Here is a 103510-nt window from a genome sequence, read left to right as displayed (position 1 = left end):
CCAGCCTGCAGGCGGCCTACCAGGCCGAGCCCGACCTGGCCCGCTTCCACTTGGAGCTGAAGGACTCCTTGAAGCTGGCCCTGACCGCAACCCTCCTGGGCGTGCTACCCCGCCGCTGACCTGCGTTACACCTCATCCAAGGTCCACTGATGCATACCGGCCGCAGCCTCGCCGTCCGGAACTGACGAACACGGAAATCGGCTGACAGCTCCTGGGTCCCAAGAGCGCAGACAACCGGTACCCGAGCAGACGCGCAAAGCCACTCGTGCTACCGGAGTTCCGTTCTATTTCTCCCGCGACACCCCGCGCGGTACCTCCAACGAGTGACGACATGCGCCATGAAGATCACCATGGGACTCGACAAGCCTCACATGATCAACGATCTCAAAACGGCCGTGCCCGGGACCCCCCTCGGCCAACCGGTCGATGGCATCGACCACTTGAGCCTTGGACTTCTCGTCCAGGGCGTTGACCCAGGCCAGGAACTCGTTATCTCCCGCTCCTCCGCATTGCGAGTGCGGCAAATCCTCTACTGCGAAGGATGGAGACGGACAATCTACACGTCGTCCGCTTGAAGAGGAGGGACGCCCATCGGCGTCCCTCCTCGGCTGTCCACGATCGAGGCCGTGCCGCGCTGGGGCCGGAATGACCCGGGCGGTCCCACCTCGGTGCCTGGGATCGATCAGCTACACGGCCAGGAGGCGGCGGGCTTCCTCGCCCTGGAGGTCGGCGGCCGTGCCCGCGTGGACGACGCGGCCGGCGTCGAGGATGACGTAGCGGTCGGCCAGGCGCATGGCGAGGTCGAGGTACTGCTCGACCAGGAGGATGGCGATGCCGGAGGCGTGCAGCTGCTCGATCGCCTCTTCGATCTCGATGATGATGGAGGGCTGGATGCCTTCGGTGGGCTCGTCGAGGATGAGGAGTTTGGGCTGGGTGACGAGGGCGCGGGCGATGGCGAGTTGTTGCTGCTGGCCGCCGGAGAGGAAGCCCGCGCGGCGTTTGAGGAGGGGTTTCAGGCGGGGGAAGACGTCCAGGGCCTCGTCCATGGCGGAGGCGGGGTTGCCGGAGGCGTCGAGGGTCACCAGGAGGTTGCCGTGGACGGTGAGCTGGGGGAAGGTTTCGTGGCCCTGGGGGACGTAGCCGAGGCCTAGCCGTACCCGCTCGTGGGGTTTGAGCTTGGTGATGTCGCGGTCGTCGAAGGTGACGGTGCCGGCGGTGGTGGGGAGTACGCCCATCAGCGTGTTGAGCAGAGTGGTCTTGCCGACGCCGTTGCGGCCCATCACGCAGACGAGCTGGCCGGGGGCCACCTCGAGGGAGACGCCGAACAGGACGCGGGCGCGGCCGTATCCGGATTCCAGACGGTCAACTGACAACATTGTGCGCGGCCTTCCCATAACGGGCTTTCAGGGGGGCAATCCCATGACGGGCGTGAAGGAGGTCACGTGACGGCATCGTGTGCGGCCTCCTCGCGGGCGCGGCCCAGGTAGACCTCCTGGACGCGGGGGTCGGCGCGGACCTCGTCCACCGAGCCCTCGATCAGGACCTTGCCTTCGTGCAGGACGGTCACCTGGGAGGCGTACCTGCGGAGGAACTCCATGTCGTGTTCGATCACGATGACCGTGTGGTCCTTGGCGATGGAGGTGAGGAGCTCGCCGGTGCGGGCGCGTTCTTCCGAGGACATGCCGGCCACCGGCTCGTCCAGCAGGAGCAGGCGCGGGCCCTGCGCGATGAGCATGCCGATCTCCAGCCACTGGCGCTGGCCGTGCGAGAGCACGCCCGCCTTGCGGGGCGCCAGGTCGGCCAGGCCGGTGGTCTCCAGGGCCTGCTCGACGGCGGCGATCACGCCCTTGCGGCGGCGCAGCAGCGACCAGAGCGGGCGGCGGAACGAGGCCGCCAGGTCGAGGTTCTCCAGCACGGTGAGGTCCTCGAACACCACCGAGGTCTGGAAGGTGCGGCCGATGCCGAGCCGGACCCGCTCGTGCTCGCGCTTGCCCGCCAGCGAGTTCCCGTCGAAGACGACGGTGCCGGTGGTCGGCTTGGTGAGGCCGGTGATGATGTCGATGAGCGTGGTCTTGCCGGCGCCGTTCGGGCCGATCAGGAAGCGCAGCTCGCCGCTGTCCACGGTGAAGTCCACGCCGTCGATGGCCCGGAAGCCGTCGAACACCACGGAGAGGTCGCGAACCTCCAGCAGCGCCGTCATGCCGACGCCTCCTTCCGCACTCGGGCGCGCAGCGCCGTGGCCACGCCCACGATGCCCTTCGGGGCGAGCGTCATGACCAGGATGAACAGCGCGCCCTGCAGGTAGAGCCAGGCGTCCGGCAGTTCCTCGCTGAAGTAGGTCTTGGCGTAGCCCATGACGACCGCGCCGAGCACCGCCCCGGCCAGCGCGAACCGCCCGCCGACGGCGACCGCGACCACCAGTTCGAGCGAGGGCACCACGCCGAGCAGGGCGGGCGAGATGATCCCGACGACGGGCACGAACAGCGCCCCGGCGATGCCCGCCATCACCGCCGAGATGGCGAACGTGATCGTTTTCACGGTGGCGGGGTTGTAGCCGAGGAACCGCACCCGGTCCTCCCCGTCCCGCACGGCCAGCAGCAGCCGGCCGAACCGGCTGCGCACCAGCTGCCAGGCCGCCAGGTAGAGCACGCCCAGCACGATCGCCACCGTCAGGTAGAGCCCGCGCTGCGTGGACTCGGCCGCCACGTCGTTGCCGAAGAAGTCGAAGAAGTTGGTCAGCCCGTTGGTCCCCCCGGTGAGCCCTTGCTGGCCGACCAGCAGGATCACCATCGCGGCCGCCAGCGCCTGGGTGAGAATCGCGAAGTACGCCCCGCGCACGCGTTGCCGGAACACCAGCGTGCCCAGCAGCACCGCCACGACCAGCGGCACGACCACCACCATGGCCAGCGCGAACACCGGGTTGCCGAACGGCGCCCAGAGCGCGGGCAGGTCCTCGACCCCGCTCCACACCATGAAGTCGGGCAGGTCCCCGCCGGCGTCGTTCAACTTCAGATACATGCCCATCGCGTAGCCGCCCAGGCCGAAGAAGACGCCCTGGCCGAGGGTGAGCATGCCGCCCTGCCCCCAGGCCAGCCCGATCCCGAGCGCGACGATGGCATAGCAGAGGTATTTGGCCAGCAGGCCAAGACGGAAGGGTTCCAGCACCAGCGGCATGACCACCAGCGCGATGATCGCGACCGCGACGAACACGGCCGGGCCCTTCCACTGGCGCGGCTCCTTGGGCGTGAGTTGCTGGGTCGGCTTCTCCAGGACTGCGGTCATGTGAGTGCCCTTGAACGGAGGACGAACAGGCCCTGCGGACGGAACTGGAGGAACGCGATGATGGCCGCGAACACGATGACCTTGGCCAGGCTGGCGTTGGTCCAGAACTCGGCGTAGGAGTTGAGCAGGCCGAGCGCCGCCGCCGCGATGACCGCGCCGCGCAGCTGGCCGAGCCCGCCCGCGACGACGACCAGGAACGCGTCCACGATGTAGTAGGTGCCGAGCGTCGGCCCGACCGGGCCGATCAGGGTCAGCGCCACCCCGGCGATCCCGGCGAGCCCGGAGCCGATGAAGAAGGTGCGCTGGTCGACGCGGCCGGTGTTGATGCCGCTGGTCGCGGCCAGCTGGCGGTTCTGCATGACCGCCTGCATGCGGCGGCCCTGCGCGCTGCGGTTCATGTAGAGCCAGATGGCGACCACGCTACCGATGGCCAGGGCCAGGATGAAAAGCCGGTTGTACGGCATCGGCCCGATCGCCCCCTGCAGCCAGGTCGGCGAGAGCACCTGCACGTTCGGCGCGCCGAACAGATCCCGCGCCACCTGCTGGAGCACCAGGCTGACGCCCCAGGTGAGCAGCAGCGTGTCCAGCGGGCGTCCGTAGAAGTGCCGGATCGCGAGGCGTTCCAGCAGCAGCCCCATCAGCCCGGCCACCACGAACGCGACCGGCAGCGCCACCAGCACCGCGCTGCGCCCGGCGAAGTCCTGCAGCAGGAAGGCCGTGTACGCCCCCGCCATGATGAACTCGCCATGGGCCATGTTGATCACGCCCATCTGCCCGAACGTGAACGTCAGCCCGAGCGCGATGAGCAATAGGACCGCGCCGATCGACAATCCGATCGGCAGCTGGTTGAGGAATCCCTCCACCATGCCCCTTCCATAAATTTCCCGATATGTGCCTCGGCTCCGGAGCCGCCTGCGGTCATCCCCGCAGGTAGTGGCGGCTCCGGAGCCCGTATGAGGGACGGCTAGGAGGCCAGGCCTCCCGCCCACGGGTACGTCTTCAGGTAGGGGTCGGGCTTGATCGGCTCACCCGAGTTCCAGACTTCCTTGATCAGGCCGTCCGGCTGGATGATGCCGATCCGGGCGGTCTTGTACATGTGCTGGGTCTCGCCGTCGATCGTGACCAGGCCCTCCGGGCGCTCCAGCGCGATGCCGCCGGCCGCCTTCTTGAGCGCCTCCACCTCGACCGTGCCGGCCTTCTTGGCCGCTTCGGCCCACAGGTAGACCGCGTTGTAGCCGGCCTCCATCGGGTCGGAGGTGACCTTGGTCGCGCCGTACTTGGCCTTGAAGGCCTCGACGAACTTGGTGTTGGCCGCGGTCTCGGTGGTCTGGTAGTAGTTCCACGCCACCGGGTGGCCGACGATGTTGTCGACGCCGATGCCGGTGACCTCCTCCTCGGCGACGCTCACCGACAGGACCGGCATGGACTCGGCGGTGACGCCGGCGCTCTTCAGCTGCTTGAAGAAGGCCACGTTGCTGTCGCCGTTCAGCGTGTTGAACACCGCGTCCGGCTTGGCCTGCACCACCTTGTTGGTCAGCGTGGAGTATTCGGTGTGGCCGAGCGGGGTGTATTCCTCGCCAAGGATCTCCATTCCGTTGGCCGCCGCGTACGCCTTGATGATTTTGTTCGCGGTGCGCGGGAAGACATAGTCGCTGCCGACCAGGAATATCTTCTTCTTGCCCTGTTCCTTGAGATAGTCAAGGCCGGGGATGATCTGCTGGTTCGTGGTCGCCCCGGTGTAGAAGATGTACGGCGAGCTTTCCAGCCCCTCGTACTGCACCGGATACCACAGCAGCGCCTTGCGCTTTTCGAAGACCGGGAGCATCGCCTTGCGGGAGGCGGAGGTCCAGCCGCCGAACACGGTGGCCACCTTGTCCTGCGCGATCAGCTTGTTGGCCTTCTCGGCGAAAGTCGGCCAGTCGGAGGCGCCGTCCTCCACGACGGGTTCGAGTTGCTTGCCGAGCACGCCGCCGGCCTTGTTGATCTCTTCGATCGCCAGCAGTTCGGCGTCCCTGACGGTGACCTCGCTGATCGCCATCGTGCCGCTGAGGGAGTGCAGGAGGCCCACCTTGATGGTGTCGCCGCCACCTCCGGAAGCCGTTCCCTCGGTCGTCGCCGGATCTCCGCCACAAGCGGCGAGCGCGGTGACCAGAGCCGCGGCTACGGCTCCGGCACGCCAGGTTGAATTCCGCAATTACTTCCTCCTTGCCGATACGGCCCCCGCACCGACCCATCTGCCGACAAGGTGATCGAGCGACATTTCGCGATAAGTTCCGCTAGGTTAAATGCGCATTACCGGGATTTCACGGAAGTCCCTTGTTCGCCCCGGTGCCGGTGGGGTGAAAGGACTCATGGCTGAAATATCTCTGTAACACCGGGGAAACGGCGCGTACCTATCGTCCCGTCATGCGGCTCACTCCACACGAGCAGGAACGCCTTCTCATTCATGTCGCGGCCGGTGTGGCTCGCGATCGTATGGGCCGGGGTCTTCGGCTCAATCATCCGGAAGCCACCGCGTTGATCGCCTCCTATCTGCTGGAGGGCGCGCGGGACGGGCGTACGGTGGCCGAATTGATGGACGCGGGACGCAAGGTGCTCCGCCGCCAGGACGTGATGGAGGGAGTGCCCGAGATGCTGGAGTCGGTGCAGATCGAGGCCACGTTCCCGGATGGCACCAAGCTCGTCACCGTGCACCACCCGATCTCATGAGCGTCCCCGGCGAGATCGTGCCCGGCGGGGAGCCGGTGGAGCTGAACCCGGGGCGGGAGCGGGTGACGGTCCGGGTGGTGAATACGGCCGACCGGCCGATTCAGGTGGGTTCGCACTACCATTTCGCGGCCGCGAATCCGGGCCTGGAGTTCGACCGGGACGCCGCGTGGGGCACCCGGCTGGATGTTCCGGCGGGGACCGCGATCCGGTTTGAGCCGGGTATTGAGCGTGATGTGACATTGGTGCCACTGGCCGGAAACAGGATTGTTCCCGGCCTTCGTTTGGAATGGGCAGGGCCTCTCGATGAATAGCCTCGACCGCGCCCGATATATCGCCCTTTATGGCCCCACAACGGGCGATAAGATTCGGCTGGCCGATACCGACCTGTTGATTGAAGTGACCGAGGATCGTTCGATGGGTCCCTCGGGCGCCGGTGACGAGGCGGTGTTCGGCGGGGGCAAGGTGATCCGCGAGTCGATGGGCCAGGCGCGCACGACCCGCGCCGAGGGCGCCCCCGACCTGGTCATCACCGGCGCGGTCATCCTCGACCACTGGGGCGTGATAAAAGCCGATATCGGCATCAGGGACGGCCGGATCGTCGCCCTCGGCAAGGCGGGCAACCCGGACACCATGGACGGCGTGCACCCCGACCTGGTGATCGGCCCCTCGACCGAGATCCTGGCCGGAAACGGCAAGATCATCACCGCTGGCGCGGTCGACTCGCACGTGCACCTGATCTGCCCGCAGATCGTCGACGAGGCGCTCTCCGCAGGGGTGACCACGATCATCGGCGGCGGCACCGGACCGGCCGAGGGCACCAAGGCGACCACCGTGACCGGCGTGTGGTATCTCGCGCGCATGCTGGAGTCCATGGACGCCATGCCGGTCAACGTGGCCCTGCTCGGCAAGGGCAACACGGTCAGCGAGGAAGGCCTGCGCGAGCAGCTGCGCGCCGGGGCGTCCGGGTTCAAGCTGCACGAGGACTGGGGCACCACCCCCGCCGCGATCGACGCCTGCCTGGCGGTCTGCGACGCGACCGGCGTGCAGGTGGCCATCCACACCGACACGCTCAACGAGGCCGGGTTCGTGGAGTCCACGCTGGCGGCCATCGGCGGCCGGATGATCCACGCGTATCACACCGAGGGGGCGGGCGGGGGGCACGCGCCGGACATCATCAAGGTGGCCGCGCACCCCAACGTGCTGCCCTCCTCGACCAACCCGACCCGGCCGCACACGATCAACACCCACCACGAGCATCTCGACATGCTCATGGTGTGCCACCACCTGAACCCGTCGATCCCGGAGGATCTGGCCTTTGCGGAGTCGCGGATCCGGCCGACCACAATGGCGGCGGAGGACGTGCTCCACGACCTGGGCGCGATCTCGATGATCGGCTCCGACTCGCAGGCGATGGGCCGGGTCGGTGAGACGATCATCAGGACCTGGCAGACCGCGCACGTGATGAAGAAACGCCGGGGCGCGCTACCGGGCACGGATCCGGCCGACAACCTCCGCGCCCGCCGATATGTCGCGAAATATACGATAAATCCGGCTATCGCGCATGGGTTGGATGCGGAGGTCGGCTCGGTCGAACCCGGCAAGCTCGCCGATCTGGTGCTGTGGAGCCCGGCCTTCTTCGGGGTCAAGCCCGACCTCGTGGTGAAGGGCGGGGTCATCGCGTACGCGCAGATGGGCGACGCCAACGCCTCCATCCCGACCCCGCAGCCGGTGCTGCCCCGCCCGATGTTCGGCGCGTACGGCGTGACCCCGGCCGCAACCTCCGTGCACTTCGTGGCCCCCCTGGCGATCGAGGACGGCCTCGCCGAGCGCCTGAACGTCAACCGGCGGCTGGTCCCGGTCGCCGACGTACGCTCGCGCGGCAAGGACGCGATGCGCCTCAACGACGCCCTGCCCGACATAGACGTACGACCGGACACGTTCGACGTCCGGATCGACGGCGAGCTGATCGAACCGGCTCCCGCCGAAGAACTGCCCATGGCTCAGCGGTACTTCCTGTTCTAACGGAAAGGATCCGGATGCACGGCGATATGGCCATGCTCCTGCTGGCCGACTCCCGGCTGCCCGCGGGCGGCCACGCCCACTCGGGCGGCGCGGAGGAGGCCGTACGCGTCGGGGCGATCACCGGCCCGGAGGACCTGGCGCGGTTCCTCCGTGGCCGGCTCGCCACGGCCGGAGTGGTCACCGCGGCCCTGGCCGCCGCCGCGTGCGAGGTCGGATCCGACCCGAAACCGGGGCGCTGGCAGCGGCTGGACGCCGAGGCCGACGCCCGGATCTCCTCTCCCGCGCAACGGGAGGCCAGCCGGACCCAGGGCCGGCTGCTGGTCAGAACCACGCGCCGGATCTGGCCGTCCGAATCGCTGGAAACGCTGGCGCAAGCCGTACCGGATGGGGCTCATCACCCCGTCGCGCTCGGTGCGGCCGCGGCGGCCGCGGGGTGTGAGCCGCGCCAGGCGGCGCTGGCCGCGGCCTACACCTCGGTGACCGCTCCGGCGACGGCGGCGGTCCGGTTGCTCGGGCTCGACCCGGTGCTCGTGCACCGGCTGCTCGCCGATCTCGCTCCCGCACTCAACGACGCGGCCCACGAGGCTTGCGTCATCCAGGCCGACGACTGGTCGGACCTGCCCGCTCATGCCGCCCCCGCTCTCGATCTGCTGGCTGAACAGCACCTACGTACGGAGGTAAGGCTCTTTGTCAGCTAACCATGAGGATCACCACCACGCGCCGGACGGGCACGGCCGGGCCTTGCGCCTGGGCATCGGCGGCCCGGTCGGCAGCGGCAAGACCGCCCTGGTGGCGGCGCTGTGCCGCAGCCTGGGTCCGTCGCTGCGGCTCGGTGTGGTGACCAACGACATCTACACGACCGAGGACGCCGACTTCCTGCGCCGCGCGGGCGTCATCGACGCCGACCGCATCCTCGCGGTGCAGACCGGATGTTGCCCGCACACGGCGATCCGGGACGACATCGCCGCCAACATCGACGCGGTCGAGACGCTGGAGGAGCGGTTCGGGCCGCTCGATCTGGTGATCGTGGAGAGCGGCGGCGACAATCTGACCGCGACCTTCAGCCGCGGCCTGGCCGACCGGCAGATCTTCGTGCTGGACGTGTCCGGCGGCGACAAGGTGCCCCGCAAGGGCGGACCCGGCGTCACCGCGGCCGACCTGCTCGTGGTCAACAAGACCGATCTGGCGCCGATGGTCGGCGCGGACCTCACCGTGATGTCCCGCGACGCGGCCAAGGTGCGGGACGGCAAACCCGTGCTTTTCACCTCGATCAGGGAGGACAAGGGTGCCCATTCGGTCGCCGAATGGGTGGTCGGCATCGTCGACACCTGGCAGCACCAGCACGCGCACACGGTCTGACCCGCCCGGGCTGCACGCCCGGGCGGTCATCCGCACCGAGCACGACGACGGCACCCGGTTGGAGACCCTGCGCTCCGATCCGCCCCTGACGTTGCGTCAGACCGGCGCCGGCGTCGTGCACCTGGTCTCCACGGCGGCGGGTCCGCTCGGCGGCGACCACCTCGACCTCACCATCGACGTCGCTCCCCTCACCTCGCTGTCGGTGTTCTCGGTGGCGAGCACCCTCGCGCTGCCCGGCCGTTCCCTGCTGACCGTGACCGCGCGGGTCGGCTCCGGCGCGTCCCTGCACTACTCCCCCGAACCCATCGTCCTGGCCGACGGCTGCGACCTCCGCGTCCAGGTCCGGCTGGAGCTCGCCCCGGACGCGTCCGTCTTCTGGCGCGAGGAACTCGTCTTCGGCCGGCACGGCGAGCCGTCCGGGCGCTGCCACACCCGCCTCGACGCCACCGTCGGCGGCGTCCCGCTGCTCCGCCAGGAGCTCGTCATCGGCGACCCCGCCACCCACGACAGCCCTGCGGTCTTCGGCTCGGCCCGCTGCGCCGGCAGCACCCTGCTGGCCGGAGACCTGCCCAGGGAACGCCATCTGGCCAACGGCTGCGCGGTGCTCCCGCTCGCCGGTCCCGGCACGCTGGTGTCCGCGCTCGCGCCCGACACGGTGGAACTCCGGCGCCGCCTCGAATGGGGAGAGCGGCTCGCCGACAAGACTCTCCCGTAGGGTGGGAAACGTGGCAGACGCACCCCAACCGAGCCTGATCCCCGCCCTCGGCGTCGTCGTCGCCGGACTGGCCCTCGCCGTCACGGGCGTGCTCCCGTGGGCCGGCCTGACCGCCGAATTCGGCATGCTGCACACCGACTTCACCTACGCCGTGCACGGCACCGAGGACGGCGCGGGCTGGTTCGTCGTCGGCTCCGGCCTGACCGCCTCCACGCTGGGCATCCTCGGCATGTCCCGAGGCTGGCTGTTCACCGGCCTGGCCATCCTGCCCGGCGCGGTCGCGGCCTTCTCCCTGGCCATGTTCCTCACCGACCCGCACACCCTCGCCAGCCGCCTCAGCTTCGGCATCTCGGGCGTGCTGAACGTGCACCCCACGATCCTGTACGGCTGGTTCGCCGCCCTGCTGGCCTCCATTGTGGTCGCGGGCTTCGCCTGCGCCGCCCTGATCCGGCGGCGGCCCGCTCAGTCGTAGAAACCCAGGCGGCGCAGCTGCTTGGGATCGCGCTGCCAGTCCTTGGCGACCTTGATCCGCAGGTCGAGGTAGACGCGGCTGCCGAGCAGGGCTTCGATCTGGTGGCGGGCCCGGGTCCCGACGTCCTTCAGGCGGGCGCCGCCGGGGCCGATCACGATGGCCTTCTGGGTGGGGCGTTCGACATACATGAAGGCGTAGATGTCGAGCAGGTCCTCGCGGCCCTCGCGCGGGCCCATCTCCTCCACGACCACGGCGATCGAGTGCGGCAGCTCGTCGCGCACGCCTTCCAGGGCCGCCTCTCGGATGAGCTCGGCGACCAGGACCTGCTCGGGCTCGTCGGTCAGCTCGCCGCCCGCGTACAGCGGCGGGGACTCCGGCAGGCGCTCGATGAGCAGGTCGGCCAGCACGTCCAGCTGGTCGTCACCCACGGCCGAGACCGGGATGATCTCGGCGAACTCGGCGATCGCGGAGACGGCCAGCAGCTGCTTGGCGATCTGCTCGCGGGTCGCCAGGTCGCACTTGGTGACCACGGCGATGACCGGGGTCTTCTTCACCGCGGCCAGTTTCTCGGCGATGAACCGGTCGCCCTTGCCGATCTGCTCGTTGGCCGGGACGCAGAAGCCGAGCACGTCGACCTCGCTCAACGTGGACAGCACCAGGCTGTCCAGGCGCTCGCCGAGCAGGGTGCGCGGCCGGTGCAGGCCCGGGGTGTCCACGATGACCAGCTGCGCGTCCGGCCGGTGCACGATGCCCCTGATCACGCGGCGGGTGGTCTGCGGCTTGGCGGAGGTGATCGCCACCTTGGTGCCCACCAGGGCGTTCATCAGGGTGGACTTGCCGACGTTGGGCCGTCCGACGAACGCCGCGAACCCGGCCCGGAAGTCAGACATATCTGCCTTTCAGCACCCCGTCGGGACCGGCCAGGTAGAGGATCGTGTTGCCCATGTCCTCGATCACCGCGACATCGTCGGGCGAGGGATCCTCGGCCTCGGTCACCAGGGCCGCCGCCTCCAGCGACTCGGCGCCACTGGAGACCGCCATCGCCACCGCCACCTGCACGGCCGACAGCTTGAGCGAGGGCAGGTCGACGTCGGTCGCCGCATACGTGCGCCCGGTCTCGTCCCGCACGGCCGCCCCTTCGGCGGAACCGCTCCGGGCACGGGCCGACCGGGCCAGGGTAATAATCTTGGTATCTTCAGCGTCCAGCGTCACAGATCAAGGGTACCGACCTTGGCCATCAGCAAACGGCCGAGCTCTTCGGTCCGCTTGACGTCCGGATCGCGCACCCCGGCGTTCAGCAACCCCACGAGGGTACGCCCCTGCCGCGCGATCACCAGATGCATCTCGTACGGATATCCGCCCACCCGCCCCTTCAACCGCCCCGTGACCCAGCCGTCCTCGTTCATCGACAGCGCGGACGCGGTCAGCCGGTTGCTCGCGCCCGGCGTGGTGTCGTCGGCGGTCGCGCAGCCCGCCATGGCCTCCCGCATCGCGTCGAGCTGCCGCTGCGACGAATCCCCCTGATACACCGCCAGGCTCACCGCCGCCATCGACCCGACCCCGACCCCCTGATAGGTCACCGCCGTCGCCGCGGTCAGATCCTCCTTGGGCGGACGCCCCCCGATGAGCGCGAAAAGCGTCTGGCAGCTCCCGTTCACCGGCGTGAACGGCGGCCGCCACTGATCCCTGGCCCGATCCGAGAACCCGTCCGGCATGTCCGGCACCCGCCCCAGCAGCGCCTGCAACCGTGCCGTCTGCGGCGTGCTCCGCGGATTCGCCTGCGGCGCTCCCCCACCACATCCCGCCACACCCAGACAACAGGCAACAGCAAGCCCAACGATCCGCATACCGGCTCCCCCGCCACGATCCCCCCGACGGGCTCGAAATCACCCCGCCGACGGCCTTCCTTCCCACTCACCAAAATGGCAATCTCCAGCTACCCCCGGGAACCCGGTAAACATCACCAGGAAGAGGCGGGGTGGAGGTGTGCGCTTTGGCACCGGTGCGGCGAGGAGCGGCATCGGCGTGAACGGCCAGCGACTCGTGGTCTTGGGCGGCATCGCGGGCGTGGAAAACATTAGAGGGCCCCCGTTTTCACGAGAGCCCTCTAATCGATGTTTCCCCCCAAGGATCGGCCGGTGCGCCGCGAACCCCTCCCGGCGCCCCGGTTGACCCCTTCAGCGCTCCGAACCCCTCCCGAGCGCCTTGAGTAAAAGATGCACCACGGTGCTTGCAATCCGCTTAAAGAACGCTTGCGGCATTTGCCGGGATCGTCTGCAAGAGCGTTCCAACCAGCGCACGCCACCCTGATCATGTGATCAGCGAACACGCGCTCAATCGGCGGCTTCTCATAGAACATGTCTCCACGTCCCGGGTCATGCAGTTGGCCACTCTGGCCCCCGACGGCTCCCCCACGCTGTGCACGCTCACCTACCATGCCACGTTCGCCCCCGACCGCCTGCACTTCGTCGCCCACGTGGATCGCATGCACGCCCGCAACCTCCGCCACGACCCCCGCGCCGCCGGCACCATCCTCACCCCGCACGGCCAGGGCACCACCTTCACCGGCACCGCCACGGAGACCGACTCCCCCGACCCGGTCCACCTGGCCCCGGGCGAGCGCGTGTTCCACATCGCCATCACCGAGTGGCTGCTCTTCAACGAGTCCACCCACCCGGGCCAGCCTCGCCGCGTCATCCCCGTCCGCTGGCGCTGACGGGGCCGTCCTACCCCGCCACGCCGACGGATTCGTCGGTCATCCGGCGCACGACGACGGTGCTGATGCGGTTGCGACGGCCGGCCAGGTTCTCCGCGGTGAGGCGGAGGCCCTTGACGGAGGCCTCCGAGCCCGCGATGGGGACGCGGCCGAGGGCGTGGGCGAGCAGGCCGCCGACGGTGTCGACGTCCTCGACCTCGATCTCGGTGTCGAACATCTCGGCCAGCTCGTCGATGGAGAGGCGGGCGGTGACGCGGGCGGCGCCTTCGGAGAGCCACTCGACGCGGGGGGCCTCGTGGTCGTACTCGTCGGCGATCTCTCCGACGATCTCCTCGATCACGTCCTCGATGGTGACCAGGCCCGCAGTGCCGCCGTACTCGTCGATGACGATGGCCAGGTGGATCTGGCGGGCCTGCATCTCGCGCAGGAGCTCGTCGATCGGCTTGCTCTCGGGGACGTAGGTGGCGGGGCGCATCAGCTCCTCGATGCGGATGTCGGTCTCGCCGGTGTCCTGCATGCGCAGGACGATGTCCTTGAGGTAGGCGATGCCGATGACGTCGTCCTCGTTCTCGCCGGTTACAGGCACGCGGGAGAATCCGCTCCGGAGCGCCAGGGACAGCGCCTGGGAGAGGGTCTTGTTGCGTTCGATGAAGACCATGTCGGTGCGCGGGACCATGACCTCGCGGACCAGGGTGTCGCCCAGCTCGAAGACCGAGTGGATCATCTCGCGCTCGTCCGGTTCGATGACGCGGCGTTCCTCGGCCAGGTCGACCAGGTCGCGTAGCTCGGCCTCGGAGGTGAACGGGCCCTCGCGGAAGCCCTTGCCAGGGGTGACGGCGTTCCCCAGCAGGATCAGCAGCTTCGGCAGGGGGCCGAAGATGCGCGTCAAGCCGTACACGATGGGGGCGCTGGCCAGTGCGACCGGTTCGGCGTGCTGGCGGCCGAGGGTGCGCGGCGAGACGCCGACGATCACGTAGCTGACCAGGATCATGACGGCGGCGGCCACCGCGTACGCCTGGCCGGTGTCGCCGAGCCAGTCGATGAACAGCAGGGTCGTGATCACGGTGGCGGCCAGTTCGCAGCTGAGCCGCAGCAGCAGGAGCAGGTTCAGGTAGCGTGGCGGATCGGCCACGATCGCCTGCAGCCGCCGCGCCCCGCGGCGGCCGTCCTTGACGAACTCCTCGGCGCGCACGCGCGAGATCCGCGTGAGCGCGGTCTCCGCGCTCGCGAGCAGGCCGCCGGTCACGATGAGCGCGACGGCCGAGAACAACCAGCCGTTAGTCACGGCTTCGGGCGCACCTCCCGCCACGATTCGAGCAACTCGCCCTGGAGGCCGAACATCTCGGCGTGCTCCTCGGGCTCGGCGTGATCGTAGCCCAATAGATGCAGGATGCCATGGGTGCAGAGCAGCTCCAGCTCGGCCTGCGTGCTGTGCCCCGCCTCGGCGGCCTGCTTGGCGGCCACGGCGGGGCAGAGCACGACGTCGCCGAGCAGCGCCGGATCCGGCGAGGTCTCCTCCGACCTGGCCTGATGCGGGCGCAGCTCGTCCATGGGGAAGGCCAGCACGTCGGTCGGGCCGGGCTCGCCCATCCACTGCTCGTGCAGGGCGGTCATCGCCGCCTCGTCCACCACCAGGATGGACAGTTCGGCGAGCGGGTTGATGCCCAGCCGGCCCAGCACGTGCCCGGCGAGGGCGACCAGGGTGCCCTCGTCGATGTCGGTGCCGGACTCGTTGGCGACCTCGACGCTCATCGACGGCTCCTGGAACGGTTGCCGGCCGCGCGCGGGTCGGAGGCGATCGCCGCGTCATACTTGCCGTAGGCGTCCACGATCTCGCTGACCAGCTTGTGGCGGACCACGTCGGCGCTGGTCAACCGGCTGAAATGGATATCGGAGATGCCGTCGAGGATACCCTGGACCACCTTCAGGCCGCTGTCCTGCCCACCGGGAAGGTCGATCTGGGTCACATCGCCGGTCACCACGATCTTGGAGTTGAACCCCAGCCGGGTGAGGAACATCTTCATCTGCTCCGGCGAGGTGTTCTGCGCCTCATCCAGAATGATGAATGCATCATTAAGGGTCCTACCACGCATATAAGCCAGCGGCGCCACCTCGATCGTCCCCGCCGCCATCAGCCGCGGGATCGAGTCGGGGTCGAGCATGTCGTGCAACGCGTCATACAGCGGCCGCAGGTACGGATCGATCTTCTCGTACAGCGTGCCCGGCAGGAACCCGAGCCGCTCCCCCGCCTCCACGGCGGGCCGGGTCAGGATGATCCGGTTGACCTTCTTCTCCTGCAGCGCCTTCACGGCCTTGGCCATCGCCAGATAGGTCTTGCCCGTGCCGGCGGGACCGATCCCGAACACGATCGTGTGCCGGTCGATCATGTCCACATACCGCTTCTGGTTCACGGTCTTCGGCCGGATCGTCCGCCCACGCGAGGAGATGATGTCCATCGACAGCACCTCGGCGGGCTTGCCGGAGCTCATCCGGAGCATGGCGATGCTGCGTTCGACGGAGTCGGGGGTGAGTTCGGCGCCGGACTTGGCCAGCTCCACGAGCTCCTCGAAGAGGCGGACGACCACGCCGCTCTCGTCCGGCGGCCCGGTGATGGTGATTTCGTTGCCCCGCACGTGGATGTCGGCCCTGAACGACTTCTCGATGACTCTCAGCAGCTCGTCTCGCGAACCCAGAATGCTGATCATCGCGTGCTCATCGGGGATGACCACTTTCGCGTGGGTCTTCGGTGTTTCTCGCGTCTCGGACATGGGCGGCCGTTGCGGCCTGCTCGCCTCCCTAATTTCTCACCAATGCTAGCCGAGGCGCAGGCTGAGACCGGTGCCGCCGAGCACGTGCGCGTGCGCGTGGAAGACCGTCCGCCCGGCGTCCGGGCCGGTGTTGAAAATGACACGATATCCGGATTCGACGATGCCCTCCTGGGCGGCGACGGCCGCCGCAGCGAGGAGCACGTCGTTGGCCAGACCGGCTTGGGCGAGCGCCTCCGCGTCCTCGAGGTGCTCTTTGGGGATGACCAGAACGTGCACCGGCGCGTGCGGATTGATGTCCCGGAAGGCCAGCGTGGTCGGGGTCTCATGGACGACCGTGGCGGGAATCCCCCCGGCCACTATCGTGCAGAACAGGCAATCACTCACAGCCGGAAGCCTAGCGTTGCCAATCGGTAATCCCGTGATGGTCCCGCGGGAAGATCCGCCCGGATAGGGTTTATGTGCGACACTGCACCGTCAACTAAACCCCCGTGTCGGGCGAGGACACAACTGGGCCATGCCCCCTAAAGATTCGGAAGAGCGTAAACCCTCGGGCAAGGACGAGCGTCCTACTGATGTGACCACCGAGACCCTCGTGGCCGAAAGGTCGCTGGGAGCGGTGCCCGTCGGGTGGGATGCCGACATGGCCGTAACGGCGCTCTACAGTGCGCACTATCGGTCACTTGTGCGTCTCGCAGTGTTGCTGGTCCGCGATGTGGCCAGCGCCGAGGAGGTCGTCCAGGACGCGTTCGTCGCCCTTCATGGCGCCTGGCGCAGACTGCGCGACCCCGACAAGGCACTCGCCTACCTGCGCCAGTCGGTCGTCAACCGATCGCGCTCCGTGCTGCGTCATCGCGCCGTCGTCGAGAAGTACGCCCCCAAGGGCCTGCCGGACGCGCCGAGCGCGGAGAACGGCGCGATCGGCGAGCTCGAACGCACCGCGGTCATCGAGGCGTTACGCGGCCTGCCCACCCGGCAGCGTGAGGCCTTGGTGCTGCGCTACTACGGCGACCTCTCCGAGGCCGACATCGCCAGCGCGATGGGCATCAGCAAGGGTGCGGTGAAGAGTCACACGGCGCGCGGCATGGCCGCACTACGGCAGGTACTGGAGAAGTTCTCATGACCATCCCCCCCGACGAGTACGGCGATCTGCTCCGCCGTGCAATGCGCGCGGAGGCGGACTCGGTCGTGCCGTCTCCGGAAGGCCTGGACATCATCAGGCAGCGCATCGAGAACCGTGGTTTCAACGGTCTGCGCAACGTCTTCTGGTGGCGGATCGGCGCCTCGGTGGCCGCCGCCGCCCTGGTGGCGGGCACCGTCGTCATGGTCGTCCCCGGCCTTCGCGACCAGGTGGAGACCGGCATCGGCCTGACCACCGGCGACGAGCCCGGCCAGGTCCCCGAGATCGGCGCCACCAACCAGCCAGAGCCGCCGCGGCCGACGGCCCCCCTCACCATCCTGCCGCCGTCGCCCAGCGTCACGGGCGAGGTCTCCGCGGAGTCCACCGCGACCACTCCCCCGTCCCCGACGCCCGCGGCCGCCACACCTGACCCGTGCGCCTCCCCGACCGCGACGCCCACCGTCGTGGAGCCCGAGCCCACCGGCGACGAGGACTGCCCGCCGGACGAGACACCCGCGCCGAACACCCCCAGCCCGAAGCCGAGCCCGTCGGAGACGCCCACACCGTCGCCGAGCCCGACGCCGACCGGCTGCTCGGGGGACGGGTGCTCGACCACACCCACCCCGCTGGTCAGCAGCGGTCCCGCGACAGAGTCGGCCTCAGGTCTGGCCTCTACCACATAAGCCAGATCCGGCCCGGCCCACAGGCCACATAAGTCAGATCCGGCCCGCAGGCCACATAAGTCCGGACTTAACCCGGAACGGCTTACTCCGGGGGCGGCGCACGCACGCTCCGCCCCCGGCGCCGCTCCGAGTTTCCCCTCCCGGGCTTCCCCTTCCGGCCCTCTTCGAGGCTCTCCCTCTGGACGCTTCTGGGCGGCCATCCTCGACACGCTTCTGAGCCATCCTCGACGAGGACGGGCTGTTACCAGCGCCCGGTTCGTGCCAAGAGAACGGCTGCTGCGGCGACGCCTGCCGTCGAGGTGCGCAACACTGTGGGGCCGAGCAGGGCTGGCGTCGCACCCGCCGCCCGAAATTTCGCGATTTCGTCGTCGGTGATGCCGCCCTCCGGGCCGACCACGAGGACGATGTCGCCCTTCTCCGGCAGATCCACGCGGCTCAACGGCTCCGCCGCCTCCTCGTGCAGGACGACGGCCAGGGCGGCGTCCGCGAGCAAGGCGGCGACCCGGGTGGTGCTCGCCTGGTCGGCGATCTCCGGCAGATGAAAGCGGCGCGCCTGCTTGGCGGCCTCCCGCGCGGTCGAACGCCACCGCGCCAGTGATTTCTCACCGCGCTCACCCTTCCACTGGGTGACACAGCGCCCGGCCGCCCACGGGACGATCTCGTCCACCCCGGCCTCGGTCATCGTCTCCACCGCCAGCTCGCCCCGGTCGCCTTTGGGCAGGCCCTGCACGACGACCAGCCGCGGCTCGGGCGCGGGCACGTCGTAGCGGCGCAGCACGTCCAGGTCGAGGGCGTCCTTGCGCGCCGCCGCGACCACGCATTCGGCCACGGCGCCCGCGCCGTCGGTCAGGTCGACGCGTTCGCCCGCGCGCAGGCGCCGTACCGACGCGGCATGGCGCCCTTCCGTGCCGTCGAGCAGGATGCGCGAGCGGGCGCCCAGGTCGTGCAGGAACACGGGCACAGTCATGACCATCACCCCCGCAATCGTGTTTCAGCGGCCGTTGAACGCGTCCTTCAGGCGGGAGAAGAAGCCCTGCTGGCCGGGGGTGAACTTGCCGGGCGGGCGTTCCTCGTTGCGCAGCCGGGACAGCTCCCGGAGCAGTTCCTCCTGCTGGGCGTCGAGTTTGAGCGGCGTCTCCACGTTGACGTGGATCAGCAGGTCGCCGCGGCCGGTCTCGTTGAGGCGCTGCACGCCCCGGCCGTACAGCGGGATGACCTGGCCGGACTGGGTGCCCGGGCGGACGTCGATCTCCTCGGTGCCGTCCAGGGTCTCCATGCTGAGCGAGGTGCCCAGGGCGGCGGCGGTCATCGGGATCTGCACCGTGCAGTGCAGGTCGTCGCCGCGCCGCTCGAAGATGGCGTGCGGCCGCTCGACGATCTCCAGGAACAGGTCTCCGGGCGGCCCGCCGCCCGGCCCGATCTCGCCTTCCCCGGCCAGCTGGATGTGGGTGCCGTCCTCCACGCCCGCCGGGATCCTGACCTTGATCGTACGGCGGGTGCGCACGCGCCCGTCGCCCGAGCACTCCTGGCACGGATGCCGGATCACGCTGCCATACCCGCCGCACTGGGGGCACGGCCGCGAGGTCATGACCTGCCCCAGGAACGAGCGTGTCACCTGCGAGACCTCACCCCGGCCGTGGCACATGTCGCACGTGTCGGGATGGGTTCCGGCGGCCGCGCCGGAGCCCTGGCAGACCTCGCACAGCACGGCGGTGTCGACCACCAGCTCGCGGGTGGTGCCGAAGCCCGACTCGGCCAGGTCCAGTTCGACCCGGATGGTGGCGTTGCGCCCGCGGCGGGCCCGGGAACGGGGGCCGCGGGAGGCGGAAGCCGTACCGAAAAAGGCGTCCATGATGTCGCTGAAGGGGAAGCCCTGGCCGAAGCCGCCGGCGCCCGCGCCACCGCCGCCGCCGAACGGGTCGCCGCCCAGATCGTGCATCTGGCGCTTCTGCGGATCCGACAGGACCTCGTAGGCCTGCGTGATCTCCTTGAACCGCTCCTGCGTCTGCGGATCGGGGTTGACGTCCGGATGGAGCTCGCGCGCCAGCCGCCGGTAGGCTTTCTTGATCTCGTCCTGGCTGGCGTCCCGGCGCACCCCGAGGGTCGCGTAATAGTCCTTGGCCACTTATGACCCCGCCAGGATCTGGCCGACATAACGCGCCACGGCGCGCACCGCACCCATCGTCACCGGATAGTCCATTCGCGTCGGGCCCAGCACTCCGAGCCGGGCCAGTTCCTTGTCGCCCGCACCGTATCCCGCGGCGACGAACGATGTGCCGCGCAGCCCCGTGTACGGATTCTCCGAGCCGATCCGGACGGTCAGCTCGGACAGGTCGCCGGTCTCGCCCAGCAGGCGCATCAGCACGACCTGTTCCTCCAAAGCCTCCAGCACGTCGCGGAGGCCCACGCTGAAGTCGGCCGCCGCGAGGTTGGCCGCCCCGGCGAAGACGATCTTCTCTTCATGCCGCTCGACCAGTGTTTCCAGGATCACCGACAGCAGCGTGACCGCGACGGGGCGGTCCTCCGCCGACAGCCGGTCGGGCAGGTCGGCCACCCTGTCCGGCACGTTGGACAGGCCGCAGCCGTCCAGCGAGGCGTTCAGCACCGCCCGCAGGTGGGCCACCCGATCGTCGCCGATCGCGTCGGGCAGGTCGACCACCCGCTGCTCGACCCGGCCGGTGTTGGTGATCAGCACCAGCATGACCCGGCGGTCGGCCAGCGGAACGATCTCCACATGCCGGACCGTGGATCTGGTCAGCGACGGATACTGCACCACCGCGACCTGCCTGGTGAGCTGCGCCAGCAGCCGCACGGTGCGGGTCACGATCTCGTCCAGGTCGATGGCGCCGGCCAGGAACGTCTCGATCGCCCGGCGCTCGGCCCCGGTCAGCGGTTTCACCTGGGACAGCCGGTCCACGAACAGCCGGTAACCCTTGTCGGTGGGCACCCGCCCGGCGCTCGTGTGCGGCTGGTGAATGTAGCCTTGCTCCTCCAGAGCGGCCATATCGTTACGAATGGTGGCGGGCGAGACACCCAGGTTGTGGCGATCGGCCAGCGCCTTGGAGCCCACCGGCTCGTTGGTGGACACATAGTCCTCGACGATGGCGCGTAGCACCGCCAGCTTCCGGTCGTCAACCACGTGCTCACCTCCCCTGGCACTCGATTGTCCCGAGTGCCAAGTGTACGGCCAGCGCCTCCACGGTGCGATAACAGCAGCCGGGCAAGAAGACCAAGTCGACTGCAAACGTCCCACAAGTGGGAACCCCCACACTTTGGTGTTATGAGTTCTCCCTACAGTCAAAATTACGGCCAGCAGAACTACGGCCAGTACGGCGCTCCGCCGCCCCCGTATGCCGCCCCGCGGCCCCCGATCCGGCCCCGGGTGCTGTGGATCGTGCTTTCCTGGGTCCTGTTCCTGGTCTTACTCGTCGTGGGTATCGCCGGATTCGCCGGATCCATCTTCTCCACTATCAACGACGCCGCGCCGACGACGACCCTCTCCAGCGGGGAGACCGTCACGGTCCAGCTCAACCCGGCCGACAAGCCCGCGATCTGGGCCGCCGCCAACCAGGCCACCGATGTCGAGTGCCAGGTACAGGGCGCCGACCCCAGCCAGAAGCCAACCCTGACCCAGCCGACCGTTTCACAAAATTTGACGGTGAATGGCGACAATTGGGAGCTGCTCTTCAAGGTGGGCGTTCCGGCCGCCGGGCAGTACCAGGTCAACTGCGTCGGCGAGGGCGTCAAGTTCGGCGTCGGCAAGGAACTGGCATCCGGGGAGGCCGCCGCGGCCGTGGGCGGCGGCTTGGCGATGCTCGCGCTGCCCATCCTCGGGTTCCTGTTCGCGGTGGTGGTGACCATCGTGGTGCTGGTCAAGCGCAGCGGCGCCCGCAAGCGGCAGTTGATGTACTAGTTTTCTCGGCATGTACGAGCGGGACGTGCTCTCCGAAGACTGGCGACGGCCACTGCGGGGCAAGATCCCGCAGATCCCCGCGGAACTCGACCTGGTCGTCGAGGACGCGGACGGGGGGTTCTGCGGGGCCGTGGTGGCCTGCGACAAGGAGGCCGTCACGCTGGAGGACCGGCACGGGCGGCGGCGGCTCTTTCCGCTCGCCCCCGCCGCGTTCCTGCTGGACGGCAAGCCGGTGACGCTGGTGCGGCCGTCCGGCTCCTCAGGCCCGCGGCGCAGTGCGTCCGGGTCGATCGCGGTCGAGGGGCTGCGGGCCCGGGTCGCGCGGGAGAGCCGGATCTACGTCGAGGGCGTGCACGACGCCTCGCTGGTCGAGAAGATCTGGGGGCACGATCTGCGGGTGGAGGGGGTGGTGGTCGAATACCTGGAAGGAGTCGACCACCTGCCGGAGATCGTCGCGGAGTTCGGCCCGGAACCCGGGCGGCGGCTCGGGGTTCTGGTCGATCATCTGGTGCCGGGGTCCAAGGAGAGCCGCATCGCCGCTCAGGTCGCGGGGCCCGATGTACTGGTCGTGGGGCATCCGTATGTGGACATCTGGCAGGCGGTCAAGCCGTCCGTGGCCGGGATCGCGGCGTGGCCGGTCGTGCCGCGTGGGGTGCCGTGGAAGGAAGGCGTCATCGCCGCTCTCGGCTGGCGACGCGATCCGGCGGAAGCCTGGCGTCACATTCTTGGACGGGTGTCGACATATGCGGATTTGGAGCCGGAGTTGCTGGCTCGCGTCGAAGAATTGATCGACTTCGTCACGGTCCAGGATCTCAGCTGACTCAGGTCAGGTCCCGGATGAGGGCGTCCGCCAGCAGGCGGCCGGGGAGGGTGAGGACGGCCTTGCCCGCTTTGAAGGCGTCGACCTCCAATAGGCCATCTGCCAGTGCCTGGGCCAGGGCGGGCCGTACCCCGGGGGTGAAGTCGGCGAGCGGGAACCCGGACGAGAGGCGGAGTTCGAGCATGACGCGTTCGATCGCGCGGTCGTCGGGGGTGAGGATCTCGCGGGCGTGGGCCGGGGATTTGCGGGCGGCCAGGCGGGAGGCGTACGCGGCGGGGTGCTTGACGTTCCACCAGCGGGTGCCGCCGACGTGGCTGTGCGCGCCGGGGCCGACGCCCCACCAGTCGCCGCCCGTCCAGTAGAGCAGGTTGTGACGGCATTGCCCGGCTGCTGAGGTCGCCCAGTTGGAGACCTCGTACCAGCCGTACCCGGCTTTGGACAGCAGCTCGTCGGCGATGAGGTAGCGGTCGGCGGCCACGTCGTCGTCGGGCATCGGCAGTTCGCCCCGGCGGATGCGCGCGGCCAGCTTGGTCCCGTCCTCGACGATCAGCGAATACGCGGACACATGATCGGGCCCGGCCTCGATCGCCGCCTCCAGCGACGCCCGCCAGTCGTCGTCGCTCTCCCCCGGCGTGCTGTAGATCAGATCCAGGTTGACGTGCCCGAACCCGGCCTCCTTGGCCTCCTGTACGGCGTGCGCCGCCCGCCCCGGCGTGTGCCGCCGATCGAGCACCCGCAGCACGTGCTCCCGCGCGCTCTGCATCCCGAAGCTCACCCGGGTGAACCCGCCCGCCCGCAGCGTCTCCAGCGAACGCGGCCCGACCGACTCCGGATTGGCCTCCGTGGTGACCTCGGCCCCGGCCGTGAGCCCGAACTCCGCGTCGATCACCCGCAATATCCGGACAAGGTCGTCGGCGGCCAGCAGTGTGGGCGTGCCGCCGCCGAAGAAGACGGTCTGCACCGGAAGCGCGGTGTCGCCGAGCACGCGGCGCGCCAGCCGTACCTCGTCGATCGCGGTGTCCGCGTAGTCCTGGTGGGACGCGCCCGGCCCCAGCTCGGCGGCCGTGTAGGTGTTGAAGTCGCAGTACCCGCAGCGGGTCACGCAGAACGGGATGTGCACATAGAACCCGAACGGCCGCTCCCCGAGCGTCGCGAGCGCGCCGCCCGGCAGCTCGCCGGATTCCGGCACGAGATCGCCATCAGGCAGCACGGAAGGCATTCCCCCAGTCTGCCGCGCCCGCCTCCCTGCTCAGACCACTGAGCGTCATTGACGCGGCGGTCAGGGGATTCTATGATCCCAGAAACTTAAAGGAAACTTTCCTATAAGTTTCTCCTTTCACCAGCGGAGACACCTGTGACGAGACTTCTTCGCCCTCTCCTCGCCGCCGCCGTCGCCGGCCTCTTAGGGGTGGCGCTCGCACCCCCGGCGCAGGCGCAGACGCGTACACACGATTCCCAGTTCAAGCGGGTGGCCTACTTCATCCAGTGGGGCATCTACGGACGGAACTTCCACGTCAAGGACGTGGACACCAGCGGCGCCGCCGCCAAGCTCACCCACATCAACTACGCGTTCGGCTTCGTCAACCAGCAAGGTGACTGCTACTCGGCCGACCCGTGGGCCGACTGGCAGCGCGGCGTGCCCGCCGAGCAGAGCGTGGACGGTGTCGCCGACGACGGCACCGGCGTGCTGCAGGGCAACATGAACCAGCTCAAGAAGCTGAAGGCCAAGTATCCCAAGCTCAAGGTCCTGATCTCGCTGGGCGGCTGGACGGGCTCCGCGTACTTCTCCGACGCCGTCCTCACCCCCGCTGGGCGCTCCAAGCTGGCCGCCTCCTGCATCGACCTGTGGCTCAAGGGCAACCTGCCCGGCTCGGCCCCCGGCGCGGGCGCGGGCGTCTTCGACGGCATCGACCTCGACTGGGAGTGGCCCAGCTCGGACGGCAACGCCGGCAACGTGATCCGCCCCGAGGACAAGCAGAACTTCACCCTCTTCCTGGCCGAACTCCGCCGCCAGATGAAGGCCTACGACCGCAAGGACGAGCTCACCGCCTTCCTCCCGGCCGCCGCCGCGAAGATCGACTCCGGTTTCGAGGTCCAGAAGGTCTTCAGCTACCTCGACTTCGCCACCATCCAGGGGTACGACCTGCACGGCTCCTGGGAGCTCCAGACCGGCCACAACGGCAACCTGTTCACCGACAGGAAAGACCCGAACCCGGTCAAGTACAGCGTGGACCAGACCGTCCGCGACTACATCTCCCGCGGCGCCCCCAAGCGCAAGATCGTGGTGGGCATCCCCGCGTACGGCCAGGGCTGGACCGGCGTGACCGCGGGCGGCAACGGCCTCTGGAAGCCCGCCACGGGCCCCGCGCCCGGCAAGTGGGCACCCGGCACCGAAGACTACAAGGACCTGGTCAACAAGCCCGGCAAGCGCTACCGCGACCTGCTCACCGGCACCCTCTGGCTCTACGACGGCAACGAGTTCTGGTCCTACGACGATCCGGCCGTCATCCTCGAAAAGGCGGCCTACATCCGCCTCAAGGGCCTCGGCGGCTCCATGATGTGGTCCATCGACCAGGACGACAACAAGGCCTCCCTAACCAAGGCCCTCTACACCGTCCTCCGCTAACCCCCACGGTTCCGGGCGGTCGACAAGGCCGCCCAAGACCCTATGCAATCGACGCGCCCGGCCGGGTTCCTCGGCCGGGCGCGTCCACGTCAGCTGGGCTTCCCCCCGGTGGCAAAGCCACGCGGGGGTTGGCCCGCAGCATCGGTCTCCACTTCATGAGGGGGTCTTGCGCATTAACTCTATCTAGATAGATATTAGAGTCATGGCACGCGTACGACGACCCTCCCCGCAGACCGCGGCTGTGCTCAGCGCCCTCGCCGAGACAGGCGCGGACTGGAGCCACGGCTACGACCTGTGCCGCGCCCTCGGTCTGAAGGCAGGCACGGTCTACCCGATCCTCATCCGCCTCACCGAGCGCGGGCAGGTGGAGACCTGCTGGGAGGCCGACCCGCCGCGCGGGCGGCCGGCCCGGCATCTGTACCGGCTCACCACCGCGGGCGCCGAACTCGCGCGCACCGTTGCCGCGTCGGAGCGGGCCCGCGAAGGCGCACCCGCCCCGGACGCGGCCCGGCTCACGCCCAGAACCACCTGACCGCGACCCCTCGACCCTGGCCCCCCTGCTGTTCGGAGACCTTCGATGCTCCAACTCCTCCTCTTCCTGGTGGTGCTCGCACCGGCGCCCCTGCTCGCGATCGTGGTGCTCACGGTCCGGCTGCGTGACGCCGTACGCCAGGGTGGTGCGGGCGCTCTCGCCGCCCGCACCCGCGCCGCGTCGCGGGACAGCATCGGACGCCCCGTGTGGCCGGGACTGATCGCTGTCGCCGCTGCCGCCGGGGTGCTCACAGCCGGCCTGGAGCGCGCGTATCTCGCCACAGTCACGTACGGCCCGCGTTGGGGCTTCGACATGGCGCTGCTGGCCATAATGCTCGGATTGCTCGCGGCGGTCGGGTGCGCCGCACTCGCCGGCCTGGCCGCGGCCGCCGTGGCCCGTGCCCGCGGCTTCGGGGCCGGTACCGTCGCCGGGCTGCTCACCCTCGTCGCCGTAGCCGTCGGCACCGCGTCCGCGCATCTGCCGCTGCGCGCCGCCTACCTGGCGGAGCCCGACAGGTTCCCGATCGTCGCGAACCTCGCCGACGGCGACCTGCTGATACCGTTCGAGGTCTTCCTTGGCGCGCTGATCTGGGCACTGCCGTGGCCCGTCCTCGGAGCGGCGCTCGGCTCCCGCACCGAGACCGCGGGCCGTCGGCACGGGGTACGCGACGTCTGGCAGCTCCTGCTCGACCTGGCCACCGCCGACCTGCCCGAGAGCCGGTCCGCGTGGGGTGCCGCGCTGCGGTCCGAGCTCGCGGCGATCGACCCACCGGCCGAGCGCCGCGGGTTCGCCCTCGGCGGGGTGTGGACCGCGCTGCGGTACGGGCAACCGCCCGGCGCGTGGGCACGGGCCGCCGGGGTGGCGGTCGTCGTGGCGGCTGGGTCGTTCGCCGCCTCGCGCTGGTCGCTGGAGCACGGCCGGGGCGGCGTGCTCGGCTTCTGGATGGCCGTCCCCAGCGTCCTGCTGCTCGCCGTCGCGCTCACCACGGCCTGGCGCAACCGATCCTTCGGCTCAGGGCTGCGCGCCGGAGCCCTGGCCGGGCTCGCCGCCCTGGTGGCGGTGCTCGCCGTCGGCATTCCCGAGGCCGTGGTCTGGGCAAATGAGCAGGCCGGTTACCTGAGCACCGGCGACGCCGTGCCGCCGACGTGGCAATCGGCGGTCCTCGACGTCCTGCGTCCGGAATTCCTCGTCGGCATGATCGCCTTCTGGACGATGGGTGCGGTCGGCGGCGCGGCCCTCGGCACGGCACTCGGACGCCTGCGCGCCGACAACCCCCACCACGCCACGACCAAGGCCCGCTGACGCCGATCTACAGCTCAGCTCCGGCAGCCCAAGCGGCAGCGGCTTCGCAGCCGGGGACGTGCCGACGCCTGGGCCCAGATCTCTGCCAGAAGGGCTTCCGTCCTCAATGCATGGTCAGCCACCGCGGGAGCGTCCGATCCCTTGGCACGCCCGCGATTGGTCGCGGCCGAGCCCTCTTTACAGGCGTCGGCGCCCGTAGCGTTCGGGCAGGTCACGCCACGGCGACCCGGTGCGCTTGATCCCGCAGATCGCGTTGACGACTTTGCCGGTGGTCACTGACCGCCACGAGCGGGCTGCGCCGGAAGCAGCGGCTCCAGAGCAACCCGCTCGGCGTTGTTCAAGGGTGGGTCAGCACGTGAACTGGAGGATGGAGAGGTCGCCTGCGGGGTGGACGGCGGTGAGGGTGAGGCCGGCGGTGTTGGCGAGGGTGGTCAGTTGGGTTGTGGTGCGTTCCTTGCCGGCCATGTAGACGAGGACGCGGAGGTCCATGCCGGTGCGGAGGGATTCGCCGTCGGCGCCTATTTTCTCGATGACGAAGACGGAGGCGTCAGGAGTGGCGGCTTCGGCGCAGCGGCGGAGGATGGCGATGGCGGAGGGGTCGTCCCAGTCGTGGATGACGGCCGAGAGGAGGTAGCCGTCGAGGCCCTTGGGGAGAGGGTCGAAGAAGCTGCCGCCGATGGTGTCGGCCCGGTCGGTCAGGGCTGCCCGGGTGAGGGTTTCGTGGGCGGCCGCCGCGGTGTCCGGCTGGTCGAAGACGGTGCCCCGGAGGGTGGGGTAGGCGTCGAGGATGGCGGTGAGCAGGGTGCCGTTGCCGCCGCCGACGTCCATGATGTGGGTGAGCGAGCCCCAGTCGAATCCCGCCACGACGTGCGGAGCGTCGCCGGAGACGTCCACGCCCATCTGGATGTCGTATTCGGCCAGGCGGGTGGGGTCGGCGGCGACGTCCTCCCAGAAGGGGCGGCCGTATTGGCGGGCGAAGGACGGCTCTCCGGTGCGGATGCTGTGCAGCAGGTGGATGAAGGCGAGATCGGCCCGCCCGATCATGCTCGTCACGTCCAGCATCGGGCGCAGCCCTTCGGGATGGTCGTCGCGAAGGGTCTCCCCGCCCGGGGTCAAGGCGTAATGGTCTTGGTCGCGGGTCAGGATGCGAGCGGTGACGAGATGAAGAAGCAGACGCTCCAGCGCATCCTGGTCGGTGTCCGTGACTTTGGCGAGCTCGGCGGCGGTCGTGATGTCCTGCGTGATGTGGTCGGCGATCCGCAGCGTGGCCGCCACCCGGATGGCCATCGGAGTCACGATGTCAGCCTGAATCCACACGTTGGGGGCGTCGTCGCCCATGAGGATCTCCTTCACGATCTTCAGCAAAGAGCAAGGACTCTAACCAAAGCTCCTCCACCACCTCCACTCAATTAGCCCCACGTGCTAAAGCTTCTCGACCTTGACCGGGGCCTAGCAGCGCAAGCCGCGACAAGATCACCCACATCGAAGTTCACCGCCCACCGCATCGGCGAGGAGACGGCCAAACCGGGCGTGCTGGTCTCCGAGGTGGACCGGGCCGTCAACGACTATCTGGCCGGGCAGGGCCTGCCCACCACGCCGTACGCCATGGGCCACGGCGTCGGGCTGCGCGCCTGCGAGCTGCCCACGATCTACCGCCCTGGACTGATGGACCGCGACCAGCGCATCGTGGAGGGCAGCGTCATCTCCCTGGAACCCGAGACCGGGCTCCATCTACGGCACCGAGGTAGGCGTACTGCGGGCCGCGTGCCGCCGCGCCGACGCGGCGCTGGTCACCGGGCTGGCCGAACGCGCGCTCCGCCGTGTACGACTCGGCCCTCGCCATCGGACCCGACGGCCGCGTCGCTGGGGTCTACCGCAAGACGCACCTGTTCGGCGACGAGGCGGATGCCTTCGCCGCCGGGCGGGAACTGGTCCCGATCGAGGTCGGCGGCACCAGTCTGGGCGTGTTGATCTGCTTCGACGTCGAGTTCCCCGAGCCCGCGCGCACGCTCGCGCTGCGCGGCGCCGAACTGCTGGTCACGGTGGCGGCCAACATGGAGCCATACTTCGCCGACCACGAGCTGGCCTCCCGGGCCCGCGCCCTGGACAACCGGCTCCCACACGTCTACGTCAACGCGGTGGGCAGGGCCGGTGCCCTGACCTTGGTCGGAGGGTCCCGCGCCGTCGGCCCCGACGGCGCCGTCCTAGCCGAGGCCGGCGGGGAGGAGGCGGTACTCGTCTGCGAAGTCCCGGTACGTCGCCCGGTGCCACCGCAGCTCGACTACCTGCGGCTGCGCCGCGACGACGGCATCTACTGATGGGAAACCCGCTCAACAGCCTGCCACCCCACTGTCATGCCTGGTCAGGACCGCAGTGGCAGTACATTTAGCAACTTTCCATTAGTACGACAGGTCCTGATCCGTGGCGCGCTCGCTGCTCGCCCGGATCCTCAGCTCGGCTGGGATCAGGACGGGGCCCGTCAGGCCGCCCGACTCGACGCGGTCGATCAGCATGGCCGCCGCCCGGCCCATCGCGGCGGGGTTCAGGTCCACGGCGGTGATCGGGATCGGCGCGCCGGCGATGGACGCGCTGTCGGCGAGGCTGGCGATCAGGCACCGCCCGGGAACGGCGATCCCGGCTGCCCGCGCAGCGGTGGACACGCCCTTGGCAAGGCTGTCCAGCGTGGCCAAGATCGCGTCCGGAGGGTCGGTGGCGAACAGCTCGGCGGCGGCCGTACGTGCCGCCTCCTCGGACAGCCCTCCGGACACGATGACCACGCGAGGCTCGGTGCCGTGTCGGCCACACCACCGCCGGTACGCCGCGACGGCGGCGGCGGTGTAGGAGGCGTCGGTGACGCTGGAGATGAGCGCCGGCCTGCGAGCCCGCTGCGCGGCGAAGTGGTCGAGCACCTCTGCGACCAGCGTGGGGATGTCGTTGTCCACGTACTCCTGGTGGCCGCCGAGCCGGCCGACGGTCACCAGGGGCAGGCGCTCCGCCTCCGCCCTGCGTACGAGGTGGTCATCCGCGACCGGGTCGACCACGACGACGCCGTCGCACGGCACCCGTGAGGAGTCGCGCGACACCGTCAGCGGCGTCATCGCCAGGGCGTAGCCGCGCGCGAAGGCATGCTCGGAGGCGCCGCTCATGACCCGGATGAAGAACTCGATGTTCCAGCTCGTCGCGTCGTCGGTGTCAGGCGTGCAGATCGACATCAGCAAGATCCCAGTACGGGCGGCGCGCAGGTTCTTGGCCGCCGTGCTCGCCCGGTAGCCGAGCCGCTCGGCGATGCGCAGCACACGCTCGCGGGTCTCGGCCGGCAGTCGCCCCTTGCCGGTCAGCGAGTCCGACACCGTCGTCACCGACACGTTCGCCGCGACCGCGATCCTTGATGGTGATCCGCTTGCCCACGACCCTCACCCTCAGCTGTGACGTAACGTTTCTGCAGCACCCGGCGCGACTCTACACCCACCGACGGCCGGTATCGGCTCGCCCTCGAGGTACGGTCGACCAGCCCGTCTAGCGCAGGCACGCCAGCCAGCGGCCGTGCGCGGCCCAGCAGTCTGCCTCCGGGAATCCGCCAGCCTGGGCAACGCGCCGGATGTCGTTCGCCGAAACGGTCGCCCAGCCGAACCACTCCCCGACCGCCGCGCCGCCCCGGCGTAGCCGGACGCGGTCGACCCGGCTTCTCGTCCCCGGCGGCGCGAGCTCGGCCACGACCGTGCCGCCCGGCCGGACCAGCTGCCTGACCCGGCGCAGCAGCGTCTCGGGATTGCCACCGATGCCGATGTTTCCATCGGCCAGCAGCGCCGTCGCCCACCGGCCGCTGCCTGGTACATCGTCGAAGACGTCCCGGAGCAGGGCGAAACCCCCGGCTCGGCGGGTCAGGTAGACGGCGCGTGGTGTGATGTCGATGCCGAGTGCGTGGATTCCGCGCCGGGTCAGCGCGGCCGTGAGGCGTCCGGGTCCGGAGCCGATGTCCAGAGTCGGGCTGGAACATCGGCTCAGGAGCTCCTCGTCGCCGTCGATGGGCTCGAACCAGCGTGCGGTCTCCAGCGCGACGCGGGCGCCGTCCACGTACTCGATCTCGGCGGTTTCTCCGGCGAGCGCGTCGGCGTAGATCTGTCCCATCATCGGCCGAGTTCTCTCATCGCGGCGGCGAAACAGGTCTCAGGCGCCTGGGCGGCCACCGCGATGGCGTCCGCCGCGGTGTCGACGTCGGTCAGCTCGGGCAGGTGGTGGACCGCCAGCCCGGCCCGCTCCAGCCGGTCGAGTTGGAGCTTGCCGGTCTCCGGGTGGGACATGGGCACGCCCACCAGCAGCGTGGGATCCGGCTCTCGAAGGCCGAGCAGCCAGAAGCCGCCGTCGGCGGCCGGGCCGTACACGGCGTCGTGACGCTCCAGCGCCTCGGCCGCGGCACCGAGCAGGGCGGGGGTGACCTGCGGGGTGTCCATGCCGATCAGCACGACGGGGTCCGGCCGGAGCCGGTGGGCGTCCGCGAACGCCGCCGCCAGGCGCTCGTCCAGGCCCGCGCCGCGCTGCGGGATCACCACGAATCCCTCGGTCAGCCAGCTGCCCGGCAGTCCGTCCAGTGCCAGCACCCGCTGGGTCGCCGGCGTCGCGGCGACGGCGCGCAGGCTGTCCTGGAGCGCGGCCTGGGCGAGGGCGGCCGCCTGGGCCGGGCTGAACGGCGGGGTCAGCCGGGTCTTGACCCGCCCGGGCACCGGCTCTTTAGCGATGATCACGATCTGGGGGGTGGGATCGACGGTATTCAGAGCGTTCAATCCTTACGTGACGGGACAGCAGGTGATCCGCCACCGCGAGCAAGGCGATGGCGGCAAAGGTTCATTGGCGTGCTCCTGCCTGCCGGGGCTGTCGCACGACCCAGCCGATCAGCGCGGCCAGCGCGGCGAGGGCGTAGAGCGGGGTCGCGGGACTGTCCTTCATCGCCGGGCCGACGGCATAGGCGATCGCGCCCGCCAAGGCCACACCCAGCCACTCCCACGCTCCGTCCATGGCGGCCAGCGCGACGACCAGCAGCGCGTACCAGGAGTACCCGGGCGTGAACAGCAGCAGCAACCATCCGCTGACCATCAGTGCCCCCTGCCAGGGCCGATCGGCGTCGCCGTACCGCAGGACGTAAAAGACGACCAGGGCGAGTAGCAGGATCGCGGCGTAGGGCGCCCACGAGTCCGGCATGAGCAGCCGAAGAACCGCGTAGCGGTTGCCGTCCGCGGGTGTTCCGTACTGCTCCTCTTGGAGGTAGCCCGGTAGGTAGCCCAGCACCGGGGCTCGCGAGGCCAACACGTACGGCAGGTATGTCAAGGCCACGACCAGCGTGGCGGGCACGGCGATCGCGAGAATGCGCCGCCAGGCCACTCCGTTCGCCAGGACTCCGGAGAGCGCGCCGGGCAGCGCGGTGGCGGGCAACAGCTTGGCCGCCACCGCGGCGCCGAGCAACACCCCGCGGGAGCGCACGGCGCCGAAGGCGAGCACCACCAGCAGCACGCCGAGCATGTCGACGTGCGCGTTGTTCACGGCCTCCACCGGCACGGCAGGGCACCACGCCCAGTACGCCGCCCGGCGGGCGCCAGCCAGCCGGCACAGTGCCAGCAGCGTCAGGACGGTCATGGCCCAGCCGCCGAACTGGAGGGCCTTGTGCCGGGAACCCTCCGGCGCCAGCCAGTGGACCAGCAGAAAGTACCCCTGCGCGACCGGCGGGTAGATCGTGGGCACAGTGGGCCGGTTGATCCGGGTGCAACCTCCCTCGGGCAGGGGCCACAGGTCGCGCGCCTCGCAGCCGGACGGGAAGAGCCAATCGTCACGCAGCAGCACGAGCGCCGGATCGGCCGGTGGGTGGTCGTACGGCGAGATGCCCGCGGCCTGCACCCGGCCGTCCCACGCGTACCGGAAGGAGTCGGTGCTGGAGTTCGGCGGCGCCGCCAGCCCGATCCCGGCCAGCATGATCCCACCGGCGACGACTAGCGCATCCATCCGGCGCTCCGGCGCTCGCCGGGCCAGCCACAGCGACGCCGCGAACAGCCCCCAGGCCAGCAGATACCAGCCCAGGCGAGGCGGCTCCCTCACCATTCTGAACACGACGGCCGCCAGAGCCAGGAGTGCCGCGCTGAGGTAGATCGTGGTTCGGCTCACGAGCGGAAGCCTCGCACTCCGGGCCCGGCGCGTGACCACGCCCGCCCAGGCCGTACGCACTCCGTAAGAAGCCTTACGAAGTGCGAACGTGGCTTCGGCGGAGCCACCGAGGCGGGTTACCGTCGGCGGCGTGAGAGTGATGGTCACCGGCTCGGCCGGCTTCATCGGCGGTCACGTGGTGGAAGTGCTGGAGGCGGCCGGTCATGACGTCGTCGGCCTGGATCTGCGGACCGGCGCGGACGTGCGCGACGCGGGGATCCTGGACCGGCTGCTGCCAGGCGTGGATCTCGTCGTGCACCAGGCCGCCAAGGTCGGTCTCGGCGTGGATGTCTCCGACCTGCCGGACTACGCCTCGGTCAACGTGTACGGCACGGCCGAGCTGCTGGCCGCCATGGCCAGGCATTCGATCGGGCGACTGGTACTGGCCTCGTCCATGGTGATCTACGGCGAAGGATGCTACGAGTGTGCCGAGCACGGCCAGGTCCGACCCGGTCCGCGTGCCGTGCCCGACCTGGAACAGGGCCGCTTCGACCCTCGCTGCCCTCGCTGCGGCGACGCGGTGCGCAGCACGGCCATCGGGGAGGACGCGCCGCCCGATCCGCGCAACGCGTACGCCAGCAGCAAGCTCGCCCAGGAACACCTGGCCGCCAACTGGGCCAGGGAGACCGGAGGGAGTGCGGCGGCGCTGAGGTATCACAACGTCTACGGGCCGCGCATGCCCCGCGACACCCCTTACGCCGGCGTGGCGGCCATCTTCCGCTCCGAGCTGGCGGCGGGCCGGGCGCCGAAGGTGTTCGAGGACGGCCGCCAGCTCCGCGATTTCGTGCACGTGCGCGACGTCGCCCGCGCCAATCTCGCGGCCGTGCACGCGACCCCTCGGCACGGTGAGCTCCGGGCCTGGAACATCGCCAGCGGCGCGCCGCGCAGCGTGGGCGAGATGGCCGGTGCGCTGGCCGCCGAGCGGGGCGGGCCGGATCCCCAGGTCACCGGTGACTACCGGCTGGGCGACGTGCGCCACATAGTCGCCTCTCCCGAGCGGGCCCGTCGTGAACTCGGTTTCCGGGCCGAGGTCGGCTTCGAGGCCGGCATGAAGGAGTTCGCCTGGTCATGATGGTCACCAAGGTCGAGGTGATTCTGCCCTGCCTGAACGAGGAGGCCGCGCTCGGGTGGGTGCTCGGGCGCATGCCCGCCGGTTACCGGCCGATCGTGGTCGACAACGGCTCCACCGACCGCTCGGCGGAAGTGGCCCGCGATCTCGGGGCGATGGTGGTGCACGAACCCGTACGGGGGTTCGGCGCCGCCTGCCACGCCGGACTGCTGGCCGCCTCCACCGAGCTGGTCTGCTTCATGGACGCCGACGCCTCACTCGACCCCGAACGGCTTCCCCTGGTGGCCGCTCCGGTGCTCGACGGGCGCAGCGACCTGGTGCTGGGACGGCGCGTCCCCCGCGCCGCGGGCGCATGGCCCTGGCACGCGCGGCTGGGCAACGCCGTACTGGCCGGCATCCTGCGCCGACGCACGGGCGCGCAACTGCACGACCTCGGTCCCATGCGCGTGGCCAGACGTTCCGCGTTGCTGGAGCTCGGGTTGACCGACCGCCGTTTCGGCTACCCGCTGGAGATGGTGCTGCGCGCCGCCGCGGCCGGTTGGCGGATCTCCGAGGTGGAGGTCGATTACCTGGCCCGGGCGGGGCGTTCCAAGGTGACCGGCACCCTGAGCGGCACATTGCGGGCGATCTCCGACATGCGGCGGGTCATGGCAGAGTTACGATGACCCGCGGTTCCGCGGGGCACGACCAGGGCAGGGAGATGCCTCGCGTCTCGCGTGGCCGCCCGGGTATCACTCCAGTAGGCGTTCCAAGCCGTTCCGGCCTGTTCCGAGATCGAACATTCACGCACCCGCCGTCACGACTGAGCTTCGAGCACCCGTGCCAGACCGCCGGGGTCTCTCCCGCTTCGCCGATGGGTTCTATCGCGTGATTTCGCCCTTGAGGACGCGTTCTGCCACCCGATCCCAGGCCGAGGAATGTCCGGGGAAGGACAAGATTCTGCGCATCAGATCTCGATTGCCGTAATAGGCGTGGAATGCCTCCGTGATCGTGACGCTGTCGTATGGCCGGGACAGGACCTCGATGTCGTCTCCGGCACCCAACTCCCCCAGTTCGACAACCCGGAAGTACGTCCCGGGACGCGCGGCGGCGGTGAACCGCTTGATCCAGCCTTGTTCATCGAGCCAGTTCCGGAACACCACACACGGAATACGCGGAGCAGTCACCTCAAGCACAGCCGTGCCCACCCGCCACCGCTCTCCCAGCACGGCCTGACCCAGATCGACACCCGACGTGGTCAGGTTCTCCCCGAACCTCCCATTCCGCAGCTCATGCCCCAACTGCGGCTCCCACCAGTCGTAATCCTCCCGCGCGTACGCATAGACAGCCTGATCAGGAGACCCGTGCGCCACCATGTCGGCCCGCTGATCCCCACCGAGCCCATTGACCATCACCGCGACCCGGCCCTCAACCGAACGTTTGTCGATCGCCGTCCGTTTCAGATTGCCCGCCCACTCAGCGTCGACCGCCCGCCCGACATTCACGGAGAGTATGTACATACGAAGACGCTACCGGCTCCACGACCGCACCAACCTCCCACCCACGTCACCGAGAGTTCAGGAGTTCTCCGCAAGCGCCGCCAGGTCTAACAGCGGACGTAACACCGCTTGCCGCGCCGACTCCGGCGGCCCGATGGCCTCCGGGAAACAGGTGGCCGCCGCATCAAGCACCGCCGCCATCACCGTCGAGTCCGGAAACGGAATATCCACCGCGACCTCCGCCCCAGCCCCACCAGACACAGACCCCTCCCCCATATGCACCCGAAGGATCCGCTGCGCCTCCACCGCCATCGCCACACCCAGCATCGCGGCCCGCATAAACCGCTCCGCCGCCACCGCATCCGCAATCACTCCAGCCTCCCCAGTATCGCACGCATGTTCGAGAACCCACGATAGAAGAGCCCACCGACATTTTGGCCCGCCACTCGGGTGGGCTTACTCGGCTGGACCCCTTGGGAGTCGGTCCACCGGTGCGGTTCCTCCCGGTGGTGCGAGGCATCTCACCTGGGGGTTCAGTCTCTCTGGGCATGCAGGCCTGCACTGGACGGAGGCCCGCCCACGGCGGCGGTCCGGGTGAGCCGTACGGGATCTGCCGGGTTTCAGGCGGACAGGAGGGAGTGGAGGACGGGGCGCAGGACCCTGGCCAGCTCCTGCTGAGGGACGTCGTGCAGGTCCTCGATATCCAGCAGCTGGTGCCCGACGGTCACCCCGAGCATGATCGTGGTCAGCAGCGCGGCGCGCAGCCGGGCGTCGGGCGCGTCGATGGCCGAGGCGAGGCGCTCAATCTGCGCGGCCAGCGCCGCCCTGGCCGACTCGGCGGCCTCCGGGTGGGTGAGCATGGAGCGCATCATCGCCAGCGACTGCTGTGACAACCCGCCCATCTTCAGCCCAAGGGTGTCCAGCAGGTGCTCGACCAGCTCCTCAGGACCGCCGAGCCGCTCCGGGGGCGGCGGCGCCTGAACGGCGCGTCTGAAGAGGTCGTCCTTGCTGCCGAAGTGCTGCATGACCAGCGCCGGATCCACCCCGGCCGCGCCGGCGACGGCCCGGATGGTGGTGCGCTCGAACCCGCGCTCGGCGAACAGCGTGCGCGCCGACTGCAGGATGCGCTGCTCGGTTCGCTGCCTGCGTTCGGCTCGCGACAGGGTCATGCGCTGACTCTACAGCCGTTGACCGACGCCTCCTTTTCGCTCTACGGTTGTAGAGCGAAATTGACCCGAGGAGGCCCCATGTCCATCAGCCAGATCGTCGAGAGATTCCACGCCGCCATGCGCGACAAGTCAGCCGACACCCTCGCCGACCTCTACGCCGAAGACGGCGTCCACGAGTTCCCGTTCCGCATGCCCGGCATGCCCGAGCGCTACACCGGCCGCGAGGAGATCAGGGCCGGGTACGGCAAGAGCTGGAGCGCCTCACCCGCCGAGGTCGTACGGATCCGGCGCATCGCGCTCCACAAGGGCGACGACCCCGACGTCGTCGTGGTCGAGCACGAGGTACACGTCACGGCGTACGGCAAGCCGTACACCATCCCCGGCCTCCTGGTGATTCGGACACGCGACGGGCAGATCGTGCACACCCGCGACTACATGGACGCGACGGCGGTGAGCGCCATGCGATCGGCCTGACCCGGAGAATGCGAAGAGGGCCCGCGAGCAGCAACTCGCCAACGTCCGCCGCATCTACGGAACCCATCACGGGCCCCAGGCCGCGGCCAGCAAGGTGACGGCCGTACCGGCTAACCCGCACGACTCGCCACGACCATTGACCATTCGGAAATCCCGAAGACATCTTCGGCTTATGCGAAGCGTTGGGCCTCAGCTAGTACCTCTCTTTCGTACGGAGCCACAAGCCCGAGTGCTGGCAGCACTGTTCCTCCGTAACTGTTCGGAGATGTCGTGGGATCTTGAAGGTGGTCTACCTTTCGACCTGCAAAGGTCTACAGATTCCCCACGGGTTTACCGAATACTTACGTTCCTCCACCAAGATGAGGACTGGACACTGGCGGCTCCCGCGCGTGACCTGAATGTCCCGGCCTCCATCCCGAGGTGCGGCGCCTGGAGGAAGCGAGCCTGATCACCGCGAGAACGGTGGGCCGGTCTCGGGTGCTGAAGCCGCCACGAATCACCCCCGTGCGGCGGAGGACAGCTGACCAGGTCCGGGAACGCTTATGATTCCGGTTCGGTGTCGAGGAGTTTGGCGGCGGCATGCGGGTCTATGAGGGTGGACCAGATCTGCTCGTTTCCGATCAAGGACCGGTCGGGCATCCGCAGCTCGGGTGCCCAGCTTTGCGGGTCGCAGCCTGGTACGAGTTCCACAACCAGCGCCACAAGATCGGTAAGTACCGGGCCCGTGATGCGGACCGCGCAGTAGGTCTCGTGCCCGTCCTCGGCCCGGACCTGGATGCCGATCACACTGGTGCCAAGGTCGACACTGTGCTCATGCCCGTCGTGGAGCGAGGAACAGGTCAGCGTGTGGATCGCCTGGCGCAGGCGGCGCAGCGCGCGGACGCCGCTTTCGGCTTGATAGCGGACGCGATCCTCTTCTGCGGGCAGCAGATGCCGGCATAGGTGGCGGCGGTGATCGCCTCGGCGTGCGCGGCGTTGTAGCGGGCACGGGCGGCCTTCGCGTCGGCTTCGAGTGCGGTATAGAAGTCGTCGACGGCGCCGTCCTCGCGGGTGCCCGCAGCGATGATCCACGCTAGGTCCGCTTCCAGCCAGGCGGCCGCATGCCAGCGCTGGATCTTCACCTTGAACAGGATCTGATCGGTGTCGGCGAACTGGGCGGATGCCTTGGCCAGCACCGGGTGGTCGATCTCGTCGAGCTTGCCAGTCGCGGACAGGGGCCGGATCCGGCCGGACATCTGGGCTGCCTCGAGGGCCGCGAACGGCTGAGTCCTATGGCCCTCGGTGGGGTTGAGGAGTCCGGCGTGTTCTATGCGGGACCGCGGGCGAACACCGGGTCGAGATGGGAGGCGACGAGCGTGACCTGGTCATCGAGATTCTCCTCAGAGGCAGCTTCGAGGCCTTCTTTGCGTCGCCACGCGGCCCATTTCGCCTGCCCGACCTCGCCGTAGCCGACCAGGTGCGGGGCGACGGGGCCGAGCAGGACGCCCCGGTATCGGGCTACTGCGCGTGCGGAACGCAGCAGGTCGTCCGCATCGATGCCCTGCCGGGCGAGCTGGACGATATCTACATAGTCACGCCAGCGGGTGCTGGTGACGCCCCGTTCGAGGATGGTCACGCCCTTCTCGGCGATGGTGGTTTCCGGTGCGTAGCCGAGCAAGTCGATGGGGTCGCCGAGAACCCTGTCGATGCGGATCATTCTGGGGGCGGGGACGATCGGATCTCCGGTGGACACGTCCCACGCAGCGACGCCCTGCCAGGGGCCGATCTTCGCCTTCACGCGGACTCGCAGGCCGGGATAGTCGGCCTGCTCGCGGATCTCCTGCACAGTGATCGTTCCGGTGTCGAGGTCGACGCCGTCTGCGACGTCGACGGCGGCGATATCGCGGACCACGTCGGCGATATGTTCAGTGGTGACGTCGGCGCTGACGGCGTTGGCGTCGGCGTCCTTGGTAGGGCGGCGCACTCCGTAGGCGGCGAGCAGGATGCCGCCCTTGAGCACGAAGTCCTCGGCGTGGACGGTGCGGGTCAGCCGGTCGAGGAAGGACTCGAGCATGTGACGGATGAGGTATTCCTGGGTCGGTGCGGCGGTGCCCGTCTTTGCCGCTGTTGATCGTGCCGCGGCCTGAAGGCGGCGGAAGACCTCCACTCCGGCGCTGGTCATGCGAGAAGGTCCAGGGCTTGCAGGACGGGCCGTTTCGCGCGGGGAAGCCGGGAGGCGATCTCGATCAGTGTGGCTGGTTTGCCACCTCTACGCAGCCACTCTTTCAGTGCGTCGCGGGCGAGTTCGTAGCCGGTCTGGCCCCGCAGCCGGAACGCGTCGGCGATTGATCGTTCGGGGGAGTACAGGCCGATGGTCAGGTCCGTGCCGGGGATGGTGGTCTCGTCACGGCCGAGATCGAATGTGGCGCGGTCGAAGGAGTGCCAGGCGATCGACGGGCTGCTGGCTGGGATGCGGGTTCCGCGGGGGATCGCGACGTCCAGTGCTGCTGGTATCGCGTCGGTGAGGTCGTGATGGGCCAGCGCGGAGGTGAGGCAGATCGTTGCCTCCGGGCGGCGGGTTGTGGCTTCGAGCCAGTCCCAGTCGGCTGTGGCGTCGTCGGTGGGCAGGTAGATGCCGCGTGCGATCCGCTCGTAGCGGCCCTTACGGGCGGCGCGATAGAGCGCGCTGCGGGATATACCTTCTTGCGCCGCCGTCTCAGGCGTCAGCGCCTTCATTCCGTCACCTCCGAATCGGCCGACTCGAACCGTCTACAGATAATCGTACCTGATGACGTTTCATTCCAGTGGTCGGGTTCGTGATAGAAGAAGGTGGCCAAGGAGAGACCTCCGGACATTCCGATCGACGTCCTGGTCGTCGGTGACGCCGATCGAACTACCGTGTACGCGGCGGCCGACCGCAGCCAGACCCGCATCGGAATGCCCGTCAACCCAGTGCTCGCATGCCCGCGACGCTGGCATACCGCCGACGACGCCCTGATCCGCCAGATCAAATCGAGTTCCACCATCGACCTCACCCCTTCGATCAGCCCTCGGGAGCACACGTGACCTGGTGGACCCGCGGGAAGCCGACATCGAACACATACTCGCCGACAAGGAACTCCAGCGGATCAAAGGCGACGCCGCGGACGGAGCAGGCTGGCTGAGCAAAGCCACCACCACGCTGGCCAGCGCCGAGGACATCAGCGAAAATGACCCGAACTCCGCATACACCCTGGCTTACGACGCGGCCCGATTCGCCTGTTCCGGGCTCCTCGCCCACCAAGGGCTACGCGCCACCACCACCGGCGGGCACTACGCCGTCCAGCAGGCGATGCTCGGCCAGTTCGGCAGCACTTTCGAGCCCTTCAGCACCATGCGCAGGAGAAGGAACGAGCTCGAATACCCACAGTTCTCCGACGAACTCGTAGAACAGATGGAAGCCGACCACGCGATCACAACGGACAAGAACACCATTGAGGCCGCTCGAAAACTCGTTGAACACTTGAGCATGTTCTGAGCCAGCCAACGGCGAAGGGAGAGCGGGCTCCGGATTCTGGCCGTCGATGATGGCCTGGGAGTCCGGAGCCGGCCCAGGTTTGACCGGCACGCCACCGAAAACGGACAACACGTCGGGGTGTCGTTTCGCTCGGGCGCACGCCGACCGCGAAATGTGTGGCGTGGTCACAGGGAGCGTTGTCACCGGTATACGACATTGCGGTGAGATCCATGTCATCTGCCACGATCATGGGACCGTCCCGGTGGAACCTGCGGATATTTCGACGAGGACGTGTTGCGGTACCCGTGGGTTCACCTGCGACGCCATGTTCCCCGCCTTTGAGGGATCTGATGGCGATCTGTCAGGAAATGATGTCCTCATCGTTGCGTCGTGAACCGTCCGCTGATCGTGGGGTGAGCAGACTGCCGACCAGTTCGTGGAGTGTGGCTGTCAGTCGGTCGGTGTCGCCGCGTCGGACTAGATGGACTACAAGGTCGCTGTGTAGGGCGCCGAGGAGGATGTGGGCGAGGAGTTCGGCGTCCAGTTCGGGGCGGGCTTCCGTGATCAGGCTGCTGCCATGGCGGTGCCAGTACTGGTAGATGTCGCCGGCCTGGCGTTCTTCCTCGGCGGCCTTCTCGTACGCCGCGACCAGTGCGATGTTGCGGGTGGCGAGGTCGATGACGGCGTCGAGGAAGGCGAGTAGTCGGTCCGTGGCGGGTGGCCCGGGTCCGAGCGGGGAGGGCCCGTTCTCGATGGCCTCGGTGAGCATTCGCAGCCGGTCTTCCATCAGTGCACGCATAAGGCCGGAGCGGCTGCCGAACCGGTGGAAGAGGGTGGCCTTGCCGACGCCCGCGGCCTGGGCGACCTGTTCTAGTGAGACGCGGTCGGGACCGTTCTCGACGAGCAGCCGTTCGGCCGCGCGCAGGATGGCCGCCCGGTTGCGGGCAGCGTCGGCGCGTTCCCGCCTCGGTTCTGGCATGCATCCCTCTCTGGACAACTGAACCATCGGTCCGGATCGGGGGCTACCTCGTGCCGCGAGCCCGCGAGCTTGGCGCTGGCCGGGTCATCGCCACGGCCGGCACGGCGGCCGGCCGGGATCGGGTGCGCGATCTCGGTGCCCAGCTGGTCGTTGACCACTCCGACCCGGGCTGGCCGGACCGGCTGTCCGAAGAGTTGGCCGACGGCACCGTCGATGTTGTGTTCGACATGGTCGGTGGCGCGGTCGCCGGACGGCTGCTCGATGTCCTCGCGCCGAGTACGGGACGCATGCTGCTGTATGGAACGCTAAGCGGTGAGCCAGCCGTGATCGACTCGACGAAGATCCGCGAACGCGGCCTGCAAGTCGTCGGCTGCGGTGGTCCGGGCTGGGCTGCGGACATCTTCGGCGTCGACTCTCCGGAGTTCCTCGCGGCAGCCGGACGCGGCGACGTGGCGCGGCCGGCCATCGAGGCCGTCCTCCCGCTCGTCGACGCGGCCGAGGCACACCGCCGCCTGGAGGCGGGACGGATGTCCGGCCGGATACTTCTCGTTCCGTGAGGTGAACAGCTCGCTTCGGTGCGGCACACAGCCGCATTCGGGCAGCACGTCGATGTTGTGCCGTTCGTGTGGTGTCGGCGACATGCCGACACCAGGTGACGATTGAACCGGTGCCCCGCTGGGAACACGGCACCGGGGCGGAGGAGTACCGCACTCGCCACGGCCTGCCCACCGACGCCAAACTCCATCGCCGCCCGCAGACCGGCTCGTAACCCAGTCGTCGTCGAGATCGAACTGGCGGCGACCGCTCCAGGCCAGCGCGAGCGGGAGTTTAGATCACGCCGTGTTCGGGCCTGTGCAGGTCCTCCAGCAACCCGGGCACGGCGTATGGCCTGGTATCGGCGTAGCTGAAGGGCGATTTGTCCATGTCTCCAGTGTGCCAAACATCGGACGAGCACGCAGCCAGAACATTCCCCTGTGAGGTCGGTGATTAGCTGGTCGACGGCTGCCCCGCCCGGCCTGCTACGGCATGAGAAGGGCATCAGAGGGCTGCACGGCTGGTACGCGCGGTGCTATTCGCTCGCTAAGCCCCTGTAGACCGGGCGGAGCAGATCCGGCAGCGGGATGTTCCGTACCTTGACCGCAGGTGGCTCCAGCGCGCGGAGCAGCAGGTCCGCGGGGGCCGCAGACGGAGTGGGGTGGCGGACTCGGCCACCGGTGAAGAAGTCGTCGAGGCGGGCGGTGAACGGGACGTCCTCGACGTCGAGCAGCTTCGGGCGCCGCGGTCCCTCGTCGTCCGTAGCGTGTCCGCGCAGGTCAGCCAGCAGGTCCTCACGGGTACGGCCGCGCCAGAGCAGGATGAGGAACGGATCGTCGTCGAAGGCCTCAGCCAGAACGTAGAGCGCGGCGGAGACGTGCTTACAGGGCCTGCCCCAGTCGGGGCAGGAGCAGTCGAGCTCCAGCTCCGGCTGTTCGGGGAAGAGCGGCAGGCTGAGTGAGTCGAAGACCTCTTCGATCTCGGGCGGCATCTCCCCGGCGAGGAGCTTCGCCCGGTGCACGGCCCGGGTGGCGAGCTCTTGTGCGAGGTCGGCCCAGTCGCCGGCGTCGTACGCCTCGATCTTCAGCTGCACTTTGTACGGCTTGGGCCGCGATCCCTGCACGTCGGCCCTGACCAGGCCGGGCGCGACATGCAGGGATGCGACCTGCCCCCGGCGGGCGTAGGCGCGGCCACGGGTGAGGCGCCCGGTGTCGCAGATCGACTCCAGGATGTCGATGAACCGGCGCGACCACCAGGTCTGGCCGATCGAGCCGCGCTGCGACCTGGCCTTGATGCCGTTCTTGACCTCTCGCGGACGCGACGCTTCGTACCACCGGCTCATGACACCGCCTTCGGATCGAGGGTGAACAGATCGCGCAGCTTGGCGGTGGAGAGCTCGGAGATCCAGTCCTCGCCGGCGCCGACGACGCGGTCGGCGAGCGCATGCTTGCGCTCGATCATCTCGTCGATGCGCTCTTCGAGCGTGCCGAGGCAGATGAATTTGCGTACCTGCACGTTGCGGGTCTGGCCGATGCGGAAGGCGCGGTCGGTGGCCTGGTTCTCCACGGCCGGGTTCCACCAGCGGTCGACGTGGATGACGTGGCTGGCGGCGGTGAGGTTCAGGCCGGTTCCGGCGGCCTTCAGCGACAGCAGAAAGATCGCCGGCTCGGGGTCGTTCTGGAACCGGTCGACGAGGTCGGCGCGGCGCTGTTTGGACAGGCCGCCGTGCAGCCAGAGCACCGGACGGTCCAGGCGGGCCTGCAGATGCGGCTGCAGGACGGTGCCGAACTCGGCGTACTGGGTGAAGACGAGCGCCTTGTCGCCCTCCAGGACGATCTCCTCGGCCAGTTCTTCGAGCCGGGTCAGCTTGCCCGACCTGCCGGGCAGCGGCGAGCCGTCTTTCAGGAGCTGGGCCGGATGGTTGCAGACCTGCTTGAGCCGGGTCATCGCGGCCAGCACGTTGCCACGCCGCTCGATGCCCTCGCTGTCGTCGATCTTGGAGAGCATCTCCTCGACGACGGCCTGGTAGAGGGTGGCCTGCTCGGGGGTGAGCGTGCACCAGACCTTCATCTCCAGCTTGTCCGGCAGATCGGAGATGATGGACTTGTCGATCTTGAGGCGGCGCAGCACAAAAGGCCCGGTCGCGCGCTTCAGCGCGGCGGCGGCCTGCTCGTCACCGCGGGCCTCGATCGGCTCCTGGAACCGGTCACGGAAGTGCTTGGCCGAGCCGAGCAGGTCCGGATTGCAGAACTCCATGATCGACCAGAGTTCGGCGAGATGGTTCTCGACCGGTGTGCCGGTCAGCGCCAGCCGCGAGGCGGCCGGGATCGCCCGGATCGCCCGTGCCTGCTTCGCCGCGCTGTTTTTGATCGCCTGAGCCTCGTCGCATACGATCCTCGCCCAGTTGATCCCCGACAGGGCTTCGAGATCACGCAGCGCGGTGCCGTACGTCGTGACGACTAGGTCGGCCTCCTGCGCGGCCTCCAGGTCCCGGCCGCCGCCGTGGTGGACGTAGACTCGCAACCCGGGCGCGAACCGCGCCGCCTCCCGCTCCCAGTTGCCGACCAGCGACATCGGGCAGATCAGCAGCGTCCGGCCGGGCGCGGCCAGCAGCAGCGCCAGTGTCTGCGCGGTCTTGCCCAGACCCATGTCGTCGGCGAGGATCGCGCCCACGCCCAGGCCCGACAGGAACGCCAGCCACGCCAGACCGCGTTCCTGGTATGGCCTCAGCGTCCCCTCGAATCCCTCCGGTGTCGGGACCGGGGTGAGCCGCCGGTCCGCCTCGCCCGACAGCAGATCGCCGAGCGGCCCGTCGGCGTCCACGCTGACCAGCGGCAGATCGTTCTCCCCGGCCAGTGCGATCTCCCGCAGCGCCTCCCCGACGGTCATCTCGCCCGAGCGGCGGCCCTCGATCGCGCGCAGCGCCGCCCCGAGCTGGGCGGGGTCGAGCTCCACCCATTCCCCGCGTACCCGAACCAGCGGCACCTTCAGCCTGACCAGTTCGGCCAGCTCCGCCTCGTCGATGGGGGTGCCGTCCATCGCCAGGTCCATCCGGAAGTCCAGCAGCTCGTCCAGGCCGAAGCCCTGCCCGACCGTCGAGCCGGGACCCTTCTTCCTGGTCCTGGTCGTCAGCTTCAGCCCGATCCGCCGCCGCCCCGCCCAGCCCGGCAGCCGGACCCCGAACCCCGCCGCCTGCAGCAACGGCGCGACGTCCCGCAGGAACGCGAAGGCCTGCGCGGTGCTGAGTTCCATCTCATGCGGCCTGGCCTCGCGCAACGCACGCTCCAGCGCCGGATAGAGCCGGACCGCACGCCCGAGACCAGCCAGCAGCACCTCCTCCATCCGGCCACCCCACACGTCCTTGGCCAGGATGTAGACGCTCTGGTCGTCGCCCGGCTGCAGCGCGAACTCCAGCCGCCACAACTCCTGCGAGCCGTCCGGTTCAGCGAGCCGGAAACAGGTGCGCACCGGCTGGTCCAGCGCGTGTGCCGCCGAGAACCACGCCTGCAGCGCGGCCCCAAGCTCCCGCACGTCGGCTTCCCTCACGCCGGGCAGCGACGCGTCGTCGCCGGTCAGCGCGACCGCCCACCGGTCGGCGAGCGCCGAGCGCAACCCCGGCCTGTGCCCGCCGAGGATCCGGCCGGGCAGCGTGACCCTGGTGGCGGCGTCCGTCAGGCAGGCGATCGCCTCGATGAGCACGTGCGCCGAAGGCCGCTCCCCGTCCACCGCCCGGCACACCGGTGGCATCGCCGCCGCGGTCTCCCGGAACCAGGCCGCGTCCGCCCCGGTCAGCACCGGCCGCCAGCGGGCCGCGTGGCCGTCGTCCTCCCGGACGAGCTGCGGCAGCACCCGGCCCCGCCGTACGAGATCATGAGCCTGCTCCGTCACCGCGGCGAGAAAACGGAGCGAGGCCGTCTGCTGGTCCCCGCCGAGAAGCTCCAGCGCCTCCCCGGCCTCCACGAACACGGCGGGGACCCGCCACCGTCCGAGCTTCGGTGACCTGGCCGCGACCTCGATCCCCGATTCCGGCGAGGCCAGCGGGGACGAGCCCGACCCCGGCAGGGTCAGCGTGACCTCGCCCTCCTTCATCCCCGGGAAGAGCACGCCCGGTGAGGCGGCGAACGGGTGCGGCCGCACCTTCGCCCGCGAAGCGGTCGTGGTCACCGCGCCGGGATCCTCCGCCCACAGGACGAGTCGATCGCCGGACCAGCCCCCGTGCACCACGAGCACCTTTGTCACCCCTCACACCAGAACCACCGCTCAACGTTACCGCTTCCTTACGAGACCAATGGCCGGTCGAGAACTTTGAACCGATCTGTAGGTCACCGGCTATGGCGCGGAGCTGGTTTCGAGGAATTTGACGGCGGTGTGGGGGTCCATGAGGGTGGATCAGATCTGCTCGTTGCCGATTTTCTTGGTCAGGCCGAGGAAGTGGGCGCCGTCGGAGATGAGCTGGTCGACGTCGAAGTCGACTTTGAGCTGTGCGGTGGTGCGGCTTGTCCTGGCAGGGGCGCCGGGTCACGTCACGATGGCCATGAGATCTCCTCTCTGGTACCACCTGGTACCTCTGAAGGGATTGTGTTCACCAGGCATGGTGGGCGGGATAGTGGTTGATCGGGACGACACGCATCGTGTCCGACCGCGCCCCGCGCAATTTCGGTCATGGCGCTCGGCGGGTGCTCGGACGTCAAAGACCGGGTGAGCACCGGGGCGGACGCGCCAGCGCGGAAACCAGCGGAGTCGCGGACAAAACGGCACGCTTGAGCAGGCTAGATCACTAGATAAACCAGGATAATGCGGGTGATCTCGATCTCTTAATCAGCGGGTCCGGGATTAAGGGGATCCGCCGAACCTCGCTGCGGTACGCGGGGTATGCGCGCCGGAATCGTCAGAACGCCGCCTCCCAGGCAGGAGGCGGCGTTCTGGTTTGGACTACTTGGCGGCCTGGAGGGCGGCCGCGCGCTTGGCGATGGCCGACTTGCGGTTGGCGGCCTGGTTCTTGTGGATCACGCCCTTGCTGACGGCCTTGTCCAGCTGACGGCTGGCGGCGCGCAGAGCGATCAGGGTCGCCTCGGCGTCGCCCTGGTCGGCGGTCTCGCGGAACTTGCGGACCGCGGTCTTGAGGGACGACTTGACTGCCTTGTTGCGCAGCCGGGCCTTCTCGTTCTGCTTGTTTCGCTTGATCTGGGACTTGATGTTCGCCACGAAGGAAGCCTCGGATTGAAGTCTTGGTCGGATGGATCGCGCACGGCTCGTTGAGAGGGCGCGCCACACGCAGTTGGACAGGATACCAACAGCCCAGGCGGGCACTCAAATCATGAGCTTGGGGCGGGGCTCCTGCCCACGTCAGTCTAGCTTGAACCACGGCCCCAACCCGCCATTACGACCCGAACAATGCCGACCCGATCGTTTTCCTCCTCGGCCGATGCCGGTCCGGGTGATTTAGCTGGTGATTTCCGGCTTGGCGGGTTTCTGGCGCAGGGGCTAGCCCGGGATCATGGTTGCGCCGCCGCTCAGGTAGGGGTTATTCCTCCGTGGCTCGGACCCAGGCCTGCTCGTACTCGCGCCAGTCCTCCTCGGTCGCGGCGAAGTCGATATACAGAGCGAGCCCCAGGTTGGGGCGCGGGCCGTGGTCGGTGAGCGCGAGCCTGGTCCCTTCCGCCGCCATAGCGACACTCTCCGCGTAGTCGCTGATGCCGACCATATGGTCGTGGTACGCGGGAGCCCCGATGAGCAGATCGGTCGTGGCGGGGGTGAGCTCCAGGGCCATGGCCGTCTGCCGGGCGACATATCCCCCGTACAGGGATTGCAGCGGCGTCCAGGAGTCGTACGTCATGATCGCGACCTGGTCGGTGAGTTCGGCCATCTGGCGGAAGTATTCCGGGGACCAGTACTTGGGGTGACCCCCCACCGTACGAAAGAGGAATGTAGCGCCGATGACCGGTTCGATCTGATGGGTGGCCACGGAGAGCACGGCCGAGCCGATCGCCTGCCGGGTCTCACGCATCAGGGCCAGGTAGTCGGCGTCGCCGTCGTCGACCGGCTCGAAGTCGTAGTGGATGCCGTCGAAGCCGAGATCCACGAGGGCTTTCGCGCCCACGACCACCCGAGCCCGGGTCGCCTGATCCGCGAGGTTCAAGTGGCCTTCGTCGTCCGGGTTGACCGTTTGGCCAAGCCAGGCGGAGATCCGTACCCCAGGAAGGCGGGCTTTCCACCAGGTCAGAAGATTTGCCGCGTTCGGGTATTTCGCGGTGGGTAGCGTGCCGTTCGCGTCGAGGGGGCCGCTGTGGACGTACACGTCCTTCATGGAACCCAGCCGGGCGGCGAGGGTGTTGACGTCGGCGGCGGTGCGGCGGCCGTCCACCCAGGCGTGGCCGAGCCAGAGAGCGTCATTTCCGGTGGATTTGGCCCATGGCGCCGGAGTCCCGGCATAGTCCAGGCGCAACATGGCCGCGACGATCAGCACGAGCGTCAGCGGCACGGCCACGATGATCGCGAGCCACTTGAGGACGCGCCGGGTGGTCAAGGAAGGCATCCGGACATGCCACCATGGAGGGTGGCTGCTCCGCCAGCCGTTGAACGCCTCAAACCCTGTTGAAACGGACTTCGGTGCGCACTCAGACTGGCCAGACCGACCCTACGTTGATCCGCAACTTCTGCATCATCGCGCATATCGACCACGGCAAGTCAACTCTTGCCGATCGCATGCTGCAGATCACGGGCGTGGTCGACGACCGGTCCATGCGCGCGCAGTATCTGGACCGGATGGACATCGAGCGCGAGCGCGGCATCACGATCAAGTCCCAGGCCGTGCGGCTGCCGTGGAACGGGCACGTGCTCAACATGATCGACACTCCGGGGCACGTGGACTTCTCCTACGAGGTGTCGCGGTCGCTGCAGGCGTGTGAGGGCGCGATCCTGCTCGTCGACGCGGCCCAGGGGATCGAGGCGCAGACGCTGGCCAACCTGTACATGGCCATGAATGTCAACCTGCACATCATCCCGGTGCTGAACAAGATCGACCTGCCCGCCGCGCAGCCGGACAAATACGCGGAGGAGATCGCGCACCTGATCGGCTGCGAGCCGTCGGATGTGCTGCGGGTCTCCGGCAAGACCGGCGTGGGGGTGCGCGAGCTGCTCGACCACGTGGTGGACAGCGTGCCGCACCCGGTCGGCGACGCGGACGCGCCGGCCCGCGCGTTGATCTTCGACTCGGTGTACGACACGTATCGCGGGGTCGTCACCTATGTCCGGGTGATCGACGGGCATCTGGGCAAGCGTGAGCGCATCCTGATGATGTCCACGCAGGCGCACCACGAGACGCTGGAGATCGGCGTCATCTCGCCCGAGCCGAAGGTCTCCGACCTGGGGCTCGGCGTGGGCGAGGTGGGCTACCTGATCACCGGTGTGAAGGACGTGCGGCAGTCCCGCGTCGGTGACACCGTGACGAGCGTCGCCAAGCCCGCCGACGCGGCGCTGGAGGGATACGACCATCCCAAGCCGATGGTGTATTCCGGGCTTTACCCGATCGACGGGGACGATTTCCCCGAGCTCAGAGAGGCGCTCGACAAGCTCCGGCTGAACGACGCGGCGCTGGTCTACGAGCCGGAGAGCTCGGCCGCGCTCGGGTTCGGCTTCCGCTGCGGCTTCCTCGGGCTGCTGCACATGGAGATCGTGCGGGAGCGGCTGGAGCGCGAGTTCAACCTGGCGCTGATCTCGACCGCGCCGAACGTGATCTACCGGGTCGTCATGGAGGACGGCCGGGAGATCGTGGTGACCAACCCGTCCGAGTTCCCCGAAGGCAAGATCGCCGAGATTCACGAGCCGGTGGTCAAGGCCACGCTGCTCGCCCCCTCCGAGTACATCGGCGCGATCATGGAGCTCTGCCAGGGCCGGCGCGGGGCGCTGCAGGGCATGGACTACCTGTCCGAGGACCGGGTGGAGATCCGCTACACGCTGCCGCTCGGCGAGATCATCTTCGACTTCTTCGACCAGCTCAAGTCAAAGACGCGGGGGTACGCGTCGCTGGACTACGAGCCGTCCGGCGAGCAGGACTCGGATCTGGTCAAGGTGGACATTCTCCTGCAGGGCGAGGCGGTGGACGCGTTCAGCGCGATCGTGCACCGGGACAAGGCGTATGCCTACGGCGTGGAGATGGCCAAGAAGCTCAAGGACCTGATCCCGCGGCAGCAGTTCGAGGTGCCGATCCAGGCCGCCATCGGAGCTCGGGTGATCGCGCGCGAGAACATCCGGGCCATTCGCAAGGACGTGCTCGCCAAGTGTTACGGCGGTGACATCAGCCGCAAGCGCAAACTGCTGGAGAAGCAGAAGGAGGGCAAGAAGCGGATGAAGATGGTGGGCCGGGTGGAAGTCCCCCAGGAGGCCTTCGTCGCCGCGCTGTCCACCGGGGAATCGTCCGCGGACAAGCCCAAGAAGTAGCGCATTCCCACGCGGTGGCTTGGTTATCGCGCGAGGCGGCGGACGGTCAGGGCCGCGCCGCAGAGCAGGATGCCCTGAGCAGTGCGCAGGTCGATGCCCGTGAGGTCGCGGACCCTGGTCAGGCGGTTGTCGATCGTGTTGGCGTGCACGCCCAGGTCGGCGGCGGTGCGGCGGCGGTCGAAGTCGCAGGCCAGGTAGCGGTTGAGGGTTTCCAGGAGTTGCTCGTCGAGAGGGGCCAGCAGGGCGGTCAGCTCGTCGGCGCTGTCGCCGGGGGTGCTCAGGTGGTAGTCGAGGAGCACGTCGCGGATGCCGTACACGCCGGAGGGGTTGTCGTTCTGTTCGGTGATGGCCGCGACGCGGGCAGTTTGGGCGGCGGCGGGTTGGATGTCGGCAAGGGTGGGAGCGTGCGCGAGGCCGAGGCGCACGGGGGCGCCGAGGGAGGTTTCCAGGCGGGTGGCGAGCCGGGCGAGGGGGCGTTCGACGCCGGGCTGGGCCGGAAGGAGGGCGTGGCCGCCCTGGCCGTCCAGCAGGGTGAGGACGGGGTGGCCCGCGAGCGCGTCGAACTCGCGCTGCACGCTGCGCATCGTGCGCCTGGCCATGATCGCCTGACCGGTGGCGACGGCTCGGGTGGGCTGGTCGGTGGGTAATTTTTCGGTTGATATGCGGATGACGATGACGTGGTAGGGCGGGGTCAGCTCCACGTCGTAGCGGGTGGCCTGGTCGTGGCGGCCTGAGATCAGGGCGTGCGCGACCGTACGAAGGGTCTCCCGGCGTTCGGACATGAGGGCGGACTGCTCCGCCAGGTACGCCTCGGTGATCGTCGCCGTGAGGATTTCCAGGGTGTTCAGCTGGAGGGTGGCGAGGTAGCGCAGGGCCTCCTCCTCGCCGGGTCTGGTGGCGGCGCAGAGCGTCTCCCAGATCACCCGATAGCCAATGTAATAGGCCGTCATCAGGTCCCTGAGCTGCACGCCCTCGTCCACCCGCTGGGCGGTTCTGTCCCGGAAGAGCTGCATGTCGGCGCCGGTGAGCTGATGGCCCTGGGCCAGGGCGAGGAACAGCCTGATGCCGTGCCGCGCGGTGGCGGCTATCTCCACATCCCGCATGTCGGAGGGGAGATCGCGGAGCGCGGCGTGCTGGTCGGCCACGATCTTGCGGGCGATCTGGTTCGCCTGGGGAAGGCAGCGCGCGGCGATCACGGCCGCGGTCGCGCGGATCTCGTCCACTCCTCATTGTGACATGTCACAACATCATGATGAGCGGGCTGGGACGACCGCAGATTGCCTGGCCAGCCGGGCAGGAGAAGAGTTGGTCCCGCATTCTGGGACCGGCTCTCAGAGGGGACTCGATCGGCATGTCTGAAACATTGTTCGATTACGCGGAACGGGTCTGGCAGGGTGAGCTGGACAGCAATTGGTTCGGGGACGAAGTGCAAGACGTCACGAAGGGCGTCGGCTGGTATCCCGCCTTCGGCAACTCGATCACCTTCACCACGGCCGGCGAGCTGATCCTGTTCGACACCGGCTCGCCGTTCGGGGCGGCAAATCTCTTTCGTGCCGTACGCGCCTGGACACCCAACCCCCTGAGCATCGCGTTCTACTCCCACGGCCACATCGACCACGTCTTCGGCATGGAACCCTTCGACAAGGAGGCCGCCGCCCTCGGCCGCCCTCGGCCGATCGTCGTCGCGCACCAAGCGGTGACCGAACGATTCGCCCGATACGCGCTGACCCGTGGTTACAACAGGGTGATCAATCGCCGGCAGTTCCAGGATTCCTCCCTGGACTGGCCGTCGTCCTACCGGTTCCCCGACGTCACGTACCACGAGACGATGACCCTTACCCGGGGCGATCTGATGTTCCGTCTCTTCCACGTCAAGGGGGAGACCGACGACGCGACCATCGCGTACATCCCGCAGCGCAAGGTGCTGTGCATGGGCGACATGTTCCTCTGGGTGGCCCCCAACTGCGGCAACCCGCAGAAAGTCCAGCGTTTCCCGGCCGAATGGGCGCAGGCGCTCCGCCGTGTCGCCGGTCTCGGCGCCGAGATCATGCTCCCCAGCCACGGCGCGCCCGTCTTCGGCGCGAGCCGCATCACCACCGCCCTGCTCGAAACCGCCGAATGGCTGGAAAGCCTGGTCGAACAGACCCTGCGACTCCTCAACGAGGGCGCCCGCCTGGACGAGATCATCCACGCCGTCCGGCCGCCCGCGCATCTCGCCGCCCGACCCTTCCTCCAGGCCCGCTACGACGAACCCGAGTTCGTGGTCCGCAACCTCTGGCGCCAGTACGGCGGCTGGTACGACGGCAACCCCGCCAACCTCAAACCCGCCCCCGACCCGGTCGTCGCCCAGGCCGTCGCCGAACTGGCGGGCGGCGCCCAGGCCCTGGCCGACGCCGCCCTCCGCGCCGCCTCCGACGGCGACCTCCGCCTCGCGGGCCACCTGGCTGAAATGGCCGCCCTGGCCGATCCGTCCGACGAGGGCATCCACCGCGTCCGCGCCGACGTCTTCAGCGCCCGCGCCAAAGCCGAACGCTCCCTGATGGCCCAGGGCGTCTTCACCTGGGCGGCAGCGGAATCCCAGGCCATCATCGACGGCCACGGCCCGGAAACCCGCTCCCCGTTCCGGCGCTAGCGGCTCAGCCGGCCTGCTCCGTCCCTGGCGTCGCATTTGCGCGCGGGGTCGGAGCAGCCTTCCGGTGAACCGATATTCCGGGCCAATAAGCCGCTGAAGTGCCTGGGCGGCGACTCGGTGGATTCCTGCACGAATATCGAGTCGAATTAGGCGACACAGTTTTCGGCAGCGACGTGATGTGCGGTGCCTCCGATATTCTCAGCAACCGAAGCCCTCCGCAGAATATCTTCTGCGGAGGGTGTTTTCGCGTTGAAATCCGACATCAACACCATTCGGCCCGGAGGAATCTCAAGAGCTGATCAGATCCAAAGCCGATGGGATTCCGTATAGACAGTCAGACAGGGAAGGTAAACATGTCTGAGATGGATCTCTCCGGCCTTGCCTGGCGCAAGAGCCCCCACGGCGCCAGCTGCGTCGAGGTTGGCGTTCTCGACGCAGCGACCGACGCGGCCGCCCGCAAAGCCGACCAGGAGCGGCTCATCGTCTTCCGTGACTCCAAGAACCCGGAAGGCCCCAAGCTGTACTTCACCCCTGCCGAATGGGAAGCGTTCCGGCTCGGGATGAAGGACGGCGAGTTCGACGACATGATCTGACGGAGTCGTACCGGCGCGAAAGAGCAGCCTCTCCTGCTGTGGGGGGCTGCTTTGTCGTTCGGGCTCTTGTCAGGCTCACCCTGACGGGGGCATGATGTCAGGGCCAGCCTGACATCAATCGCATGAGGAGAGCACATGCCTGCCCCCACCCTCGCCGAGCAGGACCTCCGCTGCTCGTTCTGTACCAAGCCGAAGGACGAGGTCGCCAAGCTGATCGCGGGGGCCGGTGTCTTCATCTGCAACGAATGTGTGCAGCTCTGTGCGGAGATACTGAAAGAGTTCGCCGCGTCCGAAGCCGCACCGGCCCCGCAGGCCGTACCGGACGTCAAGCTGCCGGAAATACCGGAGGTGCCCTGGCCGGACGCGATGACCGACGAGGAGATCCTGGACTTCCTGCCCAGGATCGCGGCGGTCGGCGCGCAGGTGGACGCGAACCTCAAGGTCTGGGTGGAGCGGCTGCGCGACCGTGGCGTCACCTGGGCCAGGATCGGCGCCGCGCTCGGGACCACCCGCCAATCCGCCTGGGAGAAGTTCTCCGGCGAAGAGTGACCCCAACCGGACCCAGTCAGTACACACCCAGACAATCCCATACAGAACGAACTTGCCCTCACCTATCGGGATCGCCATGTGATCTCAAGAGGGAAATTGTCACGTTTTCGATATCACATGTGCATCGCCGCAGCGTATCGGCTGGATCACCGATTACTTTGACCCATGGTCAAGCGCCCGCAATCCCCTAAGGTGAGCGAAATACCGGACATCGGGGCGAAAAGCTTGGGGGTCGTCGATGCGGGGGCGAACACCGCTGGTCCTGCGGCGTGCGGTCAGCGAGCCGCTGCTGCTGGTGGCCGCGTTCGGCTCCATTCTGCTCGCCACCACCGCGCTGGTCGCGCTGACCATGTACGCGGTATCGGTAGCCGAGGTCGGCGTCCGGCGCGCCATGGAGACGGCGTCGCTGGAGACCGTGTCGGCCCGGGTCAGCGCGCCGGTGGACGCGAACACCTTCCAGGCCTTCGACCGGAACATCCGGCTCGAATTCACCGAAACCTACGGCGATATCCCGGCCGAGGTGAGCGTCAACATCCGCTCCGACTCCTTCGCCCTGCCCGGCCAGGAGAAGCTCGAACTGCCGGAACTCACCCGCTTCGCCGCCTACGAAGGGCTTGAGCAGCACGCTCGCCTGATCAGCGGTGCCTGGCCGAAGGACCAGCCGTCCGGCCCGGTCGAGGCGGTGCTCTCCCAGCCCGCCGCCCAGGCCATGAACGTCTCGGTCGGCAGCGAGTTCCGCATCGTCGGACGCCTCGACGACAAGCCGGTCGACGTCAGGCTGGCCGGGATCTTCCAGCTCACCGATCCGTACAGTGACCGTTGGGCCGGGGATGACGTGCTTCGCCGGGGTTCGTCCATCGGCAACTACACCACCTATGGGCCGCTGGTCGTGCCCAGGGAGACCTTTGTCGCGAGGTTCGCGACGAATGTCACGGCGAGCTGGCTCGCTGTACCGGATCTGCGGGATCTGCCCCGGGACGAGTTACGGCCGTTCGCCGACCACGTCGCCGGGCTCGGCGATCGCCTCAAAGCGGACTGTTCCGCCTGTACGGCCTCCAGCCGCCTGCCCGAGATGCTCGCCCAGCTCGACCAGGCCGCGCTGGTGGCCCGCTCGACCATGCTGGTGCCGGTGCTCCAACTGCTCCTGCTCGCCGCCTACGCGCTGATGCTGACCGCGCGCCTGCTCGCCGACCACCGGCGCATGGAGGTGGCGCTGCTGCGCTCGCGCGGCGCGGGCAGCGTGCGCCTCGGCCTGCTCGCGGGCGCGGAGTCGCTGCTGGTCGCGGTGCCGTGCGCGATCGTCGCACCGTTCCTGGCCCCGCCGCTGCTGCAACTGGTCAGCTCCATCCCGTGGTTCAAGGCCTCGGGCGTACGGCTCACGCCCACGCCGGACACGATGACGTTCGTGGTGTCGGCGGGGGTGGCGCTGGCCTGCGCGATCCTGCTGGCGTTGCCGGCGGTGCGGGGCGCACGGCGTACGTACGTGGAGGAGCAGTCGGCGCGCGGCCGGGGCGAGAAGCAGGGGCTGATCCAGCGGGCGGGCGGCGACCTGGTGCTGCTGGCGGTGGCGGCGCTGGCGGTGTGGCAGTTGCGGCGGTACGGCGCGCCGGTGACGTCCACTGCGGGGGGCGGGCTCGGGATCGACCCGCTGATCGTGATGGGGCCGGCGCTGGCGCTACTGTGCGGCGGCATGCTGGGGCTGCGTCTGGTCCCGATCGTGGCCAAGCTGGCCGAGCGGCTCACCAGCAGGCGGCGGTCGCTGGCTCCGGCGCTGGGCGCCTGGCAGGTGAGCCGCCGGCCGCTGCGCTACTCGGGCCCGGTGCTGCTGCTCACCATGGCCATCGCGATCGGCGTGGTGTCGATCGCCACGGCGGCGACCTGGCGTAACTCGCAGCGGGATCAGGCCAATCACCTCGCCTCCGCCGACCTGCGGGTGGCCGGTCCCGTAGCCGGTGCCGAACTGGGCCCGCTCGGCCGGGGCCCCACCTTCGCGAAGCTGCCCGGCGTGACCACGGCCAGCCCGGTCTACCGGGGCTCGGTCGAGGTGGGCGCGGTGGACGCCACGTTCCTGGCGGTGGACGCGACCAAGCTGGACCGGCTGATGACGCTCCGCGGCGACCTGGCCGAGGACCCGGTGGCCACGCTCGGGCGAGATCTGGCCGGGGAGCGGCCCGAATTCCCGGCGGTCCAGATTCCCGGGACGCCGAAGACGCTCGCGATGACCGTCCGGCTCGAACTGGACAAACCCGAAGTGGCCGCGTCCTACCGGAGCCTGGTGCCCCGGCTGGCTCTGCGGGACGCGCTCGGCGCGCGGCACGAGGCCAAGGCCGGGCTGCTGGTTCCGGACGGCGCCGACCATGTGCTCACGGTGGACCTGACCGCGTTCGCGGGACGGTCGGGGTCCATCGCGTACCCGCTGAGCCTGACCGGCCTGCTGCTGGACGTGCCGGTGCCGCCGGTCGGGTCGCCGTTCACGATGAGCGTGGCCGGTATCGCCGCCGACGGGCAGCCACTCGCCGCGCCGGACTGGACGGCCATCGTCCGGGGCACCGGGCAGCTGCCGCCGCCGGAGGCCGTCTCCGGCGGACTGCTCACCCTGCAGGTGCCGCGCGCCAACGCCGAGGAGTTCCCCGAGGCGCAGAGCCCGGGCTTCGTGGCGGTGATTCCGGGGACGCCCGAGACGCCGCTGCTGCCGGTCGTGGTCACCGCCGACGTGGCCGTGTCGGCGAAGCTGGCCGTGGGGCGGGCCTCGCAGCTGTCCATCGACGGGCAGGATATTCCGATCATGCCGGTCGGGATCGTGGCCGCGATGCCGGGGACGAGTGGGGACGCTCCCGCCGTACTCGCCGATCTGGAGACCTTGCAGGCGCGGGACCTGACGACGGCGCGGCCGCCGCACCTGGCCGGGGAGTGGTGGCTGGCCACCCCGGACGAGCGGGCCGCGGCCGAGCTGGCCGCGCACCCCGAATGGGATCACACCGTGGTGGACCGGGCCGCGCTGACCCGGCAACTGCGCGACGACCCGCTGGCCAGCGGCCTGCAGGGGGCGCTGATCCTCGGGTTCGCGGCGGCGCTGGTGTTCGCGGTGCTCGGCTTCATGGTCAACGCGGCCGTGGCGGCCCGGGAGCGGATGACCGAGTTCGTGCTGCTACGCGCGCTCGGGGTGAGCTTCCGGCAGGTGTTCGGGCTGCTCGCGGTGGAGCAGGCGTTCATCATCGGCCTGTCGCTGCTCGGCGGCACCGTGCTCGCCGCCGTCGTGGCCACCCTGGTCGTGCCGCACATCGTGCTGACCGGGCAGGCCGTCTCGGTCACCCCCGGCGTGCTGCTGGACATTCCATGGGGCGCGACGATCGCCCTGCTCGCGGCCGTGACCGTGGTGCTGTTCGCGGTGGTGGGCGGGCTCGCCCGCACGCTGCGCCGCCAGGGACTCGGCCGCGCGCTGCGCATCGGGGAGGACTGACATGAACGCCTGGCAGCTGGTCCGGGTGCATCGGGGCGCGGCGGCCGTGCTCGCGCTGCTCGCCCTCACCGCGTCGCTGCTGGTGGCGGGGCTGCCCCGGGGTTTCGAAGCCGCGTACGACGATGCGCTGGCCGCCATGGTCGACGAGGTGGTGGCCCCGCAGACCGACCTGGCGGTGCGGTTGCGCCCCAACTCCCCCGAGGACGAACTACACGACCGCGGCGAGTTCACCGCGCTGGACCGGCTGTGGCGGGACGCGCTGCCGCCCCTGCTGTCGTCCGCCGTCGTCCCCGGAGGGACCGGCCACCAGTCCGCCAAGACCCACGGAACGCCGGTTTCCGGAGTGCTCGGCAGGCCGACGCCGTTGCAGCGGTATGTGGATCTGGCCTGGGCGTCCAACGTCGGAGAAAAGGTCCGCTACGTGGAGGGACGGGAGCCTGGCGCCCCCAGAACACTCGCCACCGTGCCCGGCAACCCGGACCTGAAGAACGTCCCGCTCTTCGAGATCGGCCTGGTACGGGAAGCCGCGGACGCCATGCGGCTCCCGGTCGGCACCACCGTGCTGCTCGGCAACAGCTACACGATCGCGGCCGAAGTCGTCGGCCTGTTCGAGGCGATCGACCCGTCCGACCGCTTCTGGGAGCACAACCCCGAGGTCAAACGGGTCACCGTACGATGGCTCCCGGAGGCCGACGAACCCGACCTGATGGCCGTCGGGCTCATTCCGGACGCGGGCCTGCGGGAGTTGAACTCGCGGCGCGAGCTGTACTACTCGTGGGTGCTCGGCATCGACGGATCCCCGATCAACGCCCGGAACGCGGCCCCGATGATCCAGGACATCGTCGACTTCCGGCAGGTGGTGGAGCAGCAGGGTGAGCGCAATGACAGCGGGATCGCGCAGATCCCCGCGGCCAGCTTCGAGCTGACCACCGGCCTGGATCCGCTGCTCGAAGGGTTCCTGACCCAGCTGCGCACCGCGCAGACGCTGATGTTCCTCATGCTGGGCGGGCTGGCGGTGGTCGCGCTCGGCGTGATCGCGCTCGCCGTCCAGCTGCTCGCCGAGCGGATGCGCGCCGGGCTCGGGCTGGTGTGGGCGCGCGGCGGCTCGCTGGGCCAGATCACCCGGGCGGGCACGGGGGCCACCGCGCTGATCGTCGTGCCCGCCGCCCTCGCCGGATACGCGGCGTCCTATCTGATCCCCGGGCCGATCACGCCGATCGTGCACCTCAGCCCCGCGATCCTGGCGGTGACGACCATCGCCTTCGCCGCGGTGCGGCTCGCGTTCGCGCACCGCAAGCCCCTGCACGACAGCCGTAACGACGTCGTCGCGCCGAAGCCGTCGCCGCGCCGGATCGCGCTCGAACTGCTGGTGATCGTGCTCGCCCTGGGCGGGGCATACCTGCTGCGCACCCGCGGCCTCGCCACCGACGTGGCCGAGCTCGGCGCCGACCCGTTCCTGCTGCTCGTGCCCGCCGCGCTCACCCTGGCCGCCGCGCTGATCACGCTGCGCTGCTACCCGCTGCCGCTCCGCCTGATCGTACGGCTGGCCAACCGGCGCCGTGGGGCCGTGCCCTTCCTCGGCCTGACCCTGGCCGCCCGGTCCCGGGGCGTCACCTCGCTGCCGGTGCTGATCCTGCTGCCCGCGCTGGCCGTGTCCGTGTTCGGCGCCCTGGTCTCGGGGGCGATCTTCGAAACCCAGCGGACCGCCACCTGGCAGACCGTCGGCGCGCCCGCGCGGGTCGAACGCGCCGCCGAGATCCCCGCGGACGTGATCGCGAAGGTGCGGGCGCTGCCCGGGGTGACGTCGGTGCTGCCGGTCGCCAAGGGGACCGTGCAGGTGGCGACCGGCGCGCAGATGGCCACCGTGCTCGCCATGGATCTGGCCGCCTATCGGGAGCTGGTCGCGGGAAGCCCGCTGGTGGTGCCGGATCCGCCGGTCGGGGACGGTATTCCGGTGCTGGTGTCGGCGAATTTTTCGCCGTACGCGTCGTTCGAGATCGGGTGGCATACCCGGATGAAGCTCACCAACGTGGGGTCGATCGAGAAGTTGCCGGGGCTGGCGTTCGAGAGCAGCAACCTGATCGTCATGCCGTACGAAGGGCCCAAGATCGCCGGGTTGCGGACTTACACCAACATCCTGCTGATCGGCGGGAATGTGGACCAGACCCTGCTGCAGCGCACGGTCGGCCTCTCCGACGCGGTCGTGGAGACCTTCGACTCCGCCCACACGCGCATCGCCGAGGCACCGCTGGCCGGGACGATCATCGCCAGCTTCACCATCGTCACCGTGGCGCTCGCCGGGTACGCGCTGATCGCCGTCGTCATCGCCCTCGTCATCGGCGGGGCCGACCGGGCCCGGGCGCTGTCGTTCCTGCGTACGCTGGGGTTGTCGCAGCGGCAGGCCAGGCTGCTGACCGTGCTGGAGGTGGCACCGTTGATCGTGCTCACCTCGCTGGCCGGGCTCGCGCTCGGCATGCTGCTGCCCGCCGCCCTCGGCCCCGGCCTGGATTTGTCGGCCTATGCCGGGATAGCCGTGACCGAGTTCCCGTTGACCTTCACCACACCCATCCTGCTGGCGGCCGGACTCGCCGCCGTCTCCATCCTCGGCGCGTTCGGGCACGCCAGCACCGGCCGCCGCGTCACCACCGCACTTCGAGTGGGGGAATCCACATGACCACGCTGTCGGATCTGGAGGCGCAGGCCGTACGGAATCGGCCGGCTTTCGGGGAGCACGCCCATATTCTCTGCGACAACCTCGTCCGCATCTACAAGACCGAAGGCGTCGAGGTCGTCGCGTTGCAGGGGCTCGACCTGCTCATCGAGAAGGGCGAGCTGATCGCGATCGTCGGAGCGTCAGGGTCGGGGAAGTCGACGCTGCTCAACGTGCTGTCCGGGCTTGACGTGCCGACGGCCGGGCTGGCCCGGGTGGCCGGGATGGACCTGCTGTCCATGACCTCGCGGGATCGGCTGCGCTACCGGCGTTCGGTGGTCGGGTTCATCTGGCAGCAGACGGGCCGCAACCTGTTGCCGTACCTGACCGGGCAGGAGAACGTGCTGCTGCCGATGCGGCTGGCCGGGAACAAGCGCGACGCCCGCCGCCGCGCCGACGAGCTGCTCGAACTGCTCGGCGTCGCCGACTGCGCCACCCGGCGGCCCGGCGAGCTCTCCGGCGGCCAGCAGCAGCGCATCGCCATCGCCGTCGCGCTCGCCAACGAGCCCGAGGTCATCCTGGCCGACGAGCCGACCGGCGAGCTCGACAGCGACACCTCGGAAGAGGTCTTCGGCGCCCTCCGCCGCGCCAACCGCGAGCTCGGCGTCACCGCGGTCATCGTCACCCACGACCCGCTCGTGTCCGAGCAGGTCGACCGGACGGTCGGCATCCGGGACGGGCGCACCTCCTCGGAGACCCTGCGCCGCACCTCCGAAGACGGCGACGTGATCGCCGAGGAGTACGCGGTGCTGGACCGGGTCGGGCGGCTCCAGCTGCCCCGCGACTTCATGAACGCGCTCGAGATGGAACGGCGGGTGCGGCTAGAGCTGGAACGGGACCACATCGGCGTCTGGCCGTCGGCTCCCGGGGAGGAGAACAATGAGTGAGCCTCTGGTTTCCGTACGGGACCTGCGGAAGGTTTACCCGCGCGACGTGGTCGCCCTGCGCGGTGTCAGCTTCGACGCGAATCCCGGCGAGTTGATCGCCATCCGGGGACGGTCCGGTTCCGGCAAGACCACCCTGCTCAACCTGGTCGGCGGCCTCGACCGGCCTGCGGCGGGTTCGGTGACGGTCGACGGCAAAGCCGTCACCGAGCTTCCCGAACAGGCTCTGCTCGAGCTGCGGCGGGATGTCGTCGGGTTCGTCTTCCAGTCGTTCGGGCTGATTCCCGTGCTCACCGCCGCCGAGAACGTGGGGGTGCCGATGCGGCTGGCCCGGATGGCGCCGGACGAGCGGGAGAGACGGGTGGAGTTGCTGCTCGCGCTGGTGGGCTTGGAGCCACACGCCAACCAGCGGCCGTACGAGCTGTCCGGCGGCCAGCAGCAGCGCGTCGCCATCGCCCGCGCCCTCGCCAACCGCCCCAAACTCCTCATCGCCGACGAACCGACCGGCCAGCTCGACTCCCAGACCGCCCGCCAGATCATGCAACTCATCCGCGCGGTCGTCCGCAGCGAAAACGTCACCGCCCTGGTCGCCACCCACGACCCCAGCCTCATCTCCCTCGCCGACCGCGTCCTCGAACTCAAGGACGGCGCCTTCCTCACCCCAGAACCGACCCCCGCCTGATCCCCGCCCGGTAATCGTTCGCCCCCACCCGGAAGGACTGAGAACGCCTACCGAGAGGCCGCTGTCTTTCTTGACGCCGGGACGGATGGCCGGGATCGTCAGTTGGTCTGGAGGGAGTTAGCGGCCGGTGCGGTTGGCGATGATGGTTTGCACGGTGTTTTCGAGGGCGTAGGCGGGGTCGGTGCCGCCTCCCTTGACCTGTTCGTCGGCGAGGGCGACGGCTTGGATGGCGCGGGAGAGGCCTTCCGGGCCCCAGCCGTTGAGCTGGCGGCGGGCGTTCCTGATTTTCCAGGGGGGCATGCCGAGTTGGGAGGCGAGCTGGTTCTCGTTGGCGTTCCTGGGGGCGCCGCCCACTTTGGCGAGGGAGCGGAGGCCGCCGGCCAGGGCGCTGACGATCAGGACGGGGGCGACGCCGGTGGCCAGTGCCCAGCGCAGCTGTTCCAGGGCTTCGCCCGCTTTGCCCTCGACGGCGAGATCGGCGACGGTGAAACCGCTGACCTCAGCGCGGCCCCGGTGGTAGCGGGCCACCGCGGCCTCGCCGATGCTCTTGTCCCCCGTGTCGAAGATGAGCTGGCTGCACGCGGCCGCCAGCTCGCGGAGGTCACTGCCGACCGCGTCGAGAAGCGCCTGCGCCGCGGCCGGAGTGATCGAATGCCCGGTCCGCCGGACTTCGTTGCGGATGAAGTCGATCCGCTCCCCCGCCTTGGTCAGCTTGGTGACGGTGACAACACGGGCTCCGGCCTTCTTCACGCCATCAACCAGCGCCTTGCCCTTGACCCCACCCGGGTGCGCCAGCACGAGCACAGCATCGTCGCCCGGATTCGCCGCATATTTCACGACTTCGGCGATCACATCTTTGGACAGATCCTGCGCCGCCCGAATCACGATGATCGCCTGATCCCCAAACAACGACGGCGAGGTCAGCCTGGTCAACTCCCCCGGCTCGACCTTCCCCCCCAGCAGATCATGCACGTCGGCATCCGCACCCCCCGCCCGCACCTCGGCCACCACATCCCCGACAGCCCGATCCGCAAGCAACTCCTCATCCCCGAGCACCAACGTGACCGCCGCAACATTCCCCATGCCACGCAGCATGCCACGCCCCCGAACCCCCCGACACGAACACCCGGAAGATCACCATGCCCCCATGCGCAGCCCGGGCGCGTGGCGTGGCGGCGGTTCGACGCGCTGGCCCTAGACCTTTGATGACTTCAGCTTGTACCAGGCGCGCATGACTTTCACCACGTCGACAATGTGGAGCGGGGGCACCTGGACTCCCACCAGATGCTCGACGTCTTCGACGATCTCCTGCCTGTCCTCGGTGTCCATGCCGTCCGACTCATCGTCCGACTCGTTGTCCGGGCCCTCGCCCTCATCCGAACTATCCGGAGGTGGGTCGATGACATTGAGAAGGTCCTGCCAGTCCTCGGGGTTCTTCCCCTTGAAGATCGCCCCGAAGTTCCCGAACCACATTTCCACATAGTCGGCGACGTGCCCTCCTACGAGCTGCGCCTGCCATCTGAGCTGCGCGGCGACTTCGGCACTCAGACCGGCCACGTTGATGAGACGCAGGTCCGGGACGTCGCTCGTGACGGTCCGGCCGCCCATCCTGACCTGGTGCGGGCCGGCGGCAATTATCGCGCCCCAGAGCCGGTCGAACTCGACGTTCGTGCGGTCCTCGTTCAGCTCCATCGACAGGACGAAGGAGACGCAGCCCAGGTCGCCCTCGCGTGCCTCCCGCATGAGGTTGCGGTTGGTGTCGGCGCGGGCGGCGTTGCAGAGTTCGAACAGCACCCGGACCAGGCAGGGCCAATAGTCCGCGGTGTCCTGGTGCCAGCCGGGCTCGGTGTTTTGAACCTCGCCGATCCTGATCACATTCTCGTACGGATCGTGGTCCGCCCGCAGGCTGGCATCGTCCCTGCTGTCGATCACCACGACATGCGCCTCGGCGACCAGGCCCTGGGTGATCGCCATGAGCTCGTTGAGACGTTTCATCGAGGGATCGGACTGCCCCTGCTCCTCGACAAGCGCCTGGACGTCATCCGCCTTGGCGGCCTTGGCGGTGACGCCGTCGAGCAGACCATCGAAAATCGGATTCGTCAGAAGGTACCGGAGCACCTGCACGACCGAGTCTTCGCTGTCCGCCTGGTCCAAGGCGACCAGGGCGCCGTCCTTGCACAGGACGGCCGTCTTCCGCAGGGCACGCGGTGGAGGGGGCGCCTGCGCCGGTTCGCCACCGATGTTCGTCTGGGTCCCGGTGAACTCACCGACGTTCCTGGAACGCTTCGTGGGATCTGTACGGCCCCCGCCGACGCTTCCCTCCCGGACGGGGGATCTCGGGGCGACCTCCGACGTCACCTTCTCAAGCGTGCGCTTGCCTTTCGTCTTGGTCAGGGGCGGCCTGGTGCGATCGCCCTCGGACGACGACTCGTCCGAGGACTCGCCCTTCTCTCTGTCGTCTCTGTCGACGTCACTCTTGCTCGTGGGGGACTTCTTCCGCGTTCCGCGTTTGTACATCGAGTCGCCGCCGTCCTCTCGAGAGTCGCCCGCGACGCTATGTGCGCATATGAAAGCCGTCAACCGCTAATTGGGATCGTTGTAATGTTCACTTCGCACGAATGGGCCTGGCCGGAGCCGGGCCCTTTCTATTAGCTATGTAGATCAGGAGTTGCTCACCTGGACTGCGAGCCGGGTCTCCTCCAGCGTGCTCACGACCTGCGGCAAAGGTCTTCGAGCCCGCCTTGAGCAGCAAACCCGATCTCTTGCGACGTCGTTCGCCGCCGTTTGCGGATCTGGTGCGCCCTCCGGCGGCCTCCGCGTCGGATCTTGACGCCCTCGCGCGAGGTGACATTCTTAGCCCGATGCACCACCCGCCCTATGGCTCACATTTCATTTCTCTGGGCTGACTGCGGCGCCCGGCGAGGAGTGCCATGTTCACGAGAATGATGGCCTGGCTGCCCGACGGCTTCGGTATCCGCACCGGCGCCACCGCCCGCGCAGCCGCAGCCGCCGGTACTGGACCGCTTCGCGCCTGGCCTAGTCCAGGCCGGCCGGCCGCTACGGGAGCGGCAGCGGCGGTCACCGCGATTACCATGGCGGTCCTGATGACCGGCTCCGCCCGCGCCGACAGCGGAGCGACGAGCACATCACCGGCGCCGCCGACCGGCCAGTTGCAGGAGATAGCCGACTTCGGGCCCAATCCCACCGGGCTCCGGATGCACCTGTACGTGCCACCCCGGCTCGGGCACCGGCCGGCGGTGCTGGTCGTGCTGCACTATTGCACTGGCACCGGGCCGGCGATGTTCGAGGCCACCGAGTACGCGTCGATGGCCGACCGGCTCGGCTTCGTGGTCGTCTACCCCACAGCGGGTCGCGCGGACGGCTGTTTCGACGTGACCTCACCCGAGGCGCTGCGGCGCGGCGGTGGAAGCGACCCGGTCGGCATCACATCGATGGTGCGCCACGTCCAGCGGCACCTGGACACCGACCGCCGGCGCGTGTTCGCCGCCGGCTTCTCCTCCGGCGCCGAGATGGTCAACGTGCTTCTCGCCACCTATCCGGATGTGTTCGCCGCCGGGTCGGTCATGGCCGGTACGCCTGTCGGTTGCTACACCGCGGACGACGGTGGCTGGAACCCCAACTGCGAGAACGGCGGCACGATCCGCACCCCCCGCCAGTGGGGCGACGCGGTCCGCGCGGCCTACCCCGGGTACACCGGATCCCGTCCGCGCGTGCAGCTGTGGCACGGCACGGCCGACGAGGTCCTGGCGTACGCCAACTTCGGCGAGGAGATCAAACAGTGGACCAACGTGCTACACGCCCGTTGGCACGGGACGGATCAGCCACGGCCGACCTGGACCCGTACCCGCTTCGCCGACCGGTTCGGCCACGTGGTGGTCGAGGCGTACAGCATCGAGAGCGGGGCGCACGGCATCGCGTTCAGTGAGGACGGCATCGAGAAGTACGCCATCGACTTCTTCGGCCTTGCCCGCCACCCCATCCGGTGAGCACCGCCCAGTCGCCTGAACTGTGCATCGCTCGTGCCAGCCGACTGGGCAGCCCGCGCCCATCCCGCCACAGCGCTGCGCACCGAATAGCACCGCACGCGGACCGCGCAACACCCGCACAGCAAACGCACTTGGCCGACGTGACTAGGAGGCGCCTCGCGAATCCACCGCGAGGCGGCCATCGCGCGCGACTACCGCGAGGTCTCCAGCGCGGTCGGTGCGGTAGACGCGGCTGCCAAGCCAGGTCAGGCGGCTAATGGTCGCCTGGGCAGGATGGCCGTAATTGTTGTCGGCACCGACGCTGATGAGGGCGGCTCGGGATCTGGTCGCCGCGAGGAAGGCGGGATCCTGACGGCTGGAACCATGATGGGGGACCTTCAGAACGTCCACGCTGGGGACACCGATCCGGAGCAGGGAAGCCTCGGCTTCGGTTTCGAGGTCTCCGGCGAGGAGGGCGGATCCCGTCGGCCAGCGGACCAGCAGGACGACGCTGGCGTTGTTGGTCATGGAGCCTTCGCCTTGTCCCTGGATGGGGTCTTCGGCGTTGGGAGCGAGCATGGTGATCTCGGCTTGGCCGAAGTGCCAGCGGCTGCCGGGGCGCACGACCCATTCGGGGATCTTTCTGGTGCGGAGTTCGGTCGAGACGCGGGTGCTTTCCCGTTGGGGGGCTCGGATAGGGCTGACGACTACGGCGCCGATGCGGCGGTTTCGAAGGACTCCGGTCAGGCCGCCGACGTGGTCGAGGTGCGGATGGGTGAGAACGAGCAGCGGGACCGTGTGCACGTCCAGCCTGCGCAGACATCGATCGACCGGTCCGGGTTCCGGGCCTGCGTCGACGACCACGGCTTTGCCTTCCCCAGCGGACAGGACGAGAGCGTCACCCTGGCCGACATCGCACATCACGAGCAGCCAACCACGAGCTGGCCAGGTCGACGTCGCGGGGCCCACGAGCAGAATCGCGATCAGCGAGCCGCCGGCTAGGGCGATCGCCAATCGTCTGCCGGTCTGCCGTCGAAGTACCAGCCACACGGCTACAGAGGCCGCCGCCAGCAAGACGAGCCCGAGCATTCCGGCGGGCCACCCGACCGTGGCGAGGGGAAGCTCGGCCGCCCATTCGGCCACTGTGATGATCCAGCTGGCGGACAGTCCTGCTGGGCGGACGATCACCTGTGCCAGGTCCATGCTGATCGGGGCGATCAGGGCGGCGAGAAAGCCGAGGATCGTCGCGGGCGCTACCGCAGGCGCCGCGAGAAGGTTGGCCGGGATCGCGGCCGGCCCGAGTTCCCCCGACATGAGCACCAGCAAAGGCGTCACCGCCGCCTGGGCCGCGGCCGGGACGGCGATCGCCTCGGCCATCCAGGCGGGCATGCGGACGGCCATACGACCACGCCAGCGCGGCGCGAGCACCAGGATCCCTCCGGTCGCGGCGACGGAGAGCGCGAACCCGTATTCCCGGGCCAGCCCAGGATTGAACAAGATCAGCAGCAGCACCGTCCCCGACAATGCCGCCATCCCGTCCCGCGATCGGCCGGTCCCGAGCGCGATGGCGGCCACCGTCCCCATCACCAACGCCCGCAACACACTCGGCGACGGCCTCGCGACCACCGCGAACGCACCCATCGCCACAACGGCCAGCGCCCCCCTCGCCGCCAAGGGCAACCCCGCGAACCTCCCCACCAGCAAGACCGCCCCCGCGACAATCGCGAGATTGGCCCCGCTCAATGCCATTTGGGCAGTGTTCTTTCGAAAGGCGTCTCCGTCAAGGTAGTGACGTTCACGAATTGATCGGTTAGATTCGACAAGCCGAAACGGGCATTGGGGCAGGCGAGGGATTAAGGGAACGCCGCACCGCTGGACCTGTCCCTTCCCGAGGCGGCGGCCTAGCGGTGCGGCCCATCAGGGGGCGGACCACCCCGGCATGGTTGCTGCCGGGGTGGCCGTCCCAAGGGCGAGAAACCCCTATACGTCCTGTTCGCTCTCGCCCAGCTCTTGGATCGCAGGCATGACGTAACTGCCTACCTGCGGCTCTGTATAGATCAGTCCTTCGTCACGGAGCTTGGCCGTGATCTTTCGGGCGGTCCCTCGGGCGATGCCGTACTCCTGCACAAGGGCAGTCTCAGATGGGAAGGGCCCATCTGGACGATACGTGCCATTTGCGATGCGCGCACGGAGCTCTTCCGCAATCGTCTTCCAGAGCGCCTGCCCGCGCCGAGTCATCACGGGGGAACCGTAAACGAGCATGAACGAGCCTTGACGTGCAGGTACGTCCATGCTCGACCATGGACGAGCATGGACGAGCACACTTCCTCTCGGGGAGGGGTGCGCGGCGCGCCGCGCCCGAGCGGATCTTTGAACGCATACCCAAGATCGGCCCGGACATGACAGATGCTCTGGATCTTCTAGACTGCGGTCTCGCCGCCACCCATTCTCATCACTCATGGCTGCCAACCGACCGCTGATCGTCAACGTCCTACCGGGTGTCGGATCTCCCCTCACCCCCAGGACTAGCCATGTACCTCAAGCGCACCATCAGGGTTGCCGCTGCTTTCCTCCTGTCCGCCTCCTTATGGGCGGTCACACCCTCGCCGGCGTCAGCGGCCACCACCTACCGAGGGGATGGCGACGACATCATCACCCTCAACAGGACAGCCGTCGGCATCGCCAAAATCACCTACTCGGGTGAAGGGCATTTCGCCGTGGTCGGCCTGGACAAGAACGGGGAGATGGGCCAGTTACTCGTCAACGACCTGGACGGGTACACCGGCGTCGTCCCGTACAACACCGACACAGGCGATCGGCTGTACGGCTTGGAGGTGACGGCGGACGGCCCGTGGACAATCCAGCTTCTGCCGTTGAGCAAGGCGAAGTATTGGGCGATCACGTCGCGAGGCGGCACCGACCAGGTGTTGCGGCTGACCAAGACCTCCACCGGCTTGCACACCCTACGGGTCCGCTACACCGGAGACGGGCACTTCGCCGTACTGGCACTCAACGCCAAGGGTAGGTATCACAGCCTGCTCGTGAACGACCTTGACGGCTACAACGGGCGGGTCCGGCTCCCGGCAGGCACCCGCTACGTGCAGGTCGACGCGGACGGGCCGTGGACGATGGTCCGCAAGTAGGCCGTCCACCCAGGCTGCGGTCTCGTGACCCAACGCCGCGAGGGAGGCCACGAGACCGCTCCCTGCACCGCTAAGGCCACTCCCGTAGGAGCGGCCTTAGGATGTGGCGTTCGGGTCTCCCCTAGGCACCGGGAAGCAGTCTAGACAGGCGCACCGACATGAACGCGGAGTAGCGTCATCCGTGCTGGCCACTCGCTCAGATCCGACGGCGGGACGACCACGTGGGACGCGTCGCCAAGCCGGGCCACCTGCCCCATGACGAACTCCATCGTGTCGTCGCGGAAGGCGACCATGACGGCCACCTCGCCGTCCGGGCTGAGCGCGGGCATCTTCTCTCGGAAGTCGCGGTGCCGGAGTAGGCCCATAACGTCGCGTGTCAGCCGTAGGCGGAGTTTCTCTCTGTCGTCCACGGGACCATCATCGCGGCTTTGAGAGCGCCTTTGGGGAAGGTGACACAAGCACGAAGGCCCCGCACTGGGTGCAGGGCCCTGGCTTGGCGTGGGTCAGCAGACAGCTACCAGTTGCTCCTTGGTGTGCACGGTGATCGGTTCGGGACTGTGGAGTTGGACTTGCACCCGCACCTTCTCTGAAGACAGGTAGAGCCCGATCGCGTCGGCCAGGTTCTGCCACAACTCTTCAACGCTGCCGCCGGACGCGAAGCATCCAGGCAGTTCGTGAACCTCGGCCCACAGTGAGCCGTCGTCGGCGTCGTCGTGCACCTGGATGGTGTAGGTTCCGGTTCTTTCGTCCATGCTTTGGGTCATGTGGCGCGTCACCGTCCCTTCAGTCCTGCTTGCCGGAGTATGGCATCAGTAAGTGCTGCTGAATAGTCCCGCCCGCCATGCTGGGGCAGTGTGATCGGGCGGCAAGCTTCCTTCTCCATCTTGACGTTATGCTTCCCGCCCAGCGTTTCCACCCACCCATACGCTTCCAACAATCTCTTTGCCTTCCGCTGGTTGAGAACACGCGGAAGGTCGTTCTGGTTCCCCATGGGTACCTCCTGCTTGCGGCTGGCGCAGGGCTACCGAGCGTAGAGCGGGGCGGTCGTGGGGATGGGGCGAATGGTGAACCTTTCAAAACAGGGGCCACATAGGAGACGCGCACCAGGGCGAACGGGTTGCCCGGCGCGGGAAAAGTTGGGGCCCCATCTGGGTCTCAGGTCGCCGACGCGCCGATAGCGGCGAGTGCGTCGAAGTACTCGAAGATCTCCGCATCGAGCAGGAGTTCGCCGCTTCGTTCCAGCGGGCCTACGGCCGCGCGGCGGCGGGCCTCCACCCACGGCGAAGCCTGGTGGGTCATCAGCGAGAGTGTGTGAGCGTCGCAGTCGCCGAGTTCGCCTAGGACGACGCCGACCGACTCCCGCTCTCCGTCGTCGAGTACGCCGGGATCCCCCGGGACACTTCCGGGCGAGAGACTCAGCAGGCCCCGGTGGACTGCGTACAGGTCCGGCGATGCCGGGCCATTGGCCCACGCCGCGAACGGCTCGGCGAACAGCCTGCGCTCTTCCCACACCAGGTGATACCCGTAACTGAACCAGGCGAGACGGTGAACCTTCATCGCCGCCATCGGCCCGAGGCGGTCAAGGATGTGAGCGGCGACGTCTAGCACGGTTGCCATGCCGCCACCCTACGATCGCCTACCGCCCGAACGGGATCAGCATCACGAGCCCTGCCGACTCCGGGTCATCCCAGTCCGCGTAGTCGCCGGCGTCCCAGTGGTCTAGGAACTCCTCACCGGAGATGCCCAGAACCGTGCGCGCTTCGCGGTCGAACAGGGCGCGGCCTTCGGCTTCGGTGGACTCCACGACCATGACTACCCCTTCGGCCATTCGGCGCGCGGCACCACGAAGGTCCCCTTCTGAGGGATCGTGACCACCCAGCCGAGTTCCCGCAGATGAGCCACGGCCTGCCGTGCCGTCCCTCCGGCGACGCCGTGCGCCTGCATCAAGGTCTTCTCGCTGGGGATCCGCCGATCCTCTTTCAGCCTGCCCGCCTTGATCTGGCCGATGACGTCGGCCGCGATCTCCTTGTATCGCGGAAGCTTCCGCCCGCCCTGGGGCGCGTCGGGCGGGCCGACGAAGGTGCCCTTCCCCTTCTCGGAGTAGACCAGCCCTTCATCCCTCAGGATTCGCATGGCTCGCTGGATGGTCGGGCGGGACACGTCGTAGCGCTCGCGCAGCACGGTTTCTGACGGGACGGGCATTCCCGGGCGCAACTCACCTGCGGCGATCAGGTCTCTGACCTCGCCTGCTATCTGGTTGTAGAGGTGCACCGGGCTCCCGCGATCAACCACGCCCGCACCATAGGCGGGCCTTGTTCTGCCCTAGCTGAGCGCTACACGCACCTAGTTAAGACCTTACGAGTACTAGAGCAGATCTTACCTGTAGATGTACTCTCCACCCATGAAGCCAGCATCCTCCCGCACTCCGCAGGCCCCGCCGTGAGCACCACAAGCGGTGGGCCGACCGAACTCGACCTGCTGCGCAAGAAGTACGGCGGCCGTTGGCGGATCACGTACGAGCGTGGGCGCTGGCACGCGGCGAGACGGGGCCAGATACTCCCCGTCGTCCTGGACGGCGATTTCGCCGACGAATTGGAAGGCCGTCTATCCCGCTGGGAGAGCGGCCACCAATCCGGCGACGTCCCCTGATGTGGCTCCAGTACGCCTACGGCCAGACCCAGCAGGACGACTTCCGGCATCGCGTCGCCTTGCGCACGGGCGTACTCATCGGCGTCCCCACCAAAGCGGCGTGCGGGCAGATCGTCCTGATCAAACACCGGGGCGACGCCTGTATGCCGTGGGATCCCGACGACGAGGAAGCCTGCCCGGTCTGCCGGGAGACGCCGCTGCCGTAGTACTCCGGGCGCGCGTCGGGACAGCGCCCGGACGGTGGTCCCGCTCCCGCTGGAGGGGCGGGGGCGGGTCCACCCCACACGTCCGTGAGGCGCTATCCCGGCGGCGGGATAAGCAGCACCGGACACGGCCCCACCCGGCGAGGGAAGAGCGGGTGGGGCCACAAGCACTCAGTCCGAGGGGTGGGAGCGGTCCTTGGTCCGTGTGCGTCCACGCGGCCTATCCGGCGGCCAGTACGGCGAGAGCAACTCCAAGGTGCGCTCTGGCTCGGCATGGAGCGCGATCAGTGTCGCGCGGAGGAGTTTCTCGATGCTGCGGCCCTGTAGGTGCGGTTGGGCGTTGGTCACCTCGTCTGGCTCGGGGCGGACGGTGGTCCCTGGTGTCTTGTGGTTGTCGGCGGCCATGGGGACAGCTTCGCATAAGTGGGTTCCATTTACGAGTTGGCAGTGCTAGTCTGAAGTCAATTGGAAATGGACCGCCATATTTACCAGGGAGAATGAGATGGCCACCGTCACCAAGTCCATCGATGGCATCGAGCGGATCACGCTGCGGGTCGAGGTCCGCATGTCTCGCACCGACCTGGTCGAGACGCTGGCGGAGATCGCTACTGGCATGAGCGGTGCCGAACTCACTGACATGCCGACCCACAAGGCTCTCGCCTTGGTGAGGGACCAACTCAGCGCGGACGCCTACGAGGGCCACGACTCCGACATCTCACCGTCCCGACGCGAGTACGAGTGGGCCGAGCGCCAGGTGGCCCGCTTCTGGAACGCCGCTGCCTGACCCAGACCTCTACTCGCTCAGATCACCCAAGGAGACGTGATGACGCTCATGACCGCCGAGAAGATCCCATACGACGCCAAGCACGTCATCTACGTGGACCACGGCTACATGGTGCGGGTCCTGTGGACCTCCAACCCGGTCAAGGCCGCCAACCCTGAGCGCCTGATCGCCACGCTCCACGAGCGCGGCAACGACGACGTGGAGGTTGTGGCCACCCTGACCCGCTTCTACAAGAAGGACGGGGCCGGTTTCTCCGGCTGGCTGACCGAGAGTCAGGGCTACCCCAGCGACCCGATCCCCAACAAGCGCGAGGGCATGCGGCAGCTCCGCATGGTCATCGCCGAGTACTTCAAGCGCTGACCCACCCAAACGCACGACGGCATCCGGTACGCGTTGCGATCGCGTACCGGATGCCGGATCCGAAGACCATCACCCCCGACACCAGCAGGGATGACCCGCGATGAGAGAACCTATTCCGCCGTTCGGCGTTCCGCTAGACCCGCAAACCGGGCCGTTCGGGCTGGACCTGCCCTTCTCGATCCCCATCGTCGCGGTGGAGTGGGTCGAGTTCGGCGTTCGCGTCGTCGGCCTGCTGGTCGCGCTCTTCGTGGCGTGGCGTCTCCTCCGGTCCGGGCGCCGAACCGCCCGGCACGCGTGGCGCACCTACGTGGCCCCGCGTTCGGCCGAGGACATCCTGACCGTGGTGTCCGCCTCCATCGCAACCGGAGTGTCCGCGCAAGGCATGTGGATTTTCGCCGGCGAGGTGCTCGGCTTCCCGTGGCCGCTCCAGTTGCTGCTGTTCGCCTTCCTTGAGGTGGCGGTCATCACCTCTGCTGTGCGTGCTCGCCGCGGCATGCGGGAGAACTACTCGGCGGGAGTGGACGGGATGGCGGTGTGGGCGTTGACGAGCCTGTCCGCCGTCCTGTCGGCACTTCATGCGAGCTCTGTGCCGGAGTTCCTGTTCCGACTCTCCGCCCCTCTGGTCGCTGCCTGGTTGTGGGAGCGCGGGATGGCCATCGAGAGGGTACGGCTCACCGGCAAGGCTCGGATCCACTGGCGGTGGACGCCGGAGAAGGTCATGGTGCGGCTCGGACTCGCCGAATCATCGGACCGGACGGCATCCGAAGTGGACGCTCACCGGAGGCTCAACCGGGTGGCGCTGGCAGCGGATAGGGTGCGTGAACTCGAAGACGGGACGTGGCGTCATCGACGGGCGACGCGGGCTCTCAAGCGGGCCGGGCGCAAGGCTGACGAGCACACGTCCCTGGCGTCCAACCCGGTGCAACGGCTCGAACTGCTCGACCACATCGCCTTGCTGCGCGGCATCGAAGAGTTGCCCGAGCTGGAGCCGCCGTCCGTGTGGGGAGAGCACCTACGGCCACGGCGGGAGATCGGCGCGGAGGCCGTGGCGGCGGTCGCCGAGCTGGAGCGGTTCGCCAACCGGTACGGCAGCGGACTCGCCGCGCACCCGGCCGCACCTGAAGCGGACCCGATCGTGTCCGATGTGCACTCGTTGAGTACCTCGGCAGCTCAGAGGTATGCGCGGATGCTGCGGGCCAAGCAGATCCCCGGGTTGCGGGTACTCAAGCGGGATCTCGGGATCGGCCAGGACAAGGCCACGCTCGTCCAGGAGAGGCTACGGGAACTCGCTGGCCAGTCGAGCGCCTGACCAGCGCAAACGGCGGGACGAAAACTCTATATAGGTGGTTCGCCCACCGACGGGAGACCGACCGACTGCCGCGATTGGACAAGGTTCCCGTCTAGACAGCTTGACGCTGTACAGCCTGAGGCTGTAGATTCTAGTTATCAGCCACGACGCCGGAAGGCCCCCAAAATGACCGCCCTGCCGTTCAACATCACCGACAAGATCAGCAAGAACGCCAAGCGCCACGGTGCCTACATCGCGGTCATGGGCGAGCAGAGCGCGTTGCAGGCCGCCTGCGAGTCCGGCGCACCGATCACCCTCACCGGCAAACTCGCGGGCGAGGTCGTGTACCTGGGCCACGCCTGGCACGGCTACGACGAGGGGACCACCCGCGAGGTCATGGGCCTGGACCACGTGATCGGGGAGTCGCCCCGCTACCCGGGCGTGGTCGTCGCCACCTACCTGGTGGACATGAGCAGGCTGGAAGGCGCTCCCACGCTGCTGAAGCTCAAGCGCCAGACCGACGCCGACCGGATGCGCGCGGCGGTCAAACTGGAAACCCGCGCCGAAGAAGAGGACGACGCTCTGGACCGGCTCGCCGAGGACGGCGCGTGATGGCGACCATCTCTCTCGACCTGCGCGGCACCGGCACCTATGAGGACGTCGACCTGGACGCGCTCACCCCTCGCGCCCGCGCCCTGGCCGAGGCTGTCGCCCAGCGGCTGGGCAGCACGTGCGTCATCTGGGTGCAGTCGGACCGGACCGTCCGCGAGACGATCCCGGACGCCGAGTGCTACTACGGCGCCGACGAGCTCGACCAGCCGTACCGGATGGGCTGGTCAGGCTGGTCCCGCTACCCGGCAGAGTCGGCGATGAGCCAGCACGGCTATCTGGAGCAGCAGGCCCGCCGCATCCCGCCCCAGTACTCGATCATCGGCGCGTTCCCTGACCAGCCCGTCCCGTCCGCCGCAGCCGCAGCCGCAGACCGTGGCATGACCCGAGACCAGGTGCTCGCCTGGCTCGCCGCGCGAGGTCGGAAGGTCGGCCCGAGCACATGGAGTTCGTACACGGCACGTGGCCAAGCCCCGAAGCCGCGCTACGTGGGCCGAACCCCGCTGTGGGATCCGGAGGCCCTGGAGGAGTGGCTGACCAGGCGTGGCTGAGGCGTGTGGAGGTCGCCCGCCCCGGCGGAGTGGAGACGCTGTGGCAGGTGGAGTGGACACTCGGCGAGGACGGTTTCGGACATCTGCTCTACCGGGACCGCGAGGTTGCGCGCACAACCTTCCGGGGTCTCAAGCTGGACCAGACCGCCTAAGCTCCCCAAGACCAGACCCGCCCTGGGCTGCGCGCCGGGGCAATAACCCCCTTAGGAGCACACCATGGCAGCATCAGACCTGTCAGACCTGGTCGCCGCCCGCGACGCACTGACCGGACTCGCCCTGCGCCTCATCCGCGCCGAGCGCGCGAACCGGGAGCATCTTCTCCTGACCCCCGAGTTCGCCGCAGCGCTGGACGAGCTCAACGCCGACCCGACGAGCCGGGATTTCGAGTTCTCGCCCGACCGGGCGAGGCTCTATGCCCCTCGTGCCGCCTACCAGCAGCGCTACTCCGACCCGGGCAACGCGGACGCGTTCTGGAGGAGCGGCAAGTCGTCCGCGAGGGCGCTGGCCCGCCTGGGCTTGGGAGTCGTCCACGCGCACGCCCGGCCCGAACCCACCGAACGGAGTATCAGTTTCCTTCAAGAGCAGATCACCAAGGCGTGGGGAGACGCGCGCAACGCCTCCGCCGAACTGGCCGACGTCCGCATCTGAGAGGCGGACGAACGGCACGATAATCCTGCCGAAGGGCGTGACTTGATCTCCCGAGGGGCGGTATCGTCCTCCCCATCGGCCCCGCTTCGGCGGGGGTGATTCGCGCCGTTGTCTCACTGAGGCGGTAGCAAGTACGTCGGCCCCGCACCGGGGATGGCCCGTAGCCGTGTCTTGAGCAGTACTCGGCCCCGAATCCGGGGATCAGCCCGCTCCCCGCTGGGGGCGGGCGCTCTGCTGTCCGGCCCACTGGCGGGAGATCCCCTCTTGCATAGGTCACCTATGCAATGCATACTTGGTCTATGCAGACGACGGCGAACCCCCTGGACCTTCAGATCCACAACGGGCACGGATTCGCTCCCCGCCACGAGGTCTACGACCCCGCCAAGCGCGACCAGCTCGCCGCCGACATGACCGCCAACGGCTGGCAGGGACCGCCCGTCGTCGCCGACGTCGACACCGCACAGGCCATCACCGGCTCCCACCGCATCCCCGCCGCCCGCCTCGCCGACATCGCGATCCCCGTCGTCGACATCGCCGACCTCGCCGAGGCGTGCGGCATCGACCTGTGGGAGTTCGTCGCCGACCACGGCACCCTCGAAGACGCCCTGCCCGCCTTCTGCGCCGCCCTGCCCGCCGACGTGCGGGACGCCTACGGACTGGACATCGACTGATGAGCTACGAAGCCGACCCCGCCGCAGCCGCCGCGCTGGTGGCCCACCTGGATGAGTTCACCGACCCCGCCGAGTTGTACGCCCGCGCATCATCGGAGCAGGCCCTGCTGGACGCGGCGGCGCAGCTCGCGACCGGGCACAAGGCGCGCGCCCTGGCCATGCTGTGGCAGGGCGGGATGTCCTACGGCCAGATCGCCGCATTGCCGTGGGTGGCCGAGACGCGGTCGGGCGTGCAAAAGCTGGTCGAGCAGGGGCGGGCCGTCGCGGCAGGGACCGGAGTCTGGATCGGCATGCCCATCACCGCCGAAGAGTACGACGCGCTCGACGAAGGGCTCAAGCGGGGCATCGAGGTCATCGATGGCTACGTCGTGGCGCGGCACTGAGGGGGCGCTCTGCTTTCTGGGGGGAATCCGCGCGCCGAGACGACGAAAGCCCCGCGAGTGCGAGGCTTTCCGTTTACCCCTCGGAGGGGCGATGAGTGTGGATCTCCACGCGTTTCCGTGGGGAGAAACAGTTCGTTGCGACCCCTCGCAGGGGCGATGAGCTGTGCCTGAGGTGCGGCTCCACGAGCAAAACCAACCTGTTGCGACCCCCAAGGGGGGCGATGAGCTGAGGTCGAGGATACGCGGCGAGGCTGGCTCAGGGAAGCTTCCTCGGAATCATTGCTGATGGTATAAATCTGTACTAGTATAGAAACATACCACCACGGAGGAGGGGTCACCATGGCGAAGGCGACCAGCAGCCACCCAGCATTCACCGGCATCAGCCGAGGCGACCTCGTCAGCATTCCCCACCTCAAAGACGGCCAGGTCCACCGCACCAACGGCAGGGTCTACGCCTTCAACGACAGCGGCACCCAGGTCCTGCTGGAGCACGGCAAGGGCAAGCCCCGGACCCTCCTGTTCGCCAAGGACGTCATGCCCGCCCGCGAGATCGAAGCCGCCGCCGAGAAGGCCGCCCGCGACGCCGCCACCCCGATGGCCCGCGAGAAGCAGGTCGACTACGCGCTCTCCCTGATCGACCGGCTCGGCCCGATCGGCTGGCACAACTCGGACGCCGGGCAGATGCGGCACGCTCCCGACGCCGCCGAACTCCGCCAGCTGAAGCGGCACGAGATCTCCGCCCTCATCGACAGCCTCCGGGGCGAACTCGGCCTCGACGACTTCTAGGAACACGCCATGACCGACCAGCTCGACACCGCCATCGCCAACCTCCGACAGGCAAACGAGGACCTTGTTGCCGCCATGCACGCCGAGAAGGCGAAGGGCACCAGCGCTAACAAGATCGTCGCCCGCGTTGAGGGGCTGCCCGGCTACTCCCGCGTGCTCGTCCTCCGGCTGCTCGAATCCGAGGACATCCGCACCCGCGCCCTCGCCGCACTGGCGGACGCTGAGTGGGCCGAGGAGGACGTCCGCGTCTGGCGGGACCGGCAGCGCCGGGTTCGGGTCACCCTCCCGGGCAACGCCTACGGCAGCCGGATTGCCCGGATGAACGGCGCATCCTCACTCGCGCACACGCTGCTCGGGGTCGGGCTGCGGCTCGCCTCGGACGAGCAGGGCGACGCGCACACGCTGCTCGCGGACGGCGAGCCGTGCTACGTCATCCCCGCCTGACCCGCACGAATGCGTTTCGTCCATCTGTCACATATGAGAGCGGGAAATCCTCATCGCCCCCCCGAGGGGTCCCACCGATCCGCCATCCGGCGGACGGTCCCCGAGCTCCGAGGAGGAGCCGTGAAACTCGCCATCCTCAACACCAGCATCGTCACATCCGACGGCACCTACAGTCTGTCCACCATCACCCTGGAGCAGGCCCGCGCGCTCGCCCAGTCCGAGCCGATCGACTCGGCCGTGGGCCACGAGTCCACCGCCGTGCTGCTCTCCACGCTGCTGGGCGTGGACGTGCCCGTCAACCGGCAGCTCTTCCAGCAGCAGCCCGGACAGCGGGCGCTGGTGTGCAAGCTCAACGGCCGCCCGCCGGAGGGCGCGGTCCTCACCCTGGAGGACCTGGAGAAGATCGGCTACAGCTTCAAGGTCCTCACCCGGACAGACACGGGATCGGCCGCCCTGACCGTGCTCCAGGCCCACGCCGCACACCTGGAGACGTCCGTCCCGCGCCCGCACGACCACCTGGAGCCCTGGAGGCACATCTCCACCCAGGACCACACCGGACATGAGCTGCGCGGCCCGGCCGCCGACTGGGGCTACAAGGGGTGCATCCCGCGTGTCCACGCTCACTGCGACAGCCACCCCACCGCTCAGTGCGTGTGGCTGTCCACCGCCGAGTACGACCAGGCGGTGGATGCCGATAAGGCCGCGAGGCTCGTACAGGACACCGCGTGGGCGGAGGAGACCATCGCGTGGCTTGAGGCTGGCGCGTGACCAGACGCAGAAGAGCGGCCCCGCCCAGTCCGAAGACCAGGCGGGGCCGCTCTCGTGTTTGCCCGGGGAGGGCTGGCACCGCACTGGGCGGGCGTTTGGATGTTTGGTTCAACTAGACATCTCGCAATCCGCCGGCGCGGTCCTCATCGACGAACAGCCGCTTGGAGATCTCGACCGTGCGGGCTACTCCTCCGCAGCCGAGAGTGATGTAGGCGGCGTCGGCGTCTAGGTCCACGTCTACGCGCATCAAGCATTCTCCCGCACTCCACTGGTGGGTCATGGCGAGTTATGAAGAGTTTGTGTGAGGTCCGGCAGGTTACCTAACCGGGCAAGCCCGGGGTTCTCCGCTCTTGCGTCCCAGCTTCCGCTGTCGCCGTGGCCTTCGGCGCTCAGTCGGGAACCGGACCCACGTCTCCGAGGGATCACCCGACGGGACCGAAGTCCGGTCTGGGGCCCTCAGCCTTGTTCACCGGCCCCTACGTCCGGCACAGAGTGTCCGGGACGCACTGCCCAGAGAGCAGTGCGTCCCGCCGCCCGCCGCTTTGTGCCGGTCGGGATGCTCCGCCGCGATCAGCGGTCCCAGACACCGGGTGGCCACGATTTCGCGCAGCAGAGACGGGTCGCTCAGATACTCGACTGGAAGGCGGCCACCTTGACGGCCGGGGCCTTGCCCTTGAGCCGCGCCACCATCTCGGCGTCTCCCACCTGCTCCGATCCGAGAGACTCAGACCGGTAGGGGATGCAGGAGACGAGTTCGTCTGCGGAGTTCATGCGGCGAGCCTAGCGGTCGTCGGACTTCTTGGCGTTGGGGACGACAGCGGTGACACCCATCCCTGCCAGTGCCGCCCCTAGGACGATGAACCATTCGCTGGGGGTGACGACGTTGTCGGCGACGGCGGTCGCGAGCGCGCCGCAGCCAGCGGTCAGGGCGGCAACGATCGCCTTAGCGTAGGAACCGATCTTCATGGTGACCCTCTTTCATGGGCCGGAAATGCAGAAAGCCCGCTCAATGGCGGGCTACGTGACCCGAAGGTCGTAGGTGCTGCGGCGTCTAGTCGGACTGGCGGGCGATGGCGGCATTGCCCCAGAAGACGGCCTGCTCCAGGTTGGTGATCGCCAGCGACTTCTCGCGGCCCTCGGGGCAGAGTTCGTTGATCGTCTCCGCCAGGTGACGAGCTTCGTCCCGGATGCGCTGGTAGAACTCGGGCTGGCCCGGCTTCGGGGAGTGGTAGGTGAACCGGTTGTTCAGGTCTTCGGGGGACATGGTTCTCCTAGGGGGTTCGGGAACTGGAAAGGATTGCTTTCAGGTTCAGAAGCCGGGCAGCAGGGCAAGCTGCTCGGACGGGAGCATGCCGCGCTTGATCAGCAGCAGGCGAAGCTGTTCAGCCCCGTACGCCACGACGTAGGTCGTCTGCACCTTGTTGCCGTTGGCGTTCTTGGGGTCCACGGGCTCGTCGTCGATCATGACCGCTCGGATTTGCTGGCCAGTGACGGGGAACGTGAAGAGTTCCACCGCGCTAACGTTGGACATGCGTGACTTCCATTCGGGTTTTGGAGGTTACGTCCGAGCCCCGGGCCGCCTGAAGGCCACGGGGCTCACTAACGCGAAAAGCCCCGACCGTTTGGTCAGGGCTCAGAGGCGGAAACCTTGCGGACATGCGCAAAGTTGCAGGTCGGGCTACTCGGCGGGCGTGAAGTCGAGGTAGTACGACGCGCCCGGGGAGAACTCCACGTCCGGGTTCGTCACCGTGATGGTGAGATTCCCGACGGGCGTGTACTTGGCGTACCGCTGGTTCTCCGGCACGCTGTCGTCGGCGACGGCGGTGAAGCGGTAGTTGCGCTGACCGTCAGGGGCGGTGCTGAAGCTTTCGACGGACACACAACGGAACTTGGCTCGGGTCATGGGATTCCTTTCGGTGAGTTCTCGCCCGTCGAGCGAGTGGTGCACGTGGAGCCAGCCGAACGAACCGTCAGGCCGCTCTACCGGTTGCGTGGTGGGACCGCACGGGCATTCGACGGTTAGGACGTGTTCGATCAGGTCGCCTACCGGGTGGACGTGGAGTTCATCCATTCGGCGTCAGGTGGCGCTCGGGGTCGGGCTCGGGCTCGCCGGGGGCAGGGTCGGCGAAGGGCTCACGGTCGGCGTCGGGGTGCCCGTGGGAGTCGGCGAGGGCACCGGGACGCTGATGCATCCGAACGTCCACGTGCTGGACGTCGCCGCCACCTTCGTGCACGTCTCCGTCTCATCGGACCGCTTGAAGACGATCCGGTTCGGCATCCACCCGGACAGGGTGATCAGCGTGACCTTGCTCGCCTTGCCGGAGCCTTTCGACGGGCACGCCCCGTACCGGGAATCGGCAAGGTTGCCCCGCTCCATCACCCAGAAGCCGCTCTTGGTGTGTTTCGGCACGCACGCGCCGAGAACCTTCGGCTCGGGGGCTGCGCTCGCAGCGGCGGCCGGTCCAAGCGCAAGCAGCGCCACGGCACCCGCGATCAGGATCTTCTTCACTCCGCGACCTCCAGTCGCACGGTCAGATTGCTGATCGCGGTTTCGATCCGCCGCACCACAGCGTCGGCGTCGACCGCCTCATCTCGGGACGCCAGCGCCTCGACCAGGGTTCGGATGGTGGCCTGTTGCGCGTCCAGGCGGGCTTCGATCCGCCGCAGGGCCGCGCTGTTGTCCTTGCTGTAGGCCCACGTCTGCCGGAAGGCCGTCTTCGGCTCGATCTTGTCGCCGTCCTTGAGGATGCCTTCCCTCACCGCCCACAAATCCTTGTTCAGGGTGTGGGTGAAACGCTCGTAGACGGCGTCTGCTACTTCCTTCGCTGACGGCATGTCGTCCTCCTCTTCGTACGGCGGGTTCCAAAAGCCTGCGATCACGGATGCGGACCTGACCCGCCGCTTGCAGGCGTCGCCCGTATTGGCCTCGATGGTGGCCACGCGGCCGTCAGACAGGACCTTCTCGATGATCCCGATGTGGTCGATCGCGCCGATCACGTTCGACATGCTCCAGTCGAAGAAGATCAGCGCGCCCGGCTTGGCGTACCGCTTGATGTTCTCCACGGTCCCGGCATGCCAGCGGCCGATGTCCTTACCGTCCTGGGCGTGCCACGGCGTGAACGCTCTGTCGCCTTCGGGCAGCACGGCGTCTTCGTTGCCGCTTTTCAGAGCCCAGATGGATACTGCCTGGTTACACCAAGGCGCGCGCAGGAACACGCTGCCGTTGCGTTCGGAGTAGGCGCGGGTGATCCTGTTCGGCCTGCCCGACAGCCCAAGGTCTTTGCGGGCGGCGGCAAGCATCGCCTTAGCGCTCACCCGTCACCATCTCCCCGGTAGATGCCGTCAGGATCGGGAGCGCCGTACAAGGCGGCCAGAACGGCATCTTCGTCGGGTTCGGTCGCATCCCAAGGCCGGGTGTCCACGCCTTCTTCGACGAGTTCGTGTTCATGCTTCTCGGTCACGCCCCTACCTCCCCCGGCTCGTGATGTCCGTGGCGTTCATCAGTGCGTATTTCGGCGAGGCGGGCCTGGAGTTCTTCGCAGCGTTCTTGCAGGCGGCCAAGACGGGCGAGGGTTCTGGTGAGGTCCTGTTCAAGTTCGTCGATCTTGCGGTCCCGCTCCCCTAACCGCTCATCCCTTTCGGCCAGGGCCTGCCGTAATCGTTCGTCCCTGTCGGCGAGAGCCTGCTCAAGCCGGGTGATGGTAGTCTCCGCCCGGTCCAAAGCGACCTGCAACGCGGCAACCGCCTTCTCCGCTCCGCCGATGAAAACGTTCTCCAACTCAACCGGCTGGCGTTCCTCGTCCAACTTCGCCTTGCGCAGGTCAACGCGTGTTTTCACCCACGCGGTGGCCATCCCTACCGACGTGGTGGCGAGCAAGGCGATAGCGGCGGGAGTGACCCACTCATCAGCCATCTGCGCTCCCCATGTGCTTACGGATGGTTTCCTCCAAACGGGCCAGCGCCCGCGCTCTTGCGACGCAGGCGGCGGCGAACACCAGGTAGAAAGAAGCCGGGTACAGGGCGCGCATGCCGGAGTGGGCGAGCGCGACACCGGCGTAAATGATCAGCGTCGCCGCGAGCGGCCACAACCCGGCGCGTTCAAGCCGCCAGCCGAGCACCAGCCGATCCGCGCGGGCCGACAGGACGATCCCGGCCACCACCGACACCCCGGCGGCGAGTTGCAGCACACCCCACGCCCGCACCACCAGAAGCGGCAACAACGCGTTGATGGACGTCGGCGACACCACTCCGAGGGCGGCGGCAGCGCCACCCAAGATCGCGATCAGGCCGAACAGAAGCTCGAAGGGATGCTCTGACAGGGTGCCCGGACCGGCCTTGTTCACGACGATCTCCAGGAGGGTGGAGTCGGATAGGTGTAGGCCGGTTTGGAGGCAGCGCAGAGCCAGCCCAGACCGGGATCGGGTGGATTACGGCAGGGAGCAGGCCGCGGAGTGGTGGATCAGGCGGGCGGGAGAAGCCGGTTCATGCCGAACGTCCTAGGCGGCTGGCCGCCGGCGCGGGCATGCCACTCGTCGCGGGCGCGGATCGCCTGCACTCGCCGCAGGTCCAGCGGCGCGGACGTCAGTACCTCAAGCGGGTCGGCCGGTGCGACGTCGTCTATGCCGAGCAGGTAGCGAGAGTCGAGTTCGCCGCCGCGGCTGCGGATCTCGTCGGCGGTATGTTCCAGGACCGCGCGCCGCCAGTCGAGTGCGCCTTGCCGGTCTTCGATCGGCGCCGACTCCACGGTTAGCAGGTGTGTTTTCGCCGCCTCGGTGCGGGCTAGGACGACTTCGCGGCGCTCCCGGTAGGGCATGCGCGGGTCTAGATGGTCCGGCAGATCGGCTACGGCCTTCTGGAGTGCGTCCAATGCGGGCTGCTGCCAGGCGAGCGTGTCCCACGGGTCGGGGATCTGCTGGTGGTGTAGCAGCGTGTCCACGAGAACGGGCATGTCGTCGTGGTCGAAATCGTAGGTCGCCGCGTAGTACTCCAGCAGGACGTGCGGGACGATCTCCCAGTGGTCGCCGTTACGTGGATCGCTTTCGTCTTCGCGGATCTGCGGGAAGTGCATACTGACACCCCACAGCGGGTGGGTGTCGTCCTGGGAGCGCAACAGGGCCGGGTGGATCCGGTCCGGCGCGCTGTACCGGGAGGTGTAGGAGGCTTGGGTTTCGTATATCTGGCCGATCAGCATGCCGCCTCCTAGTGCCGGGACGCGGCGATGTAGAGGGCGACCGATCCGGCTTTGGACCAGACAACGGTGACACCGCTGGTGGAGCTGGCCGAGATGGACCAGTAGAAGTCGGCTGCCGGGTTGCCGTGGCGGAGTCCGATCGACGGGCCGATGTTGGACGCCATGTTGGCCGGATAGTTGATGGTGCCGCTGGTGGCCGAACCGCCGATGGTGATGGAGCCCCACAGCAGGCCCGCCGTGGACGGCAGGGATCCGCCGACGTCGTTCCACTGGCCGATGTGCTGGCAGATGCTTGCGCCGAACTGGAAGTAGTTGTTCGTGCTGTAGCCGAAGCGGGCCTCGCTGGAGCCCCAGAAGGCGAACCCGCCCGAGCCGGATTCCATCGAGACTTCGTTGTAGGCGAGGGTAAGCCGCGAGGAGACGCCGCCGGAGGAGCCGGATTGCAGGACCAGGTTCGCGGTGCCGCCGCTGCCCGCCTGGGCGGAAATGCGGGTGGGGTTGGCCCCGGTCCCGTCCGGGTCGAGCCAGATCTCGGGGTTGGTCGCGCCGTCGGGGTTCATGGTGATCATGCGGTTGCCGACGCGGCCGACGATGAGCGGCCCGAATTCGACTTTGCCGTAGGGCTGCTTGCTGTTGATCGACGTGAACAGCCGTTGGATGTCCAGCCGCATCTTGCGCTGCTCATCCAGGAAGTCGTCCGGGTAGATCGGCACTAGACCTCCTCCTCGGCGAAGGTCAGAACGACGGTGTCTTGGTCTCCGTTGCGGGACGGGGTGGTGACGTCCATGCCGACCACACGCCACGACTTGGAGAAGCTGGGGAGTTTGTCCACGATCGGCCACCACGGGTTGACCAGGATCAGGCGGGCGTAGTCGCCGAGATCGCCGGGGTTGAAAGATGTCGTCTCGTCCAGCCGGACGGTGGCCTGATGGAAGCGGACGGCACCCGCCATGTGGGTGGCGTGCCAGCCCGCGTAGGCGTTCAGCGTGTCGACCAGCCTGACGGACGGGTAGTCGATCGTGGCGTCCAGTCCGGGCCAGCCCGCGTCCAGGTGCGGGGTGGCGAGGCCTGCCGCCAGGTCCGAGACGGTCGGCGCGGAGGTGTCGGTGACGTCCGGGTTGTCGGCCTCGCCGCGTGTCAGGTAGGAGGTCGCGCCCCGGGTCGAGTCGATCTCCTCCGACCAGGACGACACGTTTCCGGGCTGGGAGAAGACGTGGTTGCCGGTCAGGCTGCCGATGGTGGGGTGGCCCCAGACGAGTTCGTAGGAACGGACGCCCCCGGTCTCGCGCGTGTGGATCATCCATTCGAAGCCGTCGTCGACCTCGGACAGTTCCTTGATCCGCGCGCCGTAGGTGGCCACCTCAGACGCCAGATAGGTGCGATCCCTCGGCACTCCCGACGTTCCGGCTTGGACGGTCAGGCCGATGTCGTAGATCGGGTTGGACTGCATCGCGGACAGCAGTTCGCGGACGATCTGGATCTGGTCGACCTGCTCGAACTCGTGGTCGGCGCGGATCTCGACCCGCTCCAAGTACGACTCCAGAGACGCCCCGGTGATGGACACCGTGACCTTGTTGCCGTCGCCCGCCACCGACGCGGCGGAGATCAGGTAGGTGCCCCAGATGACGTTGTTGCGGTAGACGTGCACCACCGTGCGTCCCGGACCGGTGGTCAGGTCGTCCGGGTGGCGCGGGACGACCTTCGCCACCCGGTCCGCGATCGTCGAGTTGGTGATCGGGATCGTCGCGGAGAAGGTTCCCGGCTCACTGATCCGCCGCGTGTAGGTGACGTCCGACAGTTCGAGATCGGCGATGAAGTCGTCGGTGAGCAGGTCGCAGAAGCGGTAGCGATACCAGACGGGCACCCGATCGCCCCCGATCCGGTGACGTCACATGTAGGCGTCGTGGTACAAGATCTCGATGCCGTTCTGGCCGGCCGAGTCCACCGCGTAGGTGATCGTGTTGTCTCCCGGGTGGAGCGCCCACGCCTGCACCGGCAGACCGGCGATGGAGCGGGTGTGGTCGACGCTGCCGATGGTCACCGTTCCGCTGAAGCAGTCGATGTCCAGGCGTTCGCCAACCTCAAGCTGGATGTCGAAGGCGATCGTCAGCCCTGCCGTTTCGTTGGTGATCTGCGGCAGTTCGGCCGGTCCGGTGATGCGGATGACTGGCTGGGACTCGGTGTCGCCCACGTTTTCGAGCACTTCCGCCGACGTGGTGCCGACGATGCGTGAGTACCGTTGCAAGCTGTACCGGCGCGGGTCCGAGCACTCCCACCGGAGCGGGACGACCGCGAAGCCGCTGTAAAAGAAGCGGGGCGGGACGACGCGGCCGATGATCTGGCCGCGCGCGAGCAGGGTTTCCCCGCGCGTGCGGACCACCAGGTTGGGCTCTGTCGCGTCCGGCAGGACTCGTGCGGCGCGGCGGATCGCTTTGATGCGGTCCATGAACGTGTCGGTGTCGTCGGCGACCAGGATGGTGGCCGACACGTAGCGCTGCTGGCCGAACTTGCGGCCCGCGAACGCGCCGTGCGTCTGCGCCCGCAGAACGTTGCCCGAGTCGAGTTCGACCAGATCGTCCCAGCCTTCGACCGTGTCTTCGAGGATGATGTACGGCGGAGCCCCGAAGAGGATCTCCCCGGCGTACTCGATCTGGTAGTCCCCGGTCAGCAGGTCTCCGGGCAGGACCGGTACGGAGATTCCCGGTATGGGGATAGCCGCCTGTGTGGCCACCGTGGAGAGTGGGATCTCCGCGTTGAACTCGCCGGACACCGTAGGAGACGGCGCCGCTACCACTGCCGCTACCGTGGCGGGTGTCAGGCTGACGCTGGTGGAGATCGCCGGATCGGGCACGGCGGCGGTCGTGGCGACCGCGTCGAGCGCGATCTCCTCCACGCTGCCCGCAGTCACCGACGGGGCGGGAACGGACGCCGTCGCCGCGACGGTGGCCAGGCTGATCGTCGCGCCGAACGAAATCGTCGGAGTAGGGACGGCTACCGTCGCGGCGACAGTGGCCGGGTGCAGGGTTGAACCGGTGTGCAGGATCGGCGAGGGTATGGTCGTCGTCGCGGCGACGGTGGACGGGGTGATCTCGGCCGATACCGTCCCGGGGAGGAACAGGCGGCGGCGGCCCTGCCGCCACGCGATCGGCGGACCGTCCTCAAGGCTCGTACCGGAGCCGCCGGACAGGGTCTGGCCGTTGCCGGACAGGTCGACCGTGGTCCCCGGCCCGGCGAACGGATACCAAGCGGCAAGGTTGGCGGTCCGGGATGGGAGATAGGTCTGGCTCTCCCTGGCCAACTCGGCCTCGTTGAGAGCGGCTCCGACCCACAGTTTGACTGCGGCCAGGCAGCCGTTGAGCCACTCGTTGCCGAGCCCGGAATCGCCGAGTATCACATGGTCCAGGACGTACGCGGACGAGCTGGTCGATCCGCTGTTGACCGTGAAGCTGGTGGCGTTGTGGGCGCGAATGTAGAGGGATGCGCTGGTGCCGTTGCTGGTGGCGGCCAGGTAGTACCAGGTGCCTACGGTGAGGCTGGACGCGCCGACGGTGCTGCCGGGAGCGAAGATGTACACGGTGGTACCGTCGCTGTCGGTTTGCACGATGAAGCGCTCGCCCGGCGTACCCGACACGTCGAAGAAGGTGGAGAAGTCGTTGCGGTCCACCGAGATCTTGACCCAGCCCGCGATCGTGAACTGGCCCTGAGAGCCGAAGGTGGTGGTGCGTTCGTAGTTCTCGAAGAGGTTGTTGAACCTGACCGCCACAACTCACCCCCCGATCAGGTGTCGCTATAGGAGACCCGGATCATGGTCAAAGCGGCGTCGCTTAACATCGTGTCGGCGCCGTTGGTGCCGACCCGGCGGATCCGCAGCCAGCACTCATCGCCAGCGGCGACCGAATCCAGGTTGGACAGGGCGATCGTGGCCCGCATGACGCGTTTCGCCGTGGTCCCCAAATGGGTGTCGTCCACGGTTTGTTCCGTGGCCAGGGCTTTGGTTTCCACGTCGGTCGAGTCCGACTCCGGGGTGATCGCCGCTAGAGCGACACCCCACCTGACCACACCGGATGTCACGTCGATGGCGGTCCAGTCGATATCCACGGTCCAGTCGCCGGAGCCGTAGTCGACGGCTTCCAGATGCCAGAACGCGGACTCGTCGGCGTCGCCCGCGTAAAGCAGGCGGCCGACTGGAAAGTTGGTACCGACCGCCTTATCGAAAGGCGCGAAGCCGCTCGTGCCGATCTGCTGCGCCTCCTCCGGGAGGAGGACCTGCCGGACCGTCGCCATTCACCCTCCTGAATTTGGGCGTGAAAAAAGCCGCCTCGATGGGCGGCGCGTCAAGAACTGCCAGGTCAGGGCACGCAGTCGACGGTCAGCAGGCCGTTAGCGTGAATCGTCACAAGTAGCACTCCGTCACTAGTCGCGTACGCTGTGCCGAAGTCGATTCCGAGGATCAGGTTGTTTCCACCCAGCGCATCGGCGTAGATCTCTCCACCACGCACGCCGGTGAGCGTGGAGGAATCCCACTGGACGTTGTCGGAGTCCCACGTGAGAATTCCCGACGACGCCGAAAGCGCGGTACCGGTGACGACCTTTCCACCAGCGGTGTAGCCAGTACCGGAGATTTCGCCGGACGACGAGTACGCGCTGTCGGTCGTGTAGTTGGGCGTGACCGTGTTGTCGTAAAGCGCCAGCTTGTGGGTCTCCAGATCGAGATCCAAAGCCAACTGGGTGGTGTCCAGGACGTCCTGGAGAGTCACCACATACAGGCCGGAGCCGCCCCATGCCATCAGGCACCCCCCGCCTTGTTGGCCTTGCCTCTGGCGGTGACGACCGGGGCCGAGATGGAGACCACGTCGGAGTCGCCGTCGTCGTCGGAGCCGATCGCGGACAGGTCCGCGCCGAGCGCTTCCAGCCCCGCCCGCGTCTCGGCGACGAGTACTTCCAGGCGCGGGACCTCCTGCCGCATCACCTCCTGCGCGTCCCGTAGGCGCGCAAGGTGGGCTTCGTCGTCGTACTCCTTGTTCGCGATCGTCCGCTCGATGCGGGCGATGTCGCGCGGCAACTGCTTGAGGGCGGCTTCGCGGCGGAGCCACTGGCGGGTCGCGCGGAGAGCGAGAGCGGCGGCGTTCTTCTGCTCGCGCGCAACCGCGAGCGCTTCCGGGTCGCCGGAGTAGACCGCTTCCCGGACCGCCTCCTTGGCATCCCGGGAGGCTTGCCGCTGCGGTTCGCACGCCTCCAACAGCGCGATCTCGCCCTTGAGGCGTGCCAGATCTGCACTGGTCATCGCGTCACCTCCTGGGCGAAACGCACCCGGATGTGAGGGGCGAGGATGCGGACGTCCTGGCCTTCCCACCGCTCCCGGATCCGGTTGCCGAGTTGGTCTGTGGTGACCTTCACGGGTCGGCGGCGCGGGTCTCGGTGCTCGCGCACCTGATCGTGAGTGGCGTGGGTCCAGCCCTGCGGGCGGACCTGAACCGACCGGAGCCGCTCCAAGTCCGCCGCCGTGTAGGGCTCAATTCCGGGCATGCAGAAATCGCCTCCGGTTATGGCTAGAAGAAAGTGGCTTTGCGTCGCGGGCTGCGTTTAGGTCACAAACAGCCGCAAACCGGCCACAGGCCGCAGTTGGAACGTGGCAGGATGCCCACCGTTCTCGGGGCATCGCAAATTCAGGAGGAACCCATGGCCATTAGCCGGATTACGGCTTTCGTCATAGCCGCCCTACTGCTGACCGGCTGCGGTGCGGCATCCGTCACCAGCAGCGCAGACAAGCCAGCCGACAGCACGCAAACCGTCGCACCCGCCGCTGGGGAGAAGCCCGCCGAACCTGCCAAACCGGCTGGTGTCGGCGACATCATCACCCTCGCCGGGTCTGACGAGGCGCTCAAGATGGCCATCAAGGTGAGCAAGGTCATCAAGGCTGGTGAGTCCGCGAACGAAATGTTCGCCGCCAAAAGCGGCAACCGCCTCTACGGCATCCAGCTGACCCTGAAGAACGTCGGGACAGATGTCTACGACGACGCCCCCGGCAACGGGGCAAAGGTGATCGACGCCGAAGGCCAGGAATACGACGCATCCCTGTTCGGAGAGATTGCGAACGCGCAGAACATCGGCTCAACCACGATTTCGGTCGGCGACGTCCGGAAGGGATTCGTCGTGTTCGAGGTGCCCGCGAAAGCCAAGATCGTCAAGTTCCAGTTGGCTCTCAACTCTGGCTTCGCGGGTCACCACGGCGAGTGGCTTCTCTCCTAGACGCGTCAGCGAGGGCGACCCTCCCGCCCTCGCTGACTATCAGCGCCGCGCCTTCTTCCGCCAACTCAGCGCGTCCACGATCTGCTGCGGCGTCTGGCCCGCTTGGGTGATGTAGTCGCCTTCGATCGTGAGGCCGCCGTCACTGCCTTGCGTCCGGCTTGCAAGGTCGGCCCACTGCTGCTTGTTCAGAACCGGCTCCGGGCTTCCGGTCGCGTTGTAAGCCAGGTTCATTCCCGGCATCAGGTAGCCGCCGTCGTCGAACAGTTGCGGCGGGCGGCCCATCAGTTGGACGGAACGGGCGGCAACCTCCCGCACCGGCGTACCGGCGTGGGCGGCCTCGATGATCTTCCCGTTCCCGGAGTACATGAACACGTGCCCCGGATTGGGGAAGCCGAGGTCGCCCGGTAGCGGCGTGGTGACTGGCTTCACGAACTTCATCTGGTCCTGGGAGACGCGCGGGATGGATACCCCGGCAGCCTTCCACGCACCTTGAGTCAGGCCCGAGCAGTCCCACGCGTTCGGCCCGGTCGCGCCCCACTGGTATGGGTCGCCGATCTGCTGGCGGGCGAAGGTGACGGCTTGTGCGCCGTTGCCTTCTTTCTTGCCGAACAGGTCGATGACGCCCTTGACGATCGCGCGCGGGATACCGACGAGCAGTTTGCCCCACGCCGACCCGCCGACCGCCTGGACGGCGCGGTCCAGCAGCGGCATGAGCAGCTTCTCCGCGCCCGCCTTGACGCCGGACCCGAGGATGCCGAGCGCGGCATCGACGATGCCGCCGCCAGCGAATCCCCCAGCGAAGGGCGTACCTGGGTCCCCCGCGATGCCGAGGAAGCGCGCCACGCCGCCGACGCCGCCGCGACGGGCAGCCGAGTTGGCGCTGGTGACGTACTTCTCGCCGACCGCCTTGGTCCACTCCGGCCGCATGATGGCTTCTCCGCCGGAGACGGCGGCGAGACCCACGTCACGGCCGGGGGTGTAGCCCGGGTAAATACCACCCTTGGCGAATTTGACCGGGCTGAGTTCGCCAAGCCCGAGGAGTTTCGCCGCCGCATTCCACACCTTCACAATGCCGTTATTCCACACGGTATTGACGATGAATTCGACGGGCTTCTTAGCGACTTCCTTGACCTTGTTCCAAATGGACTCGATCAGGCCGACGCCCTTTTTGAAGCCGTCCGGGATCGTCTCGAAAATCATCTTGTACAGGAAATCGAAGGTCGGCTTGAGGATCTTGTCCCACACCGTTTTGATCGCCGAGCCGATGCCGTCCCAGGCAGGCTTCACCACGTTCTTCCACAACCAGGTCACGACCGGGCCGATGATCGTCTTGATTATCAACTCCCAGCCCTTGATCGCGGGCTGGATGACCTTCTCCCAAGCGAACTTGACGATCGCGCCGATGGTCTCGAAGGCAGGCTTCACCACGTTCTTCCACAACCAGGTGACCGCCGGGCCGACAACGTTCTTCATGATCAGCTGCCAGCCCAGGAAAGCCGGTTGGAGAATGTTCTCCCACACCCACTTCAGCGCCGCGCCGATGCCGTCAAAGGCAGGCTTCAACACGTTCTGCCACAGCCAGGTCGCAGCCGGGGCCAAGACGTTCTGCCACAGCCAGACCATGCCGTCCCAGATGGGCTTGAGCACGTTTTCCCAGACGAATTGGACGGCCGTGCCGATGGCTTTCCAGGCGGTGGTTATGACGTTCCGGAATGTCTCATTCGTCTGCCACAGGTAGACGATCGCGCTGACCAAAAGCCCGACGAGCATGATGATCCGCCCGATCGGGTTGTTGTTCAGGGCCACGTTCAGGATGACCTGCGCGACCGCCCACGCCTTGACGCCGATTACGACCGCGCCGATGACCGACGCGATCAGTTGGATCAGCGCGGGATCCAGTTTGGCGATCAAGGAGGCGAGGCCGGAAAGCCCGGCCAGCGCCACCTTTCCCAGAGGTGCGACGCCCTCCACCAGTCGGCCTATGGCCGAGGCGACGTTCTTGATCAGCTCCCAGACCTTGGGGGCGTTTTCGCGGACGAAGGAGATGAACTTCTGGAAGCCTTCCGACTTGCCCAGGTTCTTGCCGAAGGTGGCGAACTCGGATGTGGCCGTCTCGATGCCGCCGACGATCTCGCCTGTGAACGGCAGGAACGCCTTCACGATCCCGGCAACGCCGGTCGCGACGTTCCCGAAAGACTTGCCCAGGCCAGTGATGGCGGTGGGCGCAGCGACGGACAACTGGGCGAAGAAGTCCGTCCAGAACTTGCCGCCGAGCGCCTTCGCCGCCGAATCTTCCAGCCCGGCGAGAGCCTTCGCGCTGCCTTCGATGAGCGGCTTCAGTGGGACGAACAGCTTCTCGACGACTTTGAGCGCGCCGGTCATCGCCGGTAGCACGGCAGGCTCTAGCGACTCCTGCCATTCCTTGTAGGCGTCCTTGAAATCCCGGATCGCCAGCGCGGCGGTCTGGGCTGCTGGCGACAGGTCCTTGAAAAGCTTGTCGGCCTTGCCCGCGGGGCTTGCGGCTGCCGCCTGCGCGGCAGAGTCCTTGGCCTGCTGCTTGCGCAGCTTCTCCTGAAGATCGGCGATCTTCTGCTGATTCTCCAGCGCCTTGATGGCCTGCTTAGCGTCGCCGACACGGCCTTGCGCGTCCTTGGCGGCCTTGCGTGCGTCCTTGATCCGCTGGGCTGCGTCCTCTGCCGCCTTGGCCTCGTCGGCGTGGGCCTTGCTTAGTTCGGCCTGCTGGTCGAGAACCCGCTGATTCGCCGCCTGGACGGCGTCCTTGGCTGCGACGACACGGTCAGAGCCTTCGACGCCCTTCTGGTCGGCTTCGGCCTGCTCCTGCTTGAGCCGCTCAATCTGCGTGGTCAGGTCCTCGACCCGCAGCTTCGCCCGCTCGTAGGCGATCTCGGCGCGTTCGATGTCCTCGGCGTTGCCGCCCTTGCGGGCTTTGGCGAGATCTCTCTCGGCGTCCTTGACGTCGAGAGTGGCGTCCCGCAGATCGAGCTGGCTGCCTTCCAGTCGGGATCCGAGATCTTCAAGATCGCGCGTGGCTTCGCGGCGGGCGTCGTTCAACGCCTCCTGCGCCTTGAGCGCAGACCGCTGCGCATCTACTAGGGACCGCTCGGCCCGGCTGACCCGCTCCGCCGCCGCAGCCTGAGCTGATGACGCGGCGGCGATAGCCGACCTGAGCCGCTGCTGGGCCGAGGCCACGCCGGCGAGCGCGTCCTTGACCCGGTCCTGGGCGGCGCGCATCTGGTCGGCGGCGCCCGCCTGCTGCAAGGTGGCAATCTGGGCCCGAATCTGCGCGGCGGCGGCAGACTCGACCGCCGCCCCGACAGCCTTCGTTGCCTGCTCCGCAGCCTTGTTGGCCTCGGAGATCCGCCCCAGGCTCGGCACCGCGACGGCCGCGAGTCCGGCGAAGCCCACCCCCGCCGCAGCCGCTGCGGCGCCGAGAGCGCCAACACCCAGCGCGGCAGTCGCGGCCACGGGAATGGCGGCAAGAGCAGCCGTTACCGCACCGATGGCCAGCAGAGCACCGGAGACGTCGACGTCGACTCTGGCCCTGGCGGTTCGACCGTCCAGGCGGGACAGTTCGGCGTCCGCCAACCCCAACCGGGAGAGCGCGCCCGCCGTGTCGGCATCGACGTTGATCTCGGCCCGGCGACCATCAAGGCGGGACGCCGCTGTGTCGACCGAGTCCAGCAGCGCGACCGCACCAGAGGCGTCGGCCGACACCTGGATTTCGGCGCGGCGGCCGGAGATCTGCTGGATCTGCCGCTGAAGGCCGGTGACCTGGGCGAGCGCAGTCGTGGTGTCGGCGCGCACGTCGACCTTGGCCGACTTGATCGACGACTCGATGCCGCGCTGGATCTCCCGGCCGATGTCCCGCCCGACGTTGAAGGCCCCGCCGAGAACCTGCTTCCGCAGGTCCTTGATGAAGCCGTCTGCGGCCGGGACGACCGGGACCACGACTTCGCCAGCCTGGAACTCGGCCACCGCTTCACCTCCGGACGGGGGCTAGGCGGGTGGCGGGTCCAACTGCGTTCGAGTGGCCTTGCCGGGCGGGGTGGAGACCCAGGTTCCGGACAGGGTGCCGCCGTTGATGCGGTCGAAGATGGCCTGTGCGCGTGCTTCGGCCTGCCGTGCGGTGAGTTTCGGCTTCCTGCCCTTGGGCTGAACACCAGGCCGCGGCATCGGCTCGGGCGGTTTGCCTTTGCCGCCGTTGACGCGGATCAGCGCCCATTCCAGGTGCCGGATAGCGTCATGGACGCGGGCGAGCAGCATCTCTTCCTGCGACCACTGGCCTTCAGACGGGTCCGCTGCCTTGCCTGCGGCTTCCAGCTCCGTGCCCGACATCGAGTTGCGCATCGCCGTCTTGGTGGCGGACTCCATCGGCAGGTTGCGGATGAGCACGCCGAGCAGCCGCCACGTAAGCCGCGAAGGGCCACCACCGGGCTTGAACAGATCCCGCAGGTCCACGCCGCCTTGGACGTGAAACCGCAGGTCGGCCTCTACCGCCTCCGGGAACTCCTTGAGGAGCGCCTGGAGGCCCTGGATTCCCCCGGCGAGGTGCCGTAGTGCTTGCGGCAGGCTTCCAGCAGATCGCCGATCTGCTTGTTGGTGAGTTTGATCGCGGAGAAGCGTTCCCAGTCGTCGGCGTCCATGATCTCCTGGACGAACGCCTGAAGGCCGCCGTCTCCGGTGATGTTGCCGGTGACCTGCCAGTCGGCGTCTTCGGGGGGCTGCATGGTGAAGAACTCGCCGTCAATATCGAAGACGAACGGCTCTTCGTGGGCCTCGTGCTGGACGGCGGTGAGGGAGAAATGGGAGACGGGAGAACCATCTTCGGTGATGAGTTTCGGGGAGGTGGCCATTAGGAGAGGTATGCCTCAACTTCCGGGGCGAAATAGGAATGGTAGACGAGGTTGTTCGCCGAGTCCGGGTAGGTGGAGATCGTCCACTGGTAGCCCGTCATCTCGGTCTGCTGGTACGTCACTTCGCTTCTCTCCGTGATCTCCCCTTCAGGCACGTAGAAGCGCTCCCAGACCGCCCCGTCATAGACGTCGAAGATGAAAGCCCGCCGGTCAGGGCTCTGCGACGCAGACTCCGCGTAGGTGACGATGCCGTCCACGTCGGGGACGAGAGTGGCGACGTCCAGGCGGTTCTGCAAGGCGCGGACGATGGGCCGGTTCGTCTCCCAGGCCGTGAACTGGAACGTCCGGATCGACGACGACACGACCGTGCGGAACGGCGAGGACAGGCCCCACGGGGTGAAGGTCTGTGTGTCCTCCTCCACGCCGTTAGTCAGGCCCTCCTCGGAGATCGCTCCGATGGCCAGGAACGGCGCAGCCGGCACCGCTTCGGGGTCGGCGGGCTGGGCGGTGCCAACAGGCCCGGCCCATGCGCCGCCATTACTGCCGACGACCGCGAGATCGGCGGCGCGAATGATGTTGACCATGGTGAGCTCCTTCAAGCCGCTTTGGTCGTGGGCATGCGAAAGCCCCCGGCCAGACGGCGCGGGGGCTGGTGAAGTCAGTGGTCAGGCGGGGTGGACGGCGAACTCGTTGTTCGCCTCGTACCGGCGCATGTTCGGGTTGTCGTAGGGCACCGAATGCGGCGCGGTCGACGTGCGGATGTACGACACCACGGCGTCGCCGTACCGCTGGCCCTTCAGGTCCCGGTGTAGAAGGACCTGGATTTGGATGGCCAGCGCCGCAGCGGCGGGGCCGGTAGCGGCGAAGACGCCGATATCCACCGAAGGGCGGTCGATCCGGAACCCGTCATACGGTCCGGTGACGCGGCGGACGAGAATCCAGAGCAGTCGCGCGTCAAGGTCGGCCGGAGTCTCAGTCGAGGCGGTGACGTCCTCGATGTTGTCTTCAAGCCAGGCGATGAGCAGCGCTTCGATGTCGATCATTCGGCACCTGCCGCTTTGCCCATCACCCGGTAGCGGGGCGTCTTGGACGTGCCCCACTCCACGTAGGCGGCGTGGGGTGAGTCGTTGATGACCTTGGCGATGGCGCGGGTCGTCTTGCCCTTCCGGATCGACCCTTCGACCTTGAAGGACTGCTTGTAGTCGCCGGTCTCGACCGGGCTGCCGCTGATCGCCCGCTGCTTGACGCGTTCGGCGCGGGCTTCCATGGCCCGCTGCATCTGCGGCGAGGCGAGGATCTGGCCGATGCCTTTGTAGTTGCCGCGGAATTTGGCACGCTTTGCTCCGGCCATCGCGACCTCCTAGCCCGTGACGCGCTCCAGCCGGATCTCGACTCCGGCGCGGGTGGACGTGAACGGGCTTGACCAGCTGCTCGGTACGCCGGTCACCCGGTAGATGAAGCCGCGGACCCGCGCGCGGTCGGTGAAGCGGACATCGGTTCCGTAGGGCAGGAGAGCTGACAGGCTGTCGCTCGTCTGGTCCTGGCCTTGGATCTCTTCGGTGCTCCCGGTTGGCCAGACGGCTACGTGGTCAACGTCGATCTCTGTGTCGGCTCCGGGTACGTCGTTGCCGTGGGAGTCGCGCGTGGGCGTTCCCGGACGCAAGATGACGATGGTTTCGCCGATCACTTGAGCGCCTCGATCGCCTCGCACCAGCGGGCCAGGTCCTCACTCGGGTCCAACTCCTTGGACCTGAGCAACGCCCGTTCGGACGCGGCCTGCCATTCGGCGGGATCCTCCAAAGCGCGGAGCATGGCAACCCATCCGGCCTGGTCCTCCCGATCTACGAAGATGCCGCCATCGGCGAGAGACTCGGCCAGCCCAGGCGTCTGGTGCGCGATCACCGGGATGCCGCTGGCCATGGCCTCGACGCCGGTTCGGCCCCACGACTCATAGACGCTGGGCATAAGCAGGACCTTGGTCCGCGCGTAGACGAGTTCGGCCATCCGGTCGCCGGGGACGTGCTGCAGAACCTCAACGTTCGGCAGGTCCTTGACCACCTGATCGCCGTACGCGCCAAGAACGCCCAGGAATCGACGATCGGGTATCGCTTCGGCCAGTCGCCAGAACAGCCCGCCGCCCTTGGGGTCGTACAGGTTGATCAGGGTGATGGCGTCGCCCGGCGCGGTCCGGTAGTCGTCGGCGTGAACCGGTGGGCGGACGACCAGTTCGCGGGCGGGCGAATGCTTGGGTGTGTTCGCGGCGAACCAGACCGCCGCGGCTTCCCGCATCCACTGCGAGTTGTAGACGGCCAGGGCCGTGGTGCCGCCAGCGATGGCGCGGAACGTCGGCTCGAAGGTGTTGTGCGCAAGGACGACGAACGGTCGGCCCCACCCGCGCGCGAGCGCGCCCGCGGACTGGACGTTCTCCAGATGCGAGATCACGGCGGCGGCGTTCTTGACCGCCGTTGCGTAGTCGAGCCGCGCCGCCGCTGGAATGATCTGTACGCCGTCGAGTTCGTATGGGATGCGTTTGCCGTTGTAGACGCTCAGCCAGACCTGCACGTCGTGGCCGCGCTCGGCGAGAGCCGAGAGCATTGCCGACGCCATCATCTCCGCGCCGGCGTTGTGGACCGGCGGAAAGGCGTGGAGTCTCGCGACGATCCGCATCAGTACGTCCTTGTCGTGATCGTCCCGGCCTTGGGCCGGTAGCGGTCCAGGTCCTTGCGTTCATCCGCGCTCATCGACACGGCTGTACCGACGCCCGCCGATTCCAGCCGGTAGCTGTACGGGCCGATGGACTCGGATGTGACCCCGCCGACCAGAGTCGGTGCGGTCAGGCAGCGCAGCACCATCGAGCAGACGATCCGGACCACGTCATCTGGTGTCTGCTCGTAGCCGCTGGTGTAGGTGACGCGGAACGTGGACGGCCAGCCGGATTCGTCGTCGAACCAGCGTTCGGGCAGGTTGATGACCATGTTGCCGGACCCGAGTTTGATCAGGTCCGTGCCGTCCCACCACCAGTCCACCAAGGTCACGTCTGGTGTGCCGTTGTAGCCGATGGCGACAACCTGGGCCACCGCCGTGACCGGCCGTTGAGGCAGTCGGAGTAGCCCGCCCTGGGATCGCAAGGTCTGCGTCTGGGTGGCCGCGGTGAACTGCTGTCTGGTGTAGGAGCGGACCATGCCCGACGCGTCGTCGAGCAGGGCGGGCGCGCGGGCCGATTGGTCCGCCGTCAAGCTCCCGATGCGGGCGACCAGATCGGCCTCTGTGGCGAGTGTGGCCAAGACGACCCCCAATCACAGCCGGGCGAGTGCGCGGAGGCGGGCACGCTGCGGCGCGAGGGCTTCGATCGCGTCGCACCAGCGGTCAAGATCGGGCGTGGGGTCTAGTTCGGCCGAACGGGCCAGCGCCTTCTTCGACGCGGTGCCGTAGGCGCGCGGGGTGAGCAGTCGGCGGATCTGCTTCTCCCACTCGCCGATGTCGTCGCGGTCGGCGAAGATCCCGGCGTCGCCTAGGGACTCCTTGAGTCCCGGCGTGGGGTGCGCGATCACCGGGATGCCAGAGGCGCACGCCTCGATCCCGGTGCGGCCCCACGACTCGTAGTCGGACGGCATCAGCAAGATCTTGGTCCGGGCGTAAACCAGGTCCCGCATCTGGTGGCCGGGGGTGTTCGGCAGGACTTCCACGTTGGGCAGATCGCGGATGTCCTGATCGCCGTAGCCGCCGGTCACCGCGATGAACTTCACGTCGGACATGCGCTCGGCGAGAGCCCAGAACGTAGCGGCACCCTTAGGCCCGTACATGTTGATCAGGGTGACGCGGTCGCCGTGCTTGGTCCGGTAGTCGCCTGCGAGGACGGGCGGGCGGATCACCACCGAACGGGGCAGCGGGGCACGGACTGACGCCAGCCACGCCTCGTAGTCGGCGCGCATCCACTCGGAGTTGTAGACCGCCAGATCGCATGGGCCTTTACGCAGCCATGTTTTGGTCTGCTGGAAGGTGTTGTGGAGCACGTGCACGACCGGGACTCCGCGCATACGCCCGATCAGGCTCGCCCGCTGGGTGTTCTCCAGATGGGTGATCAGCACGTCCGCGCCGTCGATGTGCTCGAACGGGTCGTTCTTGCCCCGGTGCGGCCACACCCGGACGCCGTCCAGGGTGTACGGGCCGCCCGGGACCGGGTTGGACAGTACGACGTCCGCTTCGTGACCTCGGGCGACCGCCGCGCGGAGCAGGGTGTGCACCATCCACTCCGCCCCCGCGTTGTGATGCTGCGGGTATGCGTGGATCATCGCCATCAAGCGCAACGTCGACTCCAGGGGGCTTGGGCGGGCCTCGCCGACGGAGGCCCGCCAGAGGTTGATCAGGAGCCAGCGGTCTCGGCCTGAACCGCCCCAAAAGCGAAGCGGGTGTTCTCGTTGGCGTTGAGCGCGGTCACCGGGTTGGAGGTCGCGTAGGCGAGCCGCATCACGACTCGCAGCGCCACGGAGTCCTGCTGCATCAGGTTCAGGACCACGAGGCCGTCGGAGTCGGAGATGACGCCCTGGTCGAACACCTTCCAGGTGATGTCCTGGCGCATGCCGATGACGCACTTGGTCCAGTCGCCGGCGATCAGTTCGGCTTCGCTGGAGTCCCAGGAGCCGTTGATGACCTCCGACAGCGGGTAGCCGTACAGGCGCCCCGAGGCGATGCCCTCCTGGAAGGAGTTCTGGTAGATGGGCCGGTTCTCGCCGTCCCGGAGGCCGGTCAGCTTCCAGGTCAGACCGGGCCTGCTCGCGAAACCGTTCACGGCGAACCCGTCCAGGGCGATCTTCTCGCCGAGCAGGGTCACGTCCTGCGCGAAGTCCACGCCGGTGCCGGTCACGACCGTGTTACCGGCGGCGACGGCGCTGGTGTAGATGTCGGCGGGCCAGGAGGCGGGCTTGTCGATGCCGAACAGCGCCGCCTGGTCGATCTTCTTGCCGAACGCCTCCACGATGCGCGGCCGGACCTCGTCCCAGATCGGGACCTGCGCATCGTCGAGATACGCCTCGGGGATCGGCACGACGACCGCGAGCTCCTCGGCCACGAGCGAAACGTTCTTCCAGTCCACAGCACTGGTCTGCTTCATGCCGGTGTCGCCGTTCACCCAGTAGGCGACCGGCAGCACACTCATGACGGGCTGGCGCTGCGACTTGGTGGACATGCGCACCTGACCGGCACGCTGGAGCACGAAGGACTGGGTGGGCATCTCCTGGATGATCTGATCCGACACCGGAGTGGGGATCAGCGGATCATCGGAAACGTCCCGGGAGACGAGAGAGTCGAAAGGCACGGGGCAACCTCGCTTTCAAGGCATGCAGCGGCCCCGGGCCCCGTGCGAGGAATCCGGTAGCTGCGAATTGATCAGTGGTTAGGTGCGGCGGCCGAGGAGACGGCGGAACACCACGTTCGGGTCGTCGGCATCACCGGCGTCCGGCAGCGCGCCGGGGCTGAGCGACTCGACTGGCCGCGTATTAGCCGCATGGCGCGGCTCCACAGGCGGGATCTCGGCCATGCGCCGGGCGACTTCGGCGTCCACGCGGGCGGAGACGATCGTTTCGATCTCGCCCGCGAGCGCTTCCGCGTACTCGTTGATCTCGTCCTCGGTGCCGCCGCCGAGCCGGTCCAGCAGACTCGCCGGAAGGTCGTGCGTCGCCGCGGCCAGCAGCCGTGCGCGCGCCACTTCGGCGTCGTGCGCCCGCTTCTCGGCGGCTTCGGCGCGTTCGATCATGCGCTGCTGGTCGGTCTTCTGCGCGTCCTCGATCTCGGCGATGCGTGACGCCATCGCCTTGACCTGGTCCGGCTTGTAGTCGCCATACGCCTTAGCCGTCTTCTCATGCTTCTTCGCCTGGAAGCGCCAGTAGGCGGCCTGCTGTCCGGGTGCCATGTCGGCGACCGGCGTGTTCGGCGGAAACCCGTCTGGTCCTGCGGCAGGTGGTTCGATGCGCTCCGGCTCGACCGGTTCGTCGATCTCGGCAGGCTCCTGCTCGTCGACGACTTCGGGCGCGGTTTCGGACATGGATATGACTCCCGTGTCGGGATAGGGACCCGCCATGGCGGCGTAGTCGGGGCATGCGAAAGCGCCGGGCCTGCCATGTCGGCTGGTCCGGTACGAGTGGTGAAGTTCAGGTGGGAGGGCTAAGCGGCCTTATCGCGGGAGCGCCAGTAGCGTCGCCACTCGCGGAGCGCGTCCTTGCCGGAATGGCCAGCGGTGGCCTTCTTCCACTGCTCGTAGAGGTCCTTGCCGTGCTCTAGCCAGACTTCATCGCGGCTGAAGACCGGCACGGCCACGCAAGCGCAGTGACTATGGCTTTGAAACGAAGCAGTTTCGCGGGACTCGAACACGGGCCCTCGCGAAACCAACATGCTGCAGAAGGCGCACGGGTCGGCATCGGAAACCCGGGCCCAGCCGATCGCATCCTCGTCGTCTTGGACGGCGTTGAGGATCGTCTCCCGCCCGGCGTCCAGGCCGATGCGGGCCATGTTTCCGGCCAGGAGCACGCCTGCGGCCTGCTTGGCCTGATCGGGCTGCTGACCCGTCGTGAGCGCACGACCGTAGGTGCGCGCTCCCGTGATCCGGGCGGTTGCCTCGACCAACTCGACCGGCGGATCGGGTGCTTCTGCCGGGAGGAACCGCTGCGGGTATCCGGCCCGTTGACGAGACCGCGAATAGTAGGCAACCGCCGACTGCGCCGAGCGTTTCCGGCTTCGCAACACTAGGGACCACAGCAGGTCCAGCAGCATCCGCCACGACGACGACTCATCCGGACGGTAGATGGCCAGCCAAAGCGCTAGCGCTTCGCGTGTGGCGTCCGCCGATATCCGCGCCTGCTCAAGACGTTGCGCCTCGGCCAATTGCAGCTGTGTCGCCATCCTCAACCTCCCCTGCGGGAGAGCTGGGCAGTTGCCGGTCGGCCGGCGCGGTCTGCCGGTTGAGAGTTTCCTCCAGGCGGGCCAACTCGTCCGCCTGCTCGGCCGTCTTCTTCCACCTCGTGATGTCGGTTTGGGAAACCCCGGGGATCTTCTCCCAGAGCTCCTGGGCGGGCACCTGTAGTCCTGCGACGAGCTTGGTGAGCGCGTCGACTGTCTGACTGAGAGCCCTCGTGGTGGTGTCCCGCCAGACGACCTGCGCGGAGACGTCCTCCCACGCCTTCTGGTCGCCCGCCGCTTTGCCGGCGAGGCGCAGCAGCTGCTCGTGAGACTCGCCGAAGGTGGATTTGCGTTCGTCCGTCTTACGGTCCAAGCCGTCGCGGGCAGCTGCCAGGCTTTCGGCCGAGTTGTGGGTCGCGATGAACGCGTCGGTGACGCAGAACATGTGCGCGTCCGAAGAAACGGTGACGCAGCGGACTGGCACGGACTCCACCGGGTCGCAGGCCACGATGTAGCGGCGGAGCGGCACGTTGGACTTGCCGTCACCTCCGCCGAACGCAGTCCTCTGGCGGCTCGACTTGCGGCTCAGCCGGAAGACTGGGTCCAGCGCCGACCACGACATGCGCCAGCACATGCCTGTGCCGTAAGCGTTCCTCCAGGTGCGCTCGCGGAGTGCCACC

Annotated in this window: 123 protein-coding genes and 1 pseudogene (1 of these 124 running past the window's edge); 47 read left to right on the top strand and 77 right to left on the bottom strand. The window is 68.2% G+C overall.

Annotated elements, in window-relative coordinates; all coding sequences use genetic code 11:
* Positions 1-686: 686 nt before the first annotated feature.
* The 5 genes from urtE to urtA form a co-directional block, all read right to left on the bottom strand.
* The gene (gene urtE / locus ABGB08_RS15760) at positions 687-1376 is read right to left on the bottom strand and encodes an urea ABC transporter ATP-binding subunit UrtE (RefSeq protein WP_347590823.1); all 690 of its coding nucleotides are present in this window, start codon (positions 1374-1376) and stop codon (positions 687-689) included.
* Positions 1377-1438: 62 nt separating this feature from the next.
* Positions 1439-2200: an urea ABC transporter ATP-binding protein UrtD gene (urtD, locus tag ABGB08_RS15755; protein ID WP_347590821.1), complete on the bottom strand. Its 762-nt coding sequence runs from the start codon at positions 2198-2200 to the stop codon at positions 1439-1441.
* A complete protein-coding gene (urtC, locus tag ABGB08_RS15750; RefSeq protein WP_347590819.1) occupies positions 2197-3282 on the bottom strand; it encodes an urea ABC transporter permease subunit UrtC in 1086 nt (361 codons plus the stop codon). The genes urtD and urtC overlap by 4 nt, the downstream gene beginning before the upstream one ends.
* A complete protein-coding gene (gene urtB, locus ABGB08_RS15745; RefSeq protein WP_347590832.1) occupies positions 3279-4145 on the bottom strand; it encodes an urea ABC transporter permease subunit UrtB in 867 nt (288 codons plus the stop codon). Before urtB ends, urtC begins: the two co-directional genes overlap by 4 nt.
* 101 nt (positions 4146-4246) lie before the next feature.
* Positions 4247-5476, bottom strand: coding sequence for an urea ABC transporter substrate-binding protein (urtA, locus tag ABGB08_RS15740; protein ID WP_347590817.1), 1230 nt, complete (start codon positions 5474-5476; stop codon positions 4247-4249).
* A 212-nt stretch (positions 5477-5688) separates the two neighbouring features.
* On the opposite strand from urtA, the gene ABGB08_RS15735 reads away from it, so the two are divergent.
* Genes ABGB08_RS15735 through ABGB08_RS15705 form a run of 7 tightly spaced genes read left to right on the top strand, consistent with a single transcriptional unit; the run spans position 5689 to position 10559 of the window.
* Positions 5689-5991 (top strand): urease subunit gamma, encoded by a 303-nt coding sequence (locus tag ABGB08_RS15735; RefSeq protein WP_155348208.1) that lies wholly within the window; start codon positions 5689-5691, stop codon positions 5989-5991.
* On the top strand, positions 5988-6302 hold the full coding sequence (locus ABGB08_RS15730; RefSeq protein WP_155348209.1) for an urease subunit beta: 315 nt from the start codon (positions 5988-5990) through the stop codon (positions 6300-6302). Before ABGB08_RS15735 ends, ABGB08_RS15730 begins: the two co-directional genes overlap by 4 nt.
* A complete protein-coding gene (locus tag ABGB08_RS15725; protein WP_347590814.1) occupies positions 6295-8013 on the top strand; it encodes an urease subunit alpha in 1719 nt (572 codons plus the stop codon). The genes ABGB08_RS15730 and ABGB08_RS15725 overlap by 8 nt, the downstream gene beginning before the upstream one ends.
* A gap of 14 nt (positions 8014-8027) precedes the next feature.
* Entirely contained in the window at positions 8028-8711 is a 684-nt protein-coding gene (locus ABGB08_RS15720; protein ID WP_347590812.1) for an urease accessory UreF family protein, read from the top strand.
* A complete protein-coding gene (gene ureG / locus ABGB08_RS15715; protein WP_155352647.1) occupies positions 8701-9372 on the top strand; it encodes an urease accessory protein UreG in 672 nt (223 codons plus the stop codon). The genes ABGB08_RS15720 and ureG overlap by 11 nt, the downstream gene beginning before the upstream one ends.
* The gene (locus ABGB08_RS15710) at positions 9299-10087 is read left to right on the top strand and encodes an urease accessory protein UreD (protein ID WP_347590809.1); all 789 of its coding nucleotides are present in this window, start codon (positions 9299-9301) and stop codon (positions 10085-10087) included. The genes ureG and ABGB08_RS15710 overlap by 74 nt, the downstream gene beginning before the upstream one ends.
* A 10-nt stretch (positions 10088-10097) precedes the next feature.
* Positions 10098-10559 carry a hypothetical protein gene (locus tag ABGB08_RS15705; protein ID WP_347590807.1) on the top strand — a complete coding sequence of 154 codons (462 nt, stop codon included), beginning with the start codon at positions 10098-10100 and terminating at the stop codon, positions 10557-10559.
* Here the strand turns inward: ABGB08_RS15705 and era are convergent.
* From era to ABGB08_RS15690, 3 genes are read right to left on the bottom strand one after another with little or no spacing between them, the layout of a single operon-like run.
* Entirely contained in the window at positions 10550-11449 is a 900-nt protein-coding gene (gene era / locus ABGB08_RS15700) for a GTPase Era (RefSeq protein ID WP_347590805.1), read from the bottom strand. The two genes, ABGB08_RS15705 and era, sit on opposite strands and share 10 nt — an antisense overlap.
* Complete coding sequence (locus ABGB08_RS15695) at positions 11442-11771, bottom strand: cytidine deaminase (protein WP_155348215.1); 330 nt, start codon at positions 11769-11771, stop codon at positions 11442-11444. The genes era and ABGB08_RS15695 overlap by 8 nt, the downstream gene beginning before the upstream one ends.
* Positions 11768-12406, bottom strand: a complete 639-nt coding sequence (locus ABGB08_RS15690; RefSeq protein ID WP_347590803.1) for a hypothetical protein — start codon at positions 12404-12406, stop codon at positions 11768-11770. Before ABGB08_RS15690 ends, ABGB08_RS15695 begins: the two co-directional genes overlap by 4 nt.
* 467 nt (positions 12407-12873) lie before the next feature.
* Between ABGB08_RS15690 and ABGB08_RS15685 the strand changes: the two genes are divergently transcribed.
* Complete coding sequence (locus ABGB08_RS15685) at positions 12874-13275, top strand: pyridoxamine 5'-phosphate oxidase family protein (RefSeq protein WP_347590801.1); 402 nt, start codon at positions 12874-12876, stop codon at positions 13273-13275.
* 10 nt (positions 13276-13285) lie between these two features.
* Here the strand turns inward: ABGB08_RS15685 and ABGB08_RS15680 are convergent, their stop codons facing one another.
* From ABGB08_RS15680 to ABGB08_RS15665, 4 genes are read right to left on the bottom strand one after another with little or no spacing between them, the layout of a single operon-like run.
* Positions 13286-14560: a hemolysin family protein gene (locus tag ABGB08_RS15680; protein ID WP_347590799.1), complete on the bottom strand. Its 1275-nt coding sequence runs from the start codon at positions 14558-14560 to the stop codon at positions 13286-13288.
* On the bottom strand, positions 14557-15027 hold the full coding sequence (ybeY, locus tag ABGB08_RS15675; protein WP_347590797.1) for an rRNA maturation RNase YbeY: 471 nt from the start codon (positions 15025-15027) through the stop codon (positions 14557-14559). The genes ABGB08_RS15680 and ybeY overlap by 4 nt, the downstream gene beginning before the upstream one ends.
* Positions 15024-16043, bottom strand: coding sequence for a PhoH family protein (locus tag ABGB08_RS15670; protein WP_347590795.1), 1020 nt, complete (start codon positions 16041-16043; stop codon positions 15024-15026). The genes ybeY and ABGB08_RS15670 overlap by 4 nt, the downstream gene beginning before the upstream one ends.
* Positions 16044-16088: 45 nt before the next feature.
* Positions 16089-16427, bottom strand: a complete 339-nt coding sequence (locus ABGB08_RS15665; RefSeq protein WP_155352659.1) for an HIT domain-containing protein — start codon at positions 16425-16427, stop codon at positions 16089-16091.
* A gap of 256 nt (positions 16428-16683) precedes the next feature.
* Between ABGB08_RS15665 and ABGB08_RS15660 the strand changes: the two genes are divergently transcribed.
* Positions 16684-17163, top strand: a complete 480-nt coding sequence (locus tag ABGB08_RS15660) for a SigE family RNA polymerase sigma factor (RefSeq protein WP_155338116.1) — start codon at positions 16684-16686, stop codon at positions 17161-17163.
* Positions 17160-17843 carry a hypothetical protein gene (locus tag ABGB08_RS15655; RefSeq protein WP_347590793.1) on the top strand — a complete coding sequence of 228 codons (684 nt, stop codon included), beginning with the start codon at positions 17160-17162 and terminating at the stop codon, positions 17841-17843. Before ABGB08_RS15660 ends, ABGB08_RS15655 begins: the two co-directional genes overlap by 4 nt.
* 241 nt (positions 17844-18084) lie before the next feature.
* Here the strand turns inward: ABGB08_RS15655 and ABGB08_RS15650 are convergent, their stop codons facing one another.
* The 3 genes from ABGB08_RS15650 to hrcA are packed head-to-tail and all read right to left on the bottom strand — an operon-like array spanning position 18085 to position 20982.
* Positions 18085-18810, bottom strand: a complete 726-nt coding sequence (locus ABGB08_RS15650) for a 16S rRNA (uracil(1498)-N(3))-methyltransferase (RefSeq protein ID WP_347590791.1) — start codon at positions 18808-18810, stop codon at positions 18085-18087.
* A 24-nt stretch (positions 18811-18834) separates the two neighbouring features.
* Positions 18835-19968, bottom strand: coding sequence for a molecular chaperone DnaJ (gene dnaJ / locus ABGB08_RS15645; protein WP_155352662.1), 1134 nt, complete (start codon positions 19966-19968; stop codon positions 18835-18837).
* Positions 19969-20982, bottom strand: coding sequence for a heat-inducible transcriptional repressor HrcA (hrcA, locus tag ABGB08_RS15640; protein WP_155352663.1), 1014 nt, complete (start codon positions 20980-20982; stop codon positions 19969-19971).
* Positions 20983-21123: 141 nt separating this feature from the next.
* Between hrcA and ABGB08_RS15635 the strand changes: the two genes are divergently transcribed.
* Both ABGB08_RS15635 and ABGB08_RS15630 read left to right on the top strand, forming a co-directional pair.
* Positions 21124-21756: a hypothetical protein gene (locus ABGB08_RS15635; RefSeq protein WP_347590788.1), complete on the top strand. Its 633-nt coding sequence runs from the start codon at positions 21124-21126 to the stop codon at positions 21754-21756.
* 10 nt (positions 21757-21766) lie between these two features.
* The gene (locus ABGB08_RS15630; protein WP_347590786.1) at positions 21767-22576 is read left to right on the top strand and encodes a DUF3097 domain-containing protein; all 810 of its coding nucleotides are present in this window, start codon (positions 21767-21769) and stop codon (positions 22574-22576) included.
* A 1-nt stretch (position 22577) separates the two neighbouring features.
* Here the strand turns inward: ABGB08_RS15630 and hemW are convergent, their stop codons facing one another.
* On the bottom strand, positions 22578-23795 hold the full coding sequence (gene hemW / locus ABGB08_RS15625; protein ID WP_347590784.1) for a radical SAM family heme chaperone HemW: 1218 nt from the start codon (positions 23793-23795) through the stop codon (positions 22578-22580).
* Between the two features lie 135 nt (positions 23796-23930).
* Here hemW and ABGB08_RS15620 point away from each other — a divergent pair, with 135 nt between their 5' ends.
* The 3 genes from ABGB08_RS15620 (at position 23931) to ABGB08_RS15610 (ending at position 27036) form a co-directional block, all read left to right on the top strand.
* Complete coding sequence (locus tag ABGB08_RS15620; RefSeq protein ID WP_347590782.1) at positions 23931-25202, top strand: glycoside hydrolase family 18 protein; 1272 nt, start codon at positions 23931-23933, stop codon at positions 25200-25202.
* A gap of 202 nt (positions 25203-25404) precedes the next feature.
* Positions 25405-25734 carry a PadR family transcriptional regulator gene (locus ABGB08_RS15615; protein ID WP_347590780.1) on the top strand — a complete coding sequence of 110 codons (330 nt, stop codon included), beginning with the start codon at positions 25405-25407 and terminating at the stop codon, positions 25732-25734.
* Positions 25735-25779: 45 nt separating this feature from the next.
* The gene (locus tag ABGB08_RS15610; RefSeq protein WP_347590778.1) at positions 25780-27036 is read left to right on the top strand and encodes a hypothetical protein; all 1257 of its coding nucleotides are present in this window, start codon (positions 25780-25782) and stop codon (positions 27034-27036) included.
* Between the two features lie 348 nt (positions 27037-27384).
* On the opposite strand, the gene ABGB08_RS15605 is transcribed toward ABGB08_RS15610, so the two are convergent.
* Positions 27385-28389 carry a methyltransferase gene (locus ABGB08_RS15605; protein ID WP_347590776.1) on the bottom strand — a complete coding sequence of 335 codons (1005 nt, stop codon included), beginning with the start codon at positions 28387-28389 and terminating at the stop codon, positions 27385-27387.
* Positions 28390-28856: 467 nt separating this feature from the next.
* On the opposite strand from ABGB08_RS15605, the gene ABGB08_RS15600 reads away from it, so the two are divergent.
* Positions 28857-29354 (top strand): nitrilase-related carbon-nitrogen hydrolase, encoded by a 498-nt coding sequence (locus ABGB08_RS15600; protein WP_347590774.1) that lies wholly within the window; start codon positions 28857-28859, stop codon positions 29352-29354.
* An 81-nt stretch (positions 29355-29435) separates the two neighbouring features.
* On the opposite strand, the gene ABGB08_RS15595 is transcribed toward ABGB08_RS15600, so the two are convergent.
* The 4 genes from ABGB08_RS15595 to ABGB08_RS15580 all read right to left on the bottom strand — a co-directional run bounded on the left by ABGB08_RS15595 (position 29436) and on the right by ABGB08_RS15580 (position 33186).
* A complete protein-coding gene (locus ABGB08_RS15595) occupies positions 29436-30419 on the bottom strand; it encodes a LacI family DNA-binding transcriptional regulator (protein WP_347590829.1) in 984 nt (327 codons plus the stop codon).
* Positions 30420-30552: 133 nt separating this feature from the next.
* Positions 30553-31167 carry a methyltransferase domain-containing protein gene (locus tag ABGB08_RS15590; RefSeq protein WP_347590772.1) on the bottom strand — a complete coding sequence of 205 codons (615 nt, stop codon included), beginning with the start codon at positions 31165-31167 and terminating at the stop codon, positions 30553-30555.
* Complete coding sequence (locus ABGB08_RS15585; RefSeq protein ID WP_347590770.1) at positions 31164-31778, bottom strand: TIGR04282 family arsenosugar biosynthesis glycosyltransferase; 615 nt, start codon at positions 31776-31778, stop codon at positions 31164-31166. The genes ABGB08_RS15590 and ABGB08_RS15585 overlap by 4 nt, the downstream gene beginning before the upstream one ends.
* 100 nt (positions 31779-31878) lie before the next feature.
* Entirely contained in the window at positions 31879-33186 is a 1308-nt protein-coding gene (locus ABGB08_RS15580; RefSeq protein WP_347590768.1) for a hypothetical protein, read from the bottom strand.
* Between the two features lie 130 nt (positions 33187-33316).
* On the opposite strand from ABGB08_RS15580, the gene ABGB08_RS15575 reads away from it, so the two are divergent.
* Both ABGB08_RS15575 and ABGB08_RS15570 read left to right on the top strand, forming a co-directional pair.
* On the top strand, positions 33317-34297 hold the full coding sequence (locus ABGB08_RS15575; protein ID WP_347590766.1) for an NAD-dependent epimerase/dehydratase family protein: 981 nt from the start codon (positions 33317-33319) through the stop codon (positions 34295-34297).
* Positions 34294-34959 (top strand): glycosyltransferase family 2 protein, encoded by a 666-nt coding sequence (locus ABGB08_RS15570; RefSeq protein ID WP_347590764.1) that lies wholly within the window; start codon positions 34294-34296, stop codon positions 34957-34959. Before ABGB08_RS15575 ends, ABGB08_RS15570 begins: the two co-directional genes overlap by 4 nt.
* Before the next feature lie 195 nt (positions 34960-35154).
* On the opposite strand, the gene ABGB08_RS15565 is transcribed toward ABGB08_RS15570, so the two are convergent.
* From ABGB08_RS15565 to ABGB08_RS15555, 3 genes are all read right to left on the bottom strand, one after another.
* The gene (locus ABGB08_RS15565) at positions 35155-35793 is read right to left on the bottom strand and encodes an MOSC domain-containing protein (RefSeq protein ID WP_347590762.1); all 639 of its coding nucleotides are present in this window, start codon (positions 35791-35793) and stop codon (positions 35155-35157) included.
* A gap of 57 nt (positions 35794-35850) precedes the next feature.
* A complete protein-coding gene (locus tag ABGB08_RS15560) occupies positions 35851-36144 on the bottom strand; it encodes a hypothetical protein (RefSeq protein WP_347590760.1) in 294 nt (97 codons plus the stop codon).
* Positions 36145-36392: 248 nt separating this feature from the next.
* Entirely contained in the window at positions 36393-36941 is a 549-nt protein-coding gene (locus tag ABGB08_RS15555; protein ID WP_347590758.1) for a TetR family transcriptional regulator, read from the bottom strand.
* 78 nt (positions 36942-37019) lie between these two features.
* Here ABGB08_RS15555 and ABGB08_RS15550 point away from each other — a divergent pair, with 78 nt between their 5' ends.
* The gene (locus ABGB08_RS15550; protein WP_347590756.1) at positions 37020-37415 is read left to right on the top strand and encodes a nuclear transport factor 2 family protein; all 396 of its coding nucleotides are present in this window, start codon (positions 37020-37022) and stop codon (positions 37413-37415) included.
* Between the two features lie 540 nt (positions 37416-37955).
* Here ABGB08_RS15550 and ABGB08_RS15545 read toward each other — a convergent pair.
* The 4 genes from ABGB08_RS15545 to ABGB08_RS15530 all read right to left on the bottom strand — a co-directional run bounded on the left by ABGB08_RS15545 (position 37956) and on the right by ABGB08_RS15530 (position 40130).
* Positions 37956-38201, bottom strand: a complete 246-nt coding sequence (locus tag ABGB08_RS15545) for a hypothetical protein (protein WP_347590754.1) — start codon at positions 38199-38201, stop codon at positions 37956-37958.
* Between the two features lie 53 nt (positions 38202-38254).
* Positions 38255-38650 (bottom strand): hypothetical protein, encoded by a 396-nt coding sequence (locus ABGB08_RS15540; protein ID WP_347590752.1) that lies wholly within the window; start codon positions 38648-38650, stop codon positions 38255-38257.
* 71 nt (positions 38651-38721) lie between these two features.
* Complete coding sequence (locus ABGB08_RS15535) at positions 38722-39576, bottom strand: nucleotidyl transferase AbiEii/AbiGii toxin family protein (protein ID WP_347590750.1); 855 nt, start codon at positions 39574-39576, stop codon at positions 38722-38724.
* Positions 39573-40130, bottom strand: a complete 558-nt coding sequence (locus ABGB08_RS15530; protein WP_347590748.1) for a type IV toxin-antitoxin system AbiEi family antitoxin domain-containing protein — start codon at positions 40128-40130, stop codon at positions 39573-39575. Before ABGB08_RS15530 ends, ABGB08_RS15535 begins: the two co-directional genes overlap by 4 nt.
* 93 nt (positions 40131-40223) lie before the next feature.
* Between ABGB08_RS15530 and ABGB08_RS15525 the strand changes: the two genes are divergently transcribed.
* Both ABGB08_RS15525 and ABGB08_RS15520 read left to right on the top strand, forming a co-directional pair.
* Positions 40224-40460, top strand: a complete 237-nt coding sequence (locus ABGB08_RS15525; protein WP_347590746.1) for a hypothetical protein — start codon at positions 40224-40226, stop codon at positions 40458-40460.
* A gap of 4 nt (positions 40461-40464) precedes the next feature.
* Positions 40465-40911 carry a hypothetical protein gene (locus ABGB08_RS15520; protein ID WP_347590744.1) on the top strand — a complete coding sequence of 149 codons (447 nt, stop codon included), beginning with the start codon at positions 40465-40467 and terminating at the stop codon, positions 40909-40911.
* A gap of 340 nt (positions 40912-41251) precedes the next feature.
* On the opposite strand, the gene ABGB08_RS15515 is transcribed toward ABGB08_RS15520, so the two are convergent.
* Complete coding sequence (locus ABGB08_RS15515; RefSeq protein ID WP_347590742.1) at positions 41252-41869, bottom strand: helix-turn-helix domain-containing protein; 618 nt, start codon at positions 41867-41869, stop codon at positions 41252-41254.
* Between ABGB08_RS15515 and ABGB08_RS15510 the strand changes: the two genes are divergently transcribed.
* Complete coding sequence (locus ABGB08_RS15510; protein WP_347590740.1) at positions 41764-42426, top strand: zinc-binding dehydrogenase; 663 nt, start codon at positions 41764-41766, stop codon at positions 42424-42426. The two genes, ABGB08_RS15515 and ABGB08_RS15510, sit on opposite strands and share 106 nt — an antisense overlap.
* Positions 42427-42938: 512 nt before the next feature.
* On the opposite strand, the gene ABGB08_RS15505 is transcribed toward ABGB08_RS15510, so the two are convergent.
* The 4 genes from ABGB08_RS15505 to ABGB08_RS15490 form a co-directional block, all read right to left on the bottom strand.
* On the bottom strand, positions 42939-43745 hold the full coding sequence (locus ABGB08_RS15505; protein ID WP_347590738.1) for an SWIM zinc finger family protein: 807 nt from the start codon (positions 43743-43745) through the stop codon (positions 42939-42941).
* Positions 43742-46642, bottom strand: a complete 2901-nt coding sequence (locus ABGB08_RS15500) for a DEAD/DEAH box helicase (RefSeq protein ID WP_347590736.1) — start codon at positions 46640-46642, stop codon at positions 43742-43744. Before ABGB08_RS15500 ends, ABGB08_RS15505 begins: the two co-directional genes overlap by 4 nt.
* A 693-nt stretch (positions 46643-47335) precedes the next feature.
* Complete coding sequence (gene rpsT / locus ABGB08_RS15495; protein ID WP_155348239.1) at positions 47336-47608, bottom strand: 30S ribosomal protein S20; 273 nt, start codon at positions 47606-47608, stop codon at positions 47336-47338.
* A 319-nt stretch (positions 47609-47927) separates the two neighbouring features.
* Positions 47928-48938: a glycosyl hydrolase family 18 protein gene (locus ABGB08_RS15490; protein ID WP_347590733.1), complete on the bottom strand. Its 1011-nt coding sequence runs from the start codon at positions 48936-48938 to the stop codon at positions 47928-47930.
* A 74-nt stretch (positions 48939-49012) separates the two neighbouring features.
* Between ABGB08_RS15490 and lepA the strand changes: the two genes are divergently transcribed.
* Positions 49013-50842: a translation elongation factor 4 gene (gene lepA, locus ABGB08_RS15485; protein ID WP_155352680.1), complete on the top strand. Its 1830-nt coding sequence runs from the start codon at positions 49013-49015 to the stop codon at positions 50840-50842.
* A 23-nt stretch (positions 50843-50865) separates the two neighbouring features.
* On the opposite strand, the gene ABGB08_RS15480 is transcribed toward lepA, so the two are convergent.
* A complete protein-coding gene (locus tag ABGB08_RS15480; protein WP_347590731.1) occupies positions 50866-52065 on the bottom strand; it encodes a helix-turn-helix domain-containing protein in 1200 nt (399 codons plus the stop codon).
* Positions 52066-52193: 128 nt separating this feature from the next.
* Between ABGB08_RS15480 and ABGB08_RS15475 the strand changes: the two genes are divergently transcribed.
* The 7 genes and pseudogenes from ABGB08_RS15475 (at position 52194) to ABGB08_RS15445 (ending at position 62352) form a co-directional block, all read left to right on the top strand.
* On the top strand, positions 52194-53474 hold the full coding sequence (locus ABGB08_RS15475; RefSeq protein WP_347590729.1) for an alkyl sulfatase dimerization domain-containing protein: 1281 nt from the start codon (positions 52194-52196) through the stop codon (positions 53472-53474).
* A 353-nt stretch (positions 53475-53827) separates the two neighbouring features.
* Positions 53828-54067, top strand: coding sequence for a DUF397 domain-containing protein (locus ABGB08_RS15470; protein ID WP_347590727.1), 240 nt, complete (start codon positions 53828-53830; stop codon positions 54065-54067).
* A gap of 135 nt (positions 54068-54202) precedes the next feature.
* A pseudogene (locus ABGB08_RS15465) lies at positions 54203-54346 on the top strand (ClpX C4-type zinc finger protein); the annotation flags it as partial.
* Positions 54347-54854: 508 nt separating this feature from the next.
* Positions 54855-58076, top strand: a complete 3222-nt coding sequence (locus ABGB08_RS15460; protein WP_347590725.1) for an ABC transporter permease — start codon at positions 54855-54857, stop codon at positions 58074-58076.
* Between the two features lies 1 nt (position 58077).
* Positions 58078-60750, top strand: a complete 2673-nt coding sequence (locus ABGB08_RS15455) for an FtsX-like permease family protein (RefSeq protein WP_347590723.1) — start codon at positions 58078-58080, stop codon at positions 60748-60750.
* Positions 60747-61673 carry an ABC transporter ATP-binding protein gene (locus tag ABGB08_RS15450; protein WP_347590721.1) on the top strand — a complete coding sequence of 309 codons (927 nt, stop codon included), beginning with the start codon at positions 60747-60749 and terminating at the stop codon, positions 61671-61673. The genes ABGB08_RS15455 and ABGB08_RS15450 overlap by 4 nt, the downstream gene beginning before the upstream one ends.
* Complete coding sequence (locus tag ABGB08_RS15445) at positions 61666-62352, top strand: ABC transporter ATP-binding protein (RefSeq protein ID WP_347590719.1); 687 nt, start codon at positions 61666-61668, stop codon at positions 62350-62352. Before ABGB08_RS15450 ends, ABGB08_RS15445 begins: the two co-directional genes overlap by 8 nt.
* A 117-nt stretch (positions 62353-62469) precedes the next feature.
* Here the strand turns inward: ABGB08_RS15445 and holA are convergent, their stop codons facing one another.
* Complete coding sequence (gene holA, locus ABGB08_RS15440; protein ID WP_347590717.1) at positions 62470-63435, bottom strand: DNA polymerase III subunit delta; 966 nt, start codon at positions 63433-63435, stop codon at positions 62470-62472.
* Positions 63436-63546: 111 nt separating this feature from the next.
* Entirely contained in the window at positions 63547-64869 is a 1323-nt protein-coding gene (locus ABGB08_RS15435) for a hypothetical protein (RefSeq protein ID WP_347590715.1), read from the bottom strand.
* 413 nt (positions 64870-65282) lie between these two features.
* Between ABGB08_RS15435 and ABGB08_RS15430 the strand changes: the two genes are divergently transcribed.
* Positions 65283-66359 carry a PHB depolymerase family esterase gene (locus ABGB08_RS15430; RefSeq protein ID WP_347590713.1) on the top strand — a complete coding sequence of 359 codons (1077 nt, stop codon included), beginning with the start codon at positions 65283-65285 and terminating at the stop codon, positions 66357-66359.
* Positions 66360-66503: 144 nt separating this feature from the next.
* Here the strand turns inward: ABGB08_RS15430 and ABGB08_RS15425 are convergent, their stop codons facing one another.
* Positions 66504-68087, bottom strand: a complete 1584-nt coding sequence (locus ABGB08_RS15425; RefSeq protein ID WP_347590711.1) for a ComEC/Rec2 family competence protein — start codon at positions 68085-68087, stop codon at positions 66504-66506.
* Positions 68088-68318: 231 nt separating this feature from the next.
* Positions 68319-68576: a winged helix-turn-helix domain-containing protein gene (locus tag ABGB08_RS15420; protein WP_347590827.1), complete on the bottom strand. Its 258-nt coding sequence runs from the start codon at positions 68574-68576 to the stop codon at positions 68319-68321.
* A 293-nt stretch (positions 68577-68869) separates the two neighbouring features.
* On the opposite strand from ABGB08_RS15420, the gene ABGB08_RS15415 reads away from it, so the two are divergent.
* Entirely contained in the window at positions 68870-69481 is a 612-nt protein-coding gene (locus tag ABGB08_RS15415; RefSeq protein WP_347590709.1) for a hypothetical protein, read from the top strand.
* A 140-nt stretch (positions 69482-69621) separates the two neighbouring features.
* Here the strand turns inward: ABGB08_RS15415 and ABGB08_RS15410 are convergent, their stop codons facing one another.
* The 5 genes from ABGB08_RS15410 to ABGB08_RS15390 all read right to left on the bottom strand — a co-directional run bounded on the left by ABGB08_RS15410 (position 69622) and on the right by ABGB08_RS15390 (position 71773).
* A complete protein-coding gene (locus ABGB08_RS15410; protein WP_347590707.1) occupies positions 69622-69891 on the bottom strand; it encodes a hypothetical protein in 270 nt (89 codons plus the stop codon).
* Between the two features lie 93 nt (positions 69892-69984).
* A complete protein-coding gene (locus tag ABGB08_RS15405) occupies positions 69985-70233 on the bottom strand; it encodes a type II toxin-antitoxin system HicB family antitoxin (protein ID WP_347590705.1) in 249 nt (82 codons plus the stop codon).
* Between the two features lie 403 nt (positions 70234-70636).
* Positions 70637-71098: a type II toxin-antitoxin system antitoxin SocA domain-containing protein gene (locus ABGB08_RS15400; protein WP_347590703.1), complete on the bottom strand. Its 462-nt coding sequence runs from the start codon at positions 71096-71098 to the stop codon at positions 70637-70639.
* A gap of 19 nt (positions 71099-71117) precedes the next feature.
* Positions 71118-71291, bottom strand: a complete 174-nt coding sequence (locus ABGB08_RS15395) for a hypothetical protein (protein ID WP_347590701.1) — start codon at positions 71289-71291, stop codon at positions 71118-71120.
* A gap of 2 nt (positions 71292-71293) precedes the next feature.
* A complete protein-coding gene (locus ABGB08_RS15390; protein ID WP_347590699.1) occupies positions 71294-71773 on the bottom strand; it encodes a GntR family transcriptional regulator in 480 nt (159 codons plus the stop codon).
* Positions 71774-71920: 147 nt separating this feature from the next.
* Here ABGB08_RS15390 and ABGB08_RS15385 point away from each other — a divergent pair, with 147 nt between their 5' ends.
* Together ABGB08_RS15385 and ABGB08_RS15380 are read left to right on the top strand one after the other, a co-directional pair.
* A complete protein-coding gene (locus ABGB08_RS15385; RefSeq protein ID WP_347590697.1) occupies positions 71921-72130 on the top strand; it encodes a hypothetical protein in 210 nt (69 codons plus the stop codon).
* Positions 72130-72336 carry a hypothetical protein gene (locus ABGB08_RS15380; protein WP_347590695.1) on the top strand — a complete coding sequence of 69 codons (207 nt, stop codon included), beginning with the start codon at positions 72130-72132 and terminating at the stop codon, positions 72334-72336. Before ABGB08_RS15385 ends, ABGB08_RS15380 begins: the two co-directional genes overlap by 1 nt.
* Before the next feature lie 168 nt (positions 72337-72504).
* Here ABGB08_RS15380 and ABGB08_RS15375 read toward each other — a convergent pair whose 3' ends face one another.
* On the bottom strand, positions 72505-72738 hold the full coding sequence (locus ABGB08_RS15375) for a hypothetical protein (protein ID WP_347590693.1): 234 nt from the start codon (positions 72736-72738) through the stop codon (positions 72505-72507).
* A gap of 97 nt (positions 72739-72835) precedes the next feature.
* Between ABGB08_RS15375 and ABGB08_RS15370 the strand changes: the two genes are divergently transcribed.
* From ABGB08_RS15370 to ABGB08_RS15315, 12 genes are all read left to right on the top strand, one after another.
* Entirely contained in the window at positions 72836-73117 is a 282-nt protein-coding gene (locus ABGB08_RS15370; protein WP_347590691.1) for a hypothetical protein, read from the top strand.
* Between the two features lie 39 nt (positions 73118-73156).
* Entirely contained in the window at positions 73157-73477 is a 321-nt protein-coding gene (locus ABGB08_RS15365) for a hypothetical protein (RefSeq protein ID WP_347590689.1), read from the top strand.
* Positions 73478-73577: 100 nt separating this feature from the next.
* Entirely contained in the window at positions 73578-74786 is a 1209-nt protein-coding gene (locus tag ABGB08_RS15360) for a hypothetical protein (protein ID WP_347590687.1), read from the top strand.
* Between the two features lie 165 nt (positions 74787-74951).
* Positions 74952-75377 (top strand): hypothetical protein, encoded by a 426-nt coding sequence (locus ABGB08_RS15355; protein WP_347590685.1) that lies wholly within the window; start codon positions 74952-74954, stop codon positions 75375-75377.
* Positions 75377-75925: a hypothetical protein gene (locus ABGB08_RS15350; protein ID WP_347590683.1), complete on the top strand. Its 549-nt coding sequence runs from the start codon at positions 75377-75379 to the stop codon at positions 75923-75925. Before ABGB08_RS15355 ends, ABGB08_RS15350 begins: the two co-directional genes overlap by 1 nt.
* A complete protein-coding gene (locus ABGB08_RS15345; protein ID WP_347590681.1) occupies positions 75904-76077 on the top strand; it encodes a hypothetical protein in 174 nt (57 codons plus the stop codon). Before ABGB08_RS15350 ends, ABGB08_RS15345 begins: the two co-directional genes overlap by 22 nt.
* Positions 76078-76141: 64 nt before the next feature.
* A complete protein-coding gene (locus ABGB08_RS15340) occupies positions 76142-76573 on the top strand; it encodes a hypothetical protein (RefSeq protein ID WP_347590679.1) in 432 nt (143 codons plus the stop codon).
* Between the two features lie 299 nt (positions 76574-76872).
* Positions 76873-77244 (top strand): ParB/RepB/Spo0J family partition protein, encoded by a 372-nt coding sequence (locus tag ABGB08_RS15335; RefSeq protein WP_347590677.1) that lies wholly within the window; start codon positions 76873-76875, stop codon positions 77242-77244.
* A complete protein-coding gene (locus ABGB08_RS15330) occupies positions 77244-77627 on the top strand; it encodes a hypothetical protein (protein ID WP_347590675.1) in 384 nt (127 codons plus the stop codon). The genes ABGB08_RS15335 and ABGB08_RS15330 overlap by 1 nt, the downstream gene beginning before the upstream one ends.
* A gap of 339 nt (positions 77628-77966) precedes the next feature.
* Complete coding sequence (locus tag ABGB08_RS15325) at positions 77967-78413, top strand: hypothetical protein (RefSeq protein WP_347590673.1); 447 nt, start codon at positions 77967-77969, stop codon at positions 78411-78413.
* Positions 78414-78422: 9 nt separating this feature from the next.
* Positions 78423-78857 (top strand): hypothetical protein, encoded by a 435-nt coding sequence (locus tag ABGB08_RS15320; RefSeq protein ID WP_347590671.1) that lies wholly within the window; start codon positions 78423-78425, stop codon positions 78855-78857.
* 120 nt (positions 78858-78977) lie between these two features.
* Positions 78978-79625, top strand: a complete 648-nt coding sequence (locus ABGB08_RS15315) for a YddF family protein (RefSeq protein ID WP_347590669.1) — start codon at positions 78978-78980, stop codon at positions 79623-79625.
* Between the two features lie 112 nt (positions 79626-79737).
* On the opposite strand, the gene ABGB08_RS15310 is transcribed toward ABGB08_RS15315, so the two are convergent.
* The 19 genes from ABGB08_RS15310 to ABGB08_RS15220 all read right to left on the bottom strand — a co-directional run bounded on the left by ABGB08_RS15310 (position 79738) and on the right by ABGB08_RS15220 (position 90342).
* A complete protein-coding gene (locus ABGB08_RS15310; RefSeq protein WP_347590667.1) occupies positions 79738-79872 on the bottom strand; it encodes a hypothetical protein in 135 nt (44 codons plus the stop codon).
* A gap of 377 nt (positions 79873-80249) precedes the next feature.
* Positions 80250-80396, bottom strand: coding sequence for a hypothetical protein (locus ABGB08_RS15305; RefSeq protein ID WP_347590665.1), 147 nt, complete (start codon positions 80394-80396; stop codon positions 80250-80252).
* Between the two features lie 9 nt (positions 80397-80405).
* Positions 80406-80591, bottom strand: coding sequence for a hypothetical protein (locus ABGB08_RS15300; protein ID WP_347590663.1), 186 nt, complete (start codon positions 80589-80591; stop codon positions 80406-80408).
* Between the two features lie 85 nt (positions 80592-80676).
* Complete coding sequence (locus tag ABGB08_RS15295) at positions 80677-80889, bottom strand: hypothetical protein (protein WP_347590661.1); 213 nt, start codon at positions 80887-80889, stop codon at positions 80677-80679.
* A gap of 45 nt (positions 80890-80934) precedes the next feature.
* Complete coding sequence (locus ABGB08_RS15290; protein ID WP_347590659.1) at positions 80935-81156, bottom strand: hypothetical protein; 222 nt, start codon at positions 81154-81156, stop codon at positions 80935-80937.
* 147 nt (positions 81157-81303) lie between these two features.
* The gene (locus ABGB08_RS15285) at positions 81304-81504 is read right to left on the bottom strand and encodes a hypothetical protein (protein WP_347590657.1); all 201 of its coding nucleotides are present in this window, start codon (positions 81502-81504) and stop codon (positions 81304-81306) included.
* A 198-nt stretch (positions 81505-81702) separates the two neighbouring features.
* Positions 81703-82134 (bottom strand): hypothetical protein, encoded by a 432-nt coding sequence (locus ABGB08_RS15280; RefSeq protein WP_347590655.1) that lies wholly within the window; start codon positions 82132-82134, stop codon positions 81703-81705.
* Positions 82131-82940 carry a CHAP domain-containing protein gene (locus ABGB08_RS15275; protein ID WP_347590653.1) on the bottom strand — a complete coding sequence of 270 codons (810 nt, stop codon included), beginning with the start codon at positions 82938-82940 and terminating at the stop codon, positions 82131-82133. Before ABGB08_RS15275 ends, ABGB08_RS15280 begins: the two co-directional genes overlap by 4 nt.
* Positions 82937-83086: a hypothetical protein gene (locus ABGB08_RS15270; protein ID WP_347590651.1), complete on the bottom strand. Its 150-nt coding sequence runs from the start codon at positions 83084-83086 to the stop codon at positions 82937-82939. Before ABGB08_RS15270 ends, ABGB08_RS15275 begins: the two co-directional genes overlap by 4 nt.
* The gene (locus ABGB08_RS15265) at positions 83083-83538 is read right to left on the bottom strand and encodes a hypothetical protein (RefSeq protein ID WP_347590649.1); all 456 of its coding nucleotides are present in this window, start codon (positions 83536-83538) and stop codon (positions 83083-83085) included. The genes ABGB08_RS15270 and ABGB08_RS15265 overlap by 4 nt, the downstream gene beginning before the upstream one ends.
* Complete coding sequence (locus ABGB08_RS15260) at positions 83531-83968, bottom strand: hypothetical protein (protein WP_347590647.1); 438 nt, start codon at positions 83966-83968, stop codon at positions 83531-83533. The genes ABGB08_RS15265 and ABGB08_RS15260 overlap by 8 nt, the downstream gene beginning before the upstream one ends.
* Before the next feature lie 116 nt (positions 83969-84084).
* On the bottom strand, positions 84085-84816 hold the full coding sequence (locus ABGB08_RS15255) for a hypothetical protein (protein WP_347590645.1): 732 nt from the start codon (positions 84814-84816) through the stop codon (positions 84085-84087).
* A gap of 8 nt (positions 84817-84824) precedes the next feature.
* Positions 84825-85529, bottom strand: a complete 705-nt coding sequence (locus tag ABGB08_RS15250; protein ID WP_347590643.1) for a hypothetical protein — start codon at positions 85527-85529, stop codon at positions 84825-84827.
* Complete coding sequence (locus ABGB08_RS15245; protein ID WP_347590641.1) at positions 85529-86680, bottom strand: hypothetical protein; 1152 nt, start codon at positions 86678-86680, stop codon at positions 85529-85531. Before ABGB08_RS15245 ends, ABGB08_RS15250 begins: the two co-directional genes overlap by 1 nt.
* Before the next feature lie 24 nt (positions 86681-86704).
* Positions 86705-88579 carry a LamG-like jellyroll fold domain-containing protein gene (locus ABGB08_RS15240; RefSeq protein ID WP_347590639.1) on the bottom strand — a complete coding sequence of 625 codons (1875 nt, stop codon included), beginning with the start codon at positions 88577-88579 and terminating at the stop codon, positions 86705-86707.
* Between the two features lie 14 nt (positions 88580-88593).
* The gene (locus ABGB08_RS15235; protein WP_347590637.1) at positions 88594-89100 is read right to left on the bottom strand and encodes a hypothetical protein; all 507 of its coding nucleotides are present in this window, start codon (positions 89098-89100) and stop codon (positions 88594-88596) included.
* Positions 89101-89165: 65 nt separating this feature from the next.
* Positions 89166-89603 (bottom strand): hypothetical protein, encoded by a 438-nt coding sequence (locus ABGB08_RS15230; RefSeq protein ID WP_347590635.1) that lies wholly within the window; start codon positions 89601-89603, stop codon positions 89166-89168.
* Complete coding sequence (locus ABGB08_RS15225; protein WP_347590633.1) at positions 89603-90100, bottom strand: hypothetical protein; 498 nt, start codon at positions 90098-90100, stop codon at positions 89603-89605. The genes ABGB08_RS15230 and ABGB08_RS15225 overlap by 1 nt, the downstream gene beginning before the upstream one ends.
* Entirely contained in the window at positions 90097-90342 is a 246-nt protein-coding gene (locus ABGB08_RS15220) for a hypothetical protein (RefSeq protein ID WP_347590631.1), read from the bottom strand. The genes ABGB08_RS15225 and ABGB08_RS15220 overlap by 4 nt, the downstream gene beginning before the upstream one ends.
* Before the next feature lie 111 nt (positions 90343-90453).
* On the opposite strand from ABGB08_RS15220, the gene ABGB08_RS15215 reads away from it, so the two are divergent.
* Positions 90454-91065, top strand: coding sequence for a DUF4352 domain-containing protein (locus tag ABGB08_RS15215; RefSeq protein ID WP_347590629.1), 612 nt, complete (start codon positions 90454-90456; stop codon positions 91063-91065).
* Positions 91066-91104: 39 nt separating this feature from the next.
* On the opposite strand, the gene ABGB08_RS15210 is transcribed toward ABGB08_RS15215, so the two are convergent.
* The 14 genes from ABGB08_RS15210 to ABGB08_RS15145 all read right to left on the bottom strand — a co-directional run.
* The gene (locus ABGB08_RS15210; RefSeq protein WP_347590627.1) at positions 91105-95061 is read right to left on the bottom strand and encodes an NlpC/P60 family protein; all 3957 of its coding nucleotides are present in this window, start codon (positions 95059-95061) and stop codon (positions 91105-91107) included.
* A gap of 21 nt (positions 95062-95082) precedes the next feature.
* Positions 95083-95544, bottom strand: a complete 462-nt coding sequence (locus ABGB08_RS15205; RefSeq protein ID WP_347590625.1) for a hypothetical protein — start codon at positions 95542-95544, stop codon at positions 95083-95085.
* Between the two features lie 32 nt (positions 95545-95576).
* Entirely contained in the window at positions 95577-95939 is a 363-nt protein-coding gene (locus ABGB08_RS15200) for a hypothetical protein (RefSeq protein ID WP_347590623.1), read from the bottom strand.
* Positions 95939-96523, bottom strand: a complete 585-nt coding sequence (locus ABGB08_RS15195) for a hypothetical protein (protein WP_347590621.1) — start codon at positions 96521-96523, stop codon at positions 95939-95941. The genes ABGB08_RS15200 and ABGB08_RS15195 overlap by 1 nt, the downstream gene beginning before the upstream one ends.
* Positions 96524-96604: 81 nt before the next feature.
* Positions 96605-96982 carry a hypothetical protein gene (locus tag ABGB08_RS15190; protein ID WP_347590619.1) on the bottom strand — a complete coding sequence of 126 codons (378 nt, stop codon included), beginning with the start codon at positions 96980-96982 and terminating at the stop codon, positions 96605-96607.
* A complete protein-coding gene (locus tag ABGB08_RS15185) occupies positions 96979-97290 on the bottom strand; it encodes an HK97 gp10 family phage protein (protein ID WP_347590617.1) in 312 nt (103 codons plus the stop codon). The genes ABGB08_RS15190 and ABGB08_RS15185 overlap by 4 nt, the downstream gene beginning before the upstream one ends.
* Before the next feature lie 9 nt (positions 97291-97299).
* The gene (locus tag ABGB08_RS15180; protein WP_347590615.1) at positions 97300-97626 is read right to left on the bottom strand and encodes a hypothetical protein; all 327 of its coding nucleotides are present in this window, start codon (positions 97624-97626) and stop codon (positions 97300-97302) included.
* On the bottom strand, positions 97623-98606 hold the full coding sequence (locus ABGB08_RS15175; RefSeq protein WP_347590613.1) for a glycosyltransferase family 4 protein: 984 nt from the start codon (positions 98604-98606) through the stop codon (positions 97623-97625). Before ABGB08_RS15175 ends, ABGB08_RS15180 begins: the two co-directional genes overlap by 4 nt.
* On the bottom strand, positions 98606-99223 hold the full coding sequence (locus ABGB08_RS15170; RefSeq protein ID WP_347590611.1) for a hypothetical protein: 618 nt from the start codon (positions 99221-99223) through the stop codon (positions 98606-98608). The genes ABGB08_RS15175 and ABGB08_RS15170 overlap by 1 nt, the downstream gene beginning before the upstream one ends.
* A gap of 12 nt (positions 99224-99235) precedes the next feature.
* Positions 99236-100237 (bottom strand): glycosyltransferase family 4 protein, encoded by a 1002-nt coding sequence (locus tag ABGB08_RS15165; RefSeq protein ID WP_347590609.1) that lies wholly within the window; start codon positions 100235-100237, stop codon positions 99236-99238.
* A 65-nt stretch (positions 100238-100302) separates the two neighbouring features.
* The gene (locus tag ABGB08_RS15160; protein WP_347590607.1) at positions 100303-101253 is read right to left on the bottom strand and encodes a phage major capsid protein; all 951 of its coding nucleotides are present in this window, start codon (positions 101251-101253) and stop codon (positions 100303-100305) included.
* A 78-nt stretch (positions 101254-101331) separates the two neighbouring features.
* The gene (locus ABGB08_RS15155) at positions 101332-101979 is read right to left on the bottom strand and encodes a hypothetical protein (protein ID WP_347590605.1); all 648 of its coding nucleotides are present in this window, start codon (positions 101977-101979) and stop codon (positions 101332-101334) included.
* A 119-nt stretch (positions 101980-102098) separates the two neighbouring features.
* The gene (locus ABGB08_RS15150) at positions 102099-102833 is read right to left on the bottom strand and encodes a hypothetical protein (RefSeq protein ID WP_347590603.1); all 735 of its coding nucleotides are present in this window, start codon (positions 102831-102833) and stop codon (positions 102099-102101) included.
* Positions 102793-103510, bottom strand: partial view of a phage portal protein gene (locus tag ABGB08_RS15145; protein ID WP_347590601.1) — the 3' portion only. The gene runs 1892 nt beyond the window's last position; 718 of the gene's 2610 nt are visible here — the last part of the coding sequence; its start codon lies beyond the right edge, outside the window; it ends in the stop codon at positions 102793-102795. Before ABGB08_RS15145 ends, ABGB08_RS15150 begins: the two co-directional genes overlap by 41 nt.

The sequence above is a fragment of the Acrocarpospora sp. B8E8 genome (assembly GCF_039871605.1).
GTDB lineage: Bacteria > Actinomycetota > Actinomycetes > Streptosporangiales > Streptosporangiaceae > Acrocarpospora > Acrocarpospora macrocephala.
Note: the sequence above shows the minus strand (reverse complement) of the source record. Positions and strands in the feature narration are given on the sequence as shown.

Excerpts from the sequence above, each read along its gene's own strand:
- urtE (WP_347590823.1), bottom strand. The coding sequence starts at position 1,376 with ATGTTGTCAGTTGACCGTCTGGAATCCGGATACGGCCGCGCCCGCGTC.
- urtD (WP_347590821.1), bottom strand. The coding sequence starts at position 2,200 with ATGACGGCGCTGCTGGAGGTTCGCGACCTCTCCGTGGTGTTCGACGGC.
- urtC (WP_347590819.1), bottom strand. The coding sequence starts at position 3,282 with ATGACCGCAGTCCTGGAGAAGCCGACCCAGCAACTCACGCCCAAGGAG.
- ABGB08_RS15735 (WP_155348208.1), top strand. The coding sequence starts at position 5,689 with ATGCGGCTCACTCCACACGAGCAGGAACGCCTTCTCATTCATGTCGCG.
- ABGB08_RS15730 (WP_155348209.1), top strand. The coding sequence starts at position 5,988 with ATGAGCGTCCCCGGCGAGATCGTGCCCGGCGGGGAGCCGGTGGAGCTG.
- ABGB08_RS15725 (WP_347590814.1), top strand. The coding sequence starts at position 6,295 with ATGAATAGCCTCGACCGCGCCCGATATATCGCCCTTTATGGCCCCACA.
- ABGB08_RS15720 (WP_347590812.1), top strand. The coding sequence starts at position 8,028 with ATGCACGGCGATATGGCCATGCTCCTGCTGGCCGACTCCCGGCTGCCC.
- era (WP_347590805.1), bottom strand. The coding sequence starts at position 11,449 with ATGTCTGACTTCCGGGCCGGGTTCGCGGCGTTCGTCGGACGGCCCAAC.
- ABGB08_RS15690 (WP_347590803.1), bottom strand. The coding sequence starts at position 12,406 with ATGCGGATCGTTGGGCTTGCTGTTGCCTGTTGTCTGGGTGTGGCGGGA.
- ybeY (WP_347590797.1), bottom strand. The coding sequence starts at position 15,027 with ATGAGCGTCGAGGTCGCCAACGAGTCCGGCACCGACATCGACGAGGGC.
- ABGB08_RS15670 (WP_347590795.1), bottom strand. The coding sequence starts at position 16,043 with ATGTCCGAGACGCGAGAAACACCGAAGACCCACGCGAAAGTGGTCATC.
- ABGB08_RS15660 (WP_155338116.1), top strand. The coding sequence starts at position 16,684 with ATGGCCGTAACGGCGCTCTACAGTGCGCACTATCGGTCACTTGTGCGT.
- ABGB08_RS15655 (WP_347590793.1), top strand. The coding sequence starts at position 17,160 with ATGACCATCCCCCCCGACGAGTACGGCGATCTGCTCCGCCGTGCAATG.
- ABGB08_RS15650 (WP_347590791.1), bottom strand. The coding sequence starts at position 18,810 with ATGACTGTGCCCGTGTTCCTGCACGACCTGGGCGCCCGCTCGCGCATC.
- ABGB08_RS15635 (WP_347590788.1), top strand. The coding sequence starts at position 21,124 with ATGAGTTCTCCCTACAGTCAAAATTACGGCCAGCAGAACTACGGCCAG.
- ABGB08_RS15630 (WP_347590786.1), top strand. The coding sequence starts at position 21,767 with ATGTACGAGCGGGACGTGCTCTCCGAAGACTGGCGACGGCCACTGCGG.
- hemW (WP_347590784.1), bottom strand. The coding sequence starts at position 23,795 with ATGCCTTCCGTGCTGCCTGATGGCGATCTCGTGCCGGAATCCGGCGAG.
- ABGB08_RS15615 (WP_347590780.1), top strand. The coding sequence starts at position 25,405 with ATGGCACGCGTACGACGACCCTCCCCGCAGACCGCGGCTGTGCTCAGC.
- ABGB08_RS15610 (WP_347590778.1), top strand. The coding sequence starts at position 25,780 with ATGCTCCAACTCCTCCTCTTCCTGGTGGTGCTCGCACCGGCGCCCCTG.
- ABGB08_RS15590 (WP_347590772.1), bottom strand. The coding sequence starts at position 31,167 with ATGATGGGACAGATCTACGCCGACGCGCTCGCCGGAGAAACCGCCGAG.
- ABGB08_RS15570 (WP_347590764.1), top strand. The coding sequence starts at position 34,294 with ATGATGGTCACCAAGGTCGAGGTGATTCTGCCCTGCCTGAACGAGGAG.
- ABGB08_RS15565 (WP_347590762.1), bottom strand. The coding sequence starts at position 35,793 with ATGTACATACTCTCCGTGAATGTCGGGCGGGCGGTCGACGCTGAGTGG.
- ABGB08_RS15555 (WP_347590758.1), bottom strand. The coding sequence starts at position 36,941 with ATGACCCTGTCGCGAGCCGAACGCAGGCAGCGAACCGAGCAGCGCATC.
- ABGB08_RS15550 (WP_347590756.1), top strand. The coding sequence starts at position 37,020 with ATGTCCATCAGCCAGATCGTCGAGAGATTCCACGCCGCCATGCGCGAC.
- ABGB08_RS15540 (WP_347590752.1), bottom strand. The coding sequence starts at position 38,650 with ATGTCCGGCCGGATCCGGCCCCTGTCCGCGACTGGCAAGCTCGACGAG.
- ABGB08_RS15535 (WP_347590750.1), bottom strand. The coding sequence starts at position 39,576 with ATGACCAGCGCCGGAGTGGAGGTCTTCCGCCGCCTTCAGGCCGCGGCA.
- ABGB08_RS15530 (WP_347590748.1), bottom strand. The coding sequence starts at position 40,130 with ATGAAGGCGCTGACGCCTGAGACGGCGGCGCAAGAAGGTATATCCCGC.
- ABGB08_RS15515 (WP_347590742.1), bottom strand. The coding sequence starts at position 41,869 with ATGCCAGAACCGAGGCGGGAACGCGCCGACGCTGCCCGCAACCGGGCG.
- ABGB08_RS15505 (WP_347590738.1), bottom strand. The coding sequence starts at position 43,745 with ATGAGCCGGTGGTACGAAGCGTCGCGTCCGCGAGAGGTCAAGAACGGC.
- ABGB08_RS15490 (WP_347590733.1), bottom strand. The coding sequence starts at position 48,938 with ATGCCTTCCTTGACCACCCGGCGCGTCCTCAAGTGGCTCGCGATCATC.
- ABGB08_RS15475 (WP_347590729.1), top strand. The coding sequence starts at position 52,194 with ATGTCTGAAACATTGTTCGATTACGCGGAACGGGTCTGGCAGGGTGAG.
- ABGB08_RS15470 (WP_347590727.1), top strand. The coding sequence starts at position 53,828 with ATGTCTGAGATGGATCTCTCCGGCCTTGCCTGGCGCAAGAGCCCCCAC.
- ABGB08_RS15460 (WP_347590725.1), top strand. The coding sequence starts at position 54,855 with ATGCGGGGGCGAACACCGCTGGTCCTGCGGCGTGCGGTCAGCGAGCCG.
- ABGB08_RS15455 (WP_347590723.1), top strand. The coding sequence starts at position 58,078 with ATGAACGCCTGGCAGCTGGTCCGGGTGCATCGGGGCGCGGCGGCCGTG.
- ABGB08_RS15450 (WP_347590721.1), top strand. The coding sequence starts at position 60,747 with ATGACCACGCTGTCGGATCTGGAGGCGCAGGCCGTACGGAATCGGCCG.
- ABGB08_RS15445 (WP_347590719.1), top strand. The coding sequence starts at position 61,666 with ATGAGTGAGCCTCTGGTTTCCGTACGGGACCTGCGGAAGGTTTACCCG.
- holA (WP_347590717.1), bottom strand. The coding sequence starts at position 63,435 with ATGGGGAATGTTGCGGCGGTCACGTTGGTGCTCGGGGATGAGGAGTTG.
- ABGB08_RS15435 (WP_347590715.1), bottom strand. The coding sequence starts at position 64,869 with ATGTACAAACGCGGAACGCGGAAGAAGTCCCCCACGAGCAAGAGTGAC.
- ABGB08_RS15430 (WP_347590713.1), top strand. The coding sequence starts at position 65,283 with ATGTTCACGAGAATGATGGCCTGGCTGCCCGACGGCTTCGGTATCCGC.
- ABGB08_RS15425 (WP_347590711.1), bottom strand. The coding sequence starts at position 68,087 with ATGGCATTGAGCGGGGCCAATCTCGCGATTGTCGCGGGGGCGGTCTTG.
- ABGB08_RS15420 (WP_347590827.1), bottom strand. The coding sequence starts at position 68,576 with ATGACTCGGCGCGGGCAGGCGCTCTGGAAGACGATTGCGGAAGAGCTC.
- ABGB08_RS15415 (WP_347590709.1), top strand. The coding sequence starts at position 68,870 with ATGTACCTCAAGCGCACCATCAGGGTTGCCGCTGCTTTCCTCCTGTCC.
- ABGB08_RS15405 (WP_347590705.1), bottom strand. The coding sequence starts at position 70,233 with ATGGACGAAAGAACCGGAACCTACACCATCCAGGTGCACGACGACGCC.
- ABGB08_RS15400 (WP_347590703.1), bottom strand. The coding sequence starts at position 71,098 with ATGGCAACCGTGCTAGACGTCGCCGCTCACATCCTTGACCGCCTCGGG.
- ABGB08_RS15395 (WP_347590701.1), bottom strand. The coding sequence starts at position 71,291 with ATGGTCGTGGAGTCCACCGAAGCCGAAGGCCGCGCCCTGTTCGACCGC.
- ABGB08_RS15380 (WP_347590695.1), top strand. The coding sequence starts at position 72,130 with ATGTGGCTCCAGTACGCCTACGGCCAGACCCAGCAGGACGACTTCCGG.
- ABGB08_RS15375 (WP_347590693.1), bottom strand. The coding sequence starts at position 72,738 with ATGGCCGCCGACAACCACAAGACACCAGGGACCACCGTCCGCCCCGAG.
- ABGB08_RS15370 (WP_347590691.1), top strand. The coding sequence starts at position 72,836 with ATGGCCACCGTCACCAAGTCCATCGATGGCATCGAGCGGATCACGCTG.
- ABGB08_RS15365 (WP_347590689.1), top strand. The coding sequence starts at position 73,157 with ATGACGCTCATGACCGCCGAGAAGATCCCATACGACGCCAAGCACGTC.
- ABGB08_RS15360 (WP_347590687.1), top strand. The coding sequence starts at position 73,578 with ATGAGAGAACCTATTCCGCCGTTCGGCGTTCCGCTAGACCCGCAAACC.
- ABGB08_RS15355 (WP_347590685.1), top strand. The coding sequence starts at position 74,952 with ATGACCGCCCTGCCGTTCAACATCACCGACAAGATCAGCAAGAACGCC.
- ABGB08_RS15350 (WP_347590683.1), top strand. The coding sequence starts at position 75,377 with ATGGCGACCATCTCTCTCGACCTGCGCGGCACCGGCACCTATGAGGAC.
- ABGB08_RS15340 (WP_347590679.1), top strand. The coding sequence starts at position 76,142 with ATGGCAGCATCAGACCTGTCAGACCTGGTCGCCGCCCGCGACGCACTG.
- ABGB08_RS15335 (WP_347590677.1), top strand. The coding sequence starts at position 76,873 with ATGCAGACGACGGCGAACCCCCTGGACCTTCAGATCCACAACGGGCAC.
- ABGB08_RS15330 (WP_347590675.1), top strand. The coding sequence starts at position 77,244 with ATGAGCTACGAAGCCGACCCCGCCGCAGCCGCCGCGCTGGTGGCCCAC.
- ABGB08_RS15325 (WP_347590673.1), top strand. The coding sequence starts at position 77,967 with ATGGCGAAGGCGACCAGCAGCCACCCAGCATTCACCGGCATCAGCCGA.
- ABGB08_RS15320 (WP_347590671.1), top strand. The coding sequence starts at position 78,423 with ATGACCGACCAGCTCGACACCGCCATCGCCAACCTCCGACAGGCAAAC.
- ABGB08_RS15310 (WP_347590667.1), bottom strand. The coding sequence starts at position 79,872 with ATGCGCGTAGACGTGGACCTAGACGCCGACGCCGCCTACATCACTCTC.
- ABGB08_RS15305 (WP_347590665.1), bottom strand. The coding sequence starts at position 80,396 with ATGAACTCCGCAGACGAACTCGTCTCCTGCATCCCCTACCGGTCTGAG.
- ABGB08_RS15300 (WP_347590663.1), bottom strand. The coding sequence starts at position 80,591 with ATGAAGATCGGTTCCTACGCTAAGGCGATCGTTGCCGCCCTGACCGCT.
- ABGB08_RS15295 (WP_347590661.1), bottom strand. The coding sequence starts at position 80,889 with ATGTCCCCCGAAGACCTGAACAACCGGTTCACCTACCACTCCCCGAAG.
- ABGB08_RS15290 (WP_347590659.1), bottom strand. The coding sequence starts at position 81,156 with ATGTCCAACGTTAGCGCGGTGGAACTCTTCACGTTCCCCGTCACTGGC.
- ABGB08_RS15265 (WP_347590649.1), bottom strand. The coding sequence starts at position 83,538 with ATGGCTGATGAGTGGGTCACTCCCGCCGCTATCGCCTTGCTCGCCACC.
- ABGB08_RS15255 (WP_347590645.1), bottom strand. The coding sequence starts at position 84,816 with ATGCTGATCGGCCAGATATACGAAACCCAAGCCTCCTACACCTCCCGG.
- ABGB08_RS15235 (WP_347590637.1), bottom strand. The coding sequence starts at position 89,100 with ATGGCGACGGTCCGGCAGGTCCTCCTCCCGGAGGAGGCGCAGCAGATC.
- ABGB08_RS15230 (WP_347590635.1), bottom strand. The coding sequence starts at position 89,603 with ATGGCATGGGGCGGCTCCGGCCTGTATGTGGTGACTCTCCAGGACGTC.
- ABGB08_RS15225 (WP_347590633.1), bottom strand. The coding sequence starts at position 90,100 with ATGACCAGTGCAGATCTGGCACGCCTCAAGGGCGAGATCGCGCTGTTG.
- ABGB08_RS15220 (WP_347590631.1), bottom strand. The coding sequence starts at position 90,342 with ATGCCCGGAATTGAGCCCTACACGGCGGCGGACTTGGAGCGGCTCCGG.
- ABGB08_RS15215 (WP_347590629.1), top strand. The coding sequence starts at position 90,454 with ATGCCCACCGTTCTCGGGGCATCGCAAATTCAGGAGGAACCCATGGCC.
- ABGB08_RS15200 (WP_347590623.1), bottom strand. The coding sequence starts at position 95,939 with ATGGCCACCTCCCCGAAACTCATCACCGAAGATGGTTCTCCCGTCTCC.
- ABGB08_RS15195 (WP_347590621.1), bottom strand. The coding sequence starts at position 96,523 with ATGGTCAACATCATTCGCGCCGCCGATCTCGCGGTCGTCGGCAGTAAT.
- ABGB08_RS15190 (WP_347590619.1), bottom strand. The coding sequence starts at position 96,982 with ATGATCGACATCGAAGCGCTGCTCATCGCCTGGCTTGAAGACAACATC.
- ABGB08_RS15185 (WP_347590617.1), bottom strand. The coding sequence starts at position 97,290 with ATGGCCGGAGCAAAGCGTGCCAAATTCCGCGGCAACTACAAAGGCATC.
- ABGB08_RS15175 (WP_347590613.1), bottom strand. The coding sequence starts at position 98,606 with ATGCGGATCGTCGCGAGACTCCACGCCTTTCCGCCGGTCCACAACGCC.
- ABGB08_RS15165 (WP_347590609.1), bottom strand. The coding sequence starts at position 100,237 with ATGGCGATGATCCACGCATACCCGCAGCATCACAACGCGGGGGCGGAG.
- ABGB08_RS15155 (WP_347590605.1), bottom strand. The coding sequence starts at position 101,979 with ATGTCCGAAACCGCGCCCGAAGTCGTCGACGAGCAGGAGCCTGCCGAG.
- ABGB08_RS15150 (WP_347590603.1), bottom strand. The coding sequence starts at position 102,833 with ATGGCGACACAGCTGCAATTGGCCGAGGCGCAACGTCTTGAGCAGGCG.